Annotated in this window: 105 protein-coding genes, 2 tRNA genes, 1 pseudogene and 1 riboswitch (2 of these 109 only partly in view); of the genes and pseudogenes, 57 read left to right on the plus strand and 51 right to left on the minus strand. The window is 70.4% G+C overall.

The features are described from left to right. On the minus strand, positions 1-55 hold the start of the coding sequence (locus ACFY1U_RS09110) for a TOMM precursor leader peptide-binding protein (protein WP_390693444.1). Its footprint begins 1,178 nt before the window's first position; the window shows 55 of its 1,233 coding nt (coding positions 1-55); the start codon lies at positions 53-55; its stop codon lies beyond the left edge, outside the window. A gap of 253 nt (positions 56-308) precedes the next feature. On the opposite strand from ACFY1U_RS09110, the gene ACFY1U_RS09115 reads away from it, so the two are divergent. From ACFY1U_RS09115 to ACFY1U_RS09130, 4 genes are all read left to right on the plus strand, one after another. Beyond that, on the plus strand, positions 309-905 hold the full coding sequence (locus ACFY1U_RS09115; protein ID WP_390693445.1) for a M48 family metallopeptidase: 597 nt from the start codon (positions 309-311) through the stop codon (positions 903-905). Positions 906-1,022: 117 nt separating this feature from the next. After that, complete coding sequence (locus tag ACFY1U_RS09120) at positions 1,023-2,690, plus strand: TerD family protein (protein ID WP_390693446.1); 1,668 nt, start codon at positions 1,023-1,025, stop codon at positions 2,688-2,690. A gap of 11 nt (positions 2,691-2,701) precedes the next feature. Then, positions 2,702-3,382 carry an AIM24 family protein gene (locus ACFY1U_RS09125; protein ID WP_390693447.1) on the plus strand — a complete coding sequence of 227 codons (681 nt, stop codon included), beginning with the start codon at positions 2,702-2,704 and terminating at the stop codon, positions 3,380-3,382. An 18-nt stretch (positions 3,383-3,400) separates the two neighbouring features. Beyond that, entirely contained in the window at positions 3,401-4,156 is a 756-nt protein-coding gene (locus ACFY1U_RS09130; protein WP_390693448.1) for an AIM24 family protein, read from the plus strand. 64 nt (positions 4,157-4,220) lie between these two features. On the opposite strand, the gene ACFY1U_RS09135 is transcribed toward ACFY1U_RS09130, so the two are convergent. Then, positions 4,221-4,742 (minus strand): NUDIX hydrolase, encoded by a 522-nt coding sequence (locus tag ACFY1U_RS09135; protein ID WP_390693449.1) that lies wholly within the window; start codon positions 4,740-4,742, stop codon positions 4,221-4,223. After that, positions 4,739-6,193, minus strand: coding sequence for a zinc-dependent metalloprotease (locus tag ACFY1U_RS09140; RefSeq protein ID WP_390693450.1), 1,455 nt, complete (start codon positions 6,191-6,193; stop codon positions 4,739-4,741). Before ACFY1U_RS09140 ends, ACFY1U_RS09135 begins: the two co-directional genes overlap by 4 nt. Positions 6,194-6,386: 193 nt before the next feature. Here ACFY1U_RS09140 and ACFY1U_RS09145 point away from each other — a divergent pair, with 193 nt between their 5' ends. The 4 genes from ACFY1U_RS09145 (at position 6,387) to ACFY1U_RS09160 (ending at position 9,569) form a co-directional block, all read left to right on the plus strand. After that, positions 6,387-7,499 (plus strand): SDR family oxidoreductase, encoded by a 1,113-nt coding sequence (locus tag ACFY1U_RS09145; protein WP_390693451.1) that lies wholly within the window; start codon positions 6,387-6,389, stop codon positions 7,497-7,499. Positions 7,500-7,617: 118 nt separating this feature from the next. Then, entirely contained in the window at positions 7,618-8,076 is a 459-nt protein-coding gene (locus tag ACFY1U_RS09150; RefSeq protein WP_390693452.1) for a molybdenum cofactor biosynthesis protein MoaE, read from the plus strand. Positions 8,077-8,252: 176 nt separating this feature from the next. After that, positions 8,253-8,417 (plus strand): hypothetical protein, encoded by a 165-nt coding sequence (locus ACFY1U_RS09155; protein ID WP_390693453.1) that lies wholly within the window; start codon positions 8,253-8,255, stop codon positions 8,415-8,417. 57 nt (positions 8,418-8,474) lie between these two features. Further along, positions 8,475-9,569, plus strand: coding sequence for a PDZ domain-containing protein (locus ACFY1U_RS09160; protein WP_390693454.1), 1,095 nt, complete (start codon positions 8,475-8,477; stop codon positions 9,567-9,569). Positions 9,570-9,588: 19 nt separating this feature from the next. On the opposite strand, the gene ACFY1U_RS09165 is transcribed toward ACFY1U_RS09160, so the two are convergent. Next, positions 9,589-10,131: a PPA1309 family protein gene (locus ACFY1U_RS09165; protein ID WP_390693455.1), complete on the minus strand. Its 543-nt coding sequence runs from the start codon at positions 10,129-10,131 to the stop codon at positions 9,589-9,591. A gap of 166 nt (positions 10,132-10,297) precedes the next feature. Between ACFY1U_RS09165 and ACFY1U_RS09170 the strand changes: the two genes are divergently transcribed. The 4 genes from ACFY1U_RS09170 to ACFY1U_RS09185 all read left to right on the plus strand — a co-directional run bounded on the left by ACFY1U_RS09170 (position 10,298) and on the right by ACFY1U_RS09185 (position 15,609). Further along, positions 10,298-13,234, plus strand: a complete 2,937-nt coding sequence (locus ACFY1U_RS09170) for a UPF0182 family protein (RefSeq protein WP_390693685.1) — start codon at positions 10,298-10,300, stop codon at positions 13,232-13,234. 41 nt (positions 13,235-13,275) lie between these two features. Then, a tRNA-Met gene (locus ACFY1U_RS09175) sits at positions 13,276-13,349 on the plus strand. Positions 13,350-13,553: 204 nt separating this feature from the next. Next, positions 13,554-15,365: a sel1 repeat family protein gene (locus tag ACFY1U_RS09180; RefSeq protein ID WP_390693456.1), complete on the plus strand. Its 1,812-nt coding sequence runs from the start codon at positions 13,554-13,556 to the stop codon at positions 15,363-15,365. A 170-nt stretch (positions 15,366-15,535) separates the two neighbouring features. Further along, a tRNA-Met gene (locus ACFY1U_RS09185) sits at positions 15,536-15,609 on the plus strand. A gap of 90 nt (positions 15,610-15,699) precedes the next feature. Here the strand turns inward: ACFY1U_RS09185 and ACFY1U_RS09190 are convergent. From ACFY1U_RS09190 to hisN, 3 genes are all read right to left on the minus strand, one after another. Further along, positions 15,700-16,116, minus strand: a complete 417-nt coding sequence (locus ACFY1U_RS09190) for a Fur family transcriptional regulator (RefSeq protein ID WP_390693457.1) — start codon at positions 16,114-16,116, stop codon at positions 15,700-15,702. A 105-nt stretch (positions 16,117-16,221) separates the two neighbouring features. After that, on the minus strand, positions 16,222-16,614 hold the full coding sequence (locus tag ACFY1U_RS09195) for a cyclic nucleotide-binding/CBS domain-containing protein (RefSeq protein WP_390693458.1): 393 nt from the start codon (positions 16,612-16,614) through the stop codon (positions 16,222-16,224). A gap of 159 nt (positions 16,615-16,773) precedes the next feature. Beyond that, positions 16,774-17,574, minus strand: coding sequence for a histidinol-phosphatase (hisN, locus tag ACFY1U_RS09200; RefSeq protein ID WP_390693459.1), 801 nt, complete (start codon positions 17,572-17,574; stop codon positions 16,774-16,776). Positions 17,575-17,761: 187 nt separating this feature from the next. Between hisN and ACFY1U_RS09205 the strand changes: the two genes are divergently transcribed. Continuing rightward, the gene (locus tag ACFY1U_RS09205; RefSeq protein WP_390693460.1) at positions 17,762-18,370 is read left to right on the plus strand and encodes a TetR/AcrR family transcriptional regulator; all 609 of its coding nucleotides are present in this window, start codon (positions 17,762-17,764) and stop codon (positions 18,368-18,370) included. A gap of 191 nt (positions 18,371-18,561) precedes the next feature. Here ACFY1U_RS09205 and ACFY1U_RS09210 read toward each other — a convergent pair whose 3' ends face one another. The 4 genes from ACFY1U_RS09210 to ACFY1U_RS09225 form a co-directional block, all read right to left on the minus strand. Beyond that, positions 18,562-18,885 (minus strand): DMT family transporter, encoded by a 324-nt coding sequence (locus ACFY1U_RS09210; protein WP_390693461.1) that lies wholly within the window; start codon positions 18,883-18,885, stop codon positions 18,562-18,564. 76 nt (positions 18,886-18,961) lie between these two features. Then, positions 18,962-19,972, minus strand: a complete 1,011-nt coding sequence (rsgA, locus tag ACFY1U_RS09215) for a ribosome small subunit-dependent GTPase A (RefSeq protein WP_390693462.1) — start codon at positions 19,970-19,972, stop codon at positions 18,962-18,964. Between the two features lie 11 nt (positions 19,973-19,983). Then, on the minus strand, positions 19,984-21,300 hold the full coding sequence (gene aroA, locus ACFY1U_RS09220; protein WP_390693463.1) for a 3-phosphoshikimate 1-carboxyvinyltransferase: 1,317 nt from the start codon (positions 21,298-21,300) through the stop codon (positions 19,984-19,986). A gap of 108 nt (positions 21,301-21,408) precedes the next feature. Then, the gene (locus ACFY1U_RS09225) at positions 21,409-22,131 is read right to left on the minus strand and encodes a M50 family metallopeptidase (RefSeq protein WP_390693464.1); all 723 of its coding nucleotides are present in this window, start codon (positions 22,129-22,131) and stop codon (positions 21,409-21,411) included. A 105-nt stretch (positions 22,132-22,236) separates the two neighbouring features. Between ACFY1U_RS09225 and ACFY1U_RS09230 the strand changes: the two genes are divergently transcribed. The 8 genes from ACFY1U_RS09230 (at position 22,237) to def (ending at position 29,885) form a co-directional block, all read left to right on the plus strand. Continuing rightward, positions 22,237-23,052, plus strand: a complete 816-nt coding sequence (locus ACFY1U_RS09230) for an SOS response-associated peptidase (protein ID WP_390693465.1) — start codon at positions 22,237-22,239, stop codon at positions 23,050-23,052. 19 nt (positions 23,053-23,071) lie between these two features. Then, positions 23,072-23,698: an alpha/beta family hydrolase gene (locus ACFY1U_RS09235; RefSeq protein ID WP_390693686.1), complete on the plus strand. Its 627-nt coding sequence runs from the start codon at positions 23,072-23,074 to the stop codon at positions 23,696-23,698. Between the two features lie 256 nt (positions 23,699-23,954). Then, positions 23,955-24,638, plus strand: coding sequence for an RNA polymerase sigma factor SigR (gene sigR / locus ACFY1U_RS09240; RefSeq protein ID WP_344405380.1), 684 nt, complete (start codon positions 23,955-23,957; stop codon positions 24,636-24,638). Next, positions 24,635-24,937, plus strand: a complete 303-nt coding sequence (rsrA, locus tag ACFY1U_RS09245; protein ID WP_390693466.1) for a mycothiol system anti-sigma-R factor — start codon at positions 24,635-24,637, stop codon at positions 24,935-24,937. The genes sigR and rsrA overlap by 4 nt, the downstream gene beginning before the upstream one ends. 141 nt (positions 24,938-25,078) lie before the next feature. Continuing rightward, positions 25,079-26,389, plus strand: a complete 1,311-nt coding sequence (locus ACFY1U_RS09250) for an HD-GYP domain-containing protein (RefSeq protein ID WP_390693467.1) — start codon at positions 25,079-25,081, stop codon at positions 26,387-26,389. 367 nt (positions 26,390-26,756) lie between these two features. Next, the gene (locus ACFY1U_RS09255) at positions 26,757-27,998 is read left to right on the plus strand and encodes an HD-GYP domain-containing protein (RefSeq protein WP_390693468.1); all 1,242 of its coding nucleotides are present in this window, start codon (positions 26,757-26,759) and stop codon (positions 27,996-27,998) included. Positions 27,999-28,105: 107 nt separating this feature from the next. Beyond that, positions 28,106-29,086 carry a tetratricopeptide repeat protein gene (locus tag ACFY1U_RS09260; protein ID WP_390693469.1) on the plus strand — a complete coding sequence of 327 codons (981 nt, stop codon included), beginning with the start codon at positions 28,106-28,108 and terminating at the stop codon, positions 29,084-29,086. A gap of 148 nt (positions 29,087-29,234) precedes the next feature. Then, a complete protein-coding gene (gene def, locus ACFY1U_RS09265; RefSeq protein ID WP_390693470.1) occupies positions 29,235-29,885 on the plus strand; it encodes a peptide deformylase in 651 nt (216 codons plus the stop codon). 27 nt (positions 29,886-29,912) lie between these two features. Here the strand turns inward: def and ACFY1U_RS09270 are convergent, their stop codons facing one another. Then, entirely contained in the window at positions 29,913-30,878 is a 966-nt protein-coding gene (locus tag ACFY1U_RS09270; protein WP_390693471.1) for a GlxA family transcriptional regulator, read from the minus strand. A 93-nt stretch (positions 30,879-30,971) separates the two neighbouring features. Here ACFY1U_RS09270 and ACFY1U_RS09275 point away from each other — a divergent pair, with 93 nt between their 5' ends. Further along, complete coding sequence (locus tag ACFY1U_RS09275; RefSeq protein WP_390693472.1) at positions 30,972-31,196, plus strand: hypothetical protein; 225 nt, start codon at positions 30,972-30,974, stop codon at positions 31,194-31,196. Here ACFY1U_RS09275 and ACFY1U_RS09280 read toward each other — a convergent pair. From ACFY1U_RS09280 to ACFY1U_RS09330, 11 genes are all read right to left on the minus strand, one after another. Further along, positions 31,163-31,648, minus strand: a complete 486-nt coding sequence (locus tag ACFY1U_RS09280; protein WP_390693473.1) for a hypothetical protein — start codon at positions 31,646-31,648, stop codon at positions 31,163-31,165. The two genes, ACFY1U_RS09275 and ACFY1U_RS09280, sit on opposite strands and share 34 nt — an antisense overlap. Positions 31,649-31,758: 110 nt before the next feature. Beyond that, on the minus strand, positions 31,759-33,807 hold the full coding sequence (locus ACFY1U_RS09285) for a putative Ig domain-containing protein (RefSeq protein ID WP_390693474.1): 2,049 nt from the start codon (positions 33,805-33,807) through the stop codon (positions 31,759-31,761). A 235-nt stretch (positions 33,808-34,042) separates the two neighbouring features. Next, positions 34,043-34,663, minus strand: coding sequence for a nucleotidyltransferase family protein (locus tag ACFY1U_RS09290; RefSeq protein WP_390693475.1), 621 nt, complete (start codon positions 34,661-34,663; stop codon positions 34,043-34,045). A 44-nt stretch (positions 34,664-34,707) separates the two neighbouring features. Beyond that, positions 34,708-35,727: a ribonucleotide-diphosphate reductase subunit beta gene (locus ACFY1U_RS09295; RefSeq protein WP_390693476.1), complete on the minus strand. Its 1,020-nt coding sequence runs from the start codon at positions 35,725-35,727 to the stop codon at positions 34,708-34,710. After that, the gene (locus ACFY1U_RS09300; protein ID WP_390693477.1) at positions 35,727-38,099 is read right to left on the minus strand and encodes a ribonucleoside-diphosphate reductase subunit alpha; all 2,373 of its coding nucleotides are present in this window, start codon (positions 38,097-38,099) and stop codon (positions 35,727-35,729) included. Before ACFY1U_RS09300 ends, ACFY1U_RS09295 begins: the two co-directional genes overlap by 1 nt. A gap of 145 nt (positions 38,100-38,244) precedes the next feature. Continuing rightward, positions 38,245-38,327, minus strand: a riboswitch (cobalamin riboswitch). Between the two features lie 87 nt (positions 38,328-38,414). Continuing rightward, the gene (locus tag ACFY1U_RS09305) at positions 38,415-38,915 is read right to left on the minus strand and encodes a GNAT family N-acetyltransferase (RefSeq protein ID WP_390693478.1); all 501 of its coding nucleotides are present in this window, start codon (positions 38,913-38,915) and stop codon (positions 38,415-38,417) included. A gap of 74 nt (positions 38,916-38,989) precedes the next feature. Further along, positions 38,990-40,627 (minus strand): monocarboxylate uptake permease MctP, encoded by a 1,638-nt coding sequence (gene mctP, locus ACFY1U_RS09310; protein WP_390693479.1) that lies wholly within the window; start codon positions 40,625-40,627, stop codon positions 38,990-38,992. After that, positions 40,624-40,887: a DUF3311 domain-containing protein gene (locus ACFY1U_RS09315; protein ID WP_390693480.1), complete on the minus strand. Its 264-nt coding sequence runs from the start codon at positions 40,885-40,887 to the stop codon at positions 40,624-40,626. Before ACFY1U_RS09315 ends, mctP begins: the two co-directional genes overlap by 4 nt. Before the next feature lie 124 nt (positions 40,888-41,011). Next, complete coding sequence (locus ACFY1U_RS09320; protein WP_390693481.1) at positions 41,012-41,218, minus strand: YbdD/YjiX family protein; 207 nt, start codon at positions 41,216-41,218, stop codon at positions 41,012-41,014. Further along, on the minus strand, positions 41,184-43,328 hold the full coding sequence (locus tag ACFY1U_RS09325) for a carbon starvation CstA family protein (protein ID WP_390693482.1): 2,145 nt from the start codon (positions 43,326-43,328) through the stop codon (positions 41,184-41,186). The genes ACFY1U_RS09320 and ACFY1U_RS09325 overlap by 35 nt, the downstream gene beginning before the upstream one ends. A 192-nt stretch (positions 43,329-43,520) precedes the next feature. Then, positions 43,521-44,285 carry a GntR family transcriptional regulator gene (locus ACFY1U_RS09330; protein ID WP_390693483.1) on the minus strand — a complete coding sequence of 255 codons (765 nt, stop codon included), beginning with the start codon at positions 44,283-44,285 and terminating at the stop codon, positions 43,521-43,523. A gap of 309 nt (positions 44,286-44,594) precedes the next feature. On the opposite strand from ACFY1U_RS09330, the gene ACFY1U_RS09335 reads away from it, so the two are divergent. The 4 genes from ACFY1U_RS09335 (at position 44,595) to ACFY1U_RS09350 (ending at position 49,297) form a co-directional block, all read left to right on the plus strand. Then, positions 44,595-45,878, plus strand: coding sequence for an extracellular solute-binding protein (locus tag ACFY1U_RS09335; RefSeq protein WP_390693484.1), 1,284 nt, complete (start codon positions 44,595-44,597; stop codon positions 45,876-45,878). Positions 45,879-45,950: 72 nt separating this feature from the next. Further along, entirely contained in the window at positions 45,951-46,940 is a 990-nt protein-coding gene (locus ACFY1U_RS09340) for a carbohydrate ABC transporter permease (RefSeq protein WP_390693485.1), read from the plus strand. A gap of 5 nt (positions 46,941-46,945) precedes the next feature. Next, positions 46,946-47,800: a carbohydrate ABC transporter permease gene (locus ACFY1U_RS09345; protein ID WP_390693687.1), complete on the plus strand. Its 855-nt coding sequence runs from the start codon at positions 46,946-46,948 to the stop codon at positions 47,798-47,800. A gap of 9 nt (positions 47,801-47,809) precedes the next feature. Next, entirely contained in the window at positions 47,810-49,297 is a 1,488-nt protein-coding gene (locus ACFY1U_RS09350; RefSeq protein ID WP_390693486.1) for a glycoside hydrolase family 3 protein, read from the plus strand. Positions 49,298-49,456: 159 nt separating this feature from the next. Here the strand turns inward: ACFY1U_RS09350 and nagB are convergent, their stop codons facing one another. Then, positions 49,457-50,242 (minus strand): glucosamine-6-phosphate deaminase, encoded by a 786-nt coding sequence (nagB, locus tag ACFY1U_RS09355; protein ID WP_390693487.1) that lies wholly within the window; start codon positions 50,240-50,242, stop codon positions 49,457-49,459. Positions 50,243-50,468: 226 nt separating this feature from the next. Here nagB and ACFY1U_RS09360 point away from each other — a divergent pair, with 226 nt between their 5' ends. Then, the gene (locus tag ACFY1U_RS09360; RefSeq protein WP_390693488.1) at positions 50,469-51,539 is read left to right on the plus strand and encodes an SIS domain-containing protein; all 1,071 of its coding nucleotides are present in this window, start codon (positions 50,469-50,471) and stop codon (positions 51,537-51,539) included. A 39-nt stretch (positions 51,540-51,578) separates the two neighbouring features. On the opposite strand, the gene ACFY1U_RS09365 is transcribed toward ACFY1U_RS09360, so the two are convergent. After that, complete coding sequence (locus tag ACFY1U_RS09365) at positions 51,579-52,331, minus strand: SDR family oxidoreductase (RefSeq protein ID WP_390693489.1); 753 nt, start codon at positions 52,329-52,331, stop codon at positions 51,579-51,581. Positions 52,332-52,428: 97 nt separating this feature from the next. Between ACFY1U_RS09365 and ACFY1U_RS09370 the strand changes: the two genes are divergently transcribed. Beyond that, complete coding sequence (locus ACFY1U_RS09370; RefSeq protein ID WP_390693490.1) at positions 52,429-53,061, plus strand: TetR/AcrR family transcriptional regulator; 633 nt, start codon at positions 52,429-52,431, stop codon at positions 53,059-53,061. A 387-nt stretch (positions 53,062-53,448) separates the two neighbouring features. After that, positions 53,449-54,915 (plus strand): sensor histidine kinase, encoded by a 1,467-nt coding sequence (locus ACFY1U_RS09375; RefSeq protein WP_390693688.1) that lies wholly within the window; start codon positions 53,449-53,451, stop codon positions 54,913-54,915. Between the two features lie 234 nt (positions 54,916-55,149). On the opposite strand, the gene ACFY1U_RS09380 is transcribed toward ACFY1U_RS09375, so the two are convergent. After that, positions 55,150-55,407 (minus strand): WhiB family transcriptional regulator, encoded by a 258-nt coding sequence (locus ACFY1U_RS09380; RefSeq protein ID WP_016639615.1) that lies wholly within the window; start codon positions 55,405-55,407, stop codon positions 55,150-55,152. A gap of 319 nt (positions 55,408-55,726) precedes the next feature. Continuing rightward, the gene (locus ACFY1U_RS09385) at positions 55,727-56,695 is read right to left on the minus strand and encodes a diacylglycerol/lipid kinase family protein (RefSeq protein WP_390693491.1); all 969 of its coding nucleotides are present in this window, start codon (positions 56,693-56,695) and stop codon (positions 55,727-55,729) included. Positions 56,696-56,863: 168 nt separating this feature from the next. On the opposite strand from ACFY1U_RS09385, the gene ACFY1U_RS09390 reads away from it, so the two are divergent. Further along, entirely contained in the window at positions 56,864-57,313 is a 450-nt protein-coding gene (locus tag ACFY1U_RS09390; RefSeq protein WP_390693492.1) for a hypothetical protein, read from the plus strand. 34 nt (positions 57,314-57,347) lie between these two features. On the opposite strand, the gene ACFY1U_RS09395 is transcribed toward ACFY1U_RS09390, so the two are convergent. The 3 genes from ACFY1U_RS09395 to ACFY1U_RS09405 all read right to left on the minus strand — a co-directional run bounded on the left by ACFY1U_RS09395 (position 57,348) and on the right by ACFY1U_RS09405 (position 59,424). After that, positions 57,348-58,463, minus strand: a complete 1,116-nt coding sequence (locus ACFY1U_RS09395; RefSeq protein WP_390693493.1) for an RNA polymerase sigma factor SigF — start codon at positions 58,461-58,463, stop codon at positions 57,348-57,350. 17 nt (positions 58,464-58,480) lie between these two features. Continuing rightward, positions 58,481-58,894, minus strand: a complete 414-nt coding sequence (locus ACFY1U_RS09400) for an anti-sigma regulatory factor (RefSeq protein WP_004925829.1) — start codon at positions 58,892-58,894, stop codon at positions 58,481-58,483. Positions 58,895-59,163: 269 nt separating this feature from the next. Continuing rightward, positions 59,164-59,424, minus strand: a complete 261-nt coding sequence (locus ACFY1U_RS09405) for a UBP-type zinc finger domain-containing protein (RefSeq protein ID WP_390693494.1) — start codon at positions 59,422-59,424, stop codon at positions 59,164-59,166. Between the two features lie 62 nt (positions 59,425-59,486). On the opposite strand from ACFY1U_RS09405, the gene ACFY1U_RS09410 reads away from it, so the two are divergent. Next, positions 59,487-61,091 (plus strand): Na+/H+ antiporter, encoded by a 1,605-nt coding sequence (locus ACFY1U_RS09410; protein ID WP_390693495.1) that lies wholly within the window; start codon positions 59,487-59,489, stop codon positions 61,089-61,091. Here ACFY1U_RS09410 and ACFY1U_RS09415 read toward each other — a convergent pair. Together ACFY1U_RS09415 and ACFY1U_RS09420 are read right to left on the minus strand one after the other, a co-directional pair. Continuing rightward, entirely contained in the window at positions 61,064-61,981 is a 918-nt protein-coding gene (locus ACFY1U_RS09415; RefSeq protein WP_390693496.1) for a 1-aminocyclopropane-1-carboxylate deaminase/D-cysteine desulfhydrase, read from the minus strand. The genes ACFY1U_RS09410 and ACFY1U_RS09415 overlap by 28 nt on opposite strands. 156 nt (positions 61,982-62,137) lie before the next feature. Continuing rightward, positions 62,138-62,728 carry an N-acetylmuramoyl-L-alanine amidase gene (locus tag ACFY1U_RS09420; protein ID WP_390693497.1) on the minus strand — a complete coding sequence of 197 codons (591 nt, stop codon included), beginning with the start codon at positions 62,726-62,728 and terminating at the stop codon, positions 62,138-62,140. Positions 62,729-63,023: 295 nt separating this feature from the next. Between ACFY1U_RS09420 and ACFY1U_RS09425 the strand changes: the two genes are divergently transcribed. From ACFY1U_RS09425 to ACFY1U_RS09435, 3 genes are all read left to right on the plus strand, one after another. Beyond that, complete coding sequence (locus tag ACFY1U_RS09425; RefSeq protein ID WP_390693498.1) at positions 63,024-64,430, plus strand: family 2B encapsulin nanocompartment shell protein; 1,407 nt, start codon at positions 63,024-63,026, stop codon at positions 64,428-64,430. Positions 64,431-64,543: 113 nt separating this feature from the next. Continuing rightward, positions 64,544-65,629: a family 2 encapsulin nanocompartment cargo protein polyprenyl transferase gene (locus ACFY1U_RS09430; RefSeq protein ID WP_390693499.1), complete on the plus strand. Its 1,086-nt coding sequence runs from the start codon at positions 64,544-64,546 to the stop codon at positions 65,627-65,629. A gap of 263 nt (positions 65,630-65,892) precedes the next feature. Beyond that, positions 65,893-66,498, plus strand: coding sequence for a GNAT family N-acetyltransferase (locus ACFY1U_RS09435; protein WP_390693500.1), 606 nt, complete (start codon positions 65,893-65,895; stop codon positions 66,496-66,498). A 21-nt stretch (positions 66,499-66,519) separates the two neighbouring features. On the opposite strand, the gene ACFY1U_RS09440 is transcribed toward ACFY1U_RS09435, so the two are convergent. Next, positions 66,520-67,110: a TetR/AcrR family transcriptional regulator gene (locus ACFY1U_RS09440; RefSeq protein WP_390693501.1), complete on the minus strand. Its 591-nt coding sequence runs from the start codon at positions 67,108-67,110 to the stop codon at positions 66,520-66,522. 84 nt (positions 67,111-67,194) lie between these two features. Here ACFY1U_RS09440 and ACFY1U_RS09445 point away from each other — a divergent pair, with 84 nt between their 5' ends. From ACFY1U_RS09445 to ACFY1U_RS09460, 4 genes are all read left to right on the plus strand, one after another. Next, complete coding sequence (locus ACFY1U_RS09445; RefSeq protein ID WP_390693502.1) at positions 67,195-67,776, plus strand: dihydrofolate reductase family protein; 582 nt, start codon at positions 67,195-67,197, stop codon at positions 67,774-67,776. A 299-nt stretch (positions 67,777-68,075) separates the two neighbouring features. Then, positions 68,076-68,489 carry a YciI family protein gene (locus tag ACFY1U_RS09450; RefSeq protein WP_390693503.1) on the plus strand — a complete coding sequence of 138 codons (414 nt, stop codon included), beginning with the start codon at positions 68,076-68,078 and terminating at the stop codon, positions 68,487-68,489. 6 nt (positions 68,490-68,495) lie between these two features. After that, the gene (locus tag ACFY1U_RS09455) at positions 68,496-69,701 is read left to right on the plus strand and encodes an RNA polymerase sigma factor (RefSeq protein ID WP_390693504.1); all 1,206 of its coding nucleotides are present in this window, start codon (positions 68,496-68,498) and stop codon (positions 69,699-69,701) included. A gap of 9 nt (positions 69,702-69,710) precedes the next feature. Further along, positions 69,711-69,956, plus strand: a complete 246-nt coding sequence (locus ACFY1U_RS09460; protein ID WP_390693505.1) for a hypothetical protein — start codon at positions 69,711-69,713, stop codon at positions 69,954-69,956. On the opposite strand, the pseudogene ACFY1U_RS09465 reads toward ACFY1U_RS09460, so the two are convergent. The 3 genes and pseudogenes from ACFY1U_RS09465 to ACFY1U_RS09475 form a co-directional block, all read right to left on the minus strand. After that, positions 69,953-70,711, minus strand: a pseudogene (locus ACFY1U_RS09465) (VOC family protein). The gene ACFY1U_RS09460 and the pseudogene ACFY1U_RS09465 overlap by 4 nt on opposite strands. Continuing rightward, on the minus strand, positions 70,708-71,121 hold the full coding sequence (locus tag ACFY1U_RS09470; protein WP_115905991.1) for a VOC family protein: 414 nt from the start codon (positions 71,119-71,121) through the stop codon (positions 70,708-70,710). The pseudogene ACFY1U_RS09465 and the gene ACFY1U_RS09470 overlap by 4 nt, the downstream one beginning before the upstream one ends. Before the next feature lie 27 nt (positions 71,122-71,148). Continuing rightward, entirely contained in the window at positions 71,149-71,541 is a 393-nt protein-coding gene (locus tag ACFY1U_RS09475) for a helix-turn-helix transcriptional regulator (RefSeq protein WP_390693506.1), read from the minus strand. Between the two features lie 102 nt (positions 71,542-71,643). On the opposite strand from ACFY1U_RS09475, the gene ACFY1U_RS09480 reads away from it, so the two are divergent. Genes ACFY1U_RS09480 through ppk2 form a run of 3 tightly spaced genes read left to right on the plus strand, consistent with a single transcriptional unit; the run spans position 71,644 to position 73,976 of the window. Further along, complete coding sequence (locus tag ACFY1U_RS09480) at positions 71,644-72,798, plus strand: anion permease (RefSeq protein ID WP_390693507.1); 1,155 nt, start codon at positions 71,644-71,646, stop codon at positions 72,796-72,798. 19 nt (positions 72,799-72,817) lie between these two features. After that, complete coding sequence (locus ACFY1U_RS09485; RefSeq protein WP_115905989.1) at positions 72,818-73,051, plus strand: hypothetical protein; 234 nt, start codon at positions 72,818-72,820, stop codon at positions 73,049-73,051. Between the two features lie 19 nt (positions 73,052-73,070). Beyond that, complete coding sequence (gene ppk2, locus ACFY1U_RS09490; protein ID WP_390693508.1) at positions 73,071-73,976, plus strand: polyphosphate kinase 2; 906 nt, start codon at positions 73,071-73,073, stop codon at positions 73,974-73,976. Positions 73,977-74,297: 321 nt separating this feature from the next. Here ppk2 and sodN read toward each other — a convergent pair whose 3' ends face one another. Beyond that, a complete protein-coding gene (gene sodN / locus ACFY1U_RS09495) occupies positions 74,298-74,693 on the minus strand; it encodes a superoxide dismutase, Ni (RefSeq protein WP_115905969.1) in 396 nt (131 codons plus the stop codon). A gap of 145 nt (positions 74,694-74,838) precedes the next feature. Between sodN and sodX the strand changes: the two genes are divergently transcribed. Beyond that, positions 74,839-75,273, plus strand: coding sequence for a nickel-type superoxide dismutase maturation protease (sodX, locus tag ACFY1U_RS09500; RefSeq protein ID WP_030928924.1), 435 nt, complete (start codon positions 74,839-74,841; stop codon positions 75,271-75,273). Here sodX and ACFY1U_RS09505 read toward each other — a convergent pair. Then, positions 75,177-75,806: a CGNR zinc finger domain-containing protein gene (locus ACFY1U_RS09505; protein ID WP_344405313.1), complete on the minus strand. Its 630-nt coding sequence runs from the start codon at positions 75,804-75,806 to the stop codon at positions 75,177-75,179. The genes sodX and ACFY1U_RS09505 overlap by 97 nt on opposite strands. A 98-nt stretch (positions 75,807-75,904) precedes the next feature. Here ACFY1U_RS09505 and ACFY1U_RS09510 point away from each other — a divergent pair, with 98 nt between their 5' ends. Beyond that, a complete protein-coding gene (locus ACFY1U_RS09510; RefSeq protein WP_390693509.1) occupies positions 75,905-76,684 on the plus strand; it encodes a class I SAM-dependent methyltransferase in 780 nt (259 codons plus the stop codon). Between the two features lie 93 nt (positions 76,685-76,777). Here ACFY1U_RS09510 and ACFY1U_RS09515 read toward each other — a convergent pair whose 3' ends face one another. Genes ACFY1U_RS09515 through ACFY1U_RS09525 form a run of 3 tightly spaced genes read right to left on the minus strand, consistent with a single transcriptional unit; the run spans position 76,778 to position 79,456 of the window. After that, positions 76,778-77,539: an amino acid ABC transporter ATP-binding protein gene (locus ACFY1U_RS09515; protein WP_390693510.1), complete on the minus strand. Its 762-nt coding sequence runs from the start codon at positions 77,537-77,539 to the stop codon at positions 76,778-76,780. A 3-nt stretch (positions 77,540-77,542) separates the two neighbouring features. Beyond that, positions 77,543-78,469 carry an amino acid ABC transporter permease gene (locus ACFY1U_RS09520; RefSeq protein WP_390693511.1) on the minus strand — a complete coding sequence of 309 codons (927 nt, stop codon included), beginning with the start codon at positions 78,467-78,469 and terminating at the stop codon, positions 77,543-77,545. 27 nt (positions 78,470-78,496) lie between these two features. Beyond that, positions 78,497-79,456, minus strand: coding sequence for an ABC transporter substrate-binding protein (locus ACFY1U_RS09525; RefSeq protein ID WP_390693512.1), 960 nt, complete (start codon positions 79,454-79,456; stop codon positions 78,497-78,499). A 581-nt stretch (positions 79,457-80,037) separates the two neighbouring features. On the opposite strand from ACFY1U_RS09525, the gene ACFY1U_RS09530 reads away from it, so the two are divergent. The 5 genes from ACFY1U_RS09530 (at position 80,038) to ACFY1U_RS09550 (ending at position 84,126) form a co-directional block, all read left to right on the plus strand. Continuing rightward, positions 80,038-81,261 carry an NADP-dependent malic enzyme gene (locus tag ACFY1U_RS09530; RefSeq protein WP_390693513.1) on the plus strand — a complete coding sequence of 408 codons (1,224 nt, stop codon included), beginning with the start codon at positions 80,038-80,040 and terminating at the stop codon, positions 81,259-81,261. A 313-nt stretch (positions 81,262-81,574) separates the two neighbouring features. After that, positions 81,575-82,540 (plus strand): zinc-binding dehydrogenase, encoded by a 966-nt coding sequence (locus ACFY1U_RS09535; protein WP_390693514.1) that lies wholly within the window; start codon positions 81,575-81,577, stop codon positions 82,538-82,540. A 104-nt stretch (positions 82,541-82,644) separates the two neighbouring features. After that, positions 82,645-82,854 carry a helix-turn-helix domain-containing protein gene (locus ACFY1U_RS09540; protein WP_030038196.1) on the plus strand — a complete coding sequence of 70 codons (210 nt, stop codon included), beginning with the start codon at positions 82,645-82,647 and terminating at the stop codon, positions 82,852-82,854. After that, the gene (locus tag ACFY1U_RS09545) at positions 82,854-83,423 is read left to right on the plus strand and encodes a Clp protease N-terminal domain-containing protein (RefSeq protein WP_390693515.1); all 570 of its coding nucleotides are present in this window, start codon (positions 82,854-82,856) and stop codon (positions 83,421-83,423) included. The genes ACFY1U_RS09540 and ACFY1U_RS09545 overlap by 1 nt, the downstream gene beginning before the upstream one ends. Before the next feature lie 109 nt (positions 83,424-83,532). Then, positions 83,533-84,126 (plus strand): hypothetical protein, encoded by a 594-nt coding sequence (locus ACFY1U_RS09550; protein ID WP_390693516.1) that lies wholly within the window; start codon positions 83,533-83,535, stop codon positions 84,124-84,126. A 39-nt stretch (positions 84,127-84,165) separates the two neighbouring features. On the opposite strand, the gene ACFY1U_RS09555 is transcribed toward ACFY1U_RS09550, so the two are convergent. After that, positions 84,166-85,239: a helix-turn-helix transcriptional regulator gene (locus ACFY1U_RS09555; protein ID WP_390693517.1), complete on the minus strand. Its 1,074-nt coding sequence runs from the start codon at positions 85,237-85,239 to the stop codon at positions 84,166-84,168. Position 85,240: 1 nt separating this feature from the next. Further along, on the minus strand, positions 85,241-86,257 hold the full coding sequence (locus tag ACFY1U_RS09560) for a DUF4097 domain-containing protein (RefSeq protein WP_390693518.1): 1,017 nt from the start codon (positions 86,255-86,257) through the stop codon (positions 85,241-85,243). Between the two features lie 148 nt (positions 86,258-86,405). Here ACFY1U_RS09560 and ACFY1U_RS09565 point away from each other — a divergent pair, with 148 nt between their 5' ends. Next, entirely contained in the window at positions 86,406-87,215 is an 810-nt protein-coding gene (locus ACFY1U_RS09565; protein ID WP_390693519.1) for a hypothetical protein, read from the plus strand. 398 nt (positions 87,216-87,613) lie between these two features. On the opposite strand, the gene ACFY1U_RS09570 is transcribed toward ACFY1U_RS09565, so the two are convergent. Continuing rightward, on the minus strand, positions 87,614-87,793 hold the full coding sequence (locus tag ACFY1U_RS09570; protein WP_003992906.1) for a DUF6104 family protein: 180 nt from the start codon (positions 87,791-87,793) through the stop codon (positions 87,614-87,616). A 196-nt stretch (positions 87,794-87,989) separates the two neighbouring features. Here ACFY1U_RS09570 and ACFY1U_RS09575 point away from each other — a divergent pair, with 196 nt between their 5' ends. The 4 genes from ACFY1U_RS09575 to ACFY1U_RS09590 are packed head-to-tail and all read left to right on the plus strand — an operon-like array spanning position 87,990 to position 95,600. Further along, on the plus strand, positions 87,990-88,394 hold the full coding sequence (locus tag ACFY1U_RS09575) for a CU044_2847 family protein (RefSeq protein WP_390693520.1): 405 nt from the start codon (positions 87,990-87,992) through the stop codon (positions 88,392-88,394). Then, positions 88,391-90,358: a trypsin-like peptidase domain-containing protein gene (locus ACFY1U_RS09580; protein WP_390693521.1), complete on the plus strand. Its 1,968-nt coding sequence runs from the start codon at positions 88,391-88,393 to the stop codon at positions 90,356-90,358. The genes ACFY1U_RS09575 and ACFY1U_RS09580 overlap by 4 nt, the downstream gene beginning before the upstream one ends. Next, on the plus strand, positions 90,355-91,398 hold the full coding sequence (locus tag ACFY1U_RS09585; protein WP_390693522.1) for an AAA family ATPase: 1,044 nt from the start codon (positions 90,355-90,357) through the stop codon (positions 91,396-91,398). The genes ACFY1U_RS09580 and ACFY1U_RS09585 overlap by 4 nt, the downstream gene beginning before the upstream one ends. Continuing rightward, entirely contained in the window at positions 91,398-95,600 is a 4,203-nt protein-coding gene (locus ACFY1U_RS09590) for an SAV_2336 N-terminal domain-related protein (protein WP_390693523.1), read from the plus strand. The genes ACFY1U_RS09585 and ACFY1U_RS09590 overlap by 1 nt, the downstream gene beginning before the upstream one ends. A gap of 72 nt (positions 95,601-95,672) precedes the next feature. Here the strand turns inward: ACFY1U_RS09590 and ACFY1U_RS09595 are convergent, their stop codons facing one another. The 4 genes from ACFY1U_RS09595 to ACFY1U_RS09610 all read right to left on the minus strand — a co-directional run bounded on the left by ACFY1U_RS09595 (position 95,673) and on the right by ACFY1U_RS09610 (position 102,400). Beyond that, positions 95,673-99,458, minus strand: a complete 3,786-nt coding sequence (locus ACFY1U_RS09595) for a multifunctional oxoglutarate decarboxylase/oxoglutarate dehydrogenase thiamine pyrophosphate-binding subunit/dihydrolipoyllysine-residue succinyltransferase subunit (protein ID WP_390693524.1) — start codon at positions 99,456-99,458, stop codon at positions 95,673-95,675. 291 nt (positions 99,459-99,749) lie between these two features. Continuing rightward, positions 99,750-100,856 carry an ATP-binding protein gene (locus tag ACFY1U_RS09600; protein WP_390693525.1) on the minus strand — a complete coding sequence of 369 codons (1,107 nt, stop codon included), beginning with the start codon at positions 100,854-100,856 and terminating at the stop codon, positions 99,750-99,752. Beyond that, positions 100,853-101,590: a response regulator transcription factor gene (locus ACFY1U_RS09605; RefSeq protein WP_390693526.1), complete on the minus strand. Its 738-nt coding sequence runs from the start codon at positions 101,588-101,590 to the stop codon at positions 100,853-100,855. The genes ACFY1U_RS09600 and ACFY1U_RS09605 overlap by 4 nt, the downstream gene beginning before the upstream one ends. A gap of 132 nt (positions 101,591-101,722) precedes the next feature. Further along, positions 101,723-102,400, minus strand: coding sequence for a spermidine synthase (locus ACFY1U_RS09610; RefSeq protein ID WP_390693527.1), 678 nt, complete (start codon positions 102,398-102,400; stop codon positions 101,723-101,725). Between the two features lie 433 nt (positions 102,401-102,833). Here ACFY1U_RS09610 and ACFY1U_RS09615 point away from each other — a divergent pair, with 433 nt between their 5' ends. Then, complete coding sequence (locus ACFY1U_RS09615; protein ID WP_390693528.1) at positions 102,834-103,598, plus strand: rhomboid-like protein; 765 nt, start codon at positions 102,834-102,836, stop codon at positions 103,596-103,598. 234 nt (positions 103,599-103,832) lie between these two features. Then, positions 103,833-106,247: an endopeptidase La gene (lon, locus tag ACFY1U_RS09620; protein ID WP_390693529.1), complete on the plus strand. Its 2,415-nt coding sequence runs from the start codon at positions 103,833-103,835 to the stop codon at positions 106,245-106,247. Between the two features lie 72 nt (positions 106,248-106,319). On the opposite strand, the gene ACFY1U_RS09625 is transcribed toward lon, so the two are convergent. Then, positions 106,320-107,144: a lysozyme gene (locus ACFY1U_RS09625; RefSeq protein WP_390693530.1), complete on the minus strand. Its 825-nt coding sequence runs from the start codon at positions 107,142-107,144 to the stop codon at positions 106,320-106,322. A gap of 236 nt (positions 107,145-107,380) precedes the next feature. On the opposite strand from ACFY1U_RS09625, the gene ACFY1U_RS09630 reads away from it, so the two are divergent. After that, the gene (locus tag ACFY1U_RS09630) at positions 107,381-107,872 is read left to right on the plus strand and encodes a MarR family winged helix-turn-helix transcriptional regulator (RefSeq protein WP_390693531.1); all 492 of its coding nucleotides are present in this window, start codon (positions 107,381-107,383) and stop codon (positions 107,870-107,872) included. 17 nt (positions 107,873-107,889) lie between these two features. Here the strand turns inward: ACFY1U_RS09630 and ACFY1U_RS09635 are convergent, their stop codons facing one another. After that, complete coding sequence (locus tag ACFY1U_RS09635) at positions 107,890-108,396, minus strand: sensor histidine kinase (protein ID WP_390693532.1); 507 nt, start codon at positions 108,394-108,396, stop codon at positions 107,890-107,892. A 78-nt stretch (positions 108,397-108,474) separates the two neighbouring features. Next, positions 108,475-109,263: a protein phosphatase 2C domain-containing protein gene (locus ACFY1U_RS09640; RefSeq protein WP_390693533.1), complete on the minus strand. Its 789-nt coding sequence runs from the start codon at positions 109,261-109,263 to the stop codon at positions 108,475-108,477. Between the two features lie 379 nt (positions 109,264-109,642). Here ACFY1U_RS09640 and ACFY1U_RS09645 point away from each other — a divergent pair, with 379 nt between their 5' ends. Next, positions 109,643-112,031 carry the 5' portion of a nitrate- and nitrite sensing domain-containing protein gene (locus tag ACFY1U_RS09645; protein WP_390693534.1) on the plus strand. It continues 482 nt past the right edge of the window, so only the first 2,389 of its 2,871 coding nucleotides appear in the window; it begins with the start codon at positions 109,643-109,645; the stop codon falls past the right edge of the window.

The following is a 112,031-nucleotide window of genomic DNA, read 5'->3' on the forward strand; positions in this document are numbered from 1 at the left end:
AGCCGCGCCTGAGCGCGGGCTTCACCACCGGTGCGAGCGGAACCATCGCATCCATGACAGGCCCCCGTAGCCCTCGTAGAACATTTCCGTCCGCCGGTGGAGCTCGGTCGGCGGGCGGTCGATGGTCGGTCGACGGTCCGTCGTGGCTGTGCCGGCGAGAACCAGCATGCCCGGACGGGCGGACAGGTGCCGAAAGTTGTCCACAGGCGGTGGATATTTGTCGTACAAATCAAACGCTTGGTGGCGGATCGAGACGGAACCGTCCAGGAGCCGGGACTTCCCCCGTGCCCAGCGGGTAACGTCGGGGCGTGCCCGCCGACCCACTGCACCGCGCCGGAATGCCACAGCGCAGCACGACGAGCCAGCCGCCGAGCGGCTCGGGGGCGAGCGCGATCGAGGTCCGCAGGAGCTCCCGTCGACGAAGGACGGTCTCCGCGTACCGCGAGGGCGATCGCACCGTCGTGCTCATCCCTGCCCGGATGTCCGAGGCGGAGGAGCAGCGCTGGGTGACCGTGATGCTCGACAAGCTGGCCGCCCAGGAGAGCAAACGGGTCCTCGGTGACGAGGAGCTGGCCGAGCGCGCCGAGCGGCTGTCGGTCCAGTACTTCGACGGACGCGCGCGGCCCACCTCGGTGCGCTGGGTCACCAATCAGAACACGCGCTGGGGCTCATGCACCCCCGCGGAGGGCAGTATCCGTCTGTCGCACCGGCTGCAGGGCATGCCCGAGTACGTCGTCGACTATGTCCTCCTCCACGAGCTGGCGCATCTGCTGGTGCCGGGGCACGGGCCCCGCTTCTGGCGGCTCCTCGAGGCGTATCCGCGCACGGAGCGGGCCCGGGGTTACCTCGAAGGAGTGGTCGCCGCCGAACGGTTGCCGCATCTGCCGGGGGCTCGCGGGGAGTGACGGCCGCTGTGGGGCGGTGGTTGTGTACCGGGTCTGTACCGACTTCAGCCGGTGTCCGAGTTAGCCGTTAACCTGGCGCGACGCACTCGCATTCGGGATGGGGGACGGTCGTTACGCATGGCCAGGGAATTCCAACGCGGCCACAAGGCCAGGATCAGTGACCTCACCGCGGGCACCGATCTGTACGTAGGCGTGCAGATCAGCGGCCCCGGACTGACCTTCGACATCAGCTGCTTCGGTCTTGACGCCGACGAACGGCTTTCGGACGACCGCTACTTCGTCTTCTTCAACCAGCCGAAGTCCCCCGAGGAGTCCATTCAGCTGCTGGGTGCCCAGGCGGGTGACACGGAGTCCTTCCGGGTCACGCTCGACCGGATCCCGGCGCAGATCCAGAAGCTGTCGTTCACGGCGACGATCGACGGCGCCGGGCAGATGTCGCAGATCGCCCCCGGGTACCTCCGTATCGTCGCGGGCGGCGAGGAGGTGGCCCGGTACGCCTTCAACGGCTCGGAGTTCTCCACCGAACGGGCCGTCATGCTGGGCGACTTCTACCTCAAGGACGTGTGGCGGTTCGCGGCCGTCGGACAGGGCTTCGACGGCGGCCTCGAGGCGCTGCTGAAGAACTTCGGCGGCGAGGTGATGGAGGAGGAGGCACCTGCGGCGCCTGCTCCGCAGCAGCCCCAGACCGCAGCCGCTCCCGGTTTCGCCCCGCCCGCGTTCGGCGCCCCGGCCGCCCCGGCACCCGCCCCGGTCCCCGCACCCGCCCCGGCCCCGGCACCCGCCCCGGCCCCGCAGGGCTTCGCGCCGCCCCCGGCACCGATTCCTCCGCCGGCGCCCGCACCCGCGCCGAATGTGCACGCCGCGCCCACCATCGTCGCGCCCATGTCCCCGCCCGGCGGCGGTCAGGTGCACCCGCCGGCCCCGGCGCCCGCGCCCTACGGCCAGCCGCCCCAGCAGCCGTACGGCCAGAGCGCACCGCCGCCGCCCGGCTACGCCCAGCCCCCGGCCCCTCAGGCCCCGCACGCCCCGGGCCCACCGCCCGGCTACGGCCAGCAGCCCCCGTTCGGGCAGGCCCCTGGACAGCAGGCGCCCTACGGCGCGCCGCAAGGCGCCCCCCAGGGCGGCGCCGGGGTGAGCGCGGCACTTCAGATGTTCAAGGAGACACCCACCGGGCAGCGCTGGACGCAGCAGAACAGCAAGCTGATCCGTGTCGACCTCGGCATCGGCGGCCAGCCCGTGCTGGCACGGCAGGGCAGCATGGTGCTCTACCAGGGCAAGGTCGACTTCGGCTACAAGGGCGCCGGCTTCGCGGGCCGGATCGTGGGCAACGCGACCGGCCAGGAGATGCAGCTGATGCGCTGCACCGGGCAGGGCCAGGTGTTCCTCGCCGAGAACGCCACCTATCTGCACCCCGTCGAGCTCCAGGGCGACGCGATCTGCGTCTCCGCCGAGAGCGTCCTCGCCTTCGACGAGGGCCTCCAGTACGAGGTCCGCCGTATCGAGGGACACGGCATCCCCGGGGGCGCGCTGTTCACGATGCAGTTCCAGGGCACCGGCACGATCGTCGTCAAGACGCACGGCACGCCCGTGGTGCTGCCGGTCACGCCGACCACGTTCGCCGACGCCAACGCCGTGGTGGCCTGGTCGGCCGCCTCCCAGGTGATCGTGTCCAGCCAGGTCCGCATGCGCCGCAACGCCTACCCGGGCGACACCGGCGAGAGCGTCAACCTGCAGTTCCGGGGCGCGCCCGGCAACTTCATCGTCGTCCAGCCGTACGAGGTCTGAGGGAGCCCGTCATGAACCAGCCACTCGCGGGCTACGCCCCCGCACCCGTCACCGCCCGTATGGAGACCCACGGCGACCACATGCTGAAGGTCGCCATGCAGACCGGGAACGACATCCTCGCGCGCGTGGGCTCGATGATCGCCTACGAGGGCTTCATCCAGTACGAGCCCAATCCGCCGGCCGTGCGACAGATCGCCCGTGACTGGATCACCGGCGAGGGCGCGCCCCTGATGAAGTGCTCCGGCGACGGACTGCTCTACCTCGCCGACTACGGGGCGAACGTCGTCGTCATCAACCTCAACGGCGACGGGATCTCCGTCAACGCCACCAACCTGCTCGCCTTCGACGCGCACCTCAGCTGGGGAGTCGAGCGGGTCAAGGGGCTGGCGAAGTTCGCCGGACAGGGCCTGTGGAACACCAAGATCTCCGGGCAGGGCTGGGTCGCGCTGACCTCCCGGGGCAAGCCGATCGTCGTCGACTGCGGCGGCGGTGAGGACGAGACGTACGTCGACCCTGACGCGCTCGTCGCCTGGTCCCCGAACCTCAAGGTGAAGGGCAAGCGCAGCTTCAAGGCGCAGTCGCTGATCGGCCGTGGCAGCGGCGAGGCCTACCAGATGGCCTTCTCCGGTCAGGGCATCGTCGTCGTCCAGCCCAGCGAGGACAGCACCGACCGCCTGCGGTTCCGGGGCTGAGGGGGAGCCAGAGACACCATGCAGAGTCCGCTTTTCGCCTTCAACGACTCGCAGTCCCAGGAGCGCTACAGCCTGCAGAACAAGCAGATGCTGCGCGTCACCCTGGAGGGCCACGACGACATCCTGGCCCGCAAGGGCACCATGGTCGCCTACCAGGGGCTCGTCGAGTTCGACGCCGAGTACCAGAGCAACAACCAGGCACGCGCGCGTGCCTACACCGGCGAGGGCCTCAGCCTGATGCGCTGCCACGGGCAGGGCACGGTCTACTTCGCCAACCTCGCCCAGCACATCCATGTGGTGGACGTGGAGCAGGACGGCCTGACCGTCGACAGCAGCTACGTCCTCGCGATGGACTCCTCGCTGCACCACGAGGTCATCGCCGTCGACAGCCTCTACGGCATCTCCGGCTCGGGGAAGTACCAGCTCAACATCACCGGCCGCGGCAAGGTCGCCCTGATGACCTCGGGTGCGCCGCTGATGATGCAGGTCACGCCCGACAAGTACGTCAACTGCGACGCCGACGCGATCGTCGCCTGGTCGACCGGGCTGCGCGTCCAGATGCAGGCCCAGACGCACTCCTCGGGGGTGTGGCGGCGTCGCGGCAACACCGGTGAGGGCTGGGAGCTCAGCTTCATGGGCAGCGGTTACGCGCTCGTCCAGCCGAGCGAGCTGCTGCCGCCGCAGAACGCCCAGATCGGCTCGGGCCTCGCCGCGCAGTTCGGCATGGGGCAGCACGGGGCGCGGGCGCAGAACCAGGGCAACGTCTGGAGCTGAGGGTCCGGCAAGCAAACGTAAGGGGCGCCCGCCACCGCGGGCGTCCCTTACGCGTTGCCGAGGCTCACAGTCTGGCGCGCGTCGCTGCCAGCAGCCGTACGACCGACTCGTCGGCCACGTCCGCCACCTCGTCGTAGGCGAACCAGCGCAGGTCGAGGGACTCGTCGCTGATCTCCTGGACCGCTCCGGGCGGGGCCACGACCGCGTACTGCACGTCGAAATGACAGTGGCAGGGCGCCGGGATCGGGTGCCGGTCCAGGCGCACCGGGCCGCCCGGCAGCAGCGTCAGACCGGCGATGCCCGACTCCTCGGTGGCCTCGCGCAGGGCCGCCGCCTGGAGGGAGGTGTCCTCCGGCTCGCAGTGGCCGCCCATCTGCAGCCACATCTCGAGCTTTCTGTGGAGGGTCAGCAGCACGCGCCCGCGCGACGGGTCGACCACCAGGGCGCTCGCCGTGACGTGGCCGGCGTGACAGGCCTTCCACATGCCGTCCGGATGGGCAGCCAAGTGGTCCAGATACGCCTGGCGCAGCTCTTCCTGGTCCTCGTACCCCTTCAGGACGAGGACCGCGTCGTCGTACAGGCTCACTCGGTGTCGTCGTCCTTGTCGTCGTCCTGGGAAGCGTCGTCCTTCCTCAGGTTCGGCTTCTCCGTCGAGCCGCCGCCCGCCGCCTCGCCGAGCATCTTGTCCAGCTCGGAGAAGTCCAGCTGCTCGCGGTGCACGAAGCCGTCCGGATCGTCCAGGTCGGAGGCCGTCGGAAGCATGTCCGGGTGCGACCACAGGGCGTCCCGGCCGTCCACCCCGCGCGCGTCCGTGAGCGAGGCCCACAGGCGGGAGGCGTCGCGCAGGCGGCGCGGGCGCAGCTCCAGGCCGATCAGCGTGGCGAACGTCTGCTCCGCGGGCCCGCCCGTCGCACGGCGGCGGCGCAGGGTCTCGCGGAGCGCGTCCGCGGAGGACAGACGAGGCTTCGCGGCCGCGTGGACGACCGCGTCGACCCAGCCCTCGACGAGCGCCAGGGCCGTCTCCAGACGGGCCAGGGCCGCCTTCTGCTCCGGGGTGTCCTCCGGCTGGAACATGCCCTGCTGGAGGGCGTCCTGCAACTGCTCCGGGTTCTGCGGGTCGAACTGGCCGACCACGTCCTCCAGCTTGGCCGTGTCGACCTTGATCCCGCGCGCATACCCGTCGACCGCGCCGAACAGGTGCGAGCGCAGCCACGGCACGTGCGCGAACAGGCGCTGGTGGGCGGCCTCGCGCAGGGCGAGATACAGCCGCACCTCCTCCTTCGGCACGCCCAGGTCCTTGCCGAACGCCTCGACGTTCACCGGCAGCAGCGCTGCCTTGCCGGCCGGGCCGAGCGGCAGGCCGATGTCGGTGGAACCGACGACCTCGCCCGCGAGGACCCCGACGGCCTGCCCGATCTGCGTGCCGAACATCGCGCCGCCCATGGAGCGCATCATGCCGATCAGCGGGCCCGCCATGGCCTGCATCTCCTCCGGCAGGACATCGCCCATCGCCGCGCCGACCCGCTCGGCGACCGGGTCGACGAGCTCCTGCCACGCGGGCAGGGTCGCCTCGACCCACTCCGCGCGCGACCACGCCACCGCGGAGCCGGCGCCGGACGGCAGCGACGTCGCGTCGTCCAGCCACAGGTCGGCCAGGCGGACGGCCTCCTCGACCGCGGTGCGCTCGGCGGCGCCGACACTCGCGTCCTTGGTGCCGTCAGGGGTGCCCTGGGAGACCGTCTGGCGGGCGATCTGCTTGGCCATCTCCCAGTTCACCGGGCCGCCCTCGTACGAGAGCATCTGGCCCAGCTGCTGGAAGGCGGCGCCCAGGTCGGTGGGGTTCAGCGAACCGAACATGGCAGCGAGCGGATTGTCCGCACCGGGGCCGCCGAAGCCGCCGGCCCCCGGCAGCCCGCCGAAACCGAACGGGTTGGCCGGGCCCTGACCACCACCGCTCTGCTGGTCCTTCTTCTTGCCCTCGTCGCCGTCTTCCGGCTCCTCCGGCGGAAGGCCGAATCCGAATGGGGTGTCACTCACGGGATTCCTCGGCTGGTAAGGCCGCCGGGTTTCCTCCGACGGCACGGCTGCCCGATAACACCACCCAGCGTAGACACCATGGGCGGTTCGGGCCTCGGTGCTTCGCCGACTCTTGGCCTGCGGCAGGATGGATGCCACCTGGTACGGACGCGTCACTCGCGTTCGTACTGAAGACAACCGCTGGAGACGCCCGGTGAGTTCCCCAGATCCGCAGGTTCGCGCAGCGCGAAACGAGTCAACCAATTCCGCCACGCGCGGTCCCGTCGTCGCGGTCACCGGCGCCGCGTCCGGCATCGGCGCGCTGCTCACCGAACGGCTCGTCGCCTCGGACGAGATCAAGCAGGTCATCGCGATCGACGAGCGGCGAGGCGAGTGCGCGGGGGCGCAGTGGCACATCCTGGACGTACGGGATCCGGCCATCGCGGACAAGCTGCGGGGCGCCGACGTGGTGGTGCACCTGGCGCTCGACCTGGATCTGGAGACCGATCCCGCCGCCCGTACGGCCTACAACGTACGAGGGACGCAGACCGTGCTGACCGCGGCCGCCGCGGCCGGTGTCCACCGGGTCGTGTTGTGCACGTCCGCCATGGTGTACGGGGCGCTGCCGGACAACGAGCTGCCGCTGTCCGAGGACGCGGAGCTGCGGGCCACGGCCGAGGCCACCGGCGTCGGGGACCTCCTGGAGATCGAGCGGCTCGCCCGGCGCGCGCCGCGCGCGCATCCGGGGCTCAATGTCACCGTCGTACGGCCCGCGGTGCTCGTAGGAGGCACCGACACCGCGCTGACCAGGTACTTCGAGTCGCCCCGGCTGCTCGTCGTCGCCGGGTCGCGGCCCGCCTGGCAGTTCTGCCACGTCGAGGACCTGTGCAGCGCCCTGGAGTACGCCGTCCTGGAGAAGGTCGAAGGCGAACTCACGGTGGGCTGCGACGGATGGCTGGAACAGGAGGAGGTCGAGGAACTCAGCGGGATCCGGCGGATGGAACTGCCGTCGGCCGTCGCCCTGGGTGCGGCGGCCCGGCTACACCGGATCGGCCTGACACCGTCCCCGGCCGGGGACCTGGCGTACACGATGTACCCCTGGGTGGTCAGCGGAAGCCGGCTGCACGACGCGGGCTGGCGGCCGCAGTGGACCAACGAGGAAGTGCTCGCCGAGCTCCTGGAGGAGGTCTCCGGCAGGCACACCGTCGCCGGCCGCCGGCTGGGCCGCAAGGACGCGACGGCGGCCGGGGCCGCGGGTGCGACGGTGGCGCTGCTGGGCGCGGCGGCCGTGGTGCGCAGGGCCCGCAAGGCCCGGCGCCGGATCTGACAGCGGGCCTTGTAGCGGATCTGAGAGCGAACCTTGTAGGAGACTCCAAGACCGCACACGCGCGTGCCGGGTGAAACGTCTGTTCCGGGTTGTCAGCGGCGTGCGGCACGATGGAGTCATGGCACCCACCAACGACCACCCCGGCGAGCAGGCCGCGCAGGACCCCATCAAGCTGATCGCCGTCCGTGAGACCGCGCTCTCCCTGGACGAGGTCTTCCAGGCCGTGGGGGACGACGCCGCGGGCGGGACCGCGCTGTTCGTGGGGACCGTGCGGAACCACGACGGGGGAGCCGATGTCGACCGGCTCGGCTACTCGTGCCACCCCAGCGCCGAGGCCGAGATGCGGCGGATCGCCGAGAAGGTCGTGGCCGGATACCCGGTGCGGGCCCTGGCCGCCGTTCACCGCATCGGTGACCTGGCCGTCGGGGATCTTGCCGTGGTCGTCGCCGTTTCGTGTCCGCACCGGGGCGAGGCCTTCGAGGCCTGCCGGAAGCTGATCGACGATCTCAAGCATGAAGTGCCGATCTGGAAGCACCAGACGTTCTCCGACGGTACGGACGAATGGGTCGGCGCGTAGCGCCGTCGGTGAGGGGTGGTGGTCGGGCGACGGGAGGGTGGGTGGGGGCCTGCTGAGCCCCCTGCGCCACGCCCGGGTTGCGTAACCGCACCCCTGGCGTCAGCGTTCTCAGTGTGACTGGTTAATCTGCTGATCAGTCAGTTCTTGCGGTCGCTCACTGGGGTCGGGAGGTCGGCATGGGGGCGCTCCTGTGGTTGTTGATTCCGTTCCTGGCAGCGATCGGAGCCGGTCTGTGGGGCAGCTGGGCCAACCGGACCCGCAAGGTCCGTGGTGACGGGCCCGAGCTCGACGGGTATGCCCGCTTCCGTGAGGCCATGGAGAAGCCACCCTCCCGTACGTGACATGACAGAACGTGGGCCTGACGGTGCGCTGACAGGACCTTCCCGTACTGTCTTGGCATGCCACGCCGCACCGCGACGATGCTCGCCTCCACCCTGATGCTGATCGCGCTCCTGTGCGCGGGAGTCTTCATTCCCGTGCCGTACTCGGAGATGTCCCCGGGACCCACGGTCAACACGCTCGGGAACCACGAGGGCGAGCCGGTGCTGCAGATCTCCGGACGCAAGACCTACGCGGCCGACGGCCACCTGAACATGACCACCGTGCGGGTCACCAGCGCCGACTACAAGATGAACCTCGTCGAGGCCGTCTACGGCTGGCTGGCCCACGACAGCAAGGTCGTGCCGCACGACACGCTCTACCCGGACGGCAAGACCGAACAGCAGTCCACCCAGGAGAACGCCGAGGAGTTCAGCCAGTCCCAGGAGAGCGCCAAGGTCGCCGCCCTGAAGGAACTCGGCATCCCGGTGAAGAGCTGGGTGATCGTCTCGACCGTGGTCAAGGGCTCTCCGGCGCAGGGCCGGCTGCACGCCGGGGACGTGATCAAGGCCGTGGACGGTACGGCCGTGAAGCAGCCCGCCGACGTCGCCAAGCTCGTGACCAAGCACCAGCCCGGCCAGAAGGTCGACTTCACGATCGTGCCCGCCAAGGAGCAGGCCGCCGCCGAGAAGAAGAACACGACGGCGACCACGACCCGGGACATCACGATCACGACCACCACCTCCGACGACAGCGGCAAGAAGCGCGCCATCGTCGGGATCTCCGCGGGGACCGATCACACCTTCCCGTTCTCCATCGACATCAAGCTCGCCGACGTCGGCGGTCCGAGCGCGGGTCTGATGTTCGCGCTCGGCATCTACGACAAGCTCACCCCGGGTGACCTGACCGGCGGCAAGTTCGTGGCCGGCACCGGGACGATCGACGACAACGGCAAGGTCGGCCCGATCGGCGGCATCGAGATGAAGACGGTCGGCGCACGCGACAAGGGCGCCCAGTACTTCCTCACACCCGCCGAGAACTGCGCGGCCGCCGCCAAGGACACCCCGAGCGGACTCACCCTGGTCAAGGTGAACACCATCGAGGACGCCCTCGGCGCGCTGAAGGACATCCGCACCGGAAAGACCGCCGACCTGCCGAAGTGCACGACCAAGTAGCGCGAAAGGCTACGGCGGCCTACTCCTCGAAGGTCGCGGCCAGGGCCTGCGCCAGGCCCGGCACCAGGTCGGAGCCCGTGAGGACCTCCGTCGGGGTGTCCTTCTCGCGCAGCCGCAGCGCCGAGTCACGGGCACCGTCGCGCAGCACCGCCACCGTCATCCGGACCTCCTGACGGTCCGGGTGCCCGGCCACCCACTTCGCCAGCCCCGCCTCGTCCAGCCCGTCGGGGACCTGGGACTCGGCGGACGGCGGCAGCATCAGCCGCTCCACCGTGAGCGCGCAGCCGGCCACCGCGTCGGGCCAGGCGATCGTCGCGAGGAACTCGTCCAGCGGCTTGCCGGCCGGGATCTCGTCCTGCTCGACCGGAGTGAGCCCGGTGGTGTCGGGCTCGTCCGCAAGGCCCAGCTGCGCCGCGAGAGCGGGCTCCTGGGACCGCAGCCGAGCGGTGTCTACGAGGGCGAAGAGGCGGGCGGGCTGGTCCCAGCCGAGGCCGGAGGCGTACTCGTCGATCTCGAGTACGGCCCGGGTGAGCGGGCTCGCTGCCATGGGAGTGTTGGACATGGTCACAATCCTGCCTCGTTCATGGCCGGAATCGGGAACCGAGTAAACGGTGAGTAAGTTGCATAGGTGTGGGCCCGCGATCACGGGGGGCCACGGAGGGGCTCACGAACACGCGGGGGCCTGACGAACCGACAGCGACTTCGAGGTGCGCACCTTGGCTTTCCAGATGCCGGACCGCGGCGGAGGCCCGACGGGGCCACGGATCAGAGTGGGCCGCCCGTCCCGGCGAGTCCGGACCCTGCTGATGACACTGGGCGTCCTTGCCGTCCTCGGCATGGCGTTCACCATGTTCGCGGGCTTCTGGACGGACTGGCTCTGGTACCGCTCCGTGAAGTACTCGTCCGTCTTCACCACCACCCTGTGGACCAAGATCGGACTGTTCTTCGTCTTCGGTCTGCTGATGGCCCTCGCGGTCGGCTTCAACATCTGGCTGGCGCACCGGCTGCGGCCGCCGCTGAGCGCCATGTCCATGGAGCAGCAGAGCCTGGACCGCTACCGGATGGGCATCGCCCCGTACAAGACCTGGCTGTTGCTCGGGATCACCGCCCTGGTCGGTCTGATCGCCGGCGCCTCGGCGTCCAGCCAGTGGCGCACCTGGCTGATGTGGGTCAACGGCGTGCCCTTCCACCAGAAGGACCCGCAGTTCCACCTCGACGTCTCCTTCTACGCCTTCGACCTGCCCTGGTACCGCTTCCTGCTCGGCTTCGGCTTCGCCGCCGCGATCCTCTCCCTGATCGCCGCCGCGCTCACCCACTACCTGTACGGCGGGCTGAGGGTCACCTCCCCGGGCGCGCGCGCCACCGCCGCCGCGACCGGTCATCTCTCGGTGCTGCTCGGCATCTTCGTCGCGCTGAAGGCCGTCGCGTACTGGCTCGACCGGTACGGCCTCGCGGTCAAGTCCAGCGACTTCAAGGCGACGGACAACTGGACGGGCCTCAGGTACGTCGACGCGAACGCCTATCTGCCGGCGAAGACCATCCTGTTCTGCATCGCCGTCATCTGCGCGCTGCTGTTCTTCGCCACCCTGTGGCGCCGCACCTGGCAGCTGCCCGTGATCGGTTTCGGCCTGATGGTGCTCTCGGCGATCCTCATCGGCGGGCTCTACCCCGCGATCGTCCAGAAGTTCCAGGTCCAGCCCAACGAGCAGGCCAAGGAAGCGCCGTACGTCCAGAAGAACCTGAAGGCGACACGTCAGGCGTACGGCATCGACGACACCAAGGTGACCGACTACTCGGGGACGAGCACCACCAAGGACAAGACGAAGCTGCGCGACGGTGTCGACGACGCGGCGAGCATCCGCATCCTGGACCCGAACATCGTCTCGCCCACCTTCCAGCAGCTCCAACAGATCAGGAACTACTACGCGTTCCCGAACAATCTGGACGTCGACCGCTACAGCAAGGACGGCAAGGAGCAGGACACCGTCATCGGTCTGCGTGAGCTGAACCTCAACGGCATTCCGAAGAACAACTGGATCAACGACCACTTCCGCTACACCCACGGCTACGGTGTGGTCGCCGCCAAGGGCACCGAGGTCCAGGACGGCCAGCCCGTCTTCACCGAGTCCGACCTGCCGTCCACGGGTGACCTCGGGAAGTACAAGCAGCAGATCTACTACGGCGAGAAGACCACCACGTACTCGATCGTCGGCGGTCCCCAGCAGGAGATCGACTACTCCGACGACAGCGGCGAGAAGACCACCAGCTACAAGGGCAAGAGCGGGGTCAACCTCGACAACCCGGTCAACCGGGCCGCCTACGCGGTGGCGTTCAACGAGCCGCAGATCCTCTACTCGGGCGCGATCGGCAAGGGTTCGCGGATCCTCTACAACCGCACGCCCAAGGAGCGCGTCGAGGCGGTGGCGCCCTGGCTGACCATCGACGGCGACGCCTATCCGGCGGTCGTGGACGGCCGTATCCAGTGGATCGTCGACGCCTACACGACGACGAACGGGTACCCGTACGCCTCCCGGACGACCCTCGGTGACACCACCGCGGACTCGCTGACCGCGACCAACACCAACCGCGCGGTGGTCGCCCAGCAGAACCAGGTCAACTACATCCGCAACTCGGTGAAGGCGACCGTCGACGCGTACACCGGCGAGGTCAAGCTCTACCAGTGGGACACCGCGGACCCCGTCCTGAAGACGTGGATGAAGGCGTTCCCGGGCACGGTGAAGCCGAGGACGGAGATCACGCCCGAGCTGCAGGCCCACTTCCGCTACCCGCAGGACCTGTTCAAGGTCCAGCGCGAGCTGCTCAGCCGCTACCACGTGACGGACGCGCAGACCTTCCTCACCGGCAGCGAGGTGTGGCAGGTACCGAACGACCCGACCAACAAGTCGGGCAACGCGGTGCCGCCGTACTACCTGAGCATGAAGATGCCCGGTCAGACCTCGCAGGCGTTCTCGCTGACCACGACCTTCACGCCGAACGGACGCGACAACCTCAGCGCGTTCATGGCGGTCGACGCCGATGCGAGCACGAGTGACTACGGCAAGATCAGAATCCTGAAACTGCCGACGAGCACGACCGTCGACGGGCCCAAACAGGTACAGAGCAAGTTCAACTCCGAACAGAACATCGCCGCGGCGATCAGACTCCTCAAGGGCGGCGACTCCGACATCGAGTACGGCAACCTGCTGACGGTGCCGCTCGACGGAGGACTGCTTTACGTGGAGCCGGTCTACGTACGCGGTGGTGGACTCAAGTACCCCTTGCTGCGCAAGGTCTTGGTGACCTACGGAGGCAACACCGCCTTCGAGGACACCCTGGACCAGGCCCTGAACAAGGTCTTCGGGGCGGAGAGTTCGACCGCGCCGCCGTCGGACACGGGGACGAACCCACCGCCGACGTCGAGCAACCCCACGGTCCAACAGGCGCTGAACGACGCCCAGAAGGCCTTCGACGCCGGCCAGGAAGCCCTGAAGAAGGGCGACTGGCAGGCCTACGGCCAGGCGCAGAAGGACCTCCAGGACGCCCTCAAGCGGGCCGAGGACGCGCAGTCCAAGGCCGGCAAGGCGAGTGGTGGCGGCAACAAGAGCAGTAGCAGCCCCGGCCCGAGCAGCACTCCCAGCCCGAGCGGCAGCTCCGGCAGCGGCTGATCATGTCCACCCCGCGTCGTGGTACGGTTGCCACACAACGACGCGGGGTGGAGCAGCTCGGTAGCTCGCTGGGCTCATAACCCAGAGGTCGCAGGTTCAAATCCTGTCCCCGCTACTGCAGTCGAAGGCCCGGATCCTCAAGGATCCGGGCCTTCGTGATGTGCGAACGCATGTGCCGGTCAGGGGGATCGTCATGCCGCCTCCGGGAGTTGGGGGAACTGTGTTTGACTTGTCTCTCTGTGGGCATGTCGACAAAACGCTGAAGTGACCTCACTGGCTGCGGTATACCAGGTGTACCCGGGTTGCAGGTGGTGCGACGATGGACGTTATGGGGGACAAGGCAACTCTGTTCGAGACAGGGCGATTTGTGCAGCCTTCCGAACCGGGCGAAGCCGGGGAGGTGGCTGAGGAGGCCGTCGAGGAAGTTCGTCAGCGGCTCGCCGCCGAGGCCGGCGACGTCGAGGCGATGAGTGTCCTCGGGGCCATGCTGCTGCGCCGTGGTGATCTCGACGGAGCCGAGCCCCATCTGCGTGCTGCCACCGCCGCGGGCGACCGCGCCGCCGCCAACAACCTGGGAGTCCTTCTTCACCAGCGCGGATACGCCGACGACGCCGCCGGCTGGTGGCGGATCGCCGCCGTCGCCGGGTCCGCGGCGGCCGCGCATGCGCTGGGGCGCCATCACCGTGAGCGCGGGGACGAGCCCGCCGCCGAGTACTGGCTGCGGCAGTCCGCCGAACAGGGGCACGCCCTGGGCGCGTACGCGCTCGCCGATCTGCTGGAGCACCGCGGGGACCCCGGTGCCGAGGACTGGATGCGGGCCGCGGCGGAGCGCGGGCACCGGGAGGCGGCGTACCGCCTGGCGCGCGCGCTCGACCGCAAGGCGGTACGCCAGGGCGAGGACGGGGCTGACAACGGTGTCGAACTGCTCGCTCAGGCCGAGCAGTTCTACCGGCAGGCCGCCGCGCGCGGACACCGGCGGGCCGCGCTGCACCTCGGCGCGATCCTGGAGAAGCGCGGTGAGCTCAAGGAGGCCGGTCGCTGGTATCTGACGTCCGCCAAGGACGGCGAGGCGCGCGCCGCCTGCGCACTCGGGTTCCTGCTGCGCGACGCCGGCGACACCGAGAGCGCCGCCGTGTGGTGGCTGAGGGCCGCGCAGGACGGGGACGGCAACGCCGCCAACGCACTCGGAGCCCTGCACGCCGAACGCGGCGAGACACAGACCGCCGAGCGCTGGTACCGCGCCGCTATGGACGCCGGCGACGACAACGGCGCCTACAACCTCGGGCTGCTCTGCGCCGAACAGGGGCGCACCGCACAGGCCGAGCAGTGGTACCGCCGGGCCGCGTACGCCGGACACCGCGAGGCGGCGAACGCCCTGGCGATCCTGCTGCTGCAGGGCGGTGACACGGCCGGCGCCGAGCCGTGGTTCTCCAAGGCCGCGGAGGCCGGGAGCGTGGACGCCGCGTTCAACCTGGGGATCCTCCACGCCGGGCGGGCCGAGGACGACGTCGCGCTGCTCTGGTACGAGCGTGCTGCGGCCGCCGGGCACACCGAGGCGGCGCTGCAGGTCGGCATGGCGCGGCTGCGGGACGGGGACGAGCGGGCGGCGGAGCGGCACCTGCGCTGCGCGGCCGGAGGCGGCAGCGCGGAGGCCGCGTACCGGCTGGCGACCGTCCTGGACGCCCGGCGGCCGCCTGCGCCCGCGCATGAGCTCGGGGAGTCCGTGCACGAGAAGACCGAGTGCGAGGAGTGGTACGAGCGCGCGGCCTCCCAGGGGCACCGGCGGGCGCAGGTGCGGGTCGGGATGATGGCCGCCGCCCGCGGCGACGTGGTGGACGCGGCACGCTGGTACCGCGCGGCCGCCGAGGCCGGGTCCCGCAACGGCGCCTTCAACCTCGGGCTGCTGCTGGCCCGCGAGGGGAGCGAGCCGGAGGCGGCCGTGTGGTGGACCCGGGCGGCCGACGCGGGGCACGGGCGGGCGGCGCTGCGGCTGGCCCTGGTCTACGCGCGTCGGGGTGAGCTGGCGGAGGGGCAGCGGTGGGCGGACCGGGCGGTGTCCCTGGGGCCGGCGGAGGTGTCGGAGCGGGCGGCGCGGTTGCGGGACGCGTTGCTGGAGGAACTGTCGGCATAGCGGCCCCCGCGCTGGGGGTGCTGTCACCGCGGTTTGCTTGCCCGCGATTGCGGGGTGCCGCCCTCTGTGGGACGGGTGCCGCCCCAGCGGCACGACTGCCCGCAGCTACGCAGGGTTGGACAAGTGATTTGCCTTTGTCGTCGTCGCTGACGTAACGTTGCGTTCATCGACGCGGGGTGGAGCAGCTCGGTAGCTCGCTGGGCTCATAACCCAGAGGTCGCAGGTTCAAATCCTGTCCCCGCTACTGAAGGCCGAGGGCCGGAATCCCATGGATTCCGGCCCTCGGTGTTTTCCTGCCCTTGGGTCTTCCTGCCCTTGGTTTTCCCAGAGGGTGTTACGCCGCCGCGCAGTTCGGGCAGATGCCGCGGTACGTGACCTCGACGTCCGAGACCGTGAAGCCGAAGCGCTCCGTGTCGGGGAGGTCGGCGAGCGGGTTGCCGCTCGGGTGGACGTCGCGGATCGCTCCGCACTGGGCGCAGACCAGGTGGTGGTGCGGCCGGTGCGCGTTCGGGTCGTACCGCTTGGCGCGCTTGTCGGTGGAGACCTCGAGCACCTCGCCGAGGGAGACCAGTTCGCCGAGCGTGTTGTACACGGTCGCGCGGGAGATCTCGGGCAGCTTGGCGACGGCCCGGGAGTGGACCTCGTCGGCGGTCAGATGCACATGCTCGCCGTCGAGAACCTCGGCCACGACGCGCCGCTGCGCGGTCATCCGCCATCCGCGTCCGCGCAGCCGTTCCAGAAGGTTGCTCATGAAATCCAGCCTAACAGCCGGGGGACCATTTTCCGAACAGGTGTGAGTTTGGATCGCTGCTGGATTTGGACTTTGTCCAATGTGATGTTCCGGTCCCCCGCAAGGTCAGGCGGGCACGTGCTGCCGTGCCGGTGCCCAGCAGCGGATGATGTCACGCACGGAGACGATGCCGACGGGCTCGCCCCGGTCGAGGACGATGAGATGGCGGAAGCCGCCGTGAGCCATGGCGCGGGCCGCCTCCTCCAGCGTCCAGGACGGGGCGGCGAAGACGACGTCGTTGGTGGTGTGGTCGTGGGCGCGCTCGATGTCGGGGCTCTGGCCGAGGCCGACGGAGTTGAGGATGTCGCGTTCGGTGAGGATGCCGATACCGCCGGCGTCGGGGTCGAGGACCAGGGCCGCGCCGACACGGCGGGCGGACATCAGGGCTGCGGCCTGGCGGAGGGTGTGGGCGGGGCCGATGGTCAGAACCACCGTGCTCATGGCGTCGCGGACGAGCATGGACTTCAGCCACCTCCAAAGGAGTCCCACTTAGTTCGGCGATTCACAAGTTCACAAGTGGGGGGACTTTCAGAGTCGCAGGTAAAGCGAGAGTCAACAAGAGGGCGCGTGCGGCCAATTGAGGGCGCACGCGCTCATCTGTGCTTTTGCGGGTGCTCCTCAGTAGCGCTCGTTGAGATAACCCAGCAACTCGTCGTGCAGCAGGCCGTTCGAGGCGGCCGCGTTGCCGCTGTGGGGGCCCGGGCGGCCGTCCAGGCCCGTGAAGGTGCCGCCGGCCTCGGTGACGATGATCGTGTTGGCGGCCATGTCCCAGAGGGAGAGCTCCGGCTCGGCGCAGATGTCGACCGAGCCCTCGGCGACCATCATGTAGGGCCAGAAGTCGCCGTACGCGCGCGTGCGCCACACCTCGCGGGTCAGGTCCAGGAAGCCGCCCAGCCGGCCCTGGTCCTCCCAGCCGGACAGGGAGGAGTACGCGAACGAGGCGTCCGCCAGCTTCGCGACGCGGGAGACCTGCAGACGCGAGGCGGAGGAGAGGCTGCGGCCGGTGAAGGCGCCGTGGCCCTTCGCGGCCCACCAGCGGCGGCCCAGAGCGGGGGCGGAGACGACGCCGACCACGGGCTGGAAGCCGGTCTCGCCCGCCTCCATCAGGGAGATCAGGGTGGCCCACACCGGGACACCGCGTACGTAGTTCTTGGTGCCGTCGATCGGGTCGACCACCCAGCGGCGGGGGCCCGTGCCCTCCAGGCCGTACTCCTCGCCGAGGACCGCGTCGCGGGGGCGGGCGCGCTGGAGCTGGCCGCGGATGAGTTCCTCCGCCGCCTTGTCCGCCTCACTCACCGGGGTCATGTCCGGTTTCGTCTCGACCTTGAGGTCGAGCGCCTTGAAGCGGGACATCGTTGCCGCGTCGGCGGCGTCCGCGAGGACGTGGGCGAAACGGAGATCGTCGAGGTAGTCCGGCATGGAACGAACGCTATCCGGCGAGGTCGCGGTGGGGCCACCAGGCCATGCTCACGGTTTGGCGGCACATTGCCGGCTTCGGGGGCGGCACACGGCGGCCGAGGGGCGCCCCCGCGTGCGCTCGCGAACCCTTGACAGTGCCCTTGTGCGCGTCAAATCTGGGCGCAGAGCCGCTCGCCCCAGGGAGGCGATGATGCCTGCAGCGCGGGAATCCCTACTGGACGCCGCGTACACGGCGCTGGCGCGCCGACCGTGGTCCGCCGTACGGATGGTGGACGTCGCTTCGGCCGCCGGAGTGTCCCGGCAGACCCTCTACAACGAGTTCGGCAGCAAGGAGGGGCTCGCCAGGGCACTCGTGAGAAGGGAGGCGGACGGCTATCTCGCCGGGGTCGAACGTGCGCTCGCCACGCACAGCGACCTCCGCGACCGGCTCACCGCGACCGCCGAATGGACCGCGACGACGGCGCGCGAGAACGCACTCGTACGGGCCATGCTGACCGGCTGCTGGAGTGAACGGCTGCCCTCGCCGACGCTGTCCGCGGTGCCGTCCTCCTCGGCGGTGCCGGCGCAGCGGCGGGCGGACGGCCCGCTGCCGTCGCCCGGCGACTTCGTGGCGATCGTCCGGGACCGCGCCGTGGCGATGCTGTCGAAGCCGGGGGCGGTCAAGTCGGACACGGCGGATCTGGCGCGCTCCTGCGAGCTGGTGGTGCGGCTGGCCCTGTCCTGCGTGGCGGCGCCGCCGGGAGAGGGCGGGGTGGCCGACCTGGTGCGCACGGCCCTGCCCCGGCAGGCGGTGTGAGGGGTCACTTCAGCCGACCGGCCTTCGTACGGCTTCCGGCCGGGGCCGCGCTCCTCATCCGTTGCTCGAAGTGACCGGTCTCGACGTCGACTTCGGCGGACGAGCGGCCGCACGGGGAGTCGACCTCACGCCGGAGCGCGGCGAAGTGCTCGGGCCGGTCGGGGAGTCGGGGGCGGGAGACCGGCAGTCGTCTAGTGCGCGGAGCCCGAGAGCTGAAGGCCGATCACGCCCACGATGACCAGGCTGATCGAGACGAGCTTCAGCGTCGACACCAGGTCGCCGAGGAAGACCATGCCGTAGATCGCGGTGCCCGCCGCGCCGATGCCGGTCCACACCGCGTAGGCGGGGCCGACGTCCAGCTTCCTCAGGGAGAGGGTGAGAAGGCCGAAGCTGCCCAGGGCGAAGACGCAGAACGCGATCGTCGGCCACAGGCGGGTGAAACCGTGGGAGAGCTTGAGGCACACGGCGAAACCCGTCTCGAGCAACCCGGCCACCACTACCAGCAGCCACGCCATGTGCTGTCCTCCCGTATGTCCGGCTCGGTGCGATTATGCACTTACCGGGCCGGCGGCCCCACAAACAACAAGGAGGTCAGTCGCCCTCCTTGCGCTCCCGCGTGGACAGCAGCCGGCGCAGCGAATACAGCCGGGCCGGGTCCGCGTGCCCCTCGGCCACCCACGCGTCCAGCGCGCAGTCCGGCTCGTCGTGACTGCACGCGCGCGGGCAGCCCTCCGTGCCCGGTTCCAGGTCGGGGAAGGCATGGATGACGCGGGACGGGTCGATGTGGGCGAGGCCGAAGGACCGCACGCCCGGGGTGTCGATGACCCAGCCGTCGTCCCCGCTGAGCGGAAGCGCCAGCGCCGAGGTGGTCGTGTGGCGGCCGCGGCCGGTCACCGCGTTCACATGGCCCGTCAGCCGCCGCCGGTCCTCCGGCACCAGCGCGTTGACCAGGGTCGTCTTGCCGACGCCCGAGTGGCCGACGAACGCCGTGACCCTGCCGTCGAGTTGCTCGCGCACCCGGGCCGCCGCGTCGCCGCTCTCCAGCTCCTCGCGGCTGGTGACGACATAGGGGATGTCCAGGTCGCCGTAGAGCTCGAGGAGCTTGTCGGGCGGGGCGAGGTCCGACTTCGTCATGACCAGGAGGGGTTCCAGGCCGCCGTCGTACGCCGCGACCAGGCAGCGGTCGATCAGGCGCGGACGGGGTTCCGGGTCGGCCAGGGCGGTGACGATGGCGAGCTGGTCGGCGTTGGCGACGACCACGCGCTCGTACGGGTCGTCGTCATCGGCGGTGCGGCGCAGGACCGAGGTGCGCTCCTCGATGCGGACGATGCGCGCGAGGGTGTCCTTCTTGCCGGACAGGTCGCCGACGAGGGCCACCCGGTCGCCGACGATCGCCGCCTTGCGGCCGAGTTCGCGGGCCTTCATCGCCAGCACGATCCGGTCGTCGACCAGGCAGGTCAGCCGGCCGCGGTCGACGGTGAGGACCATGCCCTCGGCGGCGTCCTCGTGCTTGGGCCGGATGTTGGTGCGCGGCCGGTTGCCCTTGCGGTTCGGGCGGCTGCGGATGTCGTCCTCGTCGGTGTGCTTGCCGTAGCGGCGCATGGCGAAAGTCCCTACGCCCCGAGCATCCCGGCCCACATGTCGGGGAAGTCCGGCAGGGTCTTCGCCGTCGTCGCCACGTTCTCGATCTCCACGCCCTCGACCGCGAGGCCGATGATCGCTCCGGCCGTCGCCATGCGGTGGTCCTCGTACGTGTGGAAGATGCCGCCGTGCAGCCCCCGCGGGCGGATGTGCAGGCCGTCGGCGGTCTCGGTGACGTCACCGCCGAGCTCGTTGATCTCCTTGGTGAGCGCGGCCAGCCGGTCCGTCTCGTGCAGCCGCAGATGGGCCACGCCCCGGAGGGTGGAGGGGGAGTCCGCGAGGGCCGCGACCGCGGCGATGCCCGGGGTCAGCTCACCGACCTCGCTCAGGTCCACGTCGATGCCGTGGATCGCGCCCGAACCGGTGAACTCGAGCCCGTACTCGGTCAGTTCGCAGGAACCGCCCATGTCGGTGAAGATCTCCCGCAGCTTGTCGCCCGGTTGTGTGGTGCGGGACGGCCAGTCGGGGATCACGACCTTGCCGCCGGTCACCAGGGCGGCCGCCAGGAACGGCTGCGCGTTGGACAGGTCCGGCTCGATGGTCAGGTCCCGGCCGAGCAGCGCGCCCGGCGTCACCCGCCACACATTGGGCTCGCCGCCCGACTCCGGGGTGTCCACCTGGGCGCCGACCGCACGCAGCATGTCGACGGTCATACGGATGTGCGGCAGGGAGGGCAGTGAGCTGCCGACGTGACGGACCTCGACGCCCTGGTTGAAGCGCGGGCCGGAGAGCAGCAGGGCACTCACGAACTGGGAGGACGAGGAGGCGTCGATCTCCACCGGGCCGCCGTCCAGGGCGCCCCCGCCGTGCACCGTCAGCGGCAGCGCGCCGCGGCCGTCGTCGTCGATACGGGCGCCGAGCACGCGCAGGGCGTCGATCACGCCGTTCAGGGGACGCTCGTACGACCTCGGGTCGCCGTCGAAGCGGATGGGGCCGTCGGCGAGCGCGGCCACCGGGGGCAGGAAGCGCATCACGGTGCCGGCGTTGCCGACGTCGACCGTTGCCGGGCCGTGCAGGCCCGTGGGGAGCACCCGCCAGGTCTCGCCGGTGCCGTCGGGGCCGACGCCCTCCTCGATGTCCACGCCCATCGCGCGGAGCGCTGCCGCCATGAGCAGGGTGTCGCGCGAGCGCAGGGGGCGGCGCAGCCAGCCGGGTTCGCTGGCGAGGGCCGCGAGGACGAGGGCGCGGTTGGTGACCGACTTGGACCCCGGTACGTGGACCGTCGCGTCGACGGCTCCGCTCGCGAGGGGGGCGGGCCAGAGGGCGGTGTGTGCGGGGTTTGTGGCCATGGGGCCACTTTATAAGCAGGGGGTTCTTCGGGTGCGGCGCCGTGGGGGCTGATCGCGCCCCGCGGCGGAGCCGCAAATGTCACCGCCCCGCCCCTTAAAAGCAGCTGGTCACACCTCTAGCAGCCAGCGGCCGCCACCTATCAGTGAACACAGCGACACCGCGTGGAACAGGAACAGCCACAAGCCCGCCGGCACATGCGTCAAGCGCGACAACTGGTCCGCGTCCGAGTCCCCCGCACCCCCACGACTCCGCTTCGCCTGCAGCTCGAACGCCGGGCGTACGCCCCCCACCAACAGGAACCACACCACCGCATACGCGAACGCGGCCTGCACCTGCGGTCCCGCCAGCCAGGACACCAGGAGGAACGTGCCGCCGGTCAGGACCACCGTCAGGGCGCCGTACGCGTTGCGGATCATCACCAGCATGGCGACCAGCAGGGCCGTTGCCAGCCACAGCAGCAGGGTGATGTGACCGACGGCGAGCAGGGCCGCACCGCCGAGGCCGAGGAGTGGGGGAGACGTGTAGCCCGCGGCCGCGGTGAGGATCATGCCGAGGCCGTGCGGCTTGCCGCGGCTGACCGTGAGGCCGCTGGTGTCGGAGTGCAGCCGTATGCCCGTCAGCTGGCGGCCGGTCAGCAGGGCGATCAGGCCGTGGCCGCCCTCGTGGGCGATGGTGATGGCGTTGCGCGAGATGCGCCAGACGTTGTGCGGGACGACCACGGCCAGCGCGGCGACCAGGGTCGCGATCACCACCCAGAGGTCGGGGTCGGGCTGGCTGCCGGAGACCTGGTCCCAGAGGGAGGCCAGCGAGGCGGATGCGGTGGGGTGCATGTTCGGCGGTGGCTCCCTCGGGTGGAGGTCAATCGGGGCTTGCGCGTAGCGCAATCGTTGAGGGGTGGTGGTCGGGCGACGGGTGGGCCTGGCAGTGTGGCACGTATGTGCGGACGGTATGCAGCGAGTCGTAGGCCCGAGGATCTCGCAGGAATCTTTGAGATCGAGAAGTGGGAACCCGAGGAGACCCTCGCGCCCGACTACAACGTGGCCCCCACCAAGGAGGTCTACGCCGTCCTGGACCGCCCTCTTAAGGACGTGGAGGACCCGCGGCCGGTTCGGCAGCTGCGCAAGCTGAAGTGGGGCCTGGTGCCGTCCTGGTCGAAGACCCCGGAGGGCGGGGCGCGGATGATCAACGCCCGTGCGGAGACCGTCCACGAGAAGCCGTCGTACAAGCGGGCCTTCACCTCCCGCCGCTGCATCATCCCCGCCGACGGCTACTACGAGTGGGTCACCGCCAAGGAGGAGCGGGACCTGGAGGTCGAGGGGAAGAAGAAGCGGCCCCGCAAGCAGCCGTACTTCGTGCTGCCCGCCGACGGGTCGGTCTTCGCGATGGCCGGGCTGTACGAGTTCTGGCGGGACAAGACGCTGCCGGACGACCACCCGCAGGCCTGGTGGGTGACCTGCTCCGTGATCACGACCGAGGCGGAGACGACACCGCTCGCCGTCGCCCCGGCCGAGGGCCCGCACGCGCTCGCCGACATCCACCCCCGGATGCCGCTGATGCTCACCCCGGACCGCTGGGACGCCTGGCTCGACCCCTCGCGCACCGCCCCCGAGGACCTGCGGTCGCTCCTGGAGCCGCCGCCCGCCGGGCTGATGCGCGCCTATCCCGTCTCCACCGCCGTCAGCAACGTCCGCAACAACGGACCGGAGCTGCTGAAGGAACTCGAGGGCCCCGAAGAGGGCACACTTTTCTGATGTGACAGATCTGACCGAAGTGACACAGGGTGTCGAGACCGGTGCCGGTACGGCCCGCATCACCTGGCGGCACGCGGCGCAGCCGCGGCTCGTCCTCGCCGTCAGTCACGGTGCCGGCGGCGGCATCGAGGCGCGGGACCTCCAGGCCCTCGCCCAGGTCCTGCCCGGACACGGAGTGACCGTCGCCCTCGTCGAGCAGCCCTGGCGGGTGGCAGGCAAGAAGCTGGCACCCGCCCCGAAGACGCTCGACCTCGGCTGGCGCGGAATCTGGCCCGCGCTCGCCGGGCCCGGACTGCCGGTGATCTCGGGCGGACGCAGCGCGGGCGCCCGGGTCGCCTGTCGTACGGCCGCAGAGCTCGGCGCCCATGCCGTCCTCGCCCTCAGCTTCCCGCTGCATCCGCCGGGCAGGCCCGAGAAGTCCCGCGCCGGGGAGCTGCTCGGGTCCGGGGTGCCCACCCTCGTCGTGCAGGGCGGGAACGACCCCTTCGGAAAGCCCGAGGAGTTTCCGAAGGGGACGTACGAGCTGGTCGAGGTGGACCACGGCGATCACGGGTTCGCCGTGCCCAAGCGCGCGGAGATCACGCAGGAGCAGGCGCTGGAGATCATCACGGACGCCGTCACCCAGTGGACCGCGTCACTCGGGTGACGGCGGGGAATGCCGCGCGGGTGGTCACTGTTGAGGCGGACAGAAGTGCTGGAGACCAGCACCGATCGTCGTAGGAGAGGAAGTCCGCCGCATGGGTTCGACCGTATGCCCGAGCCGCAGCAGCCGCACTGACCTGGACTGGACGGTGCTGACTGCGGCCAAGACCACCCCTATTCGAGGGGCGGCGGGGACGGGTCGTCGTCTATCCTCCGATTCTGGCGACACCGGTTTCGGTGCTGCCCGGAATCTTGAGGAGGTGGGTCCGGTCACTGGGATCGACGCAGGGACCGACAACGGCCAGGCGGAGCTGCCCGAGGGCCAGGGCATCAGCGCGGAGTCGACCGCTCAGCGCAGCGCGCGCTTCGAGCGGGACGCGCTCGAATTCCTCGACCAGATGTACTCGGCCGCGCTGCGTATGACGCGCAACCCGGCCGACGCCGAGGACCTGGTGCAGGAGACGTACGCGAAGGCGTACGCGTCCTTCCACCAGTTCCGCGAAGGCACCAATCTCAAGGCGTGGCTGTACCGGATCCTCACCAACACCTTCATCAACTCGTACCGCAAGAAGCAGCGCGAACCCCAGCGCTCCGCGGCCGAGGAGATCGAGGACTGGCAGCTCGCCCGTGCCGAGTCGCACATGTCGACCGGTCTGCGCTCCGCGGAGTCGCAGGCGCTCGACCACCTGCCCGACTCGGACGTGAAGGAAGCACTCCAGGCGATCCCCGAGGAATTCCGCATCGCCGTGTACCTCGCCGATGTCGAGGGCTTTGCGTACAAGGAGATCGCGGACATCATGGGGACACCCATCGGTACGGTGATGTCCCGGCTGCACCGGGGCCGCCGTCAACTGCGCGGCATGCTCGAGGACTACGCGCGCGAGCGCGGACTGGTCCCGGCCGGCGCCGGAGAGTCGGACGAAGCGAAAGGCTCGGGCTCATGAGCTGCGGAGAGCCGCACGAGACGGACTGCAGTGAGGTCCTCGACCATCTCTACGAGTTCCTCGACAGTGAGATGCCGGACGTCGATCGCGACAAGTTCAAGCAGCACTTCCAGGAGTGCTCGCCGTGCCTGGAGAAGTACGGCCTGGAGCAGGCCGTGAAGAAGCTGGTCAAGCGGTGCTGCGGGCATGACGACGTACCGACCGACCTGCGTGCGAAGGTGCTCGGGCGGCTCGACCTGATCCGTACCGGACAGGCCGTCCCCGAGCACGACATCACCGTGACCCCGCAGGAGTCCTGAACTCCCCCGGACCTTCGTCCGGAATGCCGGGTACGGGTTGTCGTCACTCGAACGTGCTAATCCGCGGTTCATAAGCCCGCGGCCGCCCCCCGGCTCGCCCTAGTCTCCTCACCCGGAGCAGTTTCGGCCGGGAGGGGCGTGATGGAGGCGGTTCCGGCACGGGCACGCGCGTACGTCGCCTGTACGGTCCTCGGCGCGCTGCTCTGTCTGCTTCCGCTGCTCGCCGTTCACACCTCCTGGCGGGCGGTCGCCCTCCTCGCCCTGCTGTACGCCGGCTGTGAGCAGGCCGCCGCCCGATGGCGCTTTGCCGGAACGTTCTATCCGGTACTGCTCGCCGGTGCCTTTCTGCTGCCGCCCCCGGCCGCCGCCCTGGTGGCGCTGCCGGGGGCGCTGCTGTCCCGGGTCGACCAGCGGCCGCGCCGGCTGCGGCGGAGCTGGCGCGCCGCCCAGCTGGTCCTCGGTGTGTGGGCCGCGGGCCGGGTGCACTGGTCGCTGGGCGGGCGGGACGCGGTCGTCGCCTCCGACTTCCCCTACGCGCTCGTGCCCGCGGGCGCCGCGGTCCTGGCCTTCTGCCTGGTGCTGACCGCCCTCGACGGCGGGATCCGCGCGCTGGCCGAGCGGGTGCCGGTACGGCGGGCCTGGCGCGGGCTGTTCGTACGGTCCCTCGCGCCGGTGGTCGTGCACGGGCTCGCCGGGCTGATGATGGCCGTCCTGTGGCGCAGCCCCTACGGGCCCGTCGCCGCGCTGCTGGTGCTGCTGCCGATGTGCGTGTCCTGGTGGGTGTTCACGCAGTACCACCGGGAGCGCGCCGCCCACCAGGCGACGATCCGGGCGCTGGTGCAGGCCGTCGACATCAAGGACGAGTACACCCGCGGCCACAGCGAACGGGTCGGCCAGGCCTCCATGATGATCGCCCGGGAACTCGGCATGGACGACGAGCGCGTCGAGGTGCTCCGGTTCGCCGGGATCCTGCACGACGTGGGCAAACTCGGCGTCCCCACACGGCTGTTGAGGAAGGACGGGCCGCTGACTCCCGAGGAACGCCGGGTGATCGAGCTGCATCCCGAGTACGGCCACGAAATGGTGCGCGGAATCGGTTTTCTGGGCGAGGCCCGGGCCGCCGTGCTCCACCACCACGAACGCCTGGACGGCAGCGGCTACCCGTACGGACTGCGCGGAAGCCAGATCCCCGAGTCCGCACGGGTGGTGGCCGTCGCGGACGCCTTCGACGCGATGACGTCCACGCGCTGCTACCGGCGCGCCCGGCCCGTCCCGGTCGCCCTGGAGGAGCTGGAGCGGTGCGCGGGCGCGCAGTTCGACCCCCGCATGGTCGCGGCCCTGGTGCAGGCGCTCGGCCGGTGCGGCTGGCATCCCGCGGTCACCGCGGAGGAGCAACCGCGTCTGCCCGCACCCACTGCGGCCGTCTCCAGCCGCCCGGGAGCCCGCGGATGAGCCCCGGGCGGTCGCGGTGGAGCGACCGCGGCCGTCCATACCCGCCGAGGTCGTCTCCAGCCGCCCGGGGGCCCGCGGATGAGCGCCGGGCGGTCGCGGTGGAGCGACCGCGGCCGTCCATAGCCGCCGCGGTCGTCTCCAGTGGGCCGGGGGCCCGGGGACGGGCGTCCGGCGGTCGTGGAGGAGTGACCCTGCCTGTCCGTATCCGCCCTGGTCGTCCGCGGTGGGCCGCGGGGCCGGGGGTGGACGTCCGGTGGCCGCAGCGCAGCGCCCGGGGGCCCGGGGGCGGGGGCCCGGCGGTCGTGGGGGAGCGGCCCCGGCCACCCGTGCCCACCGCGGCCGTTTCCAGCAGGCCCGGAGCCCGCGGATGAGCGCCCGGCCGCCGCTGACGCTTCTCATCCACGGCTGTGCCGCCCTCCTCGCCGCTGTCTCCCTCGCCGTCACCCACCACACCGGCCTGGAGGAGCGCCCCACCGCCCTCGCCTTCGGCCTGCTCGTCACCATCGGCGAACTCAGCCGCTGGACCGGTGCCCGGGTCAGGGAGGCCGCGCCGCTCGGGGCCGCCGGGGCGATGTCGTACGCCCTGCTCGGGGAGGACGCCGGGCAGCCCACCCACCACGGCCTCACCCAGGTCGTCGCCGTCGTCCTCGCCGCCGCCCTCATCGGCAGCGTGCCGCACATCGCCCGGGGCCGCGGACCCGTGCTCGACCACCTCGCGCGGCGCGTGCTCACCGTCGGATTCGCCGCCGTCTGCTTCCAACCCCTGTACAACCGTGGGGCGTTCGGCACATGGCACGGCCCCGCCTACGCCCTGCTGCTCCTCGCCCTCCTTGCGCTCACCGCGCTGTGCGACGCCGTGCTCGCCGCCGCACTCGCCCACTCCCGCACCCGGTGGCCCTTCGGCCCGCTGCTGCGGGACGAGCTGCACGCCCTCCTCGGCATCGGCTCCGCCGTGTGCGCCACCGGCGCGGTCATGGCCCTCGCGGTCGCCGTCGTCGGACTGTGGGCGCTGCCCGTGTTCTCGCTGCCGCTGCTGCTGACCCAGCTGTCCTTCAAGCGGTACGCGGCCGTGCGGACCACCTACCGGCAGACCATCACCTCCCTCGCCCGCGCCACCGAGATCGCCGGGTACACCCCCGCCGGGCACGCCCGCCGGGTGGCCGCCCTCAGCCGCGCCGTCGGACGGGACCTCGGACTCACCCGGCCCGAACTGACCGTGCTGGAGTACGCCGCCCTCATGCACGACATCGGCCAGCTCAGCCTCGTCGACCCGGTACCGGCGGGCGCCACTGCCGGCCTGCCCACGGCCGAACAGCGCCGCATCGCCCTGCTCGGCGGGGCCGTCGTACGCCAGACCGGGGTCGACCCGGCGGTCGCCGTGGTCGTCGAGCGGCAGGCCGACCCCTACCGGGAGCAGCCGCTCGCCGCCCGGATCGTGCGGGCCGTCAACGCATACGACGAGAAAGCACGCGACGCCGGGCCCGGCGGGCCCCTGACGGCGCTGGAGGAGCTGCGGCTCGCCACCGCCGGGGACTACGCGCCCGAAGTGGTGGAATCGCTCGCCCGGGTCCTCGCACGGGACTGTCTGACCCTGCCTGCGGCTGGGTAACCCATGGGTAATGAGCGCCCTTCCAGCCGTACGTGGTTGGATGCGAATGAGAGGGTGTGTCCGGGGGCAGCACTAGCCAGCCCACTCCACGGAACTGGCAGGGAATCGTGAGGATCTTCGGCAAGGGACGGCACCGGCCCTCCGCCTCCTGGCGGCAGGCCACCGACCGCGCGTTCACGCTGATCGGCGACGGCCGGTACGAGGACGCGGGCGCTCTGCTGACACGTGCCGCCGACCTGGAGCCGTGGCTCTCCGAGTCCTGGTTCAACCTCGCCCTGCTGCACAAGTTCCGGCACGACTGGGAGCAGGCCCGCGCGGCAGGCCTGCGCGCCGTCGCGCTGCTCGACCGGGAGGCCGGCGCCCCCGACTGGTGGAACGTCGGCATCGCGGCCACCGCCCTGCAGGACTGGCCGCTGGCCCGGCGGGCCTGGCAGGCGTACGGGCTGCGGGTGCCGGGAGCCGCCGCGGCGAACGGCGAGCCGGTCGGGATGGAGCTGGGCAGCGCTGCCGTACGGCTGTCCCCGGAGGGGGAGGCCGAGGTGGTGTGGGGGCGGCGGCTGGACCCCGCCCGCATCGAGGTGCTGTCGATTCCGCTGCCGTCGTCCGGGCGGCGGTGGGGTGAGGTCGTGCTGCACGACGGGGTGCCCCATGGGGAGCGCACCACGGCCGCCGGGCATGCCTACCCCGTGTTCGACGAGATCGAGCTGTGGGCGCCGTCGCCGGTGCCGACGTGGGTGGTGCTGCTTGAAGCCGCCACCGAGGCGGATCGGGATGCGTTGGAGCAGCTTGCAGCGGACGCGGGGTTTGCCGCGGAGGACTGGTCGTCGTCCGTGCGGCTGCTGTGTCGGATGTGCTCCGAGTCGCGGATGCCCTCCGATGAGGGTGATGGGGAGCACCTTGACCCCCATGACCACAGTGAGCCGGGGCATCCCGGGCCGCTCGGGCATCGGACCGACGGGCAGCTGTGGGTGCCTGAGCGGGAGTGTGGGGTGGCGGCCCCGGCTTCCCTGGTCAGGGGGTTGTTGGATGGGTGGGTTGCCGATAGCCCCGACTCTCGGGACTGGCGGGATCTTGAAGAGGTTTGCTGAGGAGCGTGGCCGAGTGCGAGTTCGTCGTGGCTGGTCGCGCCCCGCGGCGGAGCCGCATATCAGCACAGTCCCGCGCCCCTGAAAGGGGCGCTTCCCCGTACCCTGTATCCGCAGCAACCCCCGGTTTTTGAGGAAGGCATACGTCGGCATGGCGCAGCAGGACACCGATCAGCAGCACGTGGGCGTGCTTCCCGTGGACGACGAGGGTTTCGTCATCGACACCGGGGAGGCCGAGGAGCGCGAGAACGCCTGGCGTGAGCGGGGCACCTCGCGGCCGATCACCGTCGTCGGGAACCCGGTGCTGCACAAGGAGTGCAAGGACGTCACCGAGTTCGGCGAGGAGCTGCAGCAGCTGGTCGCGGACATGTTCGCCTCGCAGCGCACCGCCGAGGGCGTGGGCCTGGCCGCCAACCAGATCGGCGTCGACCTGAAGGTCTTCGTCTACGACTGCGGCGACGACGAGGGCGTCCGGCACGTCGGCGTGGTCTGCAACCCCAAGCTCGTCGACCTGCCCGCCGAGCGGCGCCGCCTGGACGACAGCAACGAGGGCTGCCTGTCCGTGCCCACCGCGTACGCACCGCTGGCCCGGCCCGACTACGCCGAGGTGACCGGCCAGGACGAGAAGGGCAACCCGATCAAGGTCCGGGGCACCGGCTACTTCGCCCGGTGCCTGCAGCACGAGACCGACCACCTGTACGGCTACCTGTACATCGACCGCCTGTCCAAGCGTGAGCGCAAGGACGCCCTGCGGCAGATGGCCGAGAACGAGCCGCGCTACCCCGTGGTCGCGAACGACTGAGGCGCCCGGCGAGGCGCCCGGCAAGGGTCAGGCGGCCGCCTCGGGGCCCCTGAAGGTGCGCCGGTAGGCGTTCGGGGTCGTTCCGATCGCCTGGACGAACTGGTGGCGCAGCGCGGCCGCGTTGCCGAACCCCGCCCGGCCCGCGATCGCGTCCACCGTCTCGTCCGTCCCCTCCAGCAACCGCTGGGCCAGCAGCACGCGTTGCCGCAGGATCCACCGGTAGGGAGTCGTACCCGTCTCCTGCTGGAAGCGGCGGGCGAAGGTGCGCGGCGACATATGGGCGCGGTCGGCCAGCTGCTCGACCGTGACCTCCTCGTCGAGGTGCCGCTCCATCCACGCCAGCACCCCGGCGACCGTGTCGCCGTGCGAGCGGGGCAGCGGGCGCTCGATGTACTGGGCCTGCCCGCCGTCCCGGTGCGGCGGCACCACCATCCGCCGGGCGATCTTGTTCGCGACCTCCGGGCCCTGCTCCTTGCGCACGATGTGCAGACAGGCGTCGATGCCGGCGGCGGTGCCCGCCGAGGTGATCACCGGGTCCTCGTCGACATAGAGGACATCGGGCTCGACCGTCAGCCGCGGGTACGCCCGCGCCAGCTCCTCCGCGTGGTGCCAGTGCACGGCGCAGCGCCGGCCGTCGAGCAGTCCGGCCGCGGCGACCACGAAGACGCCGGAGCAGACGCTGAGGATCCGGGCGCCCCGGCCGGCCGCGCGCCGCAGGGCGTCAAGGAGCTCGGGCGGGAACTCCCGGGTCTCGAAGCAGGCACCGGCCGGCACGGCGATGAGGTCGGCCTCCTCCAGCCGCTCCAGACCGTGCTCGACGTTCATGGAGAAGCCGGCGCGCGTGCCGAGCACCGGCCCCTCGGCCGAGGCGACCGCGAAGTCGTAGACGGGCAGTCCGTCGTCGCTGCGGTCGGTGCCGAACACCTCGCAGACGACGGCCAGTTCGAAGGGGTTCACGCCGTCCAGGACGACGGCGGCGACGTTCTGCAGCATGCCACCAGTGTGCCTCGGCATTGGCAGTATTTCGAGGGTGCACGGCAGTCCTGCCACTGTTTGTCAGGAGCTATCGGCGCGACAGTGGTGTCCATGGATACGGCACACCTCGAAGGACTGATCGGAATGCTGACCGTTCTCACCATCCTCGTGCTCCTGGTCGTCCCGTCGGTGCTCGGTATCGCGCGCGACCGGCGCATCGACCGGCAGATCCGCGAGGCCGAGCAGGCCCGCCGGGCGGCCGAGGGCCGCGGCCCCGTCGGCCGTCCCGCCCGCCGGCAGCGCTACTTCACCACCACGGTGACCCACCACTCCTGAATCCCCAGGCACGAGACCCGGCCGGGCTGGGTGGCGCACAGCGGCCGCGTGGACTCCAGCCGGGTCTTCCCGTCCGCCACGGCCTTGAAGGCGGCGCTCGCATCGCCCGGCTGCAGGACGAAACCGCTGTTGGCGGCCCGCAGCACCGAGCCGCTCGCGGTGACCGGCTTCCAGGGCCGCTTCGCGGTTCCGTCCAGGCTGACCCGGACGGTGTCGCCCACCGCCAGGCAGACCGTACGGCCGCTGTCGGCGGCGCCGAGCGTCGACGCCGTCGTACAGCCTCCCGAGGGGCTCGGCGTCGGGCTCGCCGGCGGGCTCTTCCTGGGTGTGGGGGAGGACGACACGTGGTTGCTGTCGCCGCCCTTGCCGCTGTCGGTCTGGTTGCCGCAGCCGGCCAGGGCGAGGGTGAGTGCCGCGAGGGCGAGGGTCGTGTGGCGGATCGTTCGGCGCATGGGGGGCCTCCTCACCTGTGTGACGTGTGACCACGACGTCCGGATCCACACCGGAGCCCCGGCCGCGAAGCTCGCGGCCGGGGCCCGGGGACGAACGGGATCGAACGGGATCAGCTGGTCGTGACGGCGGTGTCGTCGACGACGAAGCTGGTCTGGGCGGAGGAGTCCTCGACACCGCTGAACTTCAGGGTGACGGTCGAGCCCGCGTAGGAGCTCAGGTCGAAGGACTTCTGTACGTACCCGGAGGCGGCGTTGAGGTTCGAGTACGTCGCCAGGGTGGTCGAACCAGCGGTGACCGTCAGCTTGTCGTACGCGGTGCTGGTGGTGGTCTCCGCGGTGTCGATGTGCAGGTAGAAGGTGAAGGTGGCCTTGCAGCCGCTCGGCACGGTCACCGACTGGGAGAGCGTGTCGGTGTGCGAGGAGCCGTAGCCGTCCAGCCAGGCGTAGTACGAACCGCCGTGCGCCGACTCACTGCTGGAGTTGGTGATGACACCGCTGGACGCGGTCCAGGTGGTGTTGCCCGACTCGAAGCCCGGGTTGCCGAGGAGCTGCGAGGAGGTGCAGGTGCCGCCGCCGGAGCCGACCGTCCAGCTGAAGGAGGTCGAGCCGGAGGCGCCGGTGGAGTCCTTGGCGGTGACGGTGACCTGGTAGGTGCCCGCGGTGGACGCCGTACCGGAGATCAGGCCGCTGGAGCTGCTGATCGACAGCCCGGTCGGCAGACCGCTCGCGCTGTAGGTCAGGGTCGCGCCCGCGCTGTCGCTCGCGCTGATCTGCAGGCTGACCGAGCTGCCGGTCGTCGTCGACTGGCTGCCCGGGTTGGTGACGGTCACCGTGTTGCCGGAGGTGCTGCCCGAGGTGAAGGCGGTGGTGCCGTTCGGGGTGCCCCAGCCGGTCGGGCCGTCGTAGCCGGTCTCGGCGGTGCAGAAGTACGCCGTGGAGCAGGAGCCGTTGCTGCCGCTGGTCACGTCGTACAGGTTGCTGGTGTGGCTGTAGGGGTACTTCGCCGGGTAGTCGCTGGAACCCGGGGTGCCGGCCAGCGCGTACACGCCGGCGATGATCGGCGACGAGGCGCTGGTGCCGCCGTAGACCGCCCAGCCGGAACCGCCGTAGGTGTCGTACACCGCGACGCCGGTGGCCGGGTCGGCGACCGCGGAGACGTCGGCCTCCATGCGCTTGCTGCAGCCGCTGTCGGTCTGCCAGCTCGGCTTCGGGTCGTAGGCGGAGCAGCCGGAGCCGGTGCCCTCGGTGGAGCTGGTGTGCCACACCGACTCGGTCCAGCCGCGGGAGTTGGAGGACGTGGACAGGGCCGTACCGCCGACCGCCGTCACGTACTGCGAGGTCGCCGGGTACTCGGCGCCGTAGGCGGAGTCACCGGCGGAGACGGTGATCGCGACACCCGGGTGCTTGAAGTACGAGGTGTCCTCGCTGGTCTGGGAGGAGGACTCGGAGCCGCCCCAGCTGTTGGAGACGAACTTGGCGCCGAGCGACACGGCCTCGTTCTCGGCGATGCCGAGGTCGGTGTCGTTCGCAGAGTTCGCCTCGACCAGGATGATGTTGCAGTTCGGGCAGACCGCGCTGACCATGTCGATGTCCAGCGCCTCCTCACCCGCCCAGCCGGTGTCGTTGGTGGGCAGCGAGGTCGTGGAGCCGGTCTGGCTGACCTGCTTGAAGCAGCCGTTGGCCTTGGTGCAGGAGGACAGGCCGTAGGTCGAGCGGTAAGTGCCCAGGTCCGACTCGGCGTTGGGGTCGTTGTAGGCGTCCACCACGGCAACCGTCAGGCCCGAGCCGCCCGTTGAGGGCAGGTTGTAGGCGCTGTGCAGGTTGGCCGGGGAGAGGCCGGAGGGCGCGGCGGCGGCGACCGCGGAGGCCAGCCGCTGCTTGATGTCGGTGCGGCGCTGGGCGAAGCAGGACGCGTGGCCGGGGGCGGCGGTGGCGCACAGGTGCTGGGTCGGCACCTTCTGGCCGGCCTTGCCGGTCGAGTGGAACGTCTGCCGCTCGGGGGAGGTGAGGGCCTTGGCGTTCTGGGCGGTCCGGGTGGTGTGCGCGGCCACGGGTGCCGCGTGCGCCGGTGCGGCCACGAGGCCGGCGAGGCCGAGAGCGAGGGCGGGTATGGCGGTGGCCAGGAGTCTTCGCAGGCTCCGTCTGGGCTTCTCACGCATGGGGGTACTGCCTCCGTCGTGGGAGTGGGGTTCTCGACGCTGGTGGCAGGCCTGTGACGCGCGTAGCGGCGGCGGTGCGCTGCCGTCATGGGCATGACACTTGGAACATCCTGCGCCGTTGTTGTGTGTACATGGCAGGACGGCCAGAAAGTAGCGGGAGGCGAGGAGGCGGGAACAGACGGGCCGGAAGAACTTTGCCGCTCCGTGGGAGGTCCATGGGCGTCCGATGGCGGCCCTATGGACGCTCCATGGACGAGTCCGGGAGAGGCCAGTCCAGCACGGTCAGCTCCGGCCACTGCGTCAGCCACCGCGCGGACTTGGTTTCGTATACGGACCGTGGTGCGAGCACGGGGTTGGGCCGCACGACGAGGTTGAAGACATCGGAGAGGCCGTGCGGTGCGTAGACCCGCCAGCGGCCGCCGGCCTCCAGCCGTACCCCCAGGCAGCAGGTCGTGGCGGCGAAGCTGTCGATCGCCGCCTCGCTCGACTCGTACGGCGGGCACGGCACCCCGAACCTGCCCTCGTACCAGAGGTGCACGCGTGCCTCGTTGCGGATCTCGACCTCGGCCGGGAGATCCGCGAAGATCTCCCGGCCGGCCTTGATCACGGCATCCTCGGCCTCCCAGGACAGGTCGCCGGCGTCGAAATAGAAGATGTCGTAGTCCCTGATGCCGACGCTGGGCGGCCGGCCGGTGACGACGTTCCAGACGGTCTGGAAGAGGCACCCGGCGGTGAGATACCAGCCGGGCAGCGCCATCGTCGCGGCCCGCTCCAGCACCTCGGTCAGGATGCTGTTGCGGGACAACACCGCACGCAGGTGGTCGAGTTGGTCATCGAGGGGGAGACGGCCGATCACCCTCCTGGCTTACCACAGGCGGGGCCTGCCGCAGCCGGGAGCCGTCAGAAGTCCTCGTCCAGGTCGACCGTGCCCTCCACCGCCACCTGGTACGCCGAAGGGCGGCGCTCGAAGAAGTTGGTCAGTTCCTGGACGCCCTGCAACTCCATGAAGGAGAACGGGTTCTCGGATCCGTACACCGGGGCGAAGCCGAGACGGGTCAGGCGCTGGTCGGCGACGCACTCCAGGTACTGGCGCATCGACTCGGTGTTCATGCCGGGCAGACCGTCCCCGCACAGGTCGCGCCCGAACTGCAGCTCGGCCTCCACGGCTTCCCGCAGCATGTCCGTCACCTGCTGCTGAAGCTGGTCGTCGAAGAGCTCCGGCTCCTCCTTGCGGACGGTGTCGACCACGTCGAACGCGAAGGACATGTGCATCGTCTCGTCGCGGAAGACCCAGTTGGTGCCGGTGGCCAGGCCGTGCAGCAGGCCCCGGCTGCGGAACCAGTAGACGTACGCGAAGGCCCCGTAGAAGAACAGGCCCTCGATGCAGGCGGCGAAGCAGATCAGGTTGAGCAGGAAGCGGCGGCGGTCGGCCCTGGACTCCAGGCGGTCCAGGCTGTCCACCGAGTCCATCCACTTGAAGCAGAACTGGGCCTTCTCGCGGATGGAGGGGATGTTCTCGACCGCCGCGAAGGCCGCGGCGCGGTCCTCCGGGTCGGGGAGGTAGGTGTCCAGGAGGGTCAGATAGAACTGGACGTGCACGGCCTCCTCGAACAACTGGCGCGACAGGTACAGGCGCGCCTCCGGGGAGTTGATGTGCTTGTACAGGGTCAGGACCAGGTTGTTCGCCACGATCGAGTCGCCCGTCGCGAAGAACGCGACCAGGCGGCCGATCAGGTGCTGCTCGGCGGGCGTGAGCTTCGCGAGGTCGGCCACGTCCGAGTGGAGGTCGACCTCCTCCACGGTCCAGGTGTTCTTGATGGCGTCCCGATAGCGCTCGTAGAAGTCCGGGTAGCGCATGGGACGCAGGGTCAGCTCGAAGCCCGGGTCGAGAAGGTTCTGGGAACGGGTGGTGCTGGTCATCACTGGCAGGCCTCGCAGGACTCGGGGTTTTCCAGGGAGCAGGCGACGGCCTCGGGGTCGGCCGCCTGCTGGACGGGGACGGTGGCCCGGGCGGCGCGCGCGATGCGGGTCGCCGGGCGGGAGCGCAGGTAGTACGTCGTCTTCAGGCCCTGCTTCCAGGCGTACGCGTACATCGAGGAGAGCTTGCCGATGGTCGGCGTCTCCAGGAACAGGTTCAGGGACTGGGACTGGTCCAGGAACGGGGTGCGGGCGGCGGCCATGTCGATCAGGCCGCGCTGCGGGATCTCCCACGCCGTGCGGTACAGGGCCCGTACGTCGGCCGGGATCCAGGCGAAGTCCTGCACCGAGCCGTTCGCCTCGCGCAGGGCCTCGCGGGTGCGGGCGTCCCAGACGCCGAGCTCCTTGAGGTCCTTCACCAGGTAGGAGTTGACCTGGAGAAACTCGCCGGAGAGGGTCTCGCGCTTGAAGAGGTTGGAGACCTGCGGCTCGATGCACTCGTACACGCCCGCGATCGACGCGATGGTGGCGGTCGGGGCGATCGCGAGCAGGAGCGAGTTGCGCATGCCGACGGTCGCGATGCGCTCCCGGAGGGCCGCCCAGCGCTCCGGCCAGGTGAGTTCGGTGTCGTAGTGGTCGGGGTGCAGGACGCCGCGGGCCGTGCGGGTCTTCTCCCAGGCCGGCAGCGGGCCGCTCTGCTCGGCGAGGTCGGCGGAGGCCTCGTACGCGGCGAGCATGATGCGCTCGGCGATCCGGGTGGACAGGGCCTTCGCCTCCGGTGAGTCGAAGGGCAGGCGCAGCTTGAAGAAGACGTCCTGGAGGCCCATCGCGCCCAGGCCCACCGGGCGCCAGCGGGCGTTCGAACGGCCCGCCTGCTCGGTGGGGTAGAAGTTGATGTCGACCACGCGGTCCAGGAAGGTCACGGCCGTGCGGACCGTCTCGTCCAGCCGCTCCCAGTCGATGTCCCGGCCGGTCACGAACGCGCCGAGGTTGACCGAGCCCAGGTTGCAGACCGCCGTCTCGCCGTCGTCCGTGACCTCCAGGATCTCCGTGCAGAGGTTGGAGGAGTGGACGACATGGCCCGGCTCGGCGGTCTGGTTGGCGGTGCGGTTGGCGGCGTCCTTGAAGGTCATCCAGCCGTTGCCGGTCTGGGCGAGGGTGCGCATCATGCGGCCGTAGAGGTCGCGGGCCGGGATGGTCTTCCTCGCGAGCCCCGCCTCTTCCGCCCTGCGGTAGGCGGCCTCGAACTCCTCGCCCCACAGGTCCACCAGCTCCGGCACGTCCGCCGGGGAGAACAGGGACCACTGCGCGTCGGCGTTCACGCGCCGCATGAACTCGTCCGGGACCCAGTGCGCGAGGTTCAGGTTGTGCGTACGGCGGGCGTCCTCACCGGTGTTGTCGCGCAGCTCCAGGAACTCCTCGATGTCGGAGTGCCAGGTCTCCAGGTAGACCGCGGCCGCGCCCTTGCGGCGGCCGCCCTGGTTCACGGCGGCGACCGAGGCGTCGAGGGTCTTCAGGAACGGGACGATGCCGTTGGAGTGGCCGTTGGTGCCGCGGATGAGGGAACCGCGGGCGCGGATCCGGCTGTACGACAGCCCGATGCCGCCGGCGTGCTTCGAGAGGCGGGCGACCTGGTGGTAGCGGTCGTAGATGGAGTCCAGCTCGTCGAGCGGGGAGTCGAGGAGATAGCAGGACGACATCTGGGGGTGCCGGGTGCCGGAGTTGAAGAGGGTGGGGGAGGACGGCAGGTAGTCGAGGCGGCTCATCAGGCCGTAGAGCGCGGCGACTTCGTCCACCGATCGGCTCCCCGTCGTCGCATCGGACGCAGCGTCCTCGGCCAGGCCGCTCGCCACCCGCAGCATGAAGTGCTGGGGCGTCTCGATGACCTTGCGGGTGATCGGGTGGCGCAGGAGGTAGCGGCTGTGGAGTGTGCGCAGGCCGAAGTAGCCGAAACGGTCGTCGGCCTCGGGGTCGATCAGCGCGTCGAGGCGGTGGGCGTGGACCCGTACGAACTCGGCCGTGCGATCGGCGATGAGCCCCTCCCGATGACCCACGGCGACGGACTCCGTGAACGACGTGACGCCCTGCGAGGCGGCCTCCGCGGCGATGCTGACGGTCAGCAGGCGGGCGGCCAGCCTGCTGTACGCGGGGTCCTCCGAGATGAGACCGGCGGCCGCCTCCGTGGCCAGTTCGCGCAGCTCCGTCTCGTCCGCACGGGCGGACCGGCCGCGCAGCGCGGCGGCGGCGACCCGGCCGGGGTCGGCGTCGGGGAGGTCGGCGGTCAGCTCGGTCAGGGTCCGCAGCAGCGCGGCTCCCAGGCCGTCGTCGGCCACGGTGGCGCTGGCTGAAACCGGGTCTGCTGGCGCGATGGTCACGTGAGGCTCTCCCTCGCTCGGCACGGGGGCCTTGCGGAGGGCAGGGGGCAGTCACGAGCGCGCACGGCGTCGCGTCCACCGGCCCATTCCACGAGGCCCGGACGTCGAAGCACCCGGGCCGGATGGGCCGGGCGCACTGTCGGCAGGTCCTCGGACTGACGCCCATATGCGTGCGAACGCGTATGGGTACACCGTTGCGGGACAGTTCCGGATTCACACCGGATTCCCCTGCGGCGACAGCGAGCATGAGCATACATCTTGTGCCGGGTGAGAACAGCACCCCCATATGTTGTGTCGTGGCGACTTCGGAGCGTGTCAGATCGTCAACTCATAGGCGAGGAGGGTGAAGTCGTGGCCCGGGATCGGCTTCCAGTCGCGCCCGGGGGCGCGGACGAAACCGGCGCGGTCGTAGATGCGGTGGGCGGCGTGCATGGCCGACTGGGTGCACAGGACGATGGCGGTGCACTCCGCGGCTCTTGCCCGGTCGACGCAGGCACGTACGAGGGCTTCTCCGGCGCCTCGGCCGCGGGCTGCCCGGTCGACGGCCAGCATGCGTATCTCGGCCTCTCCCGGGCCGGCCAGATCGGCCATGGGGCCACCGGACGGCACGTAGGTGACGCCGCCGATCGGCCGGCCGCCCAGGTCGGCCACCAGCACCTCGGCGGTGGCCGCTCGCCCCGCGACGTCCCTCAACTCGGCGAGATACCCGTCGCTCTCGCCGAAGGTGAGCAGGCCGTCCTGCAGATAGGCCTGGGCGGTGATCTCGCCGAGGGCCTCGTACTCAGCTGGTTCCGCCTGCCTGATCACGATGTCCATGGCTCCGAGTCTGCCGGACGGGTACGACAACGGGCCGCCGGATTTCTCCGACGGCCCGCTGATCGCCGTAACCGCTAGTGGGACGCGCCCGCGGTCGCCGGCGGCAACTCCACCTGGACGCCGGGGTCGCCCGCGTCCGCCGTGTAGTCGTCCGGCTTCGTCTCGTCGACGCCCTCCGGGGCCTTCAGGGCCTTCAGCACGAAGGTCAGGGCCACCGCCACCAGCACGTTCAGGACGAACGCCGTGAGGCCGATGTAGCCCATCTCGCCGAGGCCCGGGATGTTCGCGTTGGAGCCGCCGAAGTGCTTCTGCCCCGGGTTGGTCGGGGAGGCCACGCCGTACGCGGCGAGCGTGCCGTAGACCATGCCGACCGCCCAGCCCGCGAGCAGCGCCCAGCGGTGGAACCAGCGTGTGAACAGGCCGCCGACCAGGGCCGGGAAGGTCTGCAGGATCCAGATGCCGCCCAGCAGCTGGAAGTTGATGGCGACCGTCTTGTCCATGGTCAGGACGAAGACCAGCGCGCCGACCTTCACCAGCAGCGAGACGATCTTGGAGACCTTGGTCTCCTGTTCAGCCGTCGCGTCCGGCTTGATGAAGTCCTTGTAGATGTTGCGGGTGAACAGGTTCGCGGCCGCGATCGACATGATCGCCGCGGGCACCAGCGCGCCGATGCCGATCGCCGCGAAGGCCACGCCCGCGAACCAGCTCGGGAACATGTCCTCGAACAGCTGCGGGATGGCCAGCTGACCGTTGGTGACCTTGACCCCCGCCGCGATCGCCATGAAGCCCAGCAGCGCCAGCAGGCCCAGCATCAGTGAGTACAGCGGAAGGATGGTGGTGTTGCGGCGGATCACGTCACGGCTCTTCGAGGACAGCGTCGCGGTGATCGAGTGCGGGTACATGAACAGCGCGAGCGCGGAGCCCAAGGCCAGCGTGGCGTACGTCCACTGGTTCGCCTCGGCCGGAACCAGCGCCCCGCGCGGCTTCCCCGTCGCCGGGTTGGTCGCGCTGAAGGCCTCGCCCGCCTTGGCGAAGATGTGGTCGAACCCGCCCAGCTTGATCGGGATGTAGATGATCGCGACGGCGATGACGATGTAGATCAGCGCGTCCTTGACGAACGCGATCAGCGCGGGCGCGCGCAGACCCGACGAGTACGTGTACGCCGCCAGCACACCGAAGGCGATCAGCAACGGCAGGTCCTTCACGAACCAGTTGGAGTCAGCGCCGCCGCCGACCCCCATGACGTCGAGGACCGCCTGGATGCCCACCAGTTGCAGTGCGATGTACGGCATCGTCGCCAGGATGCCGGTCACGGCCACCGCCAGCGACAGCCCCTTCGAGCCGAAGCGGCCGCGCACGAAGTCCGAGGTGGTCACGTACCCGTGGCGGTGCGAGACCGACCACAGACGGGGCAGGAACGTGAAGATCAGGGGGTACACCAGGATGGTGTACGGCACCGCGAAGAAGCCGGCCGCGCCCGCCGCGTAGATGGCCGCGGGCACGGCGACGAACGTGTACGCCGTGTACAGGTCGCCGCCGAGCAGGAACCAGGTGACCCAGGTGCCGAACGACCGTCCGCCCAGGCCCCATTCGTCGAGGCTCTGCTCGTTCTCGGCCTTGCGCCAGCGCGCGGCCAGGAAGCCCATGACCGTGACGGCCAGGAAGAAGAAGATGAAGACGCCGAGCGCGACGCCGTTCACGTCGTTCTTCATTCCGACGCACCCCCCTTCCGGGCGGCGCGGGCGCGCTGGTCGCGCTGCCACAGCTTGTACGCCGTCATGGTCAGCGCCGTGGAGATCAGCACCCACAGCATCTGGTACCAGTAGAAGAACGGGATGCCGCCGAGCGCCGGGTCCGTCTTGGCGTAGGAGCCGACCCAGAGCATCGCCACGAAGGGCGCCACCAGACAGAGGGCGATGATCACGCGGACCGGTGTCACCACCGGTGGTCTCGCCTCGGACACATCTGACATACCGGCTCCGTCCCCTCACTGATCACCTGTGTAATGCGCAGGCAATCTAGGTCACGGTGTTGCGGGAGCGGAAGACCTCGCCCACATATCGGTATGTCGATTCCGTGAAGGCCCGACATCGCTGTCAGCAGCAGCGGAAACCCTGCCGTGGATCCTCCTCCTGACGGTCCGTCCGCATCCGCTCGAACTCGCGCCGGGACGGCACCTGCGCGTCCGGATGCGTCTTCCGTAGATGCGCGACATAACGGTCGTACGCCGACTCGTCCGTCAGCTCCCGCACATACCAGCGCACCCCCCTAATCGCCCGGCGCAGCAGAACCGACGACCGCACGGCGCTCCTCCTCCTTCTCCTGGCGGGTCGGGATCAGCCCCGCCGGGGCGGTGATCCTCGACTCGACGTACGGGGACTCGCTCAGCGACGAAAGGGCCGGCCGGCGGATGTGCCGGACGCAGACCCGCAGGGCGTCCGCGATCACCACGACGATCAGGAGGGCCAGAACGGCCGAAAGCACGCCGTCCACCGTGGAGTTGGTGACCACGGTGTGCATGTCGTCCATGTTCTTGGCGGGCGGCAGCACCTTCCCGGCGTCGATCGCGTCCTGGAACACGGACCGCTGCTTGAAGAAGCCCACCTTGGGGTCGCTGGAGAACACCTTCTGGTAGCTGGCCGTCAAGGTCACGGTCGCGTCCCAGGCCAGCGGAATCCCGGTGATCCAGGCCCACTTGAGGCGCCCCGACTTCACCAGCAGGGTCGTGCAGACGGCCAGGGCGACCGCGGCCAGCAGCTGGTTGGAGATGCCGAAGACGGGGAACAGCTGGTTGATGCCGCCGAGGGGTTCGTGCACGCCCACCCACAGGAAGTACCCCCACAGCGCGCACACGGCCGCGCTGGTGATGACCAGCCCCGGCTTCCAGCTGACGTTCTTGAAGGGGCGTACGACATTGCCCAGCATGTCCTGGAGCATGAACCGGCCCACCCGCGTACCGGCGTCGAGCGCGGTCAGAATGAACAGCGCCTCGAACATGATCGCGAAGTGGTACCAGAAAGCCCTCAGGCTCCCTCCGGTGACCTTGGAGAAGATCTCCGAGACACCGATGGCGAGCGTGGGCGCGCCACCGGTACGCGAGAGCAGGGTCGACTCCTCGACGTTCTTCGCGGCCTGGGCGAGGTCGGCCGGGGAGATGTGATAGCCCCAACCGGTCACCACCTGCGAGGCGTTCTGCACGGTGGTGCCGATCGCGCCGGACGGTGCGTTCATCGCGAAGTACAGCCCGGGGTCGATGATGCTCGCCGCGACCAGCGCCATGATCGCGACCGACGACTCCATCAGCATGGAGCCGTAGCCGATCATCCGGACCTGCGTCTCCTTCTGGATCATCTTCGGCGTCGTACCGGAGGAGATGAGGGAGTGGAAGCCCGACAGGGCCCCGCAGGCGATGGTGATGAAGACGAAGGGGAACAGGGATCCCGCGAAGACCGGGCCGTCGCCGCGCGAGGCGAAGTCCGTCACCGCGTCCATCTTCAGCGTCGGCAACGCGATGACCACGCCCAGCGCCAGCAGCGCGATTGTGCCGATCTTCATGAAGGTGGACAGGTAGTCGCGGGGCGCCAGCAGCATCCACACCGGCAGGATCGAGGCGATGAAGCCGTACGCCACCAGCCAGACGACCAGGGTCGAGGGCGCGAGGGTGAAGGTGTCGGCCCACGAGGACTCGGCGACCCAGCGGCCCGCGACCAGCGCGAGCAGCAGCAGCGCCACACCGATCAGGGAGACCTCGGCGACCCGGCCGGGGCGAAGTACCCGCAGATAGAAGCCCATCAGCAGGGCGATCGGGATGGTCATCGCGATGGAGAAGGTGCCCCAGGGCGAGGCGGCGAGCGCGTTGACGATGACCAGCGCCAGCACCCCGAGCAGGATGATCATGATGGCGAAGGCGGCGATCAGCGCGGCCGCACCGCCGAAGGGGCCGATCTCCTCGCGAGCCATCTGGCCGAGCGAACGCCCGTCCCTGCGCGTGGAGAAGAACAGCACCACCATGTCCTGGACCGCGCCCGCGAAGACGACGCCGGCGATGATCCAGATCGTGCCGGGCAGATAACCCATCTGCGCCGCCAGCACCGGCCCGACGAGGGGTCCGGCGCCGGCGATCGCCGCGAAGTGGTGGCCCAGCAGGACGCGGCGGTCGGTGGGGTGGAAGTCGATGCCGTTGTCGAGGCGTTCGGCCGGGGTGGCCCGGGTGCCGTCGACCTTGAGCACCTTGTGCGCGATGAACTTCGCGTAGAAGCGGTAGGCGATCGCGTACGAGCCGAGGGCCGCCGCGACCATCCAGGCGGCCGAGACGCTCTCGCCCCGGGAGAGCGCGAGCACGGACCAGCCCGCCGCTCCGACCAGGGCGACGAGGGTCCAGATGACGATGGAGCGGACGTTCGCGGTACGCACGAGGCGGTCCTCCCGTCCAGACGGAGTCGGGAGGACCGTAGAACAGGAGTCGCGTCGGCGCTACACCGCGTGCGGTAGCGCTCCGCTGGGGGCGCCGTGGGGTTGTTCTTTATCCGCGGCGCCGTTGTGGCTGATCGCGCCCACGCAGCGGAGCCGCATATCGGACACAGCCCCGCGCCCCTTCGGGGTCGCCTAGTCAGCCGGCCGCTTCAGGCGGGCCACGAACTTGTAGCGGTCGCCCCGGTACACCGACCGGACCCACTCCACCGGCTCGCCCGCCTTGTCGTACGAGTGGCGGGAGAGCATCAGCATCGGCAGGCCCACGTCCGTGCCGAGCAGGCCCGCCTCGCGCGGGGTGGCCAGTGAGGTCTCGATGGTCTCCTCCGCCTCGGCGAGATGGACGTCGTAGACCTCGGCCAACGCCGTGTAGAGGGACGTGTACTTCACCAGCGAGCGGCGCAGCGCCGGGAAGCGCTTCGCGCTCAGGTGGGTCGTCTCGATGGCCATCGGCTCGGCGTTGGCCATGCGGAGGCGTTCGATACGGAGCACCCGGCCGCCGGCCGTGATGTCGAGGAGCTCGGCGAGGCGGTCGTCGGCGGTGATGTAGCCGATGTCCAGCAGCTGCGAGGTGGGTTCCAGGCCCTGGGCGCGCATGTCCTCGGTGTACGAGGTGAGTTGGAGCGCCTGGGACACCTTCGGCTTGGCGACGAAGGTGCCCTTGCCCTGGATGCGTTCGAGGCGGCCCTCGACGACCAGCTCCTGCAGCGCCTGCCGCACCGTCGTGCGCGAGGTGTCGAACTCGGCGGCGAGGGTGCGCTCGGGCGGTACCGGAGTGCCGGGCGACTGCGTCTCCGTCATGTCGAGCAGATGTTTCTTCAGGCGGTAGTACTTGGGCACGCGCGCGGTACGGACACCTGCCCCGCTCTCGGTCTCCGCACTGCTGACGTCGCTGCTCATGCTCTGCCTTCCCGGCTCCGGATGCGGGTCACTTCGTGCCCCCCTCTGTATACCGTCGCCAGCTCATTTGGTCTAGTCCACGGAGGGCCAAGTGGTCTAGCGGACGAGAGTACTCCGGCATCGCTGATTTCGCTGCCTTCTTACTTAAAGGTTCTTGCATATGTAGGTCGCATAACGGCTGGTCAGAGCGGTTTCGAGCACCCTTGACAGGCTTCGTGGTCTGGTCCAAGCTCCCGGTACTGGTCTACACCATTGGTTCAGGTCCCGGCGCATGAGCGGGGAGGTGTGGGCATCCCTGAGGAGGGTGGCGTGAAGCGCAAGCTCATAGCCGCGATCGGTATCGCGGGCATGATGGTCTCCATCGCGGCGTGTGGCAGCAACGACGGCAAGGGTTCTTCCAACAGCGGCGCGGACGCCAAGGAGCTGACTGTCTGGCTCACCGTCGACGCCCAGAACAACTGGCCGAACCTGGTGAAGGCCGCCGACGCGGCCGTCCAGAAGAAGCACCCCGGCATCAAGATCAACCACGAGTACTACGGCTGGCCGGACAAGAACACCAAGCTCGACGCGGTCCTCGCCACCGACAAGGCCCCCGACGTGGTCGAGATGGGCAACACCGAGATGCTGGGCTACATGGTCAAGGGCGCGTTCGCCCCCCTGGACCCGGCGAAGTTCAGCAACTCCGCCGCCTGGCTGGACGGCCTCAAGGCCTCGGTGACGTACGGCGGCAAGACCTACGGCGTGCCGTACTACGCGGGCGGCCGGGTCGGCAACTGGCGCAAGGACGTCTTCGCCTCGGCGGGCGTCAAGTCCACGCCGAAGACGTACGCCGAGCTCACCGCCGACCTCGACAAGGTGCAGAAGAAGGAGGGGGACAAGTTCTCCGCCTGGTACCAGCCCACCCGTGACTGGTACGCGGCCATGTCCTTCGTCTACGACGCCGGCGGCTCCATCGCCAAGGAGGAGGGCGGCCAGTGGAAGGCCAGCCTCTCCTCGCCCGAGTCCATCAAGGGCCTCACCGAGTTCAAGAACGTCGTCGACAAGTACATGCACGGCGACAAGACCAAGGACGAGTCCGACCGCTACATCGTCTACGGCCAGGGCAAGTCCGGCATGATCTTCGGTGCCGCCTGGGAGGGCGCGACCGCCGCCGACCCGAAGAACGACAAGACCGGCAAGCTCAAGGACAACCTCGAGAACTTCGTGGTCCCCGGCCCGTCCGGCAAGAACCTCCCGGTCTTCCTCGGCGGCTCCGACCTCGCCGTCCCGGTCAAGTCCAAGGCACAGGCCGTCGCCGCCGAGTGGATCGACGCGTTCACCGGCCCCTCCGGCCAGAAGGGCCTGATGGCCAAGGGCAACCTGCCCAACAACAAGACCGACCTCGCGACGCTGAAGAACGACCCCGCGACGGCGGTCCCGGCCACCGCGGCCGAGTCCAACTGGTTCGTCCCGATGGCACCCGGCTGGGGCCAGGTCGAGAAGGCGCAGGTCCTGCAGACCATGCTGCAGGACATCGGCACCGGCAAGAAGTCGGTCGAGGCCGCCGCCAAGGACGCGGACGCCGCGATCGACAAGGTCATCAACACCAAGTGACCTGCAAGCGGGGTTCCGCCCGGGCGGAACCCCGCTCTCCGTACGACCTGAGGGACCGCTGAGGAGCGCGCGATGAGTGCCGCAGACACGACCACCCCTGCCAAGGTGCCGCCGCCGCGGCAGGCGCCGCCACCGCCGCCGGTCGCGGGGAACCCACGCAGAGCCCGGACTTCGGGCGGGGCGGCCACCCCGTGGCTGCTGCTCGCCCCCTGTCTGCTGATCCTGGCGTTGGTCCTCGGCTATCCGCTGGTCCGTCTGGTCACCCTGTCCTTCCAGAAGTTCGGGCAGTCCCAGCTGTGGGGCTTCCTGCCGGCCCAGTGGGTCGGGTTCGACAACTTCACCGGGGTGCTGGGCGACGGCGAGTTCTGGCAGGTCGTGCTGCGCACGATCCTCTTCGCGGGCGGTTCGGTCGTCTTCACGATGGTGCTGGGCATGCTGATCGCGCTGCTCCTGCAGCGGGTCTCCGGCTGGATGAAGACACTGGTCAACATCGTGCTGGTGGCCAGCTGGGGCATGCCGATCATCGTCGCCACCACCGTCTTCAAGTGGCTGTTCGACGCGGACTACGGCATCCTCAACGCCCTGCTCAGCAAGCTGCCCGGCGTGGACCTCATCGGCCACAACTGGTTCGCCAGCGGACCGCAGGGCCTCGCCGTCATCATGCTGCTGGTGGTCTGGGGCGCCGTCCCCTTCGTCGTCATCACCCTCAGCGCCGGCCTCACCCAGGTCCCCGCCGAACTGGAGGAGGCGGCCCGTCTCGACGGCGCGGGCTCCTGGGGTGTCTTCCGGTATGTCACCCTGCCCATCCTCAAGCCGATCATCGTGATGCTCACGACCCTGTCGGTCATCTGGGACATGGGCGTCTTCCCGCAGGTCTTCGTGATGCGAAACGGCCACCCGGAGGCGGAGTTCCAGCTCCTGACCACCTACTCGTACGACCGTGCCTTCGTGGTCAACGACTATGCGCAGGGCTCCGCGATCGCCCTGATCACCGTGGTGCTGCTGCTCGGCGTGGTTGCCGTGTACATGCGCCAGATGCTGAAGATCGGAGAGGTCGAATGACCGTCATGAACGCCGTGGCGACAACGGGCGGCAGCTCGCGGCCCCGCAAGTCCAAGCTCGGCTGGAACCTCCTCGGTCTCCTGGTCTTCCTCACCGCCGGCTTTCCCGTCTACTGGATGCTCAACACGGCCATCAAGCCGGCCAAGGACACCATCGACCCGGACCCCAGCCTGTTCCCGACGGGCTTCACCCTCGACAACTTCCGCCGGGCGCTGGCCATCGCGGACTTCTGGGGCCCGGTGGGCCGCAGCCTGATCGTCTCCCTCTCGGTGGTGGCGATCGGAATCGTCGTCGGCCTGCTGGCGGCGCTCGCCATCTCCCGCTTCGCCTTCCGCGGCCGCAAGATCGTGATCGTCGGCATCCTCGCGGTCCAGATGGTCCCGCTGGTCGCCATGATCATCCCGATCTTCCTGCTCCTCAACGACCTGGAGCAGTACGACAAGCTCTCGGGCCTGATCATCACGTATCTGACCTTCATCCTCCCCTTCACGGTGTGGACGCTGCGCGGCTTCATCGTCAACATCCCGAAGGAGCTGGAAGAGGCGGCGATGGTCGACGGCTGCAGCCGTACGGGCGCCTTCATCCGCGTGGTCTTTCCCCTCCTCGCCCCCGGCATGGTCGCGACCTCCGTCTACGGCTTCATCCAGGCCTGGAACGAATACCTCTACGCCCTCATGCTCCTCAGCCAGCAGCACCAGACCGCGACCGTCTGGCTTGGCAACTTCACCACCAAGCACGGCACCGAATACGCGCCGATGATGGCCGGAGCCACGATGATGGCCGTGCCGATCGTCGCCCTGTTCCTCCTCGTCCAGCGCAAGATGGCCGCGGGCCTGACCGCCGGCGCAGTGAAGGGATAACGCCACCCGATGACGACATTCGCCAGCGGCACCGACACTCTCACGCGCGACGCCCTCACGGTCCTCCAGCCCGGTTTCACCGGGACGACGGCCCCCGACTGGCTGCTGCGCCGCCTCGGTGAAGGCCTCGCCTCCGTGGGCCTCTTCGGCCGCAACATCGCCTCGCCCGAACAACTCGCAGCGCTCACCGCCCAGTTGCGCGCCGAACGTGACGACGTCCTCGTCGCCATCGACGAGGAGGGCGGCGACGTCACCCGCCTGGAGGTCCGCACCGGCTCCTCCTTCCCCGGCAACAACGCGCTGGGCGCGGTGGACGACGTGGACCTGACGAGGGAGGTGGCCGCCGAACTCGGCCGCCGCCTCGCCGCCTGCGGCGTCAACCTCAACTGGGCCCCGTCGGCCGACGTGAACTCCAACCCGTCCAACCCCGTGATCGGCGTACGCTCCTTCGGCGCCGACACCGACCTGGTCGCCCGGCACACGGCCGCCTATGTCACCGGCCTGCAGTCCGCCGGAGTCGCCGCCTGCACCAAGCACTTCCCGGGCCACGGCGACACGGCCGTCGACTCCCACCACGCGCTCCCGCGCATCGACGTGGACACGTCGGTACTCCAGTCCCGCGAACTGGCCCCGTTCCGCGCGGCGATCGAGGCCGGCACCCGCGCGGTGATGAGCGCGCACATCCTGATCCCCGCCCTGGACCCGGACCGTCCGGCGACCCTCTCGCCACGCGCGCTCACGGAGCTGCTGCGCGGCGAACTCGGCTACGACGGCCTCATCGTCACCGACGGCATGGAGATGCAGGCCATCGCCGGTACGTACGGCATCGAGCGCGGCAGCGTCCTCGCCGTGGCCGCCGGCGCCGACGCGATCTGCGTGGGCGGCGGCCTCGCCGACGACGAGACGGTACGGCGTCTGCGCGACGCCCTCGTCGCGGCGGTCCGCGCCGGCGAACTCCCCGAGGAACGCCTGGCGGACGCGGCGGAACGGGTCCGGGCGCTGGCCCGCTGGACCGCCGCCGCGGCGGCAGCGGACACGGAACGCACCCCCGACACCGAAGTGGGCCTCAGCGCGGCCCGCCGCGCCCTGAGGACGACCGCGCCGGAGCCCTTCACCCCGCTCACCGAACCGCCCTACGTCGCCGCCCTCACCCCGGTCGCCAACATCGCGGTCGGCGACGAGACCCCCTGGGGCGTCGCGGCGGAACTCTTCCGCCTGCTGCCCGGCACGGAGACGGGCAGCTTCGCCGGCGAGGACGCGGGCCACACCGCCCTGGCCGCGGCGGGCCCCCGCCGCATCGTGGCCGTGGTCCGCGACGAACACCGCCACCCCTGGATGGCATCCGCCCTCGACACCCTCCTGTCGGCCCGCCCCGACACCATCGTGGTCGAGATGGGCCTCCCCCAGGCCACTCCCCGAGGCGCCCTCCACCTCGCGACGCACGGTGCGGCCCGGGTGTGCGGCAGGGCGGCGGCGGAGGTCATTGCGGGGGTGTAGCGACCACGACGAGTCAGGCGCCGGTCCTTTCAGGGGACCGGCGCCTGCACGTTTTTCAGGGGCGCGGGCTGTATCGATCTGCGGCTCCGCCGCGTGGGCGCGAGCAACCCACCACGACCCGCAGCCCGAAGACCACGGTTCCCCGCAGACGAGACCGCCCTAAATCCCCTGCCAAGCGGGCTTGTTGACATACGTGTACCGGAAGTAGTCCGCAAACTTCAGCTTGGAAGCCGCCCCTTCATCGACAACAACCGTCGCATGCGGATGCAGCTGCAAGGCCGACGCAGGACACACCGCAGCCACCGGCCCCTCCACCGTGGCGGCGACCGCGTCGGCCTTCCCCTCACCGGTCGCCAGCAGCACCAGATGCCGCGCCTCCAGAATCGTCCCGATCCCCTGAGTGATCACGTGATGCGGCACCTGCTCGATGTCCCCGCCGAAGAACCGCGCATTGTCCACCCGGGTCTGCTCGGTCAGCGTCTTGATCCGGGTCCGCGAGGCCAACGAGGAGCACGGCTCGTTGAACCCGATGTGCCCGTCGGTCCCGATCCCGAGCAACTGCAGGTCCACCCCGCCGGCCTCGGTCAACGCCCTGTCGTACGCGGCGCATGCCAACTGCACGTCCTCGGCCGTCCCGTCGGGCCCCATGAACGCGTCCATCCCGATCCCGAGCGGCTCCAGCACCTCGCGCGCGAGCACCGAACGGTACGACTCCGGATGCTCGGCAGGCAGCCCCACATACTCGTCGAGCTGCGCGATCCGCGCCCGCGAGGCGTCCACGGCGCCGGAGCGCACCTTGGCCGCGAGCGCCTCGTAGACGGGCAGCGGGGTCGAGCCGGTGGCCACGCCGAGCAGCGCCCCGGGCTTGCGCCTCAAGAGCTGGGCCATGGCCTCGGCGATGAGCTCGCCGCCCGACTTGGCGTCCGGAACTATGACAACTTCCACGCTGGCCTGCCGATCTGAAGAAACGGTCCGTAGAGGGGGGCTCAACCGGCACCCGGAACGGGCTATGTGGTTTAGACCAATCTAACAGAGCTGCCCCTTGTGGCCCAGGTGGAGTGGGGTCATCGTCTTTCCATGCGGAGGACAGACGCCATTCGCCATGGGGGAGTGGAATGGGTGCGGCGCCGCCCTGCGCAGCACTCCGCAACCGACCCGCAAGGAGCCCACCATGACCGCCGCGACACCGGAACCCCGGACCGACGTCCCGGGCCGGATCATGGCCCGTGAGATGGCCGAGCAGCCCGCCGTGCTGCGCCGCATCCTCGAGGAGGGCGCCCCCGGCATCCGGCAGGTGGCCCAGGACATCGCCGCCCGCAACCCCCGTTTCGTCCTGCTGACCGCCCGCGGCACCTCCGACAACGCCGCCCTCTACGCCAAGTACCTCCTGGAGATCCGCCTCGGCCTGCCCTGCGGCCTCACCTCGATGTCCACCACCACCGCGTACGGCGCCCGCCCGGACCTCACCGACGTCCTCGTCGTCACCGTCAGCCAGTCCGGCGGCTCCCCGGACCTGGTGGCCTCCACCCGCGCCGCCCGCGAGGCCGGCGCGATCACCCTCGCCGTGACCAACAACCCAGGCTCACCGCTGGCCGGTGTCTCCGAGTACCACGTCGACATCATGGCCGGTCCGGAGAAGGCCCTCCCCGCGACCAAGACCTATACGGCCTCCCTCCTCGCCCTCTACCTCTTCGTCGAAGGCCTGCGCGGCGGCGACGGCGCTTCCGCGAAGGTGCTGCCGGACCTCGCCGAGCAGTTGCTGGCCCGGCAGGACGAGGTCCGCGCCCTCGCCGCCCGCTACCGCTTCGCCGAACGCATGGTGATCACCTCCCGCGGCTACGGCTATCCCACGGCCAAGGAGGCCGCGCTCAAGCTCATGGAGACCAGCTACATCCCCGCCCTCTCCTACTCCGGCGCCGACCTCCTGCACGGCCCCCTCGCCATGGTCGACAACGTCTCCCCGGTCATCGCGGTGGTCACCGACGGCAAGGGCGGCGAGGCCCTCCAGCCCGTACTCGACCGGCTGCGCGGCCGCGGTGCCGACCTGTTCGTCGTCGGGCCCAGGGACCAGGTCGAGCAGGCCTCCGCCGGCTTCGTCCTGCCCACCGAGGGCGTGGCCGAGGAGGTCCAGCCGATCCTGGAGATCATCCCGCTGCAGCTCCTGGCCCACGAGATCACCATCGCCCGCGGCCAGGACCCGGACGCACCGCGCGCGCTGGCGAAGGTGACGGAGACACACTGAGCCCGCCCGCGGACGGCCGCCATGGCCCCGTAGGAACCCTTACGTCAGCGAACCCCCCGTCGCATCCACCCAGCTCCCCGTCACCCACCGGCCGGCGTCCGACGCCAGGAACGCCACCACGTCGGCCACGTCGGCCGCCTCGCCCACCCGACCCAGTGCGGAGAGCCCCGCCCCCCACTCCCACGCGCCCGGGCTGCCGTGCAGGACTTCGTACGTGTTGTCCGTGTCGATGAGCCCGGGCGCCACCGAGTTCACGGTGATGCCCCGGGGGCCCAGCACCTTGGACAGATCGCGGGAGAGAACGTCCAGCGCGCCCTTGGTCATCGAGTACGCCATGTTGTCCGGCATCGCGGCGCTCCTGGCCAGCCCCGAGGAGATGTTGACGACGCGGCCTCCGTCCCGCAGCCGCGTCGCGCCCTGTTTGACGAGGAAGAACGGCGCCTTCACATTCACCGCGAAGAGCTTGTCGTACTCCTCCTCGGCTATCTCCTCGATCGACCGCGACTTCCCGATCCCGGCGTTGTTCACCAGGATGTCCAACCCGTCCGCATGCCGGTCGAACTCCTCCCACAGGGCATCCACGTCCCCCGGCCGCCCCAGCTCCACCCCGATCGCGAACGCCGAGCCGCCGGCATCCTCGATCGCGGCCACCGTCTCCTTCGCCGCCGCCCCGTTCCTCCCGTAGTGGACCGCGACCCGTGCTCCCTCGCGCCCCAGCCGCTCGGCGATCCCGCGCCCGATCCCCCTGCTCGCCCCTGTGACGAGTGCCGTCCTGCCTGCAAGCACGCCCATGCCGGCGCCCCCTTCGTGCAATCTCTAGCGGTCGCTACAAAAAGACCGTACAGCAGCCTGCCGACATTTCTCTAGCGCCCCCTATACAATTCACTCCATGGTGGGCAGCCAGGACACGAAGGCGAACGCGCAGGCCGCACCCAAGCCCCGCGGCCGCCCTCGTTCCTTCGACCGCGAGACCGCGCTGGAGAAGGCGGTCATGGCCTTCTGGGAGCACGGATACGAGGCGACCTCCGTCTCCGACCTGACCCGTGTCATGGGCATCGGCGCGCCGAGCCTGTACGCGGCCTTCGGTGACAAGCGCGCGCTGTTCGACGAGGTCGTGACCGTCTACGGGGCCCGCTACGGCTCCTTCGCCGACCGGGCGCTCGCCGAGGAGCCCACCGCCCGTGCCGCCGTGCAGCGGATGCTGCGGGAGGCCGCCGCCGAGTACACGGCACCCGGCCGACCGCACGGCTGCCTGGTCATCCACGCGGCCACGAACTGCACGAGCCCCGAGGTCGAGGCGTCCCTGCGTGAGCGGCGCAACGCCAACATCGCCGCCTTCGAGAGGCGCATGCAGGCCGACATCGCATCGGGGGAGTTGCCGCCCGGCACCGATGCCGCCGCGCTCGCCCGCCACACAGGCGCGATCATCCAGGGCATGTCCCAGCAGGCGCGTGACGGCGCGAGTCGTGAGGAGTTGGAGGCGCTCGCGGAAATTGCCATGGCCATCTGGCCCCGCACATGAACCCACACGGGTTAGGCTGCGTGGTGGATGCCAGGGCGTCCGACCCGTTGGAGACCGTCCGAGAAATAACAACAACGAACAGGCTCCAACGCATGGACACGGATAGTGGTCTAGTCCACAATTGAACTGATGAGACTTCCGTCTTCCCCGCACAGGAAGACGGACGGAGGATCCGGAGCTCTCTGCCCTGACTGCCCCGGCTCCTCATCCTTCGGCCATCCGGGACCGCACACCCCGCGGCCGATATTGCTCCGGGCTGCGGTGCCGGGAGGGTTGAGGGTCCCTCCCAGGCGCCGCGGCCCGCGGGTGTTTCCAGGGCCGGTGCGGGCCTCCGGTCGTATTTACGACCAGCACATACCCCCAGGTACGCTCACACACGTGCCCTCCATGAACGAACTGGTCCGCCAGCACACCGCCCTCGACGACTCCGACCTCGAGTGGCTCCATCTGCTGGTCTCGGAGTGGCAGCTGCTGTCCGACCTCTCCTTCGCCGACCTCGTCCTGTGGGTCCCCACCCGCGACGGCACGCGCTATGTCTCCGTCGCCCAGATGCGCCCCAACACCGGCCCCACCTCCTACCAGGACGACATGGTCGGCCACCTCGTCCCGCGCGGCCGCCGCCCCATGCTGGACGCGGCCCTGGACGAGGGCCGGATCGTGCGCGAGGGCGACCCCGAGTGGCGCGAGGAGGTCCCCGTCCGGGTCGAGTCGATCCCCGTACGACGGGACGGGCGCGTCCTCGGCGTCATCGCGCGCAACACCAACCTCCTGACCGTCCGCACCCCGAGCCGCCTCGAGCTGACGTATCTGCAGAGCGCATCGGACCTGGCGCAGATGATCGCGGCCGGCTCCTTCCCGTTCGCGAACCAGCAGATGGACATGGACGCCGCGCCACGCGTCGGCGACGGCCTGATCCGCCTCGACGCGGACGGCATCGTCCAGTACGCCTCCCCGAACGCACTGTCGGCGTACCACCGCATGGGCCTCGCCTCCGACCTCGTCGGCCAGCACCTCGGCAAGACCACCGCCGAACTCGCCCCGACCCGCGGGCCGGTGGACGAGGCGCTGTCCAAGGTGGCCAGCGGCTGGGCGCCCCGCGAGTTCGAGATCGAGGCCAGGGACGGGGTCATCCAGTTCCGCGCGATCCCGCTCAAGCCCAAGGGCACCCGCATCGGTTCGCTGGTCCTGCTCCGTGACGTCACCGAACTGCGCCGCCGCGAGCGCGAGTTGATCACCAAGGACGCGACCATCCGGGAGATCCACCACCGGGTGAAGAACAACCTCCAGACGGTCGCGGCCCTGCTGCGCCTGCAGGCCCGGCGCATCGAGTCCGACCGCGGCCGGGAGGCCCTCGAAGAGGCGGTCCGCCGGGTCGGATCGATCGCCATCGTGCACGAGACGCTCTCCCAGAACCTGGACGAGCGCGTGGAGTTCGACGAGATCGCCGACCGGGTGCTGGCCATGGTCGCCGAGATCTCGCCGGGCAAGGTCGCAGGCCGGCGCAGCGGCCGCTTCGGCATCCTGGACGCCGAGGTGGCCACCCCGCTGTCCATGGTCCTGACGGAAATCCTGCAGAACGCTCTCGAACACGGCTTCCGCGAGGGCGACACCGGCACGGTCGAGGTCTCCGCGGTCCGCGGCGGCACGACGAAGGAGGCCCGTCTGCTGGTCACCGTCCAGGACGACGGCGTCGGACTGCCCGAGGGCTTCGACCCGCACACCGACGGCAACCTGGGGCTGCAGATCGTACGGACCCTGGTGGAGGGGGAGTTGGGCGGCACGTTCGACATGGTCCCGGCGCCGGAGCGGGGAACCCGGGTGATCCTGGACGTGCCGGTGCGGGCGAACAAGTAGCGCCGTACACAAGCAGGGTCGGGTCGTACGGCCGACAGACCCGTACGAGCGGCAGACCCGTACGGCCGGACATCGTTCACAGCAAGAAGCCCCGGACCGTTCCCAGGTCCGGGGCTGAAATGCTCGTTGCCAGCTTGTGCTGCGCATCGGGGGTACTGCGCGCTGCGGCTCGGGGGCGGGAGATGCGTACTCGCTGTACGCGCCGCCAAGCTCAGGCTGTTGCGGGGCGGGTTGTCAGGCGGAGGCCTGACGGGCCCGGTTGCGGGCGGCACGGCGCTTCATGGCGCGACGCTCGTCCTCGCTGAGACCACCCCAGACGCCGGAGTCCTGGCCGGACTCGAGCGCCCACTGCAGGCACTGCTCCATGACGGGGCAGCGGCGGCAGACGGCCTTGGCTTCCTCGATCTGCAGCAGCGCAGGACCGGTGTTGCCGATGGGGAAGAAGAGCTCGGGGTCTTCCTCGCGGCAAACGGCGTTGTGACGCCAGTCCATGGCTGCTACCTCTCCTTGGTATTACATGCAGGTTGCTTGTGAATGTGAACGCTTTCACGAATCCCTCAACAAGTGAAGGGCCGAGCGCCAGGTTCCCTGGCGAGGTCCTGTGATGTGAAGAGGGGTTCCGGTGATCTGTGGAGGCCGGTGTTGCGGGCCGTCCCGATCGCCACGTAGAGACTCGCAAACCTCAGCGGCGGATACAACCCCTTCCGGAAAGTTTTTTTTGATTCCTCGGTGTCGACTAGGTCACAGCCGTACTTCCATGGGGTGGATCCTGGCCTAAACGTTCGAGTGAAAGGACTTCAGCCCTTTCTGCTCACACAATCACACGCAGTGCACGGCGTACGCCTGTGAACGTCACGCTCGTACGCAGCCCCAGGTGGTCGCCGTCCATCTGGAGGGGTAGGGGCGCCTTCGAATGCAAGGTGAACCGGTCCAGGTCGTGCAGGGACACCACGTGCTTGCCGTGGGGGCCGCGCTCGGGGGACGAAGTGAGCAACTGCGTGGCATACCGGGCAGCCGAGACCGTGGACATACGGCTGAGACTCAGCAGGTCGAGGCCGGTATCGAACGAGGCCTTAGGTGCCGCGTACACCGGACGATTGCCCAGATAAGTCCACGGTGACGTGTTACAGATTATCGACATCACCAGATCGCTCACCGGCTCCTCACCGGGCCGCTCCAGAGTGATCGACCCGTGCCGCCGGTTGGGTTCCTGCAGGAACTGGCGTGCGACCTGGCGCAGATACAGGGCGTGGGTGGATTTCCGGCCCTGCTCGCGCTGCTGCTCCACCCGCCCCACCACGCCCGCGTCGAAGCCGAGCCCCGCGCAGAAGGTGAACCAGCGGGAGGGCACCGCCTCGTCCTCGGTGCCCGGCGTGCCTTCGGCGAGGCCCATGCCGACCGTACGTTCGCTGCCCTCGCGCAGCGCGTCCAGCAGTGCGCCGGTCGCCTCGACGGCGTCGTTGGGCAGGCCCAGGGCGCGGGCGAAGACATTCGTGGAGCCGCCGGGGACCACCGCGAGACGGGGGACGCCCTCCGGGGCGGGGCCCGCGTGCAGCAGGCCGTTGACCACCTCGTTGACCGTGCCGTCGCCGCCGAGGGCCACGACCAGGTCGATGTCGTCGCTCTCCGCCGCCTGCCGGCCGAGGTCGCGCGCGTGGCCCCGGTACTCGGTGGTGACCGCCTCGAGCTTCATCTCGCTCGCCAGGGCGTGGATCAGGACATCGCGCGTACGTGCGCTTGTGGTGGTTGCTGCCGGATTGGCCACGAGAAGTGCACGCATGGGTTGCAGCGTACCTACTGGGAAGTACCGGGCACAGGCCGAGGTAGGGATCAGGTAAGAGGTGGGGGCGTGAGGCTCACCACGGGGTTGTGTCTCAACCTCGCCACGGCGGTCCGCGTCCCCCGGGCTCGCCACGAAGGCGCACATCACCAGGGCTACCCTTCAGGGGTGACCAGTGAGCAGACCCCCGCCACCGAGGAGAAGGCCGGCCCCCGCCCGCGCCGCCTGACGTATGCCGCCGGGCTCGCCGCGCTGGAGGGGCTCGCGCTGGCCGTCGGAGGCGTCTGGATGCTCGTGGAGGGGCTCACGGGTGCTCCGGACGACCGCCGGTCCGCCGTCACCGGCGGTGTCACTCTGGTCGTCCTCGCCCTGCTGCCGCTGCTGGCCGCGCGCGGGCTGCTCAAGCAGAAGAGCTGGAGCCGGGGCCCGGCGGTGATCACGCAGATCATGGCGCTGCCGGTGGCCTACAACCTGCTCCAAGCAGACAGCATGGCGATCCCGGCGGGCATCGCGCTCGCCGTCGTGGCCGTCGTCGCGCTGGTCCTGCTGGTCAATCCGGCGACGACCCAGGCCCTCGGGATCAAGGGTCCGGGCCGTGCGCAGGACGGCAAGCAGTAGTCGTACGCCGCGGTCGCCGTGGGGCGACGGGGTCCTACTCCTCCACCAGCAGCTTCTCCCGCAGCTGGGCCAGTGTGCGGGCCAGCAGGCGGGACACGTGCATCTGGGAGATGCCGACCTCCTGCGCGATCTGCGACTGGGTCATGTTGCCGAAGAAACGCAGCAGCAGGATCCGCTTCTCCCTGGGCGGGAGGTCCTCCAGGAGCGGCTTGAGCGACTCGCGGTACTCGACGCCCTCCAGCGCCTCGTCCTCGGCGCCCAGGGTGTCGGCCACCGCCGGCGACTCGTCGTCGGTGTCGGGGACGTCCAGGGACAGGGTGGAGTACGCGTTGGCGGACTCCAGGCCCTCCAGGACCTCCTCCTCGGAGATCGCCAGCTTCTCGGCGAGCTCATGGACCGTGGGGGAGCGGCCGTGCTGCTGCGAGAGCTCCGCGGTCGCCGTGGTGAGCGCGAGGCGCAGTTCCTGCAGGCGCCGGGGCACGCGCACCGCCCAGCCCTTGTCACGGAAGTGGCGCTTGATCTCGCCGACGACCGTCGGGGTCGCGTACGTCGAGAACTCGACGCCGCGCTCCGGGTCGAAGCGGTCGACGGACTTGATCAGGCCGATGGTGGCGACCTGCGTGAGGTCGTCCAGCGGCTCGCCGCGGTTGCGGAAGCGGCGCGCGAGATGCTCGACGAGCGGCAGGTGCATACGGACCAGCTTGTTGCGCAGCTCCGCGTACTCCGGGCTGCCGTCCTTCAGGCTGCGCAGCTCGATGAACATCGCGCGCGCCCCGCTGCGGTCCTGTGCGTCGTGCTGCGTGGCCTGCTGCACGCTTGGCGCGCCCTGCCCGTCGCCCTCGGCGTTTCGCTCGTGCTCGCTCATCGTCCCGCCCGTCGCCCTTCTCCGAGCCCTCGCCTCTGCTCGGACCGGGGTGACCCCGTTCCGTCCGTCCAGAGGCGTGCTCTGCACGGCACCTTCCCGATCTCGCCGCCCGTCGTCCGGGAAGCCGGCCGCCGCTGCGCTGTCGGCGTCGTCCTCCGGATGCGGCCGGGCCTGCTCGGGGATGCCGTCGATGCCGTCGGCGCCGCCCACGGAGTCCCCGACGCGTCGGGACCCGTCTGCGCCCTCGGCCGGCAGCTCTCGTGTGCCGCGCTCTTCGTCACGCACCGGCCCGTCCCCTGTCCTCACGCCGGCCCGGGTCCCGCGCCGCGCTGTTTGTAGAGGCTGATCGAAACGGTTTTGTCCTCGTCCACGGCGGAGGAGACCTTGCCCGCGAGTGCGGACAGGACGGTCCAGGCGAAGGTGTCCCGCGAGGGGGCGTGGCCGTCCGTGGTCGGGGCCGAGACGGTGACTTCGAGCGAGTCGTCGACGAGCCGGAAGACGCAGCTCAGCACCGAGCCGGGCACGGCCTGCTGGAGCAGGATCGCGCAGGCCTCGTCCACCGCGATGCGAAGGTCCTCGATCTCGTCGAGGGTGAAGTCCAAACGGGCCGCGAGGCCGGCAGTCGCCGTACGCAGCACCGACAGGTAGGCACCCGCAGCCGGCAGCCGGACTTCCACGAAGTCCTGGGTCGCGGGCTCGCCTGCGATCTGGGACACCCTCACCTCCAAGGTGGTACAAGCTTCTCGGGGCCGAGGGTCGCCCCCCGGGATAACGCGATGTGTGTTCAGCGGTGACGCTATCGCGCTCTCAAGTTTCCCGTCCCCGGGACCCCAACCCCTTGCCGTCACTCACAGTAAAACTGTGGACACGCTCCGTGTCTAGGGGTCTGCGGCTCCAATTGGGAACAACGCGCGCCGGGTTGACGTACCCAGACGTCAGACGGTCGAACCGTCCGGATCCTGGGTCGTCCCCCGGCTGTCCAGGGTCACACGAGAACGTGGTCCACGAAGCACCAACGCCAGTTCTCGCCGGGCTCGAATGTGCGCATGACCGGGTGGCCGGAGTCCTTGTGGTGCTCCGTCGCGTGCCGGCCGGGCGAGGAGTCGCAGCAGCCGACGTGGCCGCAGGTGAGGCACAGCCGCAGCTGTACCGGGTGGGTGCCCGCTGCCAGACACTCCGGGCATGTCTCGGTCACCGGACCGGGTTCCGGATCCGGCAGCGCGTCGGCGTGCGTGCACTGTTTCATGATTGCCAGATTACGACGGGCGTGCGGATGGCCGCGCGGAAAAACGAGGGCGGGCGAGGACGATGGACGTGATGCCACTGCTGTTGCTGGTGGCGGGGAGCGCCGCGATCGCCGCGGTGGCCCGGCGCACCCCGGTGCCGGCCCCGCTGCTGCTCGTGGCGGTGGGGCTCGCCGTCTCGTACGTCCCCGGGGTCCCGGACTACACCCTCGACCCGGACATCGTGCTCCCGCTGGTGCTGCCCCCGCTGCTGCACAAGGAGGCCGTCGAGAGCTCGTACCTCGATCTGCGGGCGACGATACGGCCGGTGGCGCTGCTGTCGGTGGGCTATGTGCTCTTCGCGACCTTTGTTGTGGGCTGGGTCGCCTATCTCGTCGTGCCCGGGCTGCCCCTGCCCGCGGCGCTGGTGCTGGGCGCGGTGGTCGCGCCGACGGACGCGGTCGCCGCCGCGGCCGTCGCCCGCCGGGTGGGGCTGCCCTCCCGGATCACCACGATCCTGCAGGGCGAGTCCCTGCTGAACGACGCGACCGCGATCACCGCGTACCGGGTGGCCGTCGCGGCCGCCGTCGGTGAGGGCGCCTCCTGGATCGGCGGGATCGGCGAGTTCCTGCTGGCCGCGGTCGGCGGCGTGGCGGTCGGGCTGGTGCTGATGCTGCCGATCCACTGGCTGCGCACGCACGTCAAGGAGGCGCTGCTGCAGAACACCATGTCCCTGCTGATCCCGTTCGTCGCCTACGCCGTCGCCGAGCAGGTGCACGCCTCCGGTGTCCTCGCGGTCGTGGTCGTCGCCCTCTATCTCGGACACCGCGCGTGGGAGGTCGACTTCGCCACCCGCCTCCAGGAGGAGGCGGTGTGGAAGGTGGTCGCGTTCGTCCTGGAGTCGGCGGTGTTCGCACTCATCGGCCTGCAGTTGCCCGTGGTCCTCAAGGGCCTCGGCGAGTACGAGGGCGTGGACGCCGCCTGGTACGCCGTCGCCGTCTTCCTGGTGGTCGTCGTCGCCCGGTTCGTATGGGTGTATCCGGGGACGTTCGTGCCCCGCATGCTGTCGGCTCGGATCAGGGAACGCGAGGACAATCCCACCTGGAGAGGGCCGATCGTCACCTCCTGGGCCGCGATGCGCGGTGTCGTCTCCCTCGCCATCGCCTTCTCGATCCCGCTCACCGTGCACGGCGGCGGCCCCTTCCCGCAGCGCAACCTCATCCTCTTCCTGACCTTCACGACGGTCATCGGGACCCTGGTCGTGCAGGGCCTCACCCTGGCCCCGGTGATCCGCCTGCTGCAGTTCCCCGGCCGGGACACGCAGGCCGAGACCCTCGCCGAGGCCAACGCCCAGGCGCAGGCCTCCCGGGTCGCCGAGCAGCGCCTGGACGAACTGCTCACCGACGAGCGCAACGCGCTGCCGCCACCCCTCGCCGACCGCCTCCGGCAGGTCCTGGAGCGCCGCCGCAACGCCGTCTGGGAACGCCTCGGCCAGACCAACCCGGTCACCGGTGAATCCGTCGACGACACCTACCGCCGGCTGTCCCGGGAGATGATCGGCGCCGAGCGCGCGATGTTCGTGAGGCTGCGGGACGGCCGCTACATCGACGACGAGATGCTGCGCACGCTGCTGCGCAGGCTCGACCTGGAGGAGGCGGCGGCCTACCGGGAGACGGTGGAAGGCTCCTGAGCGAAGGGCCGCCCGGTGACGACGGCCGCGACGGTCGTCCCACGCGCGAACGCGCCCTCGGCGGCCAGGGCGACAAGTCCGTACAGCAACTTGGCGACATACAGACGCTCGACCGGCACCCCGTGACGCTCCTCGAAGTCCTCGGCGAAGGCGTCGAGTTCCGCGGGCACGCGCGCGTAGCCGCCGAAGTGGAAGCGGTCGTCCAGGGCCCATTCCCCGCACCGGGCGCCGAAGGCCCGCTCCTGGAGCGCCCTTATGTCGTCGTTCAGGAAGCCGCCCTTGAGGACTGGAACGCCCAGGGCGCGCTGGTCGGGGGCCAACCCCGCCGCCAGCCCGGCCAGCGTTCCGCCCGTACCGCAGGCGAGGCCGACGACCTCGGCCCGCCCGCGCAGCTCCTCACCCAGGCCCCGGCACCCGCGCACGGCTTCGGCGTTGCTGCCGCCCTCCGGGACGACATACGCGTCCTCCGCGCCGACCGTGCGCAGCACGCGCGCGAGGACGTCCTCTTCGGTCTTGCAGCGGTACGTCGACCTGTCGACGAAGTGCAGCCGCATCCCGTCGGCCGCGCACCGGGCCAGGGAGGGGTTGAGGGGCCGGTCGGCCAGCTCCTGGCCGCGGACCACCCCGACGGTCGGCAGCCCGAGGAGCCGGCCCGCGGCGGCCGTCGCGCGCAGATGGTTGGAGTACGCGCCGCCGAAGGTGAGGACGGTACGGCCGGCCGCGGCGGCGAGATTGGGCGCCAGCTTGCGCCACTTGTTGCCGATGAGCTCCGGGTGGATGAGGTCGTCTCGCTTGAGGAGGAGGCGCAGGCCCCGGCGGGAGAAGCGGTCGTCCTCGATCTCCTGCAGGGGCGAGGGCAGCTGGGGGTGCAGGGTGTCGAGGCTGATCACGGCTCCATTGTGACCGGAGTCGTGACCAGGGGTGGGTGCCGCTCGCCCACGCTTGCGGGGTGCCGCTTCTCTGCGGGACGGGTGCCGCCCCTGGGGCACCTCCCAGGCCCTTGAGGCACTGGGGGGAGGCACGACTGCGCGCAGGCTGCGGCGCTGTCACTTCAGCCGCTCGCGGATCCGCTCCCGCAGCCAGGCCATCGTGAACCCCCTCGGATCCACCTTCCCCGGCTGCCACTCCAAGTGGCCGATCACCGACCGTTCCGTCCAGCCGTGGTGCCGGCACACCGCCGCCGCGGCCTTCTCGATGGCGTCCAGCTGGGCCTCGGGCCAGGGGTCCTCGCCGTCGCCGAGGTTCTCGCACTCGAAGCCGTAGAAGTGACGGTTGCCGTCGGTGTTGGCCTCGTTGTCCGGCGGGAGCGCCTTCTCGGCGATCACCGCACGCAGTACGTCGTCGTCACCGAGGCCGGCGTGGTTGGCGCGGCCGTAGCCCACCAGGTGGACCGTGCCGTCCTTGGTGATCACGCCGTGGCAGAGAGGGCCGGGCAGGCCGGCGTAGCCGTCCCGGCAGATCTCGACGGTGTGTTCGCTGCCGCTGGTGACGGTGTGGTGGATCATCACGCCGTACACCGGACCCCACGGTCCCTTGTGGTTGCGGTTGTGATGCTCCCAGTCGCCCACCTCGACGACGGTGAGGCCCTCCGCCCTGAGGCCGTCGAGGAAACTGCCCGCGGACATGGGTGAGGCCATGACCGCCTCCTTCGTACCGTGCCGACGGCCACCCGACGCGACCGTCTGTGAAGGGGCTTGTACCGAAAGTGATGATGCCGTCACACATCGTGTTCGTGGCGAGAGGGTGGATCCGGCCATTCGTACGTGCCCGGCCGCTGGACAGGATCCCCATTCGTGCCCCGGCCGACGGTGATCCATTCCCGCTCTTTCGGGTAATAGCACAGACACGTTGCGTGATGGAAGGCTTGACCGCGGAGATCGATGCAGTCGCGCACATCGGCGTGGGCTGTTGGAGCGGGAGGGCAATTCTCATATGTCGGTAGGCGAAGAGGTCCGTTCGGAGCAGGGCAAGCCGCAGCAGAGCCTCGGCACTGCCGCCGCGCGGAACCTGGCCACGACGACCAAGTCGGCACCCCAGATGCAGGAGATCAGCTCACGCTGGCTGCTGCGCACACTGCCGTGGGTGAACGTCCAGGGTGGTACGTACCGGGTCAACCGGCGACTGACCTATGCGGTGGGGGACGGCCGCATCACGTTCGTGAAGACCGGCGACCGGGTCGAGGTCATCCCCGCGGAGCTGGGCGAACTTCCCGCGCTGCGGTCGTACGAGGACGAGGAGGTGCTCGCGGAGCTCGCCCAGCGCTGCCGGCAGCAGGAGTTCGCGCCGGGCTCGGTGATCGCCTCCTTCGGCGGCGCGACCGACGAGGTCCATCTGCTGGCGCACGGCAGGGTGGAGAAGGTCGGCACGGGCCCCTACGGGGACGACGCGGTCCTCGGCGTGCTCGCCGACGGCGCCTACTTCGGCGACGCGGCACTGCTCAGCCCGGACGCCATCTGGGAGTGCACGGTCCGCGCGGCCACCGCGTGCACGGTACTGACCCTTTCCCGGCAGGACGTCGAACGGGTCGCGGAGCGCTCCGACTCCCTGCGCGAGCACCTCCAGCACGTGCGCTCGATCCCCGAACAGCACACCAACAAGTACGGCGAGAAGGCCGTCGATCTCGCCGCCGGCCACAGCGGCGAGCCGGACATCCCGCACACCTTCGTGGACTACGAGGCCAGGCCCCGCGAGTACGAACTGAGCATCGCCCAGACCGTGCTGCGCATCCACTCCCGCGTGGCCGACCTCTACAACCAGCCCATGAACCAGACCGAGCAGCAGCTCAGGCTGACCGTCGAGGCGTTGAAGGAGCGCCAGGAGCACGAGCTGGTCAACAACCGTGAGTTCGGACTGCTGCACAACTGCGAGTACGACCAGCGGCTCCAGCCCCACGACGGCGTGCCCAGCCCCGACGACCTGGACGAACTGCTCAGCCGGCGGCGCGGCACCAAGCTGCTGCTCGCCCACCCGCGCGCGATCTCCGCGATCGGCCGCGAGCTCAACAAGCGCGGCCTCGTCCCGGAGACGATCGAGGTGGCCGGCAACCGCATCCCGACCTGGCGCGGTGTGCCGATCTACCCGTGCAACAAGATCCCGGTCTCCGAGGCCCGTACGAGCTCGATCATCGCGATGCGTACCGGCGAGGCCGAACAGGGCGTCATCGGGCTGCAGCAGGCCGGGATCCCGGACGAGATCGAGCCGAGCCTGTCCGTGCGCTTCATGGGCATCAATGAACAGGCGATCATCAAGTACCTGGTGACGGCCTACTACTCGGCCGCGGTCCTGGTGCCGGACGCGCTCGGCGTGCTGGAGAACGTCGAGATCGGCCGGTGGCGGTGACGTTTCTGCACCTGGGAGCCGTGTCCCCGCCCTCCGGGGCGGGTACACCCCGGTCGTATGCGCCCAGCCGCAGCGGAAGCGCCACCGTCCGCGGACTGACCGAGGGAGATCCCATGGCCGAGTTCATGACGGAGGCGAAGCAGCGCACCACGGGGGCGCAGCCGCTCGACGGGTACGAGGCGGCCGCGATCCTGGAGCGCACCCGGTTCCGCGTCGACCCCGAACTGCGCGCCGCCATCGACTCGTTGCCCGGCTCCATGCGCCGCATCGCGCTCTACCACTTCGGCTGGGAGCACGCGGACGGCACCCCGGCGGCGGGCAACGCGGGCAAGGCGATCCGCCCCGCGCTCGTCCTCACCGCGGCCGCCGCGCTCGGCGGCCCGAGTGCGCGCGAGGCGGCCGGGCGGGCGGCCGCGGCAGTGGAGCTGGTGCACAACTTCACGCTGCTGCACGACGACGTGATGGACCGGGACACCACCCGCCGGCACCGGCCCACCGCGTGGACCGTGTTCGGCGACGCCGACGCGATCCTCGCCGGGGACGCCCTGCAGGCGCTGGCCCTCGGGCTGCTCGCCGAGGACCCGCACCCGGCGTCCGGTCCGGCCGCGGCCCGGCTCGCGGCCTGCGTCGTCGAACTGTGCGCGGGCCAGCACGCGGACACGGAGATGGAGCTACGGAGCCCCGGAGAGATCACCCTCGACGAGGCGCTGACCATGGCCGAGGCCAAGACGGGCGCGCTGCTCGGCTGCGCCTGCGCCCTGGGCGCGCTGTATGCGGGGGCCTGCGACGAGGACGTCGAGGCGCTGGACGCGTTCGGCCGCCAGGCCGGGCTCGCCTTCCAGCTCATCGACGACGTCATCGGCATATGGGGCGACCCGTGCCGCACCGGAAAACCGGTCGGCGCGGACCTGATGGCCCGCAAGAAATCCCTGCCGGTGGTCGCCGCGCTCACCTCGGGCACCCCGGCGGCCGCGGAACTGGCCGAGTTGTACGAAGTGCCGTACGGGAAGGGGGACGAGGAGGAACTCGCGCAGACGGCGCTCGCCGTCGAGCAGGCCGGCGGGCGCGACTGGGCTCAGGTCCAGGCCGCCGACCGGATGGCCCGCGCCATGCAGGAGCTGGCCCGCGCGGTTCCCGACCCGGAGGCGGCAGGCGGTCTGCTCGCGCTGGCGGAGTTCGTGACGCGGCGCACCGGCTGACCGCACCCCACAGACCCCGGAGCCCACCGGGGCGGCCGTGCGGCTCCTGACCCCGCACAGCCGCCGAGGCTCCGGCCCGGCGGGTCCCGCACATCCCCACGGTGTGCGGGGCTCGCCCTTTTGCGCCTGAGCCGGCGCCGCTCTCGCGGACGTGGTTGCTCGCCGTCGTGGTTCCTCACTTGATGGTTGCGGAACTGGCCGGGCAGTCCCGTATAGGCTCAACAGCCATACGGTCGAGGTCGGTTGAGGTGAGAGGGCGGCACATGGGTGTGGCGATCCGGGCGGCGGACGAGGGCGACCGGGAGCTGGTCGTGCGGCTGCTGGACGAGGCCTTCCAGGACGATCCGGTCAGCGGCTGGGTCTTTCCCGGGGACGAGTACCGCCGTACGACCCACCACAGGCTGATGGCCGCCTTCACCGGGATCGTGCTCGCCGAGGGCCGGATCGATGTCACGGAGGACGGCAGCGCGTGCGCGTTGTGGCTGTCCGTGCCCGCCACAGAGCACGACGCCGCAGAGGACGCGGCCGACGACGGGGCCGCCCAGTTGCGCGCGGCCGTCGATCCCGAAAACGAGCGCGTCGAGCTGATCGCCCGCCTGACCGCGGAGATCCATCCCGCCGGACGCGCCCACGAGTACCTGTGGATGATCGGCGTGACTCCGGAGCGCCAGGGCGAGGGGCTCGGCAGCACGCTCGTCCAGCATGTCCTCGATCGCTGCGACCGCGAGGGGCTGCCCGCCTATCTGGAGGCGAGCAATGCCCGCAGCCGTGTGCTGTACGAGCGCCTCGGCTTCGAGCTCACCGGCCGCCCCCTCGATCTGCCGAGCGGCCCGCAGATGTGGCCGATGTGGCGGGAGCCCCGCGGCTGACCTGCCGTTTCGGGGCGACCGCTACCTCTCCGGCACCACTGTCGCCACGATCCGTTCCACCAGCCCCTCCGGCACCCCGACCCCGGGCAGTACGCCGTCCAGGACGCCCGGCAGCGTCAGGTGCTCCAGGATCAGGCCGAGCATGGCGAGGTAGAGCACGGCGACGGTCTCGTCCCCGCCGGGCAGCCCCGCCGACCGGTGGAACTCCATGCCCTGCTCCAGGTCCGCGCGCACCGACTCTGTGTAGGAGGCACGCAGTTCGGGGTGCCGGGTGGCTTCCAGGCGCATCTCCAGCAGGGCCAGATAGCCGGTGCGGTCGCCGATGACCCGGGCCATCAGGTCGTGCATCAGGGCCGTGACCAGGGCGCGGTCCTTCGGTGCCCGCATCAGCCCGGCGAGTACCTCGGGGTCGGGCGCGAGGCGCTGGTGCAGCCGGGCGTCGATCTGGCGGAGCAGGTCGTCGCGCCCGGTGAAGTAGTTCGACGCGGTGCCCACGGGCACCCCGGCCGCGGCGTCCACGGCGCGGAACGTCAGTCCACGCGCCCCCTCACGTGCGAGCACCTCGACGCCCGCGTCGACCAGGGCGGCTCGGCGTCCCGGGTTGCGTGCCATGGAAATCTCCTTGTAACCACTACAGATGAAGCACTATAACTGTAGTTGTTCAACCGGTCTTGCCTCCTACGGAAAGAGATCAGCTTGCGAAAGCTCACCTACTTCGTCGCCTGCTCCATCGACGGGTTCATCGGGGACCCGGACGGCGACGCGTCGTCGATGTTCGCGTTCCTGGACGAGGAGTTCCTCGGGTTCCTCGCCTCGACGTACCCGGAGACCGTCGCGACCCAGGCCCGCGAGCCGCTCGGCATCAAGGGCGACAACCTCCGCTTCGACACCGTCATCCAGGGCCGGGCCAGCTACCGGCTCGCCCTCGACGCCGGAATCACCAGCCCGTACGCCCATCTGCGTGAGTACGTCGCCTCGCGCACCCTGAAGGAGTCCCCCGACCCGCATGTCGAGATCATCGCGGAGGACCTGGTCGGCAGGGTCCGCGAGCTGAAGGCCGAGGACGGCGGACTCGGCATCTGGCTGTGCGGCGGCTCGCAGCTCGCCGGTGAACTGCTCGACGAGATCGACGAGTTGGTCATCAAGACGTATCCGCAGGTCTACGGCTCGGGCATGCCGATGTTCGGCGCCGGCTTCTCCGTCACCGAGTTCACGCTGGAGTCGGTGCGCACCTTCGACAACGGCGCCCTCGTCCGCACCTACGCGCGCCGCCGCTGACCGGCCTACGCTGAGGGCATGGACAGCTCAGAACCCGTCTGTCCGGTCTGCGGACAGCCTGTGGAAACGGTCGTCAAACGCCACAAGACCCTGGGTGCGTGGGTCCCGGTCTGGGTGCCGGGGCCCTGTCGCAACCCCGAGTGCGAGGCGTACGCCGCCGAAGGCGCCGAACCGGTCCAGGAGCCCGCAAAACCCGCCCCGAAAAATTCCTGAGCCCCGTGTCGAGAATCCTGGCCCGGCTCCGACGTCCCCCGTGAGAGCCGCCCGCCGCGGGCGGTGCGAGCCGAAGGAGCAGAGTCATGAAGTACCTGGTCATGGTGCAGTGCACGCAGGCGGACTACGAGGGTATGCAGGGCAAGGCCAGTGCGACCTCCCCGGCCTGGAGCCAGGAGGACGTCCAGGCCATGTACGCGTTCATGGGCGCCCTCAACGACGACCTCGCCGAGACCGGCGAGATGATCGACGGACAGGGCCTGGCCGAGCCGGCGAGGACCCGGCTGGTGGGCCTCGGCGAGGACGGCAAGAGCGTGATCACCGACGGCCCGTACAGCGAGACCAAGGAGCTGCTGGCCGGATACTGGGTCCTGGACTGCGCGAGCCTGGAGCGCGTCACGGAGATCGCCGAGCGCATCGTCCAGTGCCCCCTGCCCGCCGGGGCCACCAGCTACCCCGTGGTGATCCGGCCCATCGACAACGGCTCCGCGGACGTCTGAGGACCCATGGGCACGACCGTCGAGGTCGAGGACCTGCTGCGCCTGCACGCGCCGCAGGTCCTCGGCGCGCTGGTCAGGCGGTACGGGCACTTCGACGCCGCCGAGGACGCCGTACAGGAGGCGCTGCTGGCCGCGGCCGGGCAGTGGCCCTCGGCGGGCGTCCCGGACAACCCGCGCGGCTGGCTGATCAAGGTGGCCTCGCGGCGGCTGACGGACGCGCTGCGGTCCGAGCAGGCGCGGCGGGCCCGGGAGGAGAGGGCGGCGGCGCTGACCTCGCGTCTCGCGACCGGGCCTGACCGGGCGCCCCGCGAGGACGACACCCTCACGCTGCTGTTCCTGTGCTGCCATCCGGACCTCACCCCGCCCGCCCAGATCGCGCTCACCCTGCGGGCGGTCGGCGGTCTGACGACGGCCGAGATCGCCCGCGCGTATCTGGTGCCCGAGGCGACGATGGCCCAGCGGATCAGCAGGGCCAAGCAGAAGGTGCGCGGTGTGCGCTTCGGACGGCCGGACCACTGGGAGAAGCGCCTGCCCGCCGTCCTGCACACGCTCTACCTGATCTTCAACGAGGGCTATACGGCGACGTCCGGAGCGGCCCTGCAGCGCCGCGAACTGGCCGGTGAGGCGATCCGGCTGGCCCGTATCGTCCACCGCCTGCTGCCCGACGACGGCGAGGTGGCCGGCCTGCTGGCCCTGATGCTGCTCACCGACGCCCGCCGCGACGCCCGCACCGGGCCGCACGGCGAGCTCGTCTCCCTCGACGAACAGGACCGCGCCCGCTGGGACAAGGCCGCGATCGAGGAGGGCGTCGCCCTGGTCACCCGGGCGCTGTCCCGGGGCTGCGCCGGCCCCTACCAGGTGCGCGCGGCCATCGCCGCCGTGCACGACGAGGCGCCGTCCGCGGAGGCGACCGACTGGGAGGAGATCCTCGGCCTGTACGAGGTGCTGGTCCGCATGGTCCCGGGCCCCGTCGAACGCCTCAACCGCGCCGTGGCCGTCGCCATGGTGCACGGCCCCGAGACCGGGCTCGCCGAACTGGCCCTGCTGGACCCCGGTTTGGGCCACCGCCTCGACGCGGTGCGCGGCCACCTCCTGGAGCGCGCGGGGGCGTACGAGGAGGCCCGCCGCGCCTACGAGTCGGCCGCCGCAGCCACCCTGAGCCTGCCCGAACAGCGCTATCTGCAGGGGCGGGCGGCACGGTTGAGGACGTAACGTGGCGCCATGACAAGCGAGTGGGGGGTGTCGCGCCGCCGTGCGTGGCGGTGGGCCGCGGTGGTGTGGGCGATCGCCGTGGCCGTCTCAGGCGGGCTCACCCTGTGGCTGCAGGACGCCGCGGAACCGCGGCCGCCGCTAGGCTGGGAACGGGCCGATCCCTCCGAGGAGCCGCCCGCCCCGCCGCTGAAGGCCACCGGGTGCCCGCACGACGACGGGGCCACGGCCGTCGCGTGCGTCCAGGCCTGGCCCTAGGAGCCCTGGGCCTCCCGCGCGGGCAGCCCGCCCGTCTCCGGATCGCGGCCGGTGAGGCAGTACGTGCCGCCTGCCGGGTCCCGCATCACCGTCCAGTGGGTGCCGTGGGCGACCGTCTTCGCGCCGAGGCGTTCGTGGGCGGCGCGGGTCGCCTCGATGTCCGTGCAGGCCAGGTCCAGGTGGGCGGTGGTGGGGCGTTCCTCGCCGAGGCGCTGGAGGAGGATGCGGAGGGGGAGGCCCGTCGGCGGCGTGAGCACGTGGAACTCGGGGAGCGAGCCCGGCCGGGACCGCTACTCCGGCAACAGGGCGCTCCAGAAGGCGACTTCGGCCTCGTACGCGGAAGGCGCGATGTCGACGCAGACCTGGTCGAGGCGGCTGCCCCGCACGACGGGCGGGCGCGTCGCCTCCGTGCGCCAGGGCATGGTGCACAGCTGCTGTCCTGCGGGGGACCGCAGCACGGCCCACGTCCCGTGATCGGCCTCCACCTCCGCCCCGAGAGCCACCGCGGACCCTATGAACTCCCGTACGTCGGCCACCGGGAAGTCCAGATGCGCACCGCCCGGACCGGAGGTGACCCCCTGTACCTTGACGCAGGCGTCGGCCCCGTCATGCAGAAGGGTCGTGAACTTCTTGTTCTCGCCACGGAGTTCGGAAAGCCGCGTACCCGTGGCGGTCGTCCAGAACTCGCAGGCGGCTGTGAAGGATCCGACCGGCCGGTCGATGAAGGCGTAGGTCCACAAGGTCTGTCGGCTCATCCCTTCCGCTCCATGAACCGCAGCATGTTCCCCGCCGGATCCCGGAACGCGCAGTCCCGGACCCCGTACGGCATGTCCGTCGGCTCCTGGAGCACCTCCGCGCCGGACTCCTGGACGCGGGCGAAGAGGGCGTCGCAGTCCTCGGTGGTGAAGTTGACCCCGCGCAGCACGCCCTTGGCCAGCAGCTGCTCCATCGCGTCACGGTCGGCGGGGGAGAGGTCGGGGTTGGCCGCGGGCGGCTCCAGGACGATCGACACGTCCGGCTGCAGCGGCGACCCCACGGTCGTCCACCGCATTCCCTCGTACTTGACGTCGTTGCGGATCTCCAGGCCCAGGACGTCGCAGTAGAAGGCGATCGCCTTGTCGTGGTCGTCGACGGCGATGAAACAGGTGTGCAGTTTCAGGTCCATGGGGCCAACCTAAGGTCGATACCGGCGTCACGTCCTTCTGGGACGCGTGTACGTGCGCACCACGCACGGCGGGATCTCCGCGCTCTCCTCGTGTGAGCGGGCCCGGTAGGAGCTCGGCGTCTCGCCCACCAGCTCCGTGAAACGGGCGCTGAAGGAGCCCAGCGAGGTACAGCCCACCGCCATGCAGACCTCCGTGACGGTGAGGTCGCCGCGCCGCAGCAGGGTCTTGGCGCGTTCGATGCGGCGTGTCATGAGATAGCCGTACGGGGTCTCGCCGTACGCCTCGCGGAAACTGCGCTGGAAGTGCCCGGGGGACATCAGGGCGGTGCCCGCGAGGGCGGCCACGTCGAGGGGCTCGGCGTACTCCCGGTCCATACGGTCGCGGGCCTGTCGCAGGCGTACCAGATCCTCACGGTTCACCACGTCAGCATCGCACGACCCTCACCGGCCGGGTGCCGGGTTCTGGCGTGGGCTTTGCCTGGAGTTCGCCTGCCGTATGAAAGCGCTTGTTCCCCTGTGGGAATGGACCACATCACGTTCCTCGTGGCGGTCGTCATCGTCACGGCCCTGGCGTTCGACTTCACCAACGGATTCCATGACACCGCCAACGCGATGGCCACCTCCATCGCCACCGGCGCCCTCAAGCCGAGAACAGCGGTGCTCGTCAGCGGAGTCCTCAACATCGTCGGTGCCTTTCTGTCCACCGAGGTCGCCAAGACAATCTCCGGCGGCATCGTGGACGACACCCTCGTCAGCCCGGGGATGATCTTCGCGGGGCTGGTGGGGGCGATCCTGTGGAACCTGCTGACCTGGCTGGTCGGACTGCCTTCCAGCTCCTCGCACGCCCTGTTCGGGGGGCTGATCGGCGCCGTGTGGGTCGGCGCGGGATCCCACGGCGTGCACTTCGACAAGGTGGTCGAGAAGGTGCTGATCCCCGCGGTGGCCTCGCCGGTCGTGGCCGGGGTCGCGGCCCTGATCGCCACCTACCTCGCCTACAAGCTCACCGCTCGCGGCCGCAAGGACTCCGTCACCAAGGGTTTCCGCATCGGCCAGATAGCCTCGGCCTCGCTGGTCTCGCTCGCCCACGGCACCAACGACGCGCAGAAGACCATGGGCATCATCACGCTGACCCTGATCTCCGCGGGTGCCCTCGGCCACGACGCCGGCCCGCCGGTCTGGGTGATCGCCTCCGCCGGTCTCGCCATCGGCCTCGGCACCTACCTGGGCGGCTGGCGGATCATCCGCACCATGGGCAAGGGCCTGACCGAGATCCAGTCCCCGCAGGGCTTCGCCGCGGAGACGGCCTCCACGACCGTCATCCTCACCTCCGCGCACCTCGGCTTCGCCCTGTCCACCACACAGGTCGCCTCGGGCTCCATCCTCGGCGCGGGCCTGGGCCGGCGCCTCGCGGAGGTCCGCTGGGGCGTCGCCGGCCGCATGGTCGCCGCCTGGCTGATCACGCTGCCCTCGGCCGCGCTGGTCGGCGGCATCTCCGCGGCCGCGGTCAAGCACGGCGGCAACTTCGGAACGGTCGTCGTCGCCCTGGTCGGCGCCGCCGTCGCTGCCGGCATCGTCCTCGTCTCGCGCCGCAACCCGGTGGACGCGAGCAACGTCAACGACGCCCACGAAGTCACCCTCCGCACCGAACCGCCGGCCCGCGTCGGCACGGCCGCCTGAAACACGGGGAGTTCGCAGCATGACACTCGACTGGAGTGCACTCGGCCAGGTCACCGCGGTGAGCATCGGCGTCACCGTCGCCGTGGTCGTCGTCTTCGCCCTCGGCGTACTCGGCGTCGCCCGCTTCGAAGGGGCCCGCGAGGACGGCGGCGGAACCTCGTCCCTCGGCCTCGCCCAGGCGGGCCTGTGCTTCCTCGCCTGCGCCGCCGTGGTGGCGTACGGGATCTATCTGATCGTGCCGCAGTTCCACTGAGACCGGGAAGGACATCGGTATGACCACGCCACCCCTGCCGGCCGATCTGAAGGTCGACTACACCGACCCCGACGACCCGGTGCTCATCCGCCCCGACGGCAGCCCGATCGACACCTGGCGGGAGAACTACCCGTACGGGCACCGCATGGAGCGCAAGGAGTACGACTGGCACAAGCGGCTGCAGCAGATCGAACTGCTGAAGCTGCAGAGCTGGATCAAGGAGACCGGGCGTCGGCTCGTCATCGTCTTCGAGGGACGGGACGCGGCGGGCAAGGGCGGCACCATCAAACGGTTCACCGAGCACCTCAACCCGCGCGGCGCCCGGGTGGTGGCGCTGGAGAAGCCGACCGAACGCGAGCGCGGGCAGTGGTACTTCCAGCGCTACGTCGAACACCTGCCGACCGCGGGCGAGATCGTGCTGTTCGACCGTTCCTGGTACAACCGGGCGGGCGTCGAGCGGGTCATGGGCTTCTGCTCGGACGACGAGTACCGGCGCTTCATGCGGCAGGCGCCCGCCTTCGAGCGGATGCTCGTGGACGACGGCGTCGACCTGATCAAGTTCTGGTTCTCGGTCTCCCAGGGCGAACAGCGCACCCGCTTCACCATCCGTCAGGTCGACCCCGTACGGCAGTGGAAGCTCAGCCCCATGGACCTGGCCTCCCTGGACCGCTGGGACGACTACACCGCCGCGAAGGTCGCCATGTTCCGCGAGACGGACACGGAGCACTCGCCCTGGACGGTGGTCAAGAGCAACGACAAGAAGCGGGCCCGCGTCGAGGCCATGCGCAGCGTGCTCGCCCGTTTCGACTACACCGGCAAGGACGAGGAGGTCGTCGGCAGCCCCGATCCGCGGATCGTGGGCGCGGCGGCGGGCTTGCTGGAGGTGGGGGAGGACGACGACGGGGGCCCGGCCGGCGGTCGGTAGGCATGCCACCGTTCCTCACGACCTGCCCGGGCGAGATGCGCGGACGCGTCGTCGAGGCCGGCACCGGCAACGGCAGGTACGCCTGCCGACTCCGCCGGGGCGGGCCCGAGTTGGACGGGCCGGGTTCCGGGGAGTTGGCCCGTGGCATGGCCCGGGACGGGCTGCTGGGATCGGCCGCAGGAGCGGCATCCTCCTCCGCCGCCGAGGCCGCCGCACGGGTGAAGCCGAAGGGGCCCGGCCGGTTTCCGGCCGGGCCCCTTCGGAACGCCCGTGGACCTGCGATGGTGCACCGATCGCGGGTCCACGCGAACGGGTCGTTCGTCAGGCCTTCTTGGTCTCCCAGAAGATCTTGTCGATCTGGGCGATGTAGTCCAGAGCCTTCTGGCCCGTGGCCGGGTCGGTCGAGCCCTTGGCGGCCGAGAGGGCCTTCAGGGTGTCGTTGACCAGCTGGTGCAGCTCCGGGTACTTCTCGAAGTGCGGGGGCTTGAAGTAGTCGCTCCAGAGCACCGAGACGTGGTGCTTTGCGAGCTCGGCGCGCTGCTCCTTGATGACGGTGGCGCGAGCCTGGAAGTGCGGGTCGTCGTTACCGGCAATCTTTTCCTGGATGGCCTTGACCGACTCCGCCTCGATGCGGGCCTGGGCCGGGTCGTACACACCGCAGGGCAGGTCGCAGTGCGCGCTGACCTTGACCTTGGGGGCAAACAGGCGGGAAAGCATGGAGCATTCCTTCCTCGTGATCGTCTTCTCAGGTGGGACATTACTCCCTGGGGGAGGCGATTTCGCGGGTGCCCCCATGGGCTTAGGACAAAAGTCCGGGGTGAGACTGAGACTGGTGGAGGATCGGACCGGGGAGGTGCCGGGGATGCCGGAGCTGTCGCAGGAGATCGAGCGCGGGCGGGCGCTGCTGCCCTTCGGGGCGGCAGAGGTGACCGGTCCGTCCATGGTGCCCACGCTCCACCACGGGGACCGGCTCGTGGTGCAGTACGGCGCCCGGATCAGGCCAGGAGACGTGGTCGTGCTGCGGCACCCGTTCCAGCAGGACCTGCTGGTCGTGAAGCGGGCCGCCGAGCGGCGCGACGGCGGCTGGTGGGTGCTCGGCGACAACGCCTACGCGGGTGGGGACAGCACGGACTACGGGACCGTCCCGGAGGACCTGGTCCTCGGCAAGGTGCGCTTTCGGTACCGGCCGCTGAAGGCGGATCAGCGCTCGCCGTTCGCGCTGGCGCGCTGGGCGCTGTCGGCCGCCAGGCCCGTGCTGTCGGACCGGTCGGCCTCCAGGCGTTTGCGGGCGCGGTAGGCGGCCACGTTGGCCCGGGTCGCGCAGCGGTCGGAGCAGTAGCGCCGGGAGCGGTTGGTGGAGGTGTCCAGATAGGCGTTGCGGCAGGGCGCCGCCTCGCACAGGCCCAGCCGGTCGACGCCGTACTCCGTCAGGTGGAAGGCCAGGCCCATCGCCGCGATGGCCGCGTAGCCGGCGGTCGCGTTCGAGGGATGGTCGGCCAGGTGCATGTGCCACAGCGGACGGCCGTCGTCGTCCCGGAAGTCGTGGCCCGAGATCTGCGGGCTGACCGGGAACTCCAGCAGGAGTGAGTTCAGCAGGTCCACCGCGAGCGTCTCGTCGCCCTTGTCGGCGGCCTCGAAGACCGCGCGCAGCCGGGCCCTGACCGAGCGGAAGCGCGTCACGTCGGCGTCGGTGGCGCGGCGGGCCGCCGACGCGTTGCCGCCGAACAGGTCGCGGACGGCCTCGACGGAGGTCAGGTTGTCCTTGCCCCGGGCCGGCTCCTCGCTGTTGACGAGTCGCACGGCGTAATCCGAGTAATAGGCCAGTTCCACTTGTGGTCCTTACGGAGGGGCTCTATGGTCGTGGGTGCGAAGAGGTAACGACTGCCTGTACTTCCAGGGTATTACGCGGGTGAGGGGAGAGGGATTCCATGAGTGGAACCACGGCAACCGGAACCGGTACGACGGGGACCGACTGGCAGGCCTGGCAGGAGAGCTGGGACCGGCAGCAGGAGTGGTACATGCCGGACCGCGAGGAGCGGTTCCGCATCATGCTCGACATGGTCGAGGCCTGCGTAGGGCCCGAGCCGCGCATCCTCGACCTCGCCTGCGGCACCGGCAGCATCACGGCCCGTCTGCTCGCCCGCTTCCCGGACGCCACCAGCACCGGCATCGACCTCGACCCCGCGCTCCTCGCCATCGCCCGCGGCACCTTCGAGGGCGACGACCGGGTCACCTTCGTCGAGGCCGACCTCAAGGACCCGGACTGGCCGGCGCGGCTGCCGTACGAGACGTACGACGCGGTGCTCACCGCCACCGCCCTCCACTGGCTGCACAGCGCCCCCCTCGCGGCCCTGTACGGCCGGATCGCCGGGCTGGTCCGCCACGGCGGCGTCTTCATGAACGCCGACCACATGATCGACGAGACCACGCCCCGGATCAACGCGGCGGAGCGCGCCCTGCGCCACGCCCGCATGGATCAGGCCACGCGGGACGGAGCCCTGGACTGGGCGGAGTGGTGGCAGCTCGCCGCGAAGGATCCCGTCCTCGCCGGTCCGACGGCCCGCCGCTTCGAGATCTACGGCGACCACGCGGACGGCGACATGCCCTCGGCGCAGTGGCATGCGCGCGTACTGCGGGAGAAGGGGTTCGGGGAGGCCCGGGCAGTGTGGTGTTCGCCGGCGGACACGTTGCTGCTGGCGCTGAAGTGACGTCGGCCGGCCGGAACCGGGAAGGCCGGAACTGAGAAGGGGCGGTACGGGACACCCGTACCGCCCCTTCCCGTCGTATCTCCCGTCGTACCGCTACAGCACCTTCGACAGGAACGACTTCGTGCGCTCGTGCTGCGGGTTCGTCAGCACCTCGCGCGGGTGGCCGGACTCGACCACCACGCCGTCGTCCATGAAGACGAGCGAGTCGCCGACCTCGCGGGCGAAGCCCATCTCGTGGGTGACGACGATCATCGTCATTCCGTCCTCCGCGAGGTCCCGCATCACGTCGAGGACCTCGCCGACCAGCTCCGGGTCGAGGGCCGAGGTCGGCTCGTCGAAGAGCATCAGCTTGGGCTCCATCGCCAGCGCGCGGGCGATGGCGACGCGCTGCTGCTGGCCGCCGGAGAGCTGGGACGGGTAGTGGCCGGTCTTGTCGCCGAGGCCGACCCGGTCCAGCAGCCGCTGCGCGCGCTCCCGGGCGACCGCCTTCGACTCGCGTTTGACCTGGACCGGCGCCTCCATGACGTTCTCCAGCGCCGTCATGTGCGGGAAGAGGTTGAAGCGCTGGAACACCATGCCGATGTCCCGCCGTTGCGCGGCGACCTCCTTCTCCTTCAGCTCGTAGAGCTTGTCGCCGCTCTGCCGGTAGCCGACCAGCTGACCGTCGACGTACAGCCGGCCGGCGCTGATCTTCTCCAGGTGGTTGATGCACCGCAGGAACGTGGACTTGCCCGAGCCGGAGGGGCCGATCAGGCAGAACACCTCGCGCGGGTTCACCTCCAGGTCGATGCCCTTGAGGATGTGCGCGAGACCGAAGGACTTGTGCACGCCCTCGGCCTTCACCATTGCGTTCATGGGTTACCGCCGCCAGTTGGAGAGGGAGAGCATGTTCATCTTGGTCAAGTTGGCTCTGACCTTCTGCAACGGCGTCGCCGGCAGGTTGCGGGTCGAACCGCGGGCGTAACGGCGTTCGACGTAGTACTGCACGATGCTGAAGATCGTGGTCAGGAACAGGTACCAGATGCAGGCCACGAAGTACATCTCCACGACCGCCAGCGAGGTGCTGGAGATGTCCGTGGCCTTCTTGATCAGCTCGGGGAGCTGGACCGCGTACGCCAGCGACGAGGTCTTCAGCATGTTGATGTACTCGTTGCCGGTCGGCGGGACGATGACCCGCATGGCCTGCGGGAGGATCACCCGCCGCAGCGTCTGGCCCTGCGTCATGCCCAGCGCGTGCGAGGCCTCCGTCTGGCCCTCGTCGACCGACTGGATGCCGGCCCGGACGATCTCCGACATGTACGCGGCCTCGTTCAGGCCGAGCCCCAGCAGCGCCGTCAGGACCGGCGTCATCACCTGGTTCATCTCGTTCTTGTAGAACCCCAGGTTCAGGATGGGGAAGACGAGCGAGATGTTGTACCAGAGCAGCAGCTGCACCAGGACCGGGGTGCCGCGGAAGAACCAGATGTAGAACCAGGCCACGGTGCTGGTCACCGGGTTCGAGGACAGCCGCATCACGGCGAGGACGATGCCGAGGGCGACACCCAGCACCATGGCCAGCACGGATATGTACAGCGTCGTCCAGGCACCGCTCACGATGCCGCCGTCGAACAGATAGTCCGGGATGATGCTGTAGTTGATCTTCGCGTTGGAGAAGGCGATGCCGATCAGCACCAGGACCGCGATGACCAGGGCGCCGGCCACCCAGCGGCCGTAGTGGCGCACCGGGATGGCCTTGATCTGCTCCGGCGGCACGGACGCCGGAGCCTTGTCGAGAGTGTCAGTCACGGTGACTGCCTTTCAGCTGCGTGTGGTTCAGGAGCCGCCGTTGATCTTCGACTCGGTCACCGCGCCGTCCGTGACGTTCCACTTCTGCAGGATCTTGGTGTAGTCGCCGTTCTTGATGATCGCGCTCATCGCGGCCTGGAGGGCGTCGCGCAGCTGCGTGTTGGTCTTGCTGACGGCGATGCCGTACGGACCCGCCTCGATCTGGTCTCCGGTGACCTCGAAGTCCTTGCCGCCGCTGGAGGTCTTCGCGTTGTACGCCGCCACCGGGAAGTCGTTCAGGTCGGCGACGGAGGCACCCTGCTTCAGACGGAGCAGCGCCTCGGGGTCGGTGTCGAAGGTCTGCAGGTCGATGGCCTTCTTGCCATCCTTCGTACACTTCTTGCTCTGCGTCTTGGCGATGTCCTCCGAGGTAGTGCCCTTCTGCAGGGCCACGACCTTGCCGCACAGGTCGTCGAGCGACTTGACGCCCTTCGGGTTCCCCTTCTGGACCAGGATCGAGGTACCGGCGGTGAAGTAGTCGACGAAGTCGACGCCGTTGCCCACCTTCTGGCCGTTGTCGGAGTTGATGCCGTTCTGGCGGTCCTTGGTGTCGCTCATCGCCGACATGATCACCTGGAAGCGGTTGGCCTGCAGGCCCACGATCAGGTTGTCGAACTTGCCGTTCTGGAAGTCGAGCTTCACGCCGAGCTGTTTGCCGAGGGCGTCCGCGATGTCGGGGTCGATGCCGACCGTCTTGCCGTTCTGGATGAACTCGACCGGCGGGTAGGCGATGTCGGAGCCCACCTTGATGACGCCCGCCTTACGGATGTCGGCAGGGAGCTTGGAGGCGAGGGGAGCCGAGGACGCGCCCGAGCTGTTGCTGCTGCCGCCCTTGTCCGTGTGGTCACCGCAGCCGGTGAGGATCAGGGCGCCTGCGACCGCGGTCGCACCGACCGCTGCCAGACGGGAGCGTGCGGCGGTCGTACGACGGGTGGAGCTTGCGGTCATGGTGGGTTCCTCCGGCAGATGGGTGGAGTTGCCGACGGGTCGACGAGTCACACACCTTCGGGTGTCGCGACCTCGTGGGTTTACGGCATCTTGCCATTCGGACTAAGCCGTTCAGGGGACCCGTCATGTCAAAATCGGATAACGGGTGACCCCCGAACCGCACCAGGCCGGTACAACATGGCCGGACCATCTGCGGGAATCCGGCCTTCCGGCCGGAAGATCTTCGACGCATCTCGGGATGCGGACCTGCGCTCCGAGGCGTTGATCACTGTTGGGCCGCCGGTCGAGGGTCCGTCGCTGATGCGTCGAGGACGTGTGCCTATATTTCGGGACGAACCTTGTGGCCGAGATGTGACCTTCGGGTTCCGCGATGTGACCTTGCCCTTATTGGACTCGTCCTTGGCCCGGTGCGTCCGGTAAGAAGGTTCTTTACACCCCTCATCCGGGGCTCAGGGCGCGTGTGCGGCGCGCCCGTCGCGCAGGACCCGTACGCAACACCGACCGGGACTGACGCGGTGCCCGCCCACCCCTCACCAGGAGTGGCCACCCTCAACCAATGAAGACTTAAGGGGTAAAACAAAGTGGCAGCGGAGATCGTCAATCCTCGCAGCGACAGCAGTACGGATCAGGACGGCGGGGCCGAGCCCCTCGATTCCTTCGATCCGGCGTTCGCGCTGCACCGCGGCGGCAAGATGGCCGTGCAGGCCACCGTGCCGGTCCGTGACAAGGACGACCTGTCCCTGGCGTACACGCCCGGCGTTGCGAAGGTGTGCAGCGCCATCGCCGAGCAGCCGGAACTCGTCCACGACTACACGTGGAAGTCGTCCGTCGTGGCCGTGGTCACCGACGGCACGGCCGTGCTCGGACTCGGGGACATCGGCCCCGAGGCCTCCCTTCCGGTGATGGAAGGCAAGGCGATTCTGTTCAAGCAGTTCGGCGGCGTCGACGCCGTGCCGATCGCGCTCGACTGCACCGGTGTCGACGAGATCGTCGAGACCGTGGTGCGGCTCGCGCCGTCCTTCGGCGGCGTCAACCTGGAGGACATCTCGGCACCGCGGTGCTTCGAGATCGAGCGGAAGCTGCAGGAGCGGCTGGACATTCCGGTCTTCCACGACGACCAGCACGGCACGGCGGTCGTGACGCTGGCGGCCCTGCGCAACGCCGCGCGGCTGAGCGGGCGGGCCGTCGGGGATCTGCGGGCCGTCATCTCGGGTGCCGGCGCGGCCGGTGTCGCCATCGCCAAGATGCTGGTCGAGGCCGGTATCGGGGATGTCGCGGTGGCCGACCGCAAGGGCATCGTGTCGGCCGACCGGGACGACCTGACGGACGTCAAGCGGGAGCTCGCCTCCTTCACCAACAAGGCCGGCATCACCGGCCCGCTGGAGGCGGCTCTTGAAGGTGCGGACGTCTTCATCGGCGTCTCCGGCGGTACGGTCGCGGAGTCGGCGGTGGCTTCGATGGCCGAGGGCGCGTTCGTGTTCGCCATGGCCAACCCGAACCCCGAGGTGCACCCCGACGTCGCGCACAAGTACGCGGCGGTCGTGGCGACCGGACGGTCGGACTTCCCGAACCAGATCAACAACGTGCTGGCGTTCCCGGGCATCTTCGCGGGTGCGCTGCAGGTTCGAGCCTCTCGGATCACCGAGGGGATGAAGATCGCGGCGGCCGAGGCGCTGGCGGGGGTCGTCGGAGACGACCTCGCCGCGGACTACGTGATTCCGTCGCCATTCGACGAGCGGGTTGCTCCGGCCGTCACGGCGGCTGTTGCTGCGGCGGCCCGTGCGGAGGGTGTGGCCCGGCGCTGACGTGCCGTCGGCTTTGATGGCCCCGCCCGGTTGGGCGGGGCCATTTCTTTGCTGACCCGCCCACCCGTTCGGGTGGGTGACCCGGTGGACGTCTGCCGTGGGTGGGGTTCGCCGTCGGCGGGTGCGGGGCGGTGGGGGCTTGTGGCCCTGGGGGCCGTGCCCCCAGACACCCTTCGGCCCGAAAGGCCTCGTCCTCAAACGCCGGACTGGCTGGGAGCGCTGACCAGCATCAGCATGTCGCCTGTGACAAGAGGGCGTGTGTCACAGGTCCTCGTGGTTCCGTCGGCCCGAGCCGCCGCCTATCGTCAAGGTCATGTTCGCCGTCTACGCCGCCCGAATCGACCGTGACCAGCCACTCAGCGGCCTCGAGTTGGGGGACCGGCCCGCTCCCGGGGCCCGGCCCGGCTGGAGTGTCGTCGACGTCAAGGCCGCCTCCCTCAACCACCACGACCTCTGGTCCCTGAGGGGCGTGGGCCTGTCCGAGGACAAACTGCCGATGATCCTCGGCTGCGATGCCGCCGGTGTCGACGAGGACGGCAACGAGGTCGTCCTGCACTCCGTGATCGGACAGAGCGGTCACGGCGTCGGCCCCAAAGAACCACGTTCCATCCTCACCGAGCACTACCAGGGCACGTTCGCCGAGCAGGTCGCCGTGCCGACCTGGAACATCCTGCCCAAGCCCAGGGAACTCTCCTTCGCGGAGGCCGCCTGTCTGCCCACGGCCTGGCTGACGGCGTACCGCATGCTCTTCACCAACGCGGGCGTACGTCCCGGCGATTCGGTCCTCGTACAGGGCGCCGGCGGCGGGGTCGCGACGGCCGCGATCGTGCTCGGGAAGGCTGCGGGGCTGCGGGTCTTCGCCACCAGCCGGGACGAGGCCAAGCGGAAGCGGGCCGTGGAACTGGGTGCCGTCGAGGCGCTGGAGTCGGGGGCGCGGCTGCCGCAGCGCGTCGACGCCGTCATCGAGACCGTCGGCGCCGCCACCTGGTCGCACTCGGTGAAGTCGCTGAAGCCGGGCGGCACGCTCGTCATCTCGGGTGCGACGAGCGGTGACCGGCCCTCGCACGCCGAGCTGACCCGCATCTTCTTCCTCGAACTCAAGGTCGTCGGCTCCACGATGGGCACCAAGGACGAGCTGGAGGACCTGCTCTCCTTCTGCGCCGCCACCGGTGTACGTCCTGTCATCGACGAGACGCTGCCGATGGACCGGGCGCGGGAGGGCTTCGAACGGATGGCTTCCGGAGAGCAGTTCGGGAAGATCGTGCTCACCAACGACTGACGTCCCCTGTCCGCACGAGTGACGGCCGGCCCGGCTTCGGGCCGGCCGTCGGCGTTTGTCAACCATGGTTGACACGAGCGGGTGTGTCAACGTAAGTTGACATCATGACCGAAGCAACGGATCTCGCCGAGCGCGCGGGCGACCGCGATCCACGGGTCGGACTGCGTGCCGTCGCCGCTCTGCGCAGGCTGCTGGAGCAGCTGGAGGCGGTGCAGGTGCGCAGTGCGCGCCATCAGGGCTGGTCGTGGCAGGAGATCGCCGCGGAACTCGGAGTCAGCAGGCAGGCCGTGCACAAGAAGTACGGGAGGCATTGATGTTCGAGCGGTTCACGAAGGACGCCCGTGGGGCGGTGCAGGCGGCGGTCGAGCACGCGGAGCGGGCAGGGGCGCCGTCCGTCGAGGCCGAGCACATACTGCTCGCGCTGCTCGACCGCGAGGGCAGCCGCGCCTCGTTCGCGCTCACCTCCCTCGGGGTGACGGGCGACCACAAGGAGTCGGTACGGGAGGCGGTGGCCGAGGCCCGTCGGCGGGCCGGGCTGTCCCGGTCCGAGGCCGACGCTCTCTCCGGGCTGGGGATCGACGTGTCGGAGATCGTCGCCCGCGTCGAGGCCGTGCACGGCGTCGGGGCGATGTCCGGCGATCGCAGGGACAAGGGCCGGCGGCCGGGGCGCCGCAGCTTCGGCCGTGGCGCCAAGCGGATCCTCGAGACGTCGCTGCGCACCGCCGTCGCGCACGGCGACCGGCACATCGGCGACGAGCACATCCTCCTGGCGCTGACCGCCCGTCCCGGCATCCCCGCCGAGATCCTCGCCGACCGCGGAGTGACACACGAGTCGCTGATACGGGTGCTGTTCGGCGGGCGCGGTGAGGCGAAGGCCGGATGACCGGGCGCACATGACGGGGGCGGCGGTCGGGTGTGCTGGGCCGGGGGCGTTCGTGGTGGGTCCTAGGGTGGGGCCTGCCGGGTTGGCCTGGTCCTTCGAAGGAGCTCTCATGACCGTGTCCGAGCCCGTGCCGCTCGTGTTCGTCCCTGCGGACGGGGCCGTACGTGAGGCGGTGACCAAGGTGGGCGGGCAGCCCGTGTGGCTGGAGGAGCCGCAGTGGCCGCTGTCGCGCGAGACGGGCCGGCCGATGGAGTTCCTCGGGCAGTTCGCCCTGGGCGGCGGCCGTCTCGCGTACCTGTTCATGACCAGCGACGATCAGGTCGACAACACCTGGGAACCGGAGGGCGGGGAGAACGCCCTCCTCATCCAACCCGGCGGCCGTGTACCGGACTTCGTGACCGTCGAACGGCGGGCCGAGGGTCCGAGTTGCGGTACCGACCAGGTGCCGCGCGCGACCGGCGCGTCCGGCACAGCCGAGGGTGATGCGGGGGAGGACCGCCGCCCCTGGCAGTACCTCGGCGGTCCCGGCGTCGAACCGCACTGGCTCCAGGGCGACCAGACACCCGGCGAGGGCTGGGAACTGGTGGTCCAACTGGATGCCGGCAACCTGCCCTATCACTTCGCCTTCGGTGACGCGGGCGTCGGTTATGCCTTCCTCTCCCCGGACGGCAAGGAGGGCCGCTTCCTCTGGCAGTGCACCTGACGACTGCCTTCGCCTCCGCGGAGAGCGGCCCGCCTGCTGCTACACCCTCGGTGCGCGCAGTATCGCTCCGATGTGTGCCGCCGCCGTCGACAGATGGCGGCGTGCGTCGCGGAGCTGTTCGTCGGTGACGCCGTGGTCCCGCGCCGCGTCACGGATGTCGTCGCGGAAGCGGTCCAGCAGGCGGTCGAGGTCGCGGGACGGGTCTCCGGTGGTGGCCTCGTGCGCCCACGACGGTTCGTACTCCGCCGGGAAGTCCTCCTTGGTGTGCGAGTACTCGGTGTGCGAGTACTCGGGCCGCGGTGCCGAGGTGCCGGTGCCGGGCCGTCCGAAGCCGAGGTCCTTTCCGAACTCCCTGCCGAAATCCTTCCCGAAGTCACCGAACTCCTTGGCCAGTTCGGTCAGGCCCTCGCGCACCCCCGTCGGCCAGTCGCCCCGCGCGAAGTGGTCCTGCACCTGCTCCTGCACCCGCTTGGCGATGCGCTGCAGCTCCTCCTGGGCCTGGGCCCGGGCCTGTTCCTGCGCCTCCTTGGCCTGGCGTCGGGCGCGCTGGGCCTCCTCGCGGGCCCTGCGGCTCTCGTCCTTGGCGCGCCGGGCCTGCTCCTTCCACTCCTGCTTGACGCGCCGCATCTCCTCCTTCGCGGCACGCCAGGACTCCTTGTCGGCGTACTCCCCGAAGTCACCGAGGGGGCCGTCCCCTTCGCGGCGCCCCTTGCCGCCGGAGCCCTGCCGGGCCTCCGTGGCCGCGGCCCGCATCTCGCGCCGCAGATCGCCTGCCGCGCCGCGCACATCGGCCCGGATCTCGGCGGCGAGTTCCGCGACCGACTCGCGGATCTCCAGCTCCAGGTCGGCCAGTTCGCCGCTGCGGTCGGCCAGTTCGGCGCGGCCCGCGTCCGTGATGGCGTACACCTTGCGGCCGCCCTCGGTGGTGTGGGTGACCAGGCCCTCGGCCTCCAGCTTGGCCAGGCGGGGGTAGACGGTGCCCGCCGACGGCGCGTACAGCCCCTGGAAGCGCTCCTCGAGGAGGCGGATCACCTCGTAGCCGTGGCGCGGGGCCTCGTCCAGTAGCTTCAGCAGGTAGAGGCGGAGGCGGCCGTGGGCGAAGACGGGAGGCATGTCAGAGCACCTTCTTGTCGGTCGTGCCGTCGGCAGGGGCGTCGGTCGGGGCGTCGTCCTGGCCGGAAACGGAATTGTCCCCCGAGTCCTTGTGCGGTCCGTCCGCCGGGGTGCTCGCCGGGCCGGTCTCGACGGCCGGCTCCGCATCCGCCGGACGCGTGTCCTCGACCAGGGGGCCGATGTCCTCCGGCGCCACGTCCCACGGCTCGTCCTCCGCCGGGGGCCGCCGCAGCAGGGCGATCGAGCCCGAGACGGTCGTCGCCTTCAGGCTTCCGCTGCCCGAGCCGAGCCGTCCGGTGATCCTCTTGGCTCCCCACTGGCCGCTGACCCGCAGGTCCTCGAAGGCGTTGGACACCGTCCCGCTCGCCGTGTTCGCCTCCACCTCGGCATCCGCCGGGTGGGGCAGCCGGATGGCGATCTCGCCGGAGACGTTCGCCAGGACGATGCTCGTCGGGCGGCTCGCCGGATCGAGGTCGACGATCATCGAGCCGCTGACCGAGTCCGCCTTGACCGAGGATCCCGCCTCGACGACCGTCAGATCCCCGGAGACGGAGTTGAAGCGGAGGTCGCCACGGAGGGCCTGCGCCTCCAGGTTCCCCGAGACGGTGTCGGCGCGCACCGGGCCGGTCAGTCCCACCAGGGTGGTGTCGCCGGTGACCCCCTTCACCTCCGTACGCCCGTCTATCCCGGAGATCACCGCGGCGGCGCCCACCACGCCCACCTCCACGCGCGTGTCGGCAGGGACGGCGAGGGAGACGACGGCGCTGCGCCGCCAGCCCTTGCGGTCGAGCCACTTGAGGAAGCCCTTCCACGGCAGGTCGTCGTAAGCGACGGTGAGCGCGCCGCCCTCCTGGCTCACCAGCAGCGGTGGTCCCTCGATCTCGGAGACCTCCAGTCGGGCGGAACCTTCGTCCGTGCCCACCACGTTCACCGTTCCGTTGACGATGCGTACGTGGAGTTCGCGGACGGGCTTGTCGAAGGTGAGCTTCCGCGGCTCACCGACAGACCACTCGGACATGGTGCAGACCTCCCCGTTCGTAACGCGCCATATCGCGTCTCCTGCAATTCACGATATATCGCGGACGGGGAAAGTCAAGACACTCGTTCCGGTGATCTCCGCGGCCTCGGAAATGACCGGAACGGTCGCATCGCCCTAGCGTGTGAGCATGTCGAACGTCGGTGCCCTGCTCCTGTGCCGGGCGCAGCCCGAGTCCGTCGCCCCCGCCGCCCACCTCCTGCGCGACCGCATGCTGCTCGCCCCGGCGGGCGACGCCTGGAGCGTGCTCCTTCCCGAGGGACGGCCCTGGCTGCACGGCGGCGAACCCGTCGACCGCGTCCTGACCGGCTGGGCCACGGCTCTCGCCGTCGGCGCCCCCCGGCCCGTACTCGCCCTGTGGTGGGACGCCGACCGCGCCGGCTTCACCCTCGCCTCGGGCTTCCGTCGCCCGGTGGCCTATGTCTGGCTCGCGAACGGCACCCCGGCCGGCGAGGACGAGGCCATGCGCACGTTCGCGGACCGCCTGGGCCTGGACCCGGTGCTCGACATGCAGGACCTGGACCAGCTCACGAAACCCGACCCCGGGACGGACGCCAGGGCCCGCCTGCGCGCCCTGACCGCCGTCCTCACGCGCGCGGGAGTCACGCTCCCCGAGGGCATCACCCCGGGCGAACCCGCCGACCGCCTCCGCGAGGCCGCGCAAGCCCTGCCGGACGCCCGCACCGCCGAGTGGCCGGGTTGGCGCGAGGCGGTACGGGCGGACCGCGACGCCGCCGAGCGCGGCCACCCGGGCCCGTGGCTGCCCTGGCCGGGGACACCCCGGGCGCGCGCCCTGGCCCTGGCTCAAGTGGCGGCCGGACTCCCGCTCACGGCCTGGGGCCTACGGCGCCGCAGCGGCGGCTGGACCGCGGCGGGGGCGCTGCTGTTGGCGCACGGGGCGCTGGGGCTGGCGTACGACCTGGTGTGGCCGTGGGACTGAGGGCGACGCACGCCCTGGGACTGCTGTCCGCGTAAGCCTCGGGGCTGTGGGCCGTGCAGCCGTGGGTTCGAGGGCTGCGAGGGCCTTGGGGCTGCGGGTCGTGCAGCCGTGGGATCGAGGGCTGCGGCGAATGCCCTGGGACTGAGGCGACGCACGGATGCCCTGGGGCCTAGGGACACGAATGCCCTGGGACTCAGGCGACGCACGCATGCCTGGGACTGAGGCGACGGACGCATGCCCAGGGCTGAGGCGCACGAATGCCCTGGGACTCAGGCGACGCATGCCTGGGGGTGAGGCGGCGCCCGCATGCCCAAGGCTGAGGCGCACGAATGCCCTGGACCGAGGGCACGGAAAAGGGGCGCCAAGCGGGCGCCCCGGCAGCCGGACTCCCCGGGCTTCTACTCGTCGTCCTCGTCGTCCAGCCGTGCCAGCCACGTCGCCAGCCGCTCCACCGGCACCTCGAAGTCCGGGTTGAGGTCGACGAACGTACGCAGCTGCTCGGCGAGCCACTCGAAGGTGACCTCTTCCTCGCCGCGCCGCTTCTCGAGTTCTTCGATGCCTCGGTCGGTGAAGTACACGGGTGTTCTCCTGAATGCTGGACCTGGGGCCGGGTTTCTACCTCACCAGGTTATGCCGGGCGAGCGCGTGCCCCACCTGCCGGAACCCCTCCCACGAACGTACCCGCGCGTGCACAATGACCTCATCTGTCGTCACAGGGCTCAAACAGGAGTCGGACAGCGGAAGTTGTCCGGTCCCGCCGCACGGGGGAGCGTCATGGACCACCGCAGAATCCAGGAGATCGAGCTGCCGGGCGGCAGGATTCTCGCGCGCGTGAGCGTTCTCGAGCCGGACGAGGTGCCCGGAGGCCAGGACGATCTCTCCTACGAGGACGTCGGCGCCCTCGATCACATGGCGGCCCGGATCGACCAGCTCAACGAGCTGGTCCAGGGTGTCGGGGGAGCCGTGCTCGACGCAGCGCGTGCCGTCGGGCCCGACGAGGTGAGCGCCACCTTCGGCGTCGAACTCGCCGTCAAGCCCGGCAAGGCCATCGCCCTGCTCGCGGACGGCGAGGCGAAGGCGGCCCTGGCCATCACGCTCACCTGGCGCAACGGCGGCGGACAGGGGAGTGCCGCAGGGGCGGCCGACGGCACCGACGGGCAGAACACGCCGACCGTATGAACGGCAGGCTCGACGCGCTTCTCAGCCGTGCCACCGTACGGATAGGCCCGGGCCGGGCACCGGACACGTTGTGGGGCAGCGGCTTCTTCGTCGCGCCCGGCTGGGTGCTGACGTGTGCCCATGTCCTGCCGCTGGCGCACGGCCCCGAGCGGGTGGGCGTACTGCGCGTGCAGGGGCACCAGCGGGTGACTGCGCGAGCACGGTTGGCGTACTGGCTGGGTGGCGGTACCGACCCGGAGCAGGACCTGGCACTCCTCCAGGTCACCGACGAACTCGACCACACGTGCGTGCGACTCACGGACCGCTACGACCCGCCGCTCGCCGTCACCGCGCACGGCTGGCGGGCACCGGACGGCGGCCTGCCCCAGCGGTGGAGCGGCCACACCGAGTGCAACGGCAAGGACGGGGCCCACGGCCTGACCCTCGCGCCGCACGTGGAGATCCCGCATGGGGCCTCGGGCGGGCCGCTGCTCGACCGTGACCGCGGGATGGTGGCCGGTGTCGTCAAGGCCCGTCGAACGGGCAAGGACGGCGGTCTGGCCGTCGCCGTCACCGCCCTGCGCGGCTTCCGGCGCGCGGTGCCGGTGGGCGAGCCGCTCCTCGGCACCGACCCCTACGCTGCGCTGATCCGCGCCCACGACCGCTGGCACGAGCGGACCGGCGATCGCCTGTCCTGGGTGAAGGCACAGGACGAGTTGTGCGGAGCGGCAGCCCGCCGCTGGAAGCCCCGCGACAGCGCCGAGGCCTCCGCCCTGCTCGCCGCGCTGCCGCAGCCGGGCTCGCCCGCCGAGTTACAGAGGCTGATCGAGCGGGTCCTGGGGGACGAACCGTTCTGGGAGGACGAGCACGCGCCGCACGACTGGCGGGACGGGCACGGCTGGCTCTACGACCATGCCGAGGGCGCCGACGTCGTCTCCCTGCACTACCTGCGCGTGGTGGCCCATACCTGCGCGGACCGCGCTCCGGAGGCCGCCGCGGCACTGGAACGCTGGGTCGAACGGCGGGCCGAGCAGTTGTCCGACCATATGCGCGCCCTCCTGATGGGCGTGGCCGTCTGGGCACCCCCGCCCTGGGGCTCGGCCGCCCCCCGGGAGCACTACGGTCACCCGCTCCCCGCGGCCCCTGCCGAGGAGGCCGGCGACCAGCAGGATCTGGGCCCCGTCGTCGCCGTCGAGCTGGAACCCGACCTGTTCCGTCCGCACGACCGTTTCCACTGGCGCATCTGGACCTGGGCCGGCGGCCACGACAGCGCACAGGCCGTGGACCAGGACGCCGGTGGCGACGGCGCCTCCCTCGCCGAACTGCCGTACCTCCTGAACGAACCGCTCACCCGCGCTTTCGGCCGGCTCGACACGGATCGTCGGGCACGGCTCGAACTCGCCCTGCCGGTCGAGCACTTCGGTGTCGACGCCCACCTGTGGCGGCCCGGCCCCGTCGTGCGCAGCCTCAAACCGCACCCGGCCGAACGCCCCTTCGGCGTCCACCGCCAGGTCGTGCTGCGCTGCCTCAAGCGCCGGGGCGAACCCACCGACGTATGGCGTGAGCGCTGGCGGGGCGTCACCGAGGCCGCGCCCAAGGCACTGCCCCTGTCCTCGGACGCCGAGGCGGCACAGGCGCTCGAGGCGGCACCGCCCGGCGCCGTACCGGTGCTGTGCAGGCCGCCTGCCGAAGGAACCGGACCGCTCACCCAGGCGATCAGCGCCGGCTACGGCGTCGTCCTGTGGAACCTGAAGGGCGAACACGCCTACGGCTGCGCCGAGGACTGCAGCAGGTTCCAGGACGGAGTCGCCGAACTGCTGGGCTCGGCGGGGCGCGCGAACGCCCTGCCGGAACGCCTGCGCGTGCTGCGCGAACGGGTCAGCCACGCCGACTCCGGCGCGTACTGGGCGGAGGACCTCGCACTTCTCTACGACGATCCGCACCGCCCGATCCCGTTCTGCGACGACCCGTTGGAGTCACCGTGACCGAGACCCCCGAGACGGACTGGCACATCTACCGGGGCGCCGGTGTACCGCACGACGGGATCACCAGGCTGCCCCCGCCGCCGCCCTGGCGCGACTTCGACGGTGGGCCGGTCGTCGACGAGGTACCGCCCCTCGGAAGCGAGTCGGCCCGCCGGCTGGGTACCCACGGCGGGCAGGGCATCGCGTGGCGACCCGAGGAACTGGAGCTCATCAACGCCGCGCTCTATCTGCGCCGCCCATTGCTGGTCACCGGCGACCCCGGCTCCGGCAAGTCCACCCTCGCCCACGCCCTTGCCCACGAGCTCGGCCTCGGCCGTGTCCTGCAGTGGCCCATCGTCAGCCGCACCACCTTGCGGGACGGCCTCTACACCTACGACGCCATCGCCCGCCTCCAGGACACTCAGATGGCCAAGTTCGGCGGCGAGCAGCGCAAGGACATCGGCGAGTATGTACGGCTCGGCCCCTTGGGCACCGCCCTGGTGCCTCATGCACGCCCCCGTGTCCTGCTCGTCGACGAACTCGACAAGAGCGACATCGACCTGCCCAACGACCTGCTCAACGCCCTGGAGGAGGGCGAGTTCCGCATCCCCGAGCTGCAGCGGATCGCAGGCCGGCACAACGAGGTCCGGGTGCTCACCGACGACGACGAACACGCCACCGTCCGGGACGGACGCGTGCGCTGCCGGGCCTTCCCCATCGTGGTGATGACCAGCAACGGGGAACGGGACTTCCCCGCCCCGCTGTTGCGCCGCTGCCTCCACCTCGACCTGCCCTCGCCGCGCAACGACGAGTGGGGACGTGCGCGCCTCAGTGCCATGGTCGCCGCCCACTTCGGCGCCGACGACACGGACCGCAACGGCGACCTCATCCGCTCGTTCCTCGGCTCCGCCCCCGGCGCGCTGCGCGCTTCCGACCAGCTCCTGAACGCCATCTACCTCACCCAGGAAGCCGTACGGGGCGACGGCGCCGACCGCCGGCGACTGGCCGAGACCCTCATGCGCCCGCTCGACCACGGCGAGCACGGGAGCGGACACCGCTGATGGCCACCCCGGACGGGCAGCTGGGCGAACTCGCCGAACGGCTCCGCTCACTGGGCGCCGAGCCGTCCCCGCGCGAGCTCGCCGAGGCGCTGTGGCTCGCCAGGTATATCGGCCCAGCGGCCGTACGCCCCGAGACACCCCGGCAACCCCGGCCGACCGCCGATCACCCCGACGACGCCCAGCGCCCTGCTCCGCAACACCGGGACACACCGCAGGCGCCGCCGGCTCCCGGCGAATCCGGCGCTCGCACCCGACTGCACGCCGAACGCCCCGGGCCCGCCGGCCACCCGCAGCCCGAACAGCCCGATGGCCAGGCCGATTTCGTACCGGTGCGGGTGCCGATGGCCACCGCGCTGCCACACCCCCTGGCGCTCCAGCGCGCGCTGCGCCCCCTCCAGCACTACCGACCGCCGGTCCGCTCGGCGACCCTCCACCTCGACGAGCAGGCCACGGCGGAACAGGCGGCCGAGACCCGCCTACTGCTGCCCGTGCTGCGTCCCGCCGTCCGCCGCGAGGCTCGTCTCCGGCTGCTCATGGACGTGTCGACGTCGACGGGCGTCTGGGAGACGGCACTCGACGAACTCCGCCAGATCTGCCAGGGTCTGGGAGCCTTCCGCGAGGTCACGGTGCACCATCTCCGTGAGGACGCGGACGCCAACCTCGTCGCGGCCACCTCGCGGGACGGCGACCGGGCGGTCCGCGCCGCTGAACAACTGAGGGACCCGACCGGCCGGCAGCTCACCCTGGTCCTCAGCGACTGCGCCGGTCCCCTGTGGCGCTCCGGCCGTATGCAGCGCCTTCTCCACCACTGGGGCGTGGCTGCGCCCGTCGCCGTCGTACAGCCGCTGCCTCAGCGCATGTGGCGGCGCACCCATCTGCCCGCGCTGCCCGGTGTCCTCCGACGCCACGAAGGTCTCGGCGCCCGGCTGGGGTTCACCCCACTGGACGGCGAGACACCGCCCGGAGCACTGCCCGTGCCCGTCCTGGCACCCACGCGCACGGCTCTCGGCACATGGGCCCGTCTCCTGGCCGGCAGCACGGGCCTGGCTCTGCCCGCACCCGCCGCCTGGGTCCGCTCCGACCATCCCGCGGCCGCGCCCCGCCCGGTACGCGCCGAGGTCGAGGCCGAGCCCCTGGTGGCCGGGTTCCGTCGCATCGCCTCGCGCCAGGCCGTCCAGCTGGCTGTCTCCTACTCGGCGATCCCTCTCGCTCTCCCGGTGATGCAACTCGTCCAGCGCGCCATGCAGCCCCAGTCCGACCCGACGGTACTCGCCGAGGTGCTGCTGAGCGGGCTCCTTGAGCGCGGGGCAGAGGACGGGTGGTACGAGTTCCGACCGGGCGTACGGGAAGCGTTGTTGCGGCTCCTTCCGCGCGGGGACGCGCTGCTGGTGCTCAAGCACTGCGGCGAGTATGTGGACCGCCACTTCGGGAGGCAGGCCCGTAATTTCCCGGCGCTGGCGCTGACCCGGTTGCGAGGACGGGACGCCGACTTCGCGGAAGGCGACGCCGAGGGCGTGCCGGACGCGTTCGCCGAGGTGTCGGCGCTGGTGACGGAGCGGTTCGAGGGGGCTGCGGCGCCGGTTCCGGTGCGGCGGGAGCCGATCGACGTCGTACACGTCGCCGCGGATGAGGCGTGGGCCGCGTGGACGGCCGTGGTGCTGGGCGCTCACGGGCAGGAAGTGACGCTGCGACAGCCCGAGCCCGTCACCTCGGCGATGCTGGCGAACTTCCTGCGGGAGCGGCTGACCCGCCACCCCGGTCTGTGCGTCGTCCTGCTGATCGGCGAGTGGTACACCGAGGTTCAGCAGGACGGTCCGCTGCGTGAGGTTCTCGACCGTCACGCGGAACGGCTGCTGCCCTTCACCGTGATGCGCACGGCGGCCGACTCGTGGGTGGGAGAGCTGGATTCCGTGACGCGGCTGTGGGACACGACCCCTGCCGACGCGGAACGCCGCCTGTTGTCGCGGCTCGGAATCGCCGAGTCCGCCGTGGGACCGGTTGGATCACGGATGTTCCCGGGGACTCGACTGCTCCTGTGGCGCGGAGTACCTCAGCCTGGCCTTTTCGACTCGGTGCGGGAGGACAAGCTGCGGCACCTGCGGGAGATCCTGACGTCCGATCGCTTGCCCGCGGCGTGCGTGGTGACAGGACCGAAGCACACGGGAAAGTCCGCACTCCTGTCCGAGTACGCCCGTCGTCACCGGGCCGAGTACGACATTGTCTGGTGGGTCGGAGAACTCGGGGCCCGGCGTCGTCGTGAGCGGCTGGCCGGGCTCGGTGTCGAGTTGGGGCTGTCGGCCGAGGGCAGCCTCGACGACCGGTTGGCCGAGCTCAAGCGGGTGTTGCGGGAGACCGGGCTGCGCTGGCTGATCGTGTTCAGCGGTTGGGACGACGAGGAGACGGTGGCTCATCTTCCGGTCGGTGGGCATGTGCTGATCACGTCCACGAGAGAGGACTGGTCCGGGCCGGTCGACGTCGTGCGGATGGAGGAGCCTGCCGACGATTCCGGGGCAGACCTCCTGGCCGCGAGACGTGTCTTGAGTGACGTGGTGCGCATCCACGCGGGAGACACGGAGTTGGGCTCGGGCTTCTTCCTGGCGCCGGGCGTCATCGTCACGAGCGCACGACTGCTGGACCACGCCTCGGACGCCGATGGTGGCGGGCTCAGAGCCGTCGGCCCGGGGGGTATTCCGTACACCCTGACTCTCCTGCGCGCGGTGGGGGAGTTGGCGCTGCTTCAGGTGATCTCCACCGTTGCCGTTTCCTGCCTCTGGCTCACGGACGCGCCGGACACACGTCCGGACGAGGTCGTCGTGTACACCGCTGGGAGCGATACACGGGCGACGGCCTCCCACGGTCTCGCCGTGGGCACGCCCGGTGCTCGGACGATGGAGATCGTCGGGGCGGAATTCGCCTTCGAGAGCATCGGCGCTCCCGTTCTCAGCCAACGGGACGGCGCGGTCGTCGGCGTGGTCACCCGCGCAGGCGAAGCCGTTCGGATCGAGACCTTGCGGGACCTGTGCCTGCAATCGGACGAAGACCGAAGGCTCTGGCACCGCATCATGCGAGCACATGACCGGGACCACGCAAGCCCGTGGACACACGACGACCTGCTTGTGCCGTACCAGAAGGCGCAACTCTACGGCGTTCTGGCCCAGCTGGATCCACCGCGGACCTCGCAAGCCGTCCTTCGTCTGCTGGCGCACTGCGACGTCCCGGCGCCCGACCACGTTCCCCGCAGCTGGCGAGACGGTGCCGGGCACCTCTACGCGGTCGGGTCCGAGGAACTCGTCGTGCTGTACGGGGCGCTGCTCTGGGAGCATCTCTCAGTGCTGGGCGCGTCCGAGGGAACCATGGAACTGCACCGGTGGCTCAGCGGCCGGGCGCCCGGTGGGCTGACCGCCGAGCAACAGCGGGTCGTGACCCGCGTTCTCGAGGCGGGCCACGCCGCCGCCGGATGCCACATCACCGTCAGAGTCACCGAAGGACCTGAGCGCTACGCATGGAGCCTCCGGGCCGCGCAAGGAGTCAGTCCCCTGCACACGGCCGACGGCTACGCCTCAGCACCCGAGGAGAACACGCCGGTGGTGCTGGAGGACAACCTCCGGATCGCGCTGAGCCGGGCGGACACCAGCAGACGCAGGCCGACGGTCGAGTACCGGCTTCCCGAAGAGCTGCTGTGGTCCGTCAGCGTCGAGGGCTGGAGTCCGGGTCTCGCGCTGCGCGCCGACTGCAATGTCTATGTACGCGGCCTGAGCTCGCACACCGGCTACGAACGGCGGCAAGGTGCGATGCGCTGGGCTGCGGTGTCGCGAGGGCCGCTGCACGGGCTGTGGCCCCCTTCGTACAGGAACAAGGCGCTGTGGCGCCGTCCGCCCGACATCCGCGCGCACCTCAGCGACGCCATACCAAACGCCGTACCGCTCCTGTGTCACCACACGCCGGAGGTCCCGCACGCGCTTGACGCCGCAAGGGAGTTGGGCTACCCCCTGATCCTCTGGAACCGTGCGGAACGCCACGAGTACTGCGTCGACGCCTACCGTGCGGTGGACGCCGAGCTCGCGAAGTCGGGCAGCATACGCGAAGTCCTCGCCCGGCTACGGGGTCTGTGGATTCGCCAGGTCTTCTCAGAGGGAGCGGGCGCCTCGGTGAACCGCCTCACCGTCTACTACGACCCACCCGAGGACGACCCCGCCCAGTGACGACAGGACGAGGGCCCGCCCCGAGCCATGAAGCCCCGGGACGGGCCCTTCCTACGAGCCGATGTCAGAGGCTCACGCCTCGAACACCTCACGAACGAGCTGTTCCTGCTCGGCCTGGTGCCGCTTCGCGGAACCGACCGCCGGGGACGAGCTGTGCGGGCGGGAGATCCGCCGCAGGCGCTCGCCGTGCGGGACGTCCGCGCCGACCGCCAGGTCCAGGTGGTCGATCAGGTTCAGGGCGATGAACGGCCAGGCACCCTGGTTCGCCGGCTCCTCCTGGGCCCACAGGTACTTCTCGACGTTCGGGTACTTGGCGATCTCCGCCTGGAGCTCCGCACCCGGCAGCGGGTACAGCCGCTCGACACGGACGATGGCGATGTCCGTGGCGCCGCGCTTGGTGCGCTCGGCCTCCAGGTCGTAGTACAGCTTGCCCGCGACGAACACGACCTTGCGGACCGCGGCCGGGTCGACCGTGGAGTCGCCGATGACCGGGCGGAACTGACCCGAGGTGAACTCCTCCGTCTTCGACGCGGCGGCCTTCAGGCGCAGCATCGACTTCGGGGTGAAGACCACCAGCGGCTTGTGGTGCGGGTTGTGCACCTGCCACCGCAGGAGGTGGAAGTAGTTCGACGGGAGGGTCGGCATCGCGACCGTCATGTTGTTCTGGGCGCAGAGCTGCAGGAAGCGCTCGACGCGGGCCGAGGAGTGGTCCGGGCCCTGGCCCTCGTAGCCGTGGGGGAGGAGCAGGGTGACGCCGGACGTCTGGCCCCACTTCTGCTCGGCGGCCGAGATGTACTCGTCGACGACCGTCTGCGCGCCGTTGACGAAGTCGCCGAACTGCGCCTCCCACATCACGAGCGCGTCGGGGCGGGCCAGCGAGTAGCCGTACTCGAAGCCCATGACTGCGTACTCGGACAGCAGGGAGTTGTAGACGTTGTAGCGGGCCTGGTCCTCGGCGAGGTACTGGAGCGGGGTGTGCTCCTCGCCCGTCTCGCGGTCGATGAGGACCGCGTGGCGCTGGCCGAAGGTGCCGCGCTGGGAGTCCTGGCCGGAGAGGCGGACCGGGGTGCCCTCCAGGAGCAGGGAGCCGACGGCCAGCGTCTCGCCCATGCCCCAGTCGATCGTGCCGTCCTCGACCATCGTCGCCCGGCGCTGCAGCTGCGGCAGCAGACGCGGGTGGACGTGGAAGTGGTCGGGGATGTTGACCTGGGACTCGGCGATCCGCTTCACGACCTCCGAGGTGATCGCGGTGTTCACGGCGACCGGGAACTCCGCCTGCGGGTCCGAGGTCGGAGCCGAGGCCGGCTGCGAGACCGCCTCGCGGACCTCGGTGAAGACCTTCTCCAGCTGGCCCTGGTAGTCCTGCAGGGCCTGCTCGGCCTCTTCCAGGGTGATGTCGCCGCGACCGATCAGGGACTCGGTGTACAGCTTGCGCACCGAGCGCTTCTTGTCGATCAGGTCGTACATCAGCGGCTGGGTGAAGGCCGGGTTGTCCGACTCGTTGTGACCGCGGCGGCGGTAGCAGATGAGGTCGATCACCACGTCCTTGTTGAACGCCTGGCGGAACTCGAAGGCCAGCCGCGCGACGCGGACCACGGCCTCCGGGTCGTCGCCGTTCACGTGGAAGATCGGGGCCTCGATCATCCTCGCCACGTCCGTCGCGTACATCGACGAGCGGGAGGACTCCGGGGCGGCGGTGAAGCCGACCTGGTTGTTGATGACGATGTGGACCGTGCCGCCGGTGCGGTAGCCGCGCAGCTGCGACATGTTCAGGGTCTCGGCCACCACGCCCTGGCCCGCGAAGGCCGCGTCACCGTGCAGGGCGACCGGCAGGACGGTGAAGTCCGTACCGCCCTTGTTGATGATGTCCTGCTTGGCGCGGGTGATGCCCTCGATGACCGGGTCGACCGTCTCCAGGTGGGAGGGGTTCGCGGCCAGCGAGACCGTGATCTGCTCGCCGTCCAGGCCGGTGAAGGTGCCCTGGGCGCCCAGGTGGTACTTCACGTCGCCGGAGCCGTGCATCGACTTCGGGTCGAGGTTGCCCTCGAACTCGCGGAAGATCTGCGCGTACGACTTGCCGACGATGTTGGCGAGCACGTTCAGGCGGCCGCGGTGGGCCATGCCGATGACGACCTCGTCCAGGCGGGACTCGGCGGCGGAGTCGATGACCGCGTCGAGCAGCGGGATGACGGACTCGCCGCCCTCCAGGGAGAAGCGCTTCTGGCCGACGTACTTCGTCTGCAGGAAGGTCTCGAAGGCCTCCGCCGCGTTCAGCCGGCGCAGGATGCGCAGCTGCTCCTCGCGCTCCGGCTTGGAGTGCGGGCGCTCGATGCGGTCCTGGATCCACTTGCGCTGCTTCGGGTCCTGGATGTGCATGAACTCGATGCCGGTGGTGCGGCAGTACGAGTCACGCAGCACGCCCAGGATGTCGCGCAGCTTCATCAGGGACTTGCCGGCGAAGCCGCCGACGGCGAACTCGCGCTCCAGGTCCCACAGGGTGAGGCCGTGCTCGGTGATGTCCAGGTCGGGGTGCTTGCGCTGGCGGTACTCCAGCGGGTCGGTGTCGGCCATGACGTGGCCGCGGACCCGGTAGGAGTGGATCAGCTCGAAGACCCGGGCGGCCTTGGTGACGTCGTCGTCGTGCGAGGCGTCGATGTCCTTGAGCCAGCGGACCGGCTCGTAGGGGATGCGCAGGGCCTCGAAGATCTCGTCGTAGAAGCCGCTCTCGCCGAGCAGCAGGTTCGCGACGATCCGCAGGAACTCGCCGGAGGCGGCGCCCTGGATGACCCGGTGGTCGTAGGTCGACGTGAGCGTCATGACCTTCGAGATGCCGAGCTTGTTCAGGGTGTCCTGGCTGGTGCCCTGGAACTCCGCCGGGTAGTCCATGGAGCCGACGCCCATGATCACCGACTGGCCGGGCATCAGACGCGGCACCGAGTGGACGGTGCCGAGGCCGCCGGGGTTGGTCAGGGAGACCGTGACACCGGTGAAGTCGTCCATCGTCAGCTTGCCGTCGCGGGCGCGGCGGACGATGTCCTCGTAGGCCTGCCAGAACTCGAAGAAGTTCAGCGTCTCGGCCTTCTTGATGCCCGCGACGACCAGCTGGCGGTCGCCGTTGGGCTTCACCAGGTCGATCGCGAGGCCGAAGTTGACGTGCGGCGGCTTGACGAGGGTGGGCTTCCCGTCCTTCTCCGCGTAGTGCCAGTTCATCGACGGCATCGTCTTGATGGCCTGCACCATCGCGTAGCCGATCAGGTGCGTGAAGGAGATCTTCCCGCCCCGGGCGCGCTTGAGATGGTTGTTGATGACGATGCGGTTGTCGAACAGCAGCTTCACCGGGACCGCGCGCACGGACGTGGCCGTGGGCAGCTCCAGGGAGGCGTTCATGTTCTTCGCGACGGCGGCGGCGGGACCGCGCAGGGTCACCAGCTCGGGGCCGTCGGCGGCCTCGGTCGCGGGCGCGGCCTTGGCGGCGGGCTTCGCCGGAGCCGGGGCGGCCTTCGCGGGAGCGGGCGCCGGAGCGGCGGCCGCGGGCTTCGGGGCCGCGGGAGCCGGGGCGGGCGCCGCGGGGGCGGCCGGGGCCTGCGCAGCCGGGGCGGGCGCCGGTGCTGCCGGGGTGGAGGTCTCTGCGGCCCCCGCGGCCGCAGTACCCGCCGGAGCCGAGGCGGCAGGCGCGCCCGGCTTGTAGTCGGCGAAGAAGTCCCACCAGGCTCGGTCTACCGAATTCGGGTCCTGGAGGTACTGCTGATAGATCTCGTCGACGAGCCACTCGTTGGGGCCGAACGCCGCAGCGGGGTTCTTGCCCGCTTGGTCTGCGTCGGTCGAGATGCTCGAGTTACTGGGGGACTGTGGCGACACGGCGGCAACCGCCCTCTTCCGCTTCACAAGGTGATGGACAGCGGGAATAAAGGCTACGCCCCCAAGACCCGGAAGGTCAGGCCGGGCAGGTTCATCGTCGCGTAAGTCACATCGGAAACCGCGTTTCGGGCCTGGAAATGGCGGGAAACAAACGCGGTTCCGGTACGGAGCGAGGGTGACGGGAAACGCCGAGGCAGGCCCTGCACGCGCTGCGTGCGGGCGTGTGCCTGATCACACGTGTCCACCGGGGCGGACCCCGGTGGATCTTGAGGCTCCGGTTCGGACTTTACGTCAACTTTGAACGGATGTCTCTCCCGGGAGGGTGACGAGAATCCGGCAGCCCCGCTCGGATTCGGCCACTCCGATCCCGCCACCGTGCAGGTCGACGGCCCAGCGGGCGATCGCGAGGCCCAGCCCCGTACCGCCGTCGCCGCCCTGGCCGTTGGAGGCGCCCGCGCCGCCCCGGTTGAACCGCTCGAAGACCCGGTGCCACTCCGAGCGCGGAATGCCGGGGCCCTCGTCCAGCACCTCCAGCTCCAGCGACTCCGGCAGCGCGCCGCGCCGCGCCTTCACGGTCACGCGGCCGTGCGGCGGGCTGTGCTTGACCGCGTTGTCGATGAGATTTGCCACGACCTGGTGGATCCGCTCGGGGTCCGCGTGCGCGGTCAGCTCCGGTGGGGACACGTCGAGGTGCAGATGGACGTCCGTGCGCGTGTGGCTGCCGGAGCCGGAGGCGATGCCCGCGCGCGCGGGCACGGCCATGTTGGCCTCCTTCAGCACGCCCGACAGGTACGGCCACACCTCGAAGCGCCGCCGGCGCAGCGGTACGACCCCGTTGTCCAGCCGGGACAGGTCCAGCAGCGTCTCCACCAGCCGGCCGAGCCGCTCGGTCTGCTTCAGGGCCGTACGCATGGTCTCCGGGTCGGCCGGGGAGACACCGTCGACGATGTTCTCCAGCACCGCCCTGAGGCCCGCGATGGGCGTGCGCAGCTCGTGCGAGACGTTCGCCACCAGCTCCTTGCGCTGGCGGTCCTGGGCCTCCAGGTCGTCGGCCATGCGGTTGATCGTCTGCGCCAGGTCGCCCAGCTCGTCGCGGCGGTTCTCGCGCACCCTGCGGGTGTAGTCGCCGTGCGAGATGGCCTTGGCGACCGCGTTCATGTCGTCCAGCGGCGCGGTCAGCGAATGGGCCACGAACTGCGTGATCAGCAGGGTGGCGATCATCGAGAAGACCGTGATGAAGCGCAGCTCCGTCGCCGTGCGCATCGCTATCATCATCAGCCCGGTGGTGATCAGGACCGCGATGACGACGAGCGCGCCCAGCTTGGTCTTGATCGAGAACGGGCTCACACCGCCCCAGGGCTCCCCGGGGCTTCTCCGGCCGGCCGGATCGCCGCTCATGGCGTCGGGGTCTCCAGCGCGTAGCCCACGCCGTGCACCGTGCGGATCCGCTCGGCGCCGATCTTCCGGCGCAGCGCCTTGATGTGGCTGTCGACCGTACGGGTGCCGGAGGCGTCCGCCCAGTCCCACACCTCGGCAAGCAGCTGCTCACGGGAGAGCACCGCGCGTGGGGTGTTCGCGAGGCAGACCAGCAGGTCGAACTCGGTGGGCGTCAGATGCACGTCCTCGGAGTGCACGCGCACCCGCCGCTGGGCGTGGTCGATCTCCAGCTCGCCGAGGCGCAGGATGCCGCTTCTGGGCGTCGCGGCGGCCAGTGCGGCCCGCTCCACCCGGCGCAGCAGCACATGCACGCGTGCGGCCAGCTCCCGCATGGAGAACGGCTTGGTCATGTAGTCGTCGGCGCCGACGCCGAGCCCGACCAGCATGTCGGTCTCGTCGTCACGCGCGGTCAGCATCAGCACCGGCACCGGGCGCTGGGCCTGCACACGGCGGCAGACCTCCAGGCCGTCGAAGCCCGGCAGCATGATGTCGAGGATCAGCAGGTCGGGCTGCCAGGCCTCGGCGGTGTCGACGGCGGCCGGGCCGTCACCCGCGGTCTGCACGAGGAAACCCTCTGCGCGCAGGCGGGCCGCGATGGCGTCGACAATGGTCGCGTCGTCCTCGACCACCAGGACCCTGCGCTGCGCGCCCGGGCTCGCCGTCGTGCCGTTGTGGGATGTGTGGGTCTGCTCCATCGCCCGCCCCTGAGTTGCTTTCCGGAATCCGTGGGGTGATCCGTTACCTGGCTCATGCCTGCGCATGCTTGCGATTGACGCTTGAATGATCTGCGCCAGAGAAGCAGAGTACGGGGAGTCACCGTCCCACGGCTATCCAGGTCGGACGGCGATGTGCACAACGTCGGGAACGCCACGGGCAACCGGGATCTCTTCGGTACGCACCTGTTGGAACCCGGCATTCCGCAAGGTTTCTTCGAAATCCGGAGAGGGCTGCGCGGACCACACCACCAGCACCCCGCCTGGCTTCAACACCCTTGCGCAGCTTGTCAGTCCGGCGGGCGAGTAGAGATCGTCGTTGCCCTCGGTGACGGTCCAGTCGGGGCCGTTGTCGATGTCCAGGCAGAGGGCGTCATAAGTGGCGGATGTCTCACGGACGTACTCGATCAGATCCGTCACCACGATCTGGGTGCGCGGATCGGCGACGGCCTCGGCCGACAGGGCGGCGAGGGGGCCGTTCAGGTGCCAGTCGACGATGGCGCGCTCGCGCTCCACGACCGTGATCGCGCCCCAGCGCGGGTCGGCGGCCGCGTGTGCGAGCGAGAAGCCCACGCCGAGGCCTCCGATCAGCACGTCCGGCGCCGTGCGGGGGCCCAGGGCGTCGAGCGCGGCGTCCACGAGGAGCCGCTCCGAGCGGCCGTCCGAGGTGTCCATCAGGAAGCAGCCGTTGGCGATGATCTGCAGCAACTCGCCGTGCCGGCGGAGCACGACCTCGCCGTACGGGCCCTCGCGTCGGTCCAGGACCACAGGGGTGTCGTAGATGGCGGTCATGGCCTCCATCCTGCACGAACTCGGGTTTACGGCCAGGGGAATTACCGGGGTCGCACCCCCCGCGAATTACCCGTTCGTGGGACGTGGGGACGTGCTGGGCTCAACTGCTGCGGCGGGGGATGGCGTTGGAGCTCGGCGCAGGCCGGGGACGGGGGGCGGGCGGCTGCAGGCCTCCGCCTCTGCCCCCCGCGACGGCGCCATCGGCGAGGCGTCCGTCCGCCGCACCGGCGACCGGGACCCGCGACCCGCGCGGCGCACGCCAGGGAGGTCGACCCGCTGAGGCCGTAGAGGACGAAATCAGGAAGCAGGGGTTGTCCTCTGACGCAGGAAAAGCATGAGAGGTTGCTATGAATCGCCTCCAGCGTGGCGTCGGTCACAGACAGGGACCCCTGTGGTTGCGAAGGGTGGGGCGCAACGGAAGGAGCGCCGCACCGTGGAACCCCTCGCGACGGCCGACAATGAACCCTCGGTCGCGCCCCTTCCCGACGTGTCCGAACTTCTCGACGGTATGCCGCGTCAGCGCGGCGCGGTCACCGTCGCCGTACCGACCGTGCAGGTGCCGCTCCCCGCGGTACGCGCCCTCCGCCCCTGGCGCCTCCTGCCGACCCCCACCGGTACGCCGTTCACCTTCGCCTACGCGGCGGTCCTCGCGCTCACCACACTGATCACCACGTACGCCGCCCCGTCCCTCGTCGACACCCTGCTCCAGGCCTCCAGCACCGACGTCGCACACCTCGTGCAGACGCCCGTGCTGGTGCTGCTCGCCAGCGCGCTGTGGATCGCGGGCGGGATCGCGTCGCCGTACGTGGTCTGCTTTCTGCTCGTCCTGACGGCGCTGGAGCGGCGGATAGGCGGGGCGCGCACGGCCGTCGTCTTCCTGCTCGGCCATGTCCTGGCCACCCTCGCGACCGAGGTCCCCATCGGCCTTGCCGTCCTCGTCGGCCACCTCCCCGACAGCTCACTGCACCGCTTCGACTACGGCATCAGCTTCGGCGTCGCCGCCAGTGTCGGCGCCCTGGCCGGGCTGCTCACGCCCTGGCTGCGCTGGCCGGTGCTGGTCCTGTTCGGCGGCATGCTGGTCGAAGACCTGATCGAGTTCACGGACCCGCTGAGCAACTGGGGCCACCTGATCTCCCTGGCCATAGGCATCGCGACCTGGCCGATGATCCGCCGCTGGTACCGCACGACCACGGCCTGACTGCCGCTCGATCGCGGATTCTTTTCACCTCGCCCGGCGTTGTGTCTTCTCAGCCCGTCCGGCGTTTGAGGACAAGGCCCCTTGAGGGCCGAAGCGGGGGTCTGGGGGCGGCAGCCCCCAGTAAACGCCCACCTCACCGCCGTGATCGCTGACAGCGAACGGGGTCCCGGGAACATTGGCGGAGCGCCATGCATTGAGTCGGCATAACTCAACTTGACTGCCGGAGGGTAGATCATGGCATCGACGTCCACACCGCTCACCCTGCCCGTGCTGCCGCTCGACGACGAGGTCGTGCTGCCCGGCATGGTGGTTCCGCTGGACCTCAACGACACCGACGTACGCGCCGCGGTGGAGGCCGCCCAGGCCGCCGCCCGCTCCGAGCCGGGAAAGCCCAAGGTCCTGCTGGTGCCACGCATTGACGGGACGTACCCGGGCACGGGTGTGCTCGGCACCGTCGAGCAGGTCGGCCGGCTCGCCGACGGTGACCCGGGCGCCCTGATCCGCGGCCGCGGCCGCGTGAAGATCGGCGCGGGCACCACCGGCCCGGGTGCGGCGCTGTGGGTCGAGGGGACGAGGATCGACGAGAGCGTGCCCGAGCCGCTGCCCGGTCACGTCACCGAGCTGGTCAAGGAGTACAAGGCCCTTGCCACCGCCTGGCTGCGCAAGCGCGGCGCCTGGCAGGTGGTCGACCGGGTGCAGGCCATCGACGACGTCTCCGCCCTGGCCGACAACTCCGGATACTCGCCCTTCCTGAGCACCGATCAGAAGATCGAGCTGCTGGAGACCGCCGACCCGGTCGCCCGCCTCAAGCTCGCCACCCAGCATCTGCGCGACCACCTCGCCGAACAGGACGTTGCCGAGACCATCGCCAAGGACGTCCAGGAGGGCGTCGACAAGCAGCAGCGCGAGTTCCTGCTCCGCCGCCAGCTGGAAGCCGTACGCAAGGAACTGCGGGAGCTCAACGGCGAGCAGGACGGCGAGGAGTCCGACGACTACCGCGCCCGCGTGGAGGCCGCCGACCTGCCGGAGAAGGTCCGCGAGGCGGCGCTCAAGGAGGTCGACAAGCTGGAGCGGTCCAGCGACCAGTCCCCGGAGGGCTCCTGGATCCGCACCTGGCTGGACACCGTCCTCGAACTGCCGTGGAACGAGCGCACCGAGGACGCGTACGACATCCAGGGCGCCAAGGCGATCCTGGACGCCGAGCACGCGGGCCTGGAGGACGTGAAGGAGCGCATCACCGAGTACCTGGCGGTACGCAAGCGCCGCAGCGAGCGGGGCCTCGGCGTCGTGGGCGGCCGCCGCGGCGGTGCCGTACTGGCCCTCGTCGGCCCGCCCGGCGTCGGCAAGACCTCGCTCGGCGAGTCCGTCGCGCACGCCATGGGCCGCAAGTTCGTCCGGGTCGCCCTCGGCGGTGTCCGTGACGAGGCGGAGATCCGCGGCCACCGCCGTACGTACGTCGGCGCGCTGCCCGGCCGTGTCGTCCGCGCCATCAAGGAGGCCGGTTCGATGAACCCGGTCGTCCTGCTCGACGAGATCGACAAGGTGGGCTCGGACTTCCGCGGCGACCCCGCGGCCGCGCTCCTCGAGGTCCTGGACCCGGCGCAGAACCACACCTTCCGCGACCACTACCTGGAGGTCGAACTCGACCTGAGCGACGTCGTCTTCCTCGCCACGGCGAACGTCCTTGAGGCCATCCCGGAGGCCCTGCTCGACCGCATGGAGCTGGTCCGCCTGGACGGCTACACCGAGGACGAGAAGATCGTCATCGCCCGGGACCATCTGCTGCCGCGTCAGCTGGAGCGTGCGGGGCTGCAGTCGGACGAGGTCACCATCGACGAGAGCGCGCTGCGCAAGCTCGCCGGCGAGTACACCCGCGAGGCGGGCGTCCGCACCCTGGAGCGCTCGATCGCCCGGCTGCTCCGCAAGGTCGCGGCGCAGCACGAACTGGGCGACCGTGAGCTGCCGTTCACCATCACGGACGGTGACCTGCGCGGCCTGATCGGACGGCCGCACCACGTGCCCGAGTCCGCCCAGGACCCGGCGGAGCGCCGCACGGCGGTCCCGGGCGTGGCGACCGGTCTCGCGGTCACCGGCGCGGGCGGCGACGTCCTGTACGTGGAGGCGTCCCTGGCCGACCCGGAGACGGGTGCGGCGGGCCTGACGCTCACCGGTCAGCTGGGTGACGTGATGAAGGAGTCGGCGCAGATCGCGCTGAGCTTCCTGCGCAGCCACGGAGCCGAACTGGAGCTGCCGGTCGCGGACCTGAAGGACCGTGGAGTGCACATCCACTTCCCGGCGGGCGCGGTCCCGAAGGACGGCCCGAGCGCGGGCGTCACGATGACGACGGCCCTGGCGTCCCTCCTGTCCGGGCGCCTGGTCCGCACGGACGTGGCGATGACCGGCGAGGTCTCGCTGACCGGCCGCGTCCTGCCCATCGGCGGCGTGAAGCAGAAGCTGCTCGCCGCGCACCGGGCGGGTGTCACCACGGTGATCATCCCGAAGCGCAACGAAGCCGACCTGGACGACGTCCCGGCGGAGGTGCTGGACAAGCTCGACGTCCACGCCGTGACCGACGTCCGCCAGGTCCTGGAGCTGGCCCTCGCGCCCGCCACTAGCGACGCGAAGCCGGAGGTTCCGGTGGCGGCGTGACGGACGCCACCGGACAGGCAAGGCCCGGGTCCCGTGAGGGAGGCCCGGGCCTTCGCCCTGCGTATCGACGGCTCAGCCGTTGGCCAGTGCCTGCACCCGGTCCAGCGCTCCATTGAACTTGTCGTGGTCACCGACGGTCGGCCCGGACGACGTGTACTGCCACATCGTGTAGTAGCCCCAGCCTGCCGGCAGCGTCCCGGCGTCCGACGCGTACCGAGCGATCCACAGCGGGTTGGCCGAGGCGAAGCCCGCGTAGTTCCCGGTGCAGTCGCTCCACCAGCTCGTCGCCGTGTAGATCACGGCGTCCCGGCCCGTGCGCGCCTTGTACGTGTTCAGGAAGTCGGCGATCCAGCTGACCATCGCGCTCGCCGACTTGCCGTAGCACTCGGCGCCGTACGGGTTCCACTCGATGTCGAGGGTGCCGGGGAGGGTCTTGCCGTCCCTGGACCAGCCGCCGCCGTGGTCGACGAAGTAGTTCGCCTGGGTCGCGCCGCTGGTGGTGTCGGGGGTGGCGAAGTGGTACGCACCGCGGATCATGCCGACGTTGTACGAGCCGTTGTACTGCTGGGCGAAGTACGGGTTCGTGTAGTACGTGCCTTCGGTCGCCTTCGTGTACGCCCACTTGACCCCGCTGCTCCACAGCGTGGACCAGGCGACGTTGCCCTGGTAGCCGGCGACGTCGACGCCCTCCGTCTGGGTGGCGGCGGTGGGGGCGGGGGTGCCGCTCCGCCCGTCGTGGGCGAGGACGCCCATGCCCATGCGGGCGGAGCCGCGCGGCGGCTTGGCTGTGCCGGCCGCGTCGGCCGGGGCGGTGAGGGCCAGGGAGAGGGCGGCGAGCAGGAGCCCGGCGAGGAAGAGGCGCCGGGGGCGGACCGATCCGGATCTGTGCACGGGCATAGCGTGCCTCCGAGGGCTCGGTGATGCTCGGTGGGGAAGCGCTGCAGGGCCGAGACGCCGTTGGCGTGGGCATGTCGGCCATTTCCTGGTAAGGAAGCTACGCACGTAGAAGAGCCGGTGGGAAGGGGGGCCGGAGGCTGCCGTTGGTCTAGCCCTGCGAAATACTTGTGGAGCTGCGGCAACGACGGGGTCTGGCGGAAACTTTCAGGATCGGGAAAACCGAGGCAGGGGCTGACGTGCACGAAGGCGGAAACGGGGACGAGGGCGGACTGTCGTCCCAGACGTCACCGAGCGGCGCGGACCAGGAATACCTGTCCCTTGAGCGCGAACTGACCGTTCTGCTGCGGCGCGCCCGGGCCAGCCAGGGCGAGATGGCCCGCGAGGTCCACCCCGACCTGGAGTCCGCTGCGTACGGCCTCCTCGTACGCCTCGACGAGCACGACCGCCTGCGCGCCACCGAGCTCGCCGCCTACATCGGCGTGGGCAAGGCCACCATGTCCCGCCAGCTGCGCGCCCTGGAGGACCTGGGCCTGGTCGCCCGCGAACCCGACCCGGCGGACGGGCGGGCCTGGCTGGTCCACCTCACCGAGGAGGGCCACCGCCGGGTGAGCAAGGTCCGTGACGCCCGGCGGGCGCGCTACGTGAGCCAGCTGGCCCACTGGGACCGCCGCGAGGTGGCGGAACTGGCGCGGCTGCTGGGGGAGTTGAACCGGGGGATGGAGAAGTAGGCCCCGCCCGGCTGCCTTCAGGCGCCGGCACCGGTGAGGCGCAGGGTCGCCTCCGCGCCCCCGTCGGGGTGGTTGCGGAAGGTGAGACGGGCGCCGAACAGTCGGGCCTGACCGAAGGCGATGGCCAGGCCCAGGCCTAGGCCCAGGCCCAGGCCCGTTCCCGCGGACCCGCAGCCGGTGCGGAACCGCTGGGGACCGGAGGGGGTGAGGACGGTCAGCAGGTCGGGCGGGAAGCCGGGGCCGTGGTCGCGGACCCGCACGACCGGTCCGTCGCCGCCCCGGTCCTTCTCCACGTCCACCTCGACCGTCACCGGCGGGGCGCCATGACGAAGCGCGTCGGCGACCAGGTTGGTGGGGATCCGCTCCACGCGCCGTGGATCGGTCCCCGCGAGCGCGTCCGTGACGATCCGCACCCCGACCGTGCCCTCAGCTCCGTCGAGCCCGGCGACCGCGCGCCGGGCCATCGCGCTGACCTGGTGGGTCTCGGTCTCCACCGGCACCGCGTCGGCTTCCTGGCGGGCCAACCTCCAGGACGTCCTCGACGAGGCCGCGCAGCTTGCGCACCCCGCACGTCACGCAACGCGGTCAAGTAGCCCACCGGCTCACAACTCCACGTACACGACCGTCGCGTCGTCGTGCGTCTTGCTGCGCCGCAGATATCTCCGCTCCTCCGCGTCGGCCCGCTCCAGCATCCGTACCCGGTCGACCAGCGCCTGCGCCCCCTCCTTCCGCACAAAGCGGAAGCAGTCCGCCCAGTCGCCCTCCCGGAACTTCTCCACCCACCGGGTGGCGCCGTCCGTCAGGGCGGCCAGGGCCCGCACGTCGCCCCGCGACAGCACGCCCGTCACCGCCCGCGCCGCCACGGCCGGATCCGCGGCCGCCGTGAAGAAGCCGCCCTCCTTGTTCCGGACCGTTGAGTCCACGAGGGCGTCCGTCGCCAGGGACGACCGCGGCAGCCGCGACAGACGGTCGTCCAGGAGGGACGTGACCGTGCCCTCCGGTGACTCCACCAGCAGGGCCGAGTCCGACAGGACCAGGTACTCCAGCGTCTCCACGCCCCACCGCGCCACCACCACCGTTGCCTGTGGGGTGCGTGGGTGAGAAAGGTCACAGGTGGTCGCATGGGCCTCGGCCGTACGCGTGACGGCACGAGCCAGCGCCTCCTGGAGCGGAACATCCGGGAGGGAAACGGTCAGTTCGGTCAGGGCTCCGCCGAGACGGGACGTGTACCAGGGGACCGAATGCAGACAGCCCGTCCCGTCGCGCGGTGGCGTCACCCCGTCCAGGACGACGAGGGTCCCGCCCTGGCCGGAAGCCGGGAGTGTGGCCGCGGCGAAGTCCTCGTTGGGGTAGGTGGGATCACCAGGCTCCGAAACAAGTTCCGTATGCATTCGGCCAGTCTGCACGACGTCTTCACAAGGTTCGCCAAAGCCTGGCATCGGTCGCGGAATTGACGCACTCGCGCAGGTCAGACGCCCTGTTTGGGGTGGAATCCGTTGTTCCGGGAAGCCGTGGCGGCGAATACTGCCACCGCCCGGCGCGGACGTCCAACCGGCCTGCCGCACAGGGCCGCTGAACCCTTCCCAGGAACTTGCCCGCCAACTCTCCTCCGATGTTCACTCCTTCGGGTGGCGGGTCAGGTGATGCTCGTCCACTGCCCACCGGCACTGGGAGGGTCGGCACCGTACTGGGCGTACGTACAGTCGACGTCAGTTGACGGAGCGTCACACCCGGGCCCATGAGTACCACGAGTCAGGATTGCGAGCACCGGTGCACAAGACGCGGCCTCGTCGTACAGGCAAGCAGACGGACCCCGCAGCGGGCGTGGAGCACACGTCCGGCAGCACCGCCACCACCACCGGCAAGGGCCGGCCCACGCATGTGCGCAACCGGCTCGTCGTCGCCGTGGCCGTGGTGGCCGCCGCGATAGCCGGGGCCGGTCTCCCCTCCGTCCTCTCCGCCTCCGGGCAGCTCAGTGACTCCCAGGACCTGGTGACGCTCGCCGGGCGGACCCAGGACGCTCTGGCCCTGGCTCATTCGCTTGCCGACGAGCGGGACGAGGTGACCTCCTACATCGCCGCCGGACGGCCCAAGTCCAAGGCGCCCTCCGAGCAGCGCAGCGCCCGCGTCGACCGGCAGGTCGAGGAGCTGCAGCAGAACACCGACACCCCCGCCGCCCTCCGCGGCGACCTCGACGGCATCGCCGCGCTGCGCCGCTCCGCGCTCACCGGCAAGAGCGACGCCCTGCAGACGCACGACGCCTACTCCGCCGCCATCACCGAACTGCACCGGCTCGCCGAACAGCTGGCGCAGCAGATGCCGCCCCGCGCCGGATCGGGCGCCTACGCCCTCGCCGAGCTGGACACGGCCGTGCAGCAGGCCGCCGCCGCCCGCGGCCTGCTCCTCGCGGCGCTCAACGTGCCCAGCAGCACCCAGACGGTCATCAGCCCGGTCACCGGACTGCCGACCACGGTCACCTCCTCCTCGGCCGCCGACACCAAGCAGCGGGCCGCGCTGACCGCCGCCGCCCAGCAGGCCCGGCTGCGTTCCGACGCGGCCCTCGCCGACTTCCACGACACCGCGACCAAGGCCGCCCGGACGTCGTACGACTCCACGGTCACCGGACCCGAGGTCAACTCCGCCGAGAAGTACCTGGCCAGGCTCACCGACCAGCCGACGCTCTCCGCATCCGAACTCGGCACCAGCGCCTCGAAGGTCGACGCCGCGCTCTCCGCCCGTATCGACGCGATGCGCGGCGCGGAGTCCGCCCTCTACGACCGCCGCACCAAGGACCTGGCCCAGCTGCGCGACGACGACGTCAGCGCGCTGGAGCTGCGTATCGCCGTCCTCGGCGCCCTGATGCTGCTCGCCGTCGGCATCGCCACGGCGATGGCGCGCAGTCTCACCCGGCCGCTCTCCGTCCTGCGCCGCGGCTCGGCCCGGCTCGCCGAGGCGGCGGACCCCGCCGCCGAGGAACCGATCACCTTCACCGGCCGCAACGACGAGTTCGCGCAGGTCGTCCGCTCCGTCAACGCCCTGCACGCGCACGCGGCGGTCCTCAGCGAGCGCATCGTCACCCTGGAGGCCGACCGCAAGCACCTGGTCGGCCAGCGCCAGAAGATGGCGGACGCCCGTGAGGAGCTGCGCGCCGAACTCGCCGAATCCGCCGCCCAGTTGGAGCGGTTGCGCGACAGTATCGGCGGCACGTTCGTGAACCTCTCCCTGCGCACCCTCGGTCTGGTCGAGCGCCAGCTCGCCGTCATCGAGGGCCTGGAGGAGCGCGAACAGGACCCCGAGCGCCTCGCCACCCTCTTCAAGCTCGACCACTTCGCGACGGTCATGCGCCGCCACAGCGAGAACCTCCTGGTCCTCGCCGGCACCGAGCACGTCCAGCAGAGCGCGCACCCCGTCCCGCTCGTCGACGTCGTCCGCGCGGCGGTCAGCGAGATCGAGCGCTACGAGCGTGTCCGCATCGCCGTGCTGCCGCCGCACGCCCACGTGGCGGGCTTCGCCGCGGACGACCTCTCCCACCTGCTGGCCGAGCTGATGGAGAACGCCACCTCGTTCTCCCCGCCGGACCTGCCCGTCGAGGTCTCCGGCTGGCTCCTGGAGAACGGCGAGGTCATGCTCTCCGTCCAGGACGAGGGCATCGGCATGACCGCCGAACGCCTGACCCGCCTCAACGCCCGTCTCGCCGAGTTCGACCCCGAGTCCCCCTACGACCAGGAGGGCGAGGAGGGCCTCGGCCTCGGCCTCTACGTCGTCGCCCGCCTCGCCCACCGCCACGGCGTCCGCGTCCAGCTGCGCGAGCAGAAGCAGGGCGGCGTCGCTGCGGTGGTGGTCCTCCCGACCCCCCTCCTGGCGGCGGCCCCGCCCGCAGCGGTCCCGTCGTCCACCTCCCCGACGACGACCGGCGGCACGCTCTCGTTCTCCCTCCCCGGGGCGGACGCGGAGGCCAACTCCAACGAACTCCACGCCCGCCAGAAGCCGACCGACCCGCTGGTGGCCCTGGCGGAGAAGGCCCTCCGGCACGAGACACCCGCGCCGGCCGAAACCACGATGGAACTCTTGCTCCCGGACCTGGCGCACGAGGCCCATGGCCAGTCGGCCGCCGAGGGGGTGGAGGCCCATGGCCGGTCGGCCGCCGAGGGGGCGGAGA

This window comes from Streptomyces sp. NPDC001351 (assembly GCF_042896045.1).
GTDB lineage: Bacteria > Actinomycetota > Actinomycetes > Streptomycetales > Streptomycetaceae > Streptomyces.

Coding starts and splice junctions, on each gene's coding strand:
- ACFY1U_RS09370 (WP_390693490.1), top strand. CDS start 52,429: ATGGTGGGCAGCCAGGACACGAAGGCGAACGCGCAGGCCGCACCCAAG.
- aroA (WP_390693463.1), bottom strand. CDS start 21,300: ATGGCCACAAACCCCGCACACACCGCCCTCTGGCCCGCCCCCCTCGCG.
- ACFY1U_RS09125 (WP_390693447.1), top strand. CDS start 2,702: ATGAACCAGCCACTCGCGGGCTACGCCCCCGCACCCGTCACCGCCCGT.
- ACFY1U_RS09160 (WP_390693454.1), top strand. CDS start 8,475: ATGCCACGCCGCACCGCGACGATGCTCGCCTCCACCCTGATGCTGATC.
- ACFY1U_RS09510 (WP_390693509.1), top strand. CDS start 75,905: ATGAGTGGAACCACGGCAACCGGAACCGGTACGACGGGGACCGACTGG.
- ACFY1U_RS09565 (WP_390693519.1), top strand. CDS start 86,406: ATGTCGAACGTCGGTGCCCTGCTCCTGTGCCGGGCGCAGCCCGAGTCC.
- ppk2 (WP_390693508.1), top strand. CDS start 73,071: ATGACCACGCCACCCCTGCCGGCCGATCTGAAGGTCGACTACACCGAC.
- ACFY1U_RS09515 (WP_390693510.1), bottom strand. CDS start 77,539: ATGAACGCAATGGTGAAGGCCGAGGGCGTGCACAAGTCCTTCGGTCTC.
- ACFY1U_RS09610 (WP_390693527.1), bottom strand. CDS start 102,400: ATGACCGCCATCTACGACACCCCTGTGGTCCTGGACCGACGCGAGGGC.
- ACFY1U_RS09430 (WP_390693499.1), top strand. CDS start 64,544: ATGGCCGAGTTCATGACGGAGGCGAAGCAGCGCACCACGGGGGCGCAG.
- ACFY1U_RS09150 (WP_390693452.1), top strand. CDS start 7,618: ATGGCACCCACCAACGACCACCCCGGCGAGCAGGCCGCGCAGGACCCC.
- sodN (WP_115905969.1), bottom strand. CDS start 74,693: ATGCTTTCCCGCCTGTTTGCCCCCAAGGTCAAGGTCAGCGCGCACTGC.
- ACFY1U_RS09425 (WP_390693498.1), top strand. CDS start 63,024: ATGTCGGTAGGCGAAGAGGTCCGTTCGGAGCAGGGCAAGCCGCAGCAG.
- ACFY1U_RS09600 (WP_390693525.1), bottom strand. CDS start 100,856: ATGAGCGGCGATCCGGCCGGCCGGAGAAGCCCCGGGGAGCCCTGGGGC.
- ACFY1U_RS09420 (WP_390693497.1), bottom strand. CDS start 62,728: ATGGCCTCACCCATGTCCGCGGGCAGTTTCCTCGACGGCCTCAGGGCG.
- lon (WP_390693529.1), top strand. CDS start 103,833: ATGGCATCGACGTCCACACCGCTCACCCTGCCCGTGCTGCCGCTCGAC.
- ACFY1U_RS09190 (WP_390693457.1), bottom strand. CDS start 16,116: ATGAGCAACCTTCTGGAACGGCTGCGCGGACGCGGATGGCGGATGACC.
- ACFY1U_RS09205 (WP_390693460.1), top strand. CDS start 17,762: ATGATGCCTGCAGCGCGGGAATCCCTACTGGACGCCGCGTACACGGCG.
- ACFY1U_RS09250 (WP_390693467.1), top strand. CDS start 25,079: ATGGAGGCGGTTCCGGCACGGGCACGCGCGTACGTCGCCTGTACGGTC.
- ACFY1U_RS09195 (WP_390693458.1), bottom strand. CDS start 16,614: ATGCTCGTCCGCGACGCCATGAGCACGGTGGTTCTGACCATCGGCCCC.
- ACFY1U_RS09410 (WP_390693495.1), top strand. CDS start 59,487: ATGGACGTGATGCCACTGCTGTTGCTGGTGGCGGGGAGCGCCGCGATC.
- ACFY1U_RS09230 (WP_390693465.1), top strand. CDS start 22,237: ATGTGCGGACGGTATGCAGCGAGTCGTAGGCCCGAGGATCTCGCAGGA.
- ACFY1U_RS09130 (WP_390693448.1), top strand. CDS start 3,401: ATGCAGAGTCCGCTTTTCGCCTTCAACGACTCGCAGTCCCAGGAGCGC.
- ACFY1U_RS09365 (WP_390693489.1), bottom strand. CDS start 52,331: ATGGGCGTGCTTGCAGGCAGGACGGCACTCGTCACAGGGGCGAGCAGG.
- ACFY1U_RS09455 (WP_390693504.1), top strand. CDS start 68,496: ATGGGCACGACCGTCGAGGTCGAGGACCTGCTGCGCCTGCACGCGCCG.
- mctP (WP_390693479.1), bottom strand. CDS start 40,627: ATGAAGAACGACGTGAACGGCGTCGCGCTCGGCGTCTTCATCTTCTTC.
- ACFY1U_RS09340 (WP_390693485.1), top strand. CDS start 45,951: ATGAGTGCCGCAGACACGACCACCCCTGCCAAGGTGCCGCCGCCGCGG.
- ACFY1U_RS09210 (WP_390693461.1), bottom strand. CDS start 18,885: ATGGCGTGGCTGCTGGTAGTGGTGGCCGGGTTGCTCGAGACGGGTTTC.
- ACFY1U_RS09405 (WP_390693494.1), bottom strand. CDS start 59,424: ATGAAACAGTGCACGCACGCCGACGCGCTGCCGGATCCGGAACCCGGT.
- def (WP_390693470.1), top strand. CDS start 29,235: ATGGCGCAGCAGGACACCGATCAGCAGCACGTGGGCGTGCTTCCCGTG.
- ACFY1U_RS09330 (WP_390693483.1), bottom strand. CDS start 44,285: ATGAGCAGCGACGTCAGCAGTGCGGAGACCGAGAGCGGGGCAGGTGTC.
- ACFY1U_RS09280 (WP_390693473.1), bottom strand. CDS start 31,648: ATGCGCCGAACGATCCGCCACACGACCCTCGCCCTCGCGGCACTCACC.
- ACFY1U_RS09385 (WP_390693491.1), bottom strand. CDS start 56,695: ATGCGTGCACTTCTCGTGGCCAATCCGGCAGCAACCACCACAAGCGCA.
- ACFY1U_RS09375 (WP_390693688.1), top strand. CDS start 53,449: ATGAACGAACTGGTCCGCCAGCACACCGCCCTCGACGACTCCGACCTC.
- ACFY1U_RS09625 (WP_390693530.1), bottom strand. CDS start 107,144: ATGCCCGTGCACAGATCCGGATCGGTCCGCCCCCGGCGCCTCTTCCTC.
- ACFY1U_RS09590 (WP_390693523.1), top strand. CDS start 91,398: ATGGCCACCCCGGACGGGCAGCTGGGCGAACTCGCCGAACGGCTCCGC.
- ACFY1U_RS09535 (WP_390693514.1), top strand. CDS start 81,575: ATGTTCGCCGTCTACGCCGCCCGAATCGACCGTGACCAGCCACTCAGC.
- ACFY1U_RS09345 (WP_390693687.1), top strand. CDS start 46,946: ATGAACGCCGTGGCGACAACGGGCGGCAGCTCGCGGCCCCGCAAGTCC.
- ACFY1U_RS09485 (WP_115905989.1), top strand. CDS start 72,818: ATGACACTCGACTGGAGTGCACTCGGCCAGGTCACCGCGGTGAGCATC.
- ACFY1U_RS09435 (WP_390693500.1), top strand. CDS start 65,893: ATGGGTGTGGCGATCCGGGCGGCGGACGAGGGCGACCGGGAGCTGGTC.
- ACFY1U_RS09225 (WP_390693464.1), bottom strand. CDS start 22,131: ATGCACCCCACCGCATCCGCCTCGCTGGCCTCCCTCTGGGACCAGGTC.
- ACFY1U_RS09180 (WP_390693456.1), top strand. CDS start 13,554: ATGGACGTTATGGGGGACAAGGCAACTCTGTTCGAGACAGGGCGATTT.
- ACFY1U_RS09295 (WP_390693476.1), bottom strand. CDS start 35,727: ATGACCAGCACCACCCGTTCCCAGAACCTTCTCGACCCGGGCTTCGAG.
- ACFY1U_RS09550 (WP_390693516.1), top strand. CDS start 83,533: ATGACCGTGTCCGAGCCCGTGCCGCTCGTGTTCGTCCCTGCGGACGGG.
- ACFY1U_RS09275 (WP_390693472.1), top strand. CDS start 30,972: ATGGATACGGCACACCTCGAAGGACTGATCGGAATGCTGACCGTTCTC.
- ACFY1U_RS09305 (WP_390693478.1), bottom strand. CDS start 38,915: ATGGACATCGTGATCAGGCAGGCGGAACCAGCTGAGTACGAGGCCCTC.
- ACFY1U_RS09360 (WP_390693488.1), top strand. CDS start 50,469: ATGACCGCCGCGACACCGGAACCCCGGACCGACGTCCCGGGCCGGATC.
- ACFY1U_RS09350 (WP_390693486.1), top strand. CDS start 47,810: ATGACGACATTCGCCAGCGGCACCGACACTCTCACGCGCGACGCCCTC.
- ACFY1U_RS09285 (WP_390693474.1), bottom strand. CDS start 33,807: ATGCGTGAGAAGCCCAGACGGAGCCTGCGAAGACTCCTGGCCACCGCC.
- ACFY1U_RS09120 (WP_390693446.1), top strand. CDS start 1,023: ATGGCCAGGGAATTCCAACGCGGCCACAAGGCCAGGATCAGTGACCTC.
- ACFY1U_RS09525 (WP_390693512.1), bottom strand. CDS start 79,456: ATGACCGCAAGCTCCACCCGTCGTACGACCGCCGCACGCTCCCGTCTG.
- ACFY1U_RS09440 (WP_390693501.1), bottom strand. CDS start 67,110: ATGGCACGCAACCCGGGACGCCGAGCCGCCCTGGTCGACGCGGGCGTC.
- ACFY1U_RS09255 (WP_390693468.1), top strand. CDS start 26,757: ATGAGCGCCCGGCCGCCGCTGACGCTTCTCATCCACGGCTGTGCCGCC.
- ACFY1U_RS09545 (WP_390693515.1), top strand. CDS start 82,854: ATGTTCGAGCGGTTCACGAAGGACGCCCGTGGGGCGGTGCAGGCGGCG.
- ACFY1U_RS09480 (WP_390693507.1), top strand. CDS start 71,644: ATGGACCACATCACGTTCCTCGTGGCGGTCGTCATCGTCACGGCCCTG.
- ACFY1U_RS09575 (WP_390693520.1), top strand. CDS start 87,990: ATGGACCACCGCAGAATCCAGGAGATCGAGCTGCCGGGCGGCAGGATT.
- ACFY1U_RS09640 (WP_390693533.1), bottom strand. CDS start 109,263: ATGCATACGGAACTTGTTTCGGAGCCTGGTGATCCCACCTACCCCAAC.
- hisN (WP_390693459.1), bottom strand. CDS start 17,574: ATGCCGGACTACCTCGACGATCTCCGTTTCGCCCACGTCCTCGCGGAC.
- ACFY1U_RS09170 (WP_390693685.1), top strand. CDS start 10,298: ATGCCGGACCGCGGCGGAGGCCCGACGGGGCCACGGATCAGAGTGGGC.
- ACFY1U_RS09165 (WP_390693455.1), bottom strand. CDS start 10,131: ATGTCCAACACTCCCATGGCAGCGAGCCCGCTCACCCGGGCCGTACTC.
- sodX (WP_030928924.1), top strand. CDS start 74,839: ATGCCGGAGCTGTCGCAGGAGATCGAGCGCGGGCGGGCGCTGCTGCCC.
- ACFY1U_RS09580 (WP_390693521.1), top strand. CDS start 88,391: ATGAACGGCAGGCTCGACGCGCTTCTCAGCCGTGCCACCGTACGGATA.
- ACFY1U_RS09270 (WP_390693471.1), bottom strand. CDS start 30,878: ATGCTGCAGAACGTCGCCGCCGTCGTCCTGGACGGCGTGAACCCCTTC.
- ACFY1U_RS09555 (WP_390693517.1), bottom strand. CDS start 85,239: ATGCCTCCCGTCTTCGCCCACGGCCGCCTCCGCCTCTACCTGCTGAAG.
- ACFY1U_RS09560 (WP_390693518.1), bottom strand. CDS start 86,257: ATGTCCGAGTGGTCTGTCGGTGAGCCGCGGAAGCTCACCTTCGACAAG.
- ACFY1U_RS09460 (WP_390693505.1), top strand. CDS start 69,711: ATGACAAGCGAGTGGGGGGTGTCGCGCCGCCGTGCGTGGCGGTGGGCC.
- rsgA (WP_390693462.1), bottom strand. CDS start 19,972: ATGCGCCGCTACGGCAAGCACACCGACGAGGACGACATCCGCAGCCGC.
- ACFY1U_RS09155 (WP_390693453.1), top strand. CDS start 8,253: ATGGGGGCGCTCCTGTGGTTGTTGATTCCGTTCCTGGCAGCGATCGGA.
- ACFY1U_RS09450 (WP_390693503.1), top strand. CDS start 68,076: ATGAAGTACCTGGTCATGGTGCAGTGCACGCAGGCGGACTACGAGGGT.
- ACFY1U_RS09540 (WP_030038196.1), top strand. CDS start 82,645: ATGACCGAAGCAACGGATCTCGCCGAGCGCGCGGGCGACCGCGATCCA.
- ACFY1U_RS09605 (WP_390693526.1), bottom strand. CDS start 101,590: ATGGAGCAGACCCACACATCCCACAACGGCACGACGGCGAGCCCGGGC.
- ACFY1U_RS09315 (WP_390693480.1), bottom strand. CDS start 40,887: ATGTCAGATGTGTCCGAGGCGAGACCACCGGTGGTGACACCGGTCCGC.
- rsrA (WP_390693466.1), top strand. CDS start 24,635: ATGAGCTGCGGAGAGCCGCACGAGACGGACTGCAGTGAGGTCCTCGAC.
- ACFY1U_RS09470 (WP_115905991.1), bottom strand. CDS start 71,121: ATGGACCTGAAACTGCACACCTGTTTCATCGCCGTCGACGACCACGAC.
- ACFY1U_RS09380 (WP_016639615.1), bottom strand. CDS start 55,407: ATGGACTGGCGTCACAACGCCGTTTGCCGCGAGGAAGACCCCGAGCTC.